The sequence below is a fragment of the Streptomyces sp. NPDC048338 genome (genome assembly GCF_043201055.1).
Classification (GTDB): domain Bacteria; phylum Actinomycetota; class Actinomycetes; order Streptomycetales; family Streptomycetaceae; genus Streptomyces.
Genome location: NZ_JBICYQ010000006.1, coordinates 1 through 113,594, shown reverse-complemented (window position 1 = coordinate 113,594; position 113,594 = coordinate 1). Strand labels below are relative to the sequence as shown.

The following is a 113,594-nucleotide window of genomic DNA, read 5'->3' as shown; positions in this document are numbered from 1 at the left end:
GCCGGCGACCGCCGCGTGGTAGAGCTCCGCGCAGGAGGCCGGGAAGGCGTTCGGGTAGCCCGCGACCCAGCCGACCGCGCCCGCCACGGCCAGTTCGAGCAGTACGTCGTCGGCGCCGATCAGCAGGTCCAGTTCGGGGGCGAGTTCGGCGATCTCGTAGCCGCGGCGGACGTCGCCGCTGAACTCCTTCACGGCCACGATGTGCCCGGCCGCGTGCAGTTCGGCGAGCAGGGCGGGGGTGAGGTCCACCTTCGTGTCGTGCGGGTTGTTGTAGGCGACGACCGGAAGCCCGGCGGCGGCCACCTCGGCGTAGTGCGCCCGGACCGCCCCGTGATCGGCACGGTAGGCGTTGGGCGGCAGCAGCAGGACGGAGCCGCAGCCCGCCTCGGCGGCCTGCTCGGCCCAGCGGCGCGACGCGGCACTGCCGTAGGCCGCGACACCGGGCATCACCCGGGCCCCGTCGCCCGCGGCCTCGACCGCCGTACGGACGACCCGGGCGCGCTCCTCGTCGGTCAGGGTCTGGTACTCGCCGAGCGAACCGTTGGGCACCACGCCGTCGCAGCCCTGGTCGAGGAGCCAGCGGACGTGGGCGGCGTACGCGTCGTGGTCGACGGACAGGTCGTCCCTGAAGGGGAGGGCGGTGGCGACCATGATGCCGCGCCACGGGCGGGAGGGGGTCCAGTGCGGGGAGGCGGGGGAGGTGGTCATGGAGATCCCTTCCGGAGGACGAGTGGTGGGCCGGGGTGCCGGCGGTCTGTCGGTCAGGGCTGCGGACGTCGCCGTACGTGCCTTCACGGCTGCCGCGGGCCGTCGGGGGTGTCGGCAGGGGTGTCGGCGGGGGCAGGAGCGGAGGCATCGCCGGGTGCGGGTGCGGGTGCGGATCCCGGGGGCGTGGCCGTGTCCGTGGGTGCCGGTCGCGGCGGGGCCAGGGCCGCGAGGGCCCCCAGGGTCACCGGGACGGCCAGCGGGCGGCGTTCGGGCGAGGCGGGCAGCGGCGGGCCGCCGGTGGCCGGTGCCGCACCGCCGCGGGCCAGACAGGCCACGGCCGCGCCGCACACGCGTCCCTGGCACCAGCCCATGCCCGCCCGGGTCAGGAGCTTGACCGAGCGGGCGTCGCCCGCGCCGAGGTCCTCCACCGCCTCGTGGATCCGGCCGGCGGTGACCTCCTCGCAGCGGCAGATCTCCGTCGTGTCGTCGAGCCAGTGCCGCCAGCCCTCGCCGGGCGCGTGGGCCGCGGCCATCAGCGCCGCGAAGGCCCGCAGCCGGGTCCGCGCCCGGAGCAGGGCCCGCAGTCGCCCGCGCGGGGCCCCGGCGGTGTCGCCCCGCAACCGGCGTGCCACCGCGAGAGCAGCCAACTCGCCCTCTATCAGCGCCAGTCGGGCTCCACCCGGGCCGGCCGTCTCGCCCGCCGACCACACTCCGGGCACCGAGGTCGCCTGACCCGCGTCGAGGACGAGGGCCGGCGCGTCGTCCGCGGTGCTGCGCACGGCGCAGCCGAGTGCGGTGGCCAGGTCGATCCGGGGCACGAGCCCGTGCCCCACGGCCACGGCGTCGCAGCGGACGATCCGCCCGGTGCCGGGCACCGGCCGCCAGTCACGGTCCAGCCGGGCCACGGTCACGGCCTCCACCCGTGACGTGCCGTGCGCGCGGATCACCGCGTGCCGGACGTAGGCGCGCACTCCGTGCCGCAGGAGGGGTGCGAGGTGCCCGACGGCCTCGGCCGCCTTGCCGGGCGAGGCCGCGAGGACGCCCGGCCGGCGTGCGTAGCCGAGGTATCCCGCGGCCTCCACCAGGGCGGGCACCCGGGCTCCCGCCGCGGTCAGCGACGAGGCCACCGCGAGCAGCAGCGGCCCGCTGCCCGCGACGACGACGCGCCTGCCGGGCAGGACCAGCCCCGCCTTGAGCATGGCCTGGGCGCCGCCCGCCCCCACGACTCCGGGCAGGGTCCAACCGGGGAAGGGCAGGTGGCGCTCGGACGCGCCGGTCGCCAGCAGCACGGCCCGTCCCCGTACCGGCTCCGGGCGGCCGCCCTCGCCGTCGGGGCCGGTGGCCGCGTGCACCGCCCAGCCCGCTCCGCCGGCGCCCGTCGCGGGGCCGGCGAGCCGCTCGGCCACCACCGTCCACACGTGGTGCTCCGGCAGATGGACGCCGCCGCTCGCCTCCCATCGCCGGCGCAGTGCGGCGAAGGCCGGCCAGTCGTGGTGCAGCGCCTGCGGCCGCGTGGCACCCAGCGCGGGGGCCGGTTGGCGGTAGAACTGGCCGCCCAGCCCCGCGTCCCCGTCGAGCAGGGCCACCGAGAGGCCCTGCTCGGCGGCGGTGACCGCGCCCGCGAGCCCGGCCGGGCCCGCGCCGACCACCACGAGGTCGTACGGCTCGGCGGGGTCGCCGGTACGGGCGCGCCCCGCCGGTCCGGCGGACCGGCCGTCAGGAGCGGTCGAGCGCGTCACGGCCGTGTCCCTCCTGGCGGGTGACGACGTCGCCGGGCGTGGCCGGGACGAGACAGGCCCGCCGGTTGGGCTCGCCGTTGACGGTGACCAGGCAGTCGAAGCACTGGCCGATACCGCAGAACGCCCCGCGCGGACGCCCGCCGACCCGGGTGGTGCGCCAGGCGGTGATGCCCGCACCCCAGAGCGCGGCGGCGAGCGACTGGCCGGGAAGGGCGTCGACGGGCCGCCCGTCGAAGGTCAGGACGAAGGCCGGTCCGGTCCGCGCGTCCACGAGCGACTGCGGTGTGCGGTGCCGGGCCGGGCGGGGCGTGAGGCGACGGAACATGCTCTCTCCCAGTCGACGGGGAACGGTGTGCGGGGCGTCGGGGTTCATGCGGGCCCGCCGGCCCGGTGCGGGTCCGCGCCGTCCGGAGCGAAGCGCCCCGGGCGGAAGGGGCGGGCGTCGAGGCCCGGATCGGCGCCGGTCAGGAACCGTGCGACGAGCAGTCCGGTGGCCGGGGCGAGCCCGATCCCGGCCCCTTCGTGTCCGCAGGCGTGCAGCAGCCCCCGGACCCGTGCGTCCGGGCCGATCGCCGGCAGGTGGTCCGGCAGGTACGGACGGAAGCCCGCGTACGCGCGCGTCACCCGCACCCCGGCCAGCACCGGGAACAGGCGTGCGGCTCCCGCGGCGAGCCGGCCGAGGGCCTCGGTCGACAACGAGCGGTCGAAGCCGACCCGTTCACGGCTCGCGCCGATCAGGATCGGTCCCGCGGGGGTTCCCTCGACGACGGGGGAGGTCTGGAGCGCGGCGGAGTCGCTGGCGACGTCGGCGACGTAGTCGGCCGCGTACACCTTGTGCCGCACCAGCGCCGGCAGCGGCTCGGTGACCAGGACGAAGCCGCGGCGGGGGAGGACCGGCAGTTCGGTGCCGGCGAGCCGGGCCAGCGCGCCGCCCCAGGCTCCGGCCGCGTTCACCACGTACGGGGCATGGACGGAGGCGCCGGTCGAGGTGCGGACGCCGCGGACCGATCCGTCGGGTCCGGTGAGGAGGGCGGTGACCTCCTCACCGAGGCGGAGTACGGCTCCCGAGGCGCGCAGCAGCCGGGCGGCGGCCAGCGCGGGCTGCACCTGGGCGTCCTGCGGGTAGTGGAAGGCGCCGGCCGGGCCGTCGGCGAGACGGGGTTCCAGGTCGTGGAGCCGGTCACCCGGGACCTCGTGCGCCTCGACGCCCGCGGCGCGCTGGGTCGCCGCGAACCGGCGGAGGGCGTCCAGCCCCGCCCCGTCGGACGCGACCACCAGGCCCCCCTTGGGCTCGAACTCGGCCCGCCCCCGCAGCGGATCGGGCAGTTCGCGCCACAGGCGGTGCGAGAGCAGGGCGAGTTCGAGCTCGGGGCCGGGTTCCTTGTCGGAGACGAGGAGGTTGCCCTCGCCGGCCCCGGTCGTGCCGCCCGCGACCGGGCCCCGGTCGAGCACGGTGACGGACAGGCCCGCGCGGCCGGCGTAGTAGGCGCAGGCCGCGCCGATCATGCCGGCGCCGACGACGATGACGTCGGGCGCCGTGGAGGAGTGTCTCGTGGGCACGGCGGTAATATTTCACATGCCACTGTGCTTGCCAAGGGTCCCAACACCGGCCGTCCGCAGCGGATTTGGACCGTCCCGGCAGCCGCAGGACCGCGCGCACCGCCGGGAGCCGCACGGGACGGCGGCGCCCACGGCTCCCGGGAGCCGCGCGGACGGACCGCGCCGCCGGGAGCCGCGCGCCGCCTTCGCGGGCCGCTCGCCGCGGGTCAGCCGTCGAGCAGTGCGCCCATCCAGGACTCGACCGCGTCGGCGGTACGGGGCAGGGCGCCGGACATGAGCCGCGCCCCGTCCTCCGTGATCACCAGGTCGTCCTCGATGCGGACGCCGATGCCGCGCAGTTCGGGCGGCAGCGTCTCGTCGTCGGGCTGGAGGTACAGCCCGGGCTCGACGGTCAGGACGTGCCCCGCGGCCAGGGTTCCGTCCCGGTACTCCGCCGCCCGGGCCCGGGCGCAGTCGTGCACGTCGAGTCCGAGCATGTGCCCGCTGTTGCACAGCGTGTAGCGCCGGTGCAGGTCCCCCCGCGGGTTCTTGAGCACGCCCCAGTCGGCGAGGCCCTCGGCGATGACCCGCACGCACGCCCGGTGGAAGTCCCCGTAGGCCGCGCCGGGGCGCAGCGCGGCGATCCCGGCCTCCTGGGCGGCCAGGACCAGGTCGTACACCTGCCGCTGGACGGACGAGAAGCGGCCGGACAGGGGCAGGGTGCGGGTGATGTCCGCGGTGTAGAGGGTGTCCGTCTCCACGCCCGCGTCGAGGAGCAGCAGGTCGTCCTGGTGGAGCCGGCCGTCGTTGCGCGTCCAGTGCAGGACGCAGGCGTGGGCGCCGGAGGCCGCGATGGTCTCGTAACCGGTGCCGTTCCCTTCGGCGCGGGCGCGCAGGTCGAAGACGCCCTCGATCCAGCGCTCGCCCCGCCGGTGGGTCAGCGCGCGGGGGAGGGCGCGTACGACGTCCTCGAAGCCGGCCGTCGTGTGGTCCACGGCGGCCTGCAGCTGTGCGACCTCCCAGTCGTCCTTGATCAGACGCAACTCACTGAGCGCGGAGGCGAGTTCCGGGTCGGTGGCGGCATCCCGCCCGGGCGGCGGCAGCGCGAGGCGGTCCAGGTGCGCGCAGCGGATGCCGGTGAGACGTCCGGCCTCGGCGAGGTCGGGGCGGCGGCCCACCCAGAACTCACCGTAGCGGCGGTCGCGGTAGAACTCCTCGCCCCGCTCGCCGCCGTCGCGCGGTGAACGTGGCCGGATGTACAGGACGGCCTCGTGCCCCGCCCCGTCCGGCTCCAGTACGAGGACGTGGCCCGCCTGGTCCTCCCCGGTCAGGCCGGTGAGCCAGGCGTAGGCGGAGTGCGGGCGGAAGCGGTGGTCGCAGTCGTTGGAGCGGACCCGCAGTTCGCCCGCGGGGACGATCAGCCGCTCGCCGGGGAAGCGGGCGGACAGCCGGGCACGCCGGGCGGGGGTGAGGCCGGCGCCGGGGGCGCGGGTGCCGTCCGGCAGCGGTGAGGGCGCCCAGCCCTCGGTCATGAAGGCGGCGAGCTCCGGGGACACCGGCAGGTCGTGACCGGCGGTGTACGGGCGCGCGGGCGTCTCGGTCATGGGCAGCACTCCTGAGGGTGGGAGGCGGTGCGGGCGTGGCACGGCGCGGCAGGGTCGCGAAGGCCGGCCGGCGGTATCCGGTGTGACGGATAAGGAAACTGACGGTGCATGAGGCTTCTCAGTGCAATTTCACATTGCTATGTTACACGCCGTGCCGCGGCCTCCAAGGGTTCGACGACCGCAACACCCTTGGCCCCGCGGGCAGTTCGGCGTTCCCACCCACCCCCCATGTCAGGAGACCTCGTGTCCCAGCACAGAGTCCTGCGCTCCACCCTGATCGCCACCGCCCTCGCGGCTTCACTCACCGCGCCCCTCGGGCAGAGCGCGCAGGCGGTGGGCCGCGAGGTGCCCGCCGCCTTCGCGGCCCGGCAGACCCCGCCGGCCGCGCCGGTGTCGTACGTCCCGAAGCCGCACGACGAGGTCGAGCGTCTGGGCAAGGCTCCCGTGCCGGTGAGCCGGCCGGCCGCCGCACCCCTCGGCGTCACCGCCGGCCGGGTACCCGGCGTCCGGCCCCTCGGGAACGAGGCGAACGCCCGCCGTGCGACGGATCGTTCGGCCGTGACCGCGGCCGGCGTGCCGTGCACGCTCGACGGTGTCACCGGCCTGACACCCACTCAGCTCGCGGACTTCCTCGCGGACCCCGCCGTGCAGGCCGAGGGCTGCCTGCGCGGACTCGTCTGGACCTGGGACGCGCGTCTCGCTCCGGTGATGTCGGATGCCCACGTCCAGGCCGTCGCCGCCCGGATCGCTTCCCTCGCCGCCGGCCACGACGGCACCGGATCCAGCCATCTGCCGGAGATGTTCACCTACCTCCACGCGGTCGCCTACCACGACTTCGGCCGCCCCGAGATCGACATCACGGACGCGCCCACGGTCGAGGCGATACGCGCGGCCGTCGCCGCCTATGCCGCCGCCCCGCGCACCTTCGACGTCACCCCGCAGAACGCCCAGACCCTCCGCGAGGCCCTCTACGCGGCCAGCGCACCGGGGCTGCGGCAGCATCAACTCGGCCTGATCAGCGAGGTCCTGACGCGGATGGACGCGGCACACCCGGAGACCTCCGGGGACCCCGGCTGGGCCGGGGCGGCGCTCGCCGCGCTGTCCGTGAACTACCTCGGCGTCTACCCGGGCAACCAGGACACCGCCTTCCGCGCGGCCGTCGAACGCAGCCCCGGCTACCGCGCCGCGTTCAAGGCCTTCGCCGGCCACACCCATCTGAAGGGCACGGCGAACGAGTGGCTGGTGCGCGACGCCCTCGGCGAGTACGGCCGCTTCGGGCAGATCGACGGCCTGAGGGCCGGGACCGTCGCCGACCTCGGTGCCCTGCTGGCTCCCGTCGAGAGCGGCTTCGGCACCGGCAGCGCCCCCTGGGCCTCCCTGGTCAACTGGCTGAACCACTACGAGGCCTGCGCGCCGTACCGTGTCTGCAAGGCCGACATCGAGGCGCGGATCTTCCCGCACACGTACACCTACGACCAGGGCGCGATCAAGGTCAGGACCGGACTGGACCGGGCCACCGTCGACCAGCTCTACTACGCGAGCAAGCAGGTGAAGGCGCAGTTCCACCGGGTCCTCGGCACCGAGCAGCCGCTGGCCGGCGATCCCAACGCCGTCCTCACCGTCGTGCTGTACGCCTCGCGCCGCGACTACGAGACCTACCACCCGCTCCTGACCGGTATGGGCACCGAGAACGGCGGTGTCTACATCGAGCGAGGCGCCACCTTCTACACCTACCAGCGGCGCGTCCCCCAGGACTCCAGCCTCACCCTGGAAGAGCTCTTCCGCCACGAGTACGTCCACTACCTCAACGGCCGCTACGCCGTCCCCGGCTTCTTCGGCGAGGGTCCGTGGTACGAGAACGACCGCACCACCGCCATGGACGAGGGCACGGCCGAGTTCTTCGACGGCGCCACCCGCGACGACGGCATCGCCGTGCGCAAGTCCCTGGTCCAGGGCGTCATCCGGGACACCGCGGGCGGCGGGCCGCGCATGAGCGTCCACCGGATCCTGCACGCCACCTACGAGGGCGACGGCTTCCGCTTCTACCCCTACGCCGGCACCTTCTTCGAGTACCTGTGGACGGAGCGGCCCGCCCTGCTCCAGGCCATGTACGGCTACCTTCGCGCCGGGGACGTGCAGGGGTACGACACCTGGCGCGACCGGATCGGCCGGGACGCCGGGACCCAGCGCGACTACGACGCCTTCCTCGACCGGCAGATCGCCCGGGTGGACGACCTGTTCGTGCCGGACACGAGCCACCGGCCGACAGCCGGGCTGCGGTACGCGACGGCGGCGGCGATACGCTCCGCCTTCGCCGCCGCCACGGGCAGCACCCCCGCCTGCACGACGGTCGCCGACAAGGTCCTGCCGCGCTTCCGGTGCGCCGGGCGCGTCACGGCGAACCTCGCCGACGCGGGCGATCCGGACCGGGTGTTCAAGGACATGTCCGAGACGGTCGACTACTTCGTGCTCGACCGTAGCCTGCGAGGCGGCGACAACTTCGCGGACATGAACTGCTCGTTCGGCCCGGTGGAGATCTGGTCGGACCGGCGGGCCGGGACCTCGTCCTTCGTCTGCGAGGGCCCGCTGCGCCGCTGAGCCGCGGCGGCGACCCGGAGTACGCCGCAGCCCCCTCCCGGCCGGGCCGGGAGGGGGCTGCGGCCGAAGCGGCGCGGGTCAGCCGAGAGCGGCGACGGCGGCCGTGGCGAAGCCGTGGTCCTGCTCGGGGGCACCGCCGCCGACGCCGATGGCGCCGATCAGCCGGCCGTCGCGGTGGACGGGGAGCCCGCCGGCGATGAAGAGGAGCGGCCGGTCGAGGGCCGTGGTCAGCGAGTGGAAGGGGCCGTCGGGCTTGACCAGGTCGACCAGGTCGGCGGTGGCCGAGTCGAGCTGGAGGGCCGTGTAGGCCTTGCGGGTGCTGGTCTCGCCCGAGACGAGGACCGCCCGGTCGTCTCGCCGGAAGGCGAGGAGGTGACCGCCCGCGTCGAGGACGCTGACGCTGACGGTGACCCCGGCGCTCTCGGCGGCGCGGCGGGCCGCGCTCAGCAGGACCTCGGCGTCCTGCGTGGTCAGCGGGGTGACGGCGGTGGTGGTGCTCATGGTGCTTCCTTCGTGACGCGGTGAACGGTGGGGGAGAGGGTCGGGGGTGCCGGTCCGGTGCGGAACCGGTTCAGTGCCGGCCGGCCGGCGCGGGCGCCGCCTGCGCCGGAGCGGCCTGGGGCGTGGCGCCCTGCGCCACGAGCCGCGTCCGGGCCTTCGTCCGCCGGTCCAGCGAGGCGGCGAGGATCGCGAGGAGCAGGGCGGAGCCGGAGAGCAGCGCGCCCACCCAGTTGGGGGCGGTGTAGCCGAGGCCCGCGGCGATCACGACGCCGCCGAGCCAGGCGGCCAGGGCGTTGCCGAGGTTGAAGGCGCCGATGTTGGCGGCGGAGGCCAGGGTCGGGGCGGCGGAGGCCTGGTCGAGGACCCGCTTCTGCAGCGGCGGGACGGTGGCGAAGCCGAGGGCGCCGATCAGCGTGAGGGTGATCGCCGCCAGGACCTTGTGGTGCGCGGTGGCGGTGAAGACCAGCAGCACCACGGACAGGGCGGTCAGGGTGGTGAAGAGCAGGGGCATCAGGGCGCGGTCGGCGAACTTCCCGCCGAGGATGTTGCCCAGGAACATGCCGATGCCGAAGAGGACCAGCAGCCAGGTCACCGCGCCCTCGGTGTAGCCGGCGACCTCCGTCATCATCGGCGTGATGTAGGTGATCGCCGCGAACACGCCGCCGTAGCCGAGGACGGTCATCGCCATGGCGAGCCAGACCTGGACGTTCTTGAAGGCGGCGAACTCGGAACGCACGTCCGGGCTCTCCGGCCGGCCCGTCGAGGGGACGAGCTTCGCCACGCCGAGGAAGCCGAGCACGCCGAGGGCGGCGACGAGGGTGAAGGTGACGCGCCAGCCCGCGGCCTGGCCGATGGAGGTGCCCAGCGGGACCCCCACGATGTTGGCCACGGTCAGGCCCATGAACATCAGGGAGATGGCGGACGCCTTCTTCTCCGGTGCGACGAGGTCGGCGGCGACCACCGAGCCGATGCCGAAGAACGCGCCGTGGGCCAGCGAGGCCACGATCCGGCCGGTCAGCATCAGGCCGAAGGAGGGGGCGACCGCGGACAGCAGGTTGCCGACGACGAAGAGCCCCATGAGGAAGAGGAGCATCTTCTTGCGGGACACCTTCGTGCCGAGCACCGTCAGCAGCGGGGCGCCGAAGACCACACCGAGTGCGTATCCGGTCACCAGCCAGCCGGCGGTGGGGATCGAGACACCGAAGTCACCCGCGACCTGCGGGAGCACTCCCATGATCACGAACTCGGTGGTGCCGATCCCGAAGGCCCCGATGGCCAGGGCCAGGAGCGCGAGAGGCATGGCGAAGCACCTTCCGTTGATTGCATGCGTTGCTTGCTTGCGTCGACAATAGTTGTGCACGCTGGATAAATGCAAACGCGGGCTAATGCGGGCGCGGGCTGATGCAGGCAAAGGGCAATCAGGTGGCGGCAGCCGCGACGGAGGGCGCGCCGGTGGGGAGCGTGCGTTCGGCGGGCGGCACGGTCGGGGTCGGTCCGCGCGTGCGCCGCGGAGGGCGGCGGGTCCGGCCGTGAACCGTCAGGAGCTGCCGGTGAACCGGCGTACGTACCGCTTCTGCCACGGTGTCTCGACCGCGCCGGGGTGGTAGTGGCGGCGCACGTACTCCACGGCCTCGTCGGCCGGGACGCCGTCGAGGACCGCGAGGCAGGCCAGGGCCGTGCCCGTACGCCCCCGGCCGCCGGCGCAGGCGAGTTCCACGCGCTCCTCGGCGGACCGCTCCCATGCCTCACGCAGGAGCGTCACCGCCTCCGCCCGGCTGCTCGGCAGCCGGAAGTCGGGCCAGCGCAGCCATCGCGCCTCCCACGGGACCTCGGCCGGCGGCTTTCCCAGGAGGTACACGGCGAAGCCGGGCGTCGGCCCGTCCGGCAGGGGGCGGCGCAGCCCGCGCCCCCGTACGAGGCGCCCGGAAGGCAGCCGGAGTACGCCGGTGTCCGTCGCTTCCCAGGTCGCGGTCATGGCCCCACCGTAGTCGCCGCCCCGCCCCGCACGGGGCGGAACGAGGGCCCTGGTGCGGAGCCTCCCGCCGGCCGCGGCCGCGGCCGGGTGTGGACACGTGCGACCCGCGCCGCCGCACTTCACTACGGTGTCCTCCACGTTCCGTCAGGGAGAGCCCATGCAAGCGACCGACACCGTGCCGCCCGTCGAGCCCGAACCGCCCGCCGCGCCCGCTTCCGCGCCCCGGGACGGGCTGCCGCCGGAGGCCGTCGGGCCGCTGGTGCGCGGCATCGGCGTGCTGCGCCTGCTCACCGACGCCGACGGGGTCCTCGGCCTCGGCGCCCTGGAACGCGGCACCGGCCTGGCGCGCGCCACCGTCGACCGGGTGACCGGCACCCTGGCCCGCATGGGGTACGTCCGCCTCGACGGCCGCGACGTCCACCTGGCACCGCGCCTGATGGAGCTCGGCAACGCCTACCTGGCCGGGCTCCGCCTCCCCGCGCTCCTCGGCCCGCACGCGGACGCCCTGGCCGACGCCCTCGACGAGTCCGTCTCGCTCGCGGTCGCCGACGGCGACGGCACCCGCGTCGTCCACCAGTCCACCCGCCGACGCGCGATGTCCCTCAGCTTCCGCATCGGCGACCTGCTCCCCGCCGAGCGCACCGCTCCCGGCGCCCTGTTCGCGGCCGACTGGACGCCGGCGCACTGGGCACACTGGCGGGCCCGCCGTGCCGCGGACCCCCTGGGCGCCGGCTTCCCCGCCGTGCCGTCCGCGACCGGGCCGGACGACACGGAGTTCGCCGCGCGCGCGGCCCTGGCCCGCGAACGGGGCTGGGCCCTGGACGACCAGCTCATCGAACCGGGCCTGGTCGCCGTGGCCCTGCCCGTACGGGGCGCCGACGGAGCCGTGACCTGTGTGGCGAGCGTCGTGAGCCACACCAGCCGGCACACCGCCGCCTCCCTCCGCGACACGGTGCTGCCCCGCCTCGCGGCCGCCGTACGGAGCTGGGAGGAGGTGCTGCGCCCACCGGTCTCGCCGGACGGTGCCGCCGAGGAGGCGCCGCCCCCGCCCTCGGGTCTGGCGGAATGGACCCACGACTCGAAGCAGGAACTCGGCCGGGGGTTCATCGAGTCACTGGCCCGGGGTCTGACGGTGCTGACCGCCTTCGGGGAGGGGCGGGCCGAGCTCCCCCTCGCCGCCGTCGCCGAGGCCACCGGGCTGGCCCGCGCGACCGCCCGGCGTGCGCTGATCACCCTGCGGCACCTCGGGTACGTCGAGGCCGACGGTCGCCTGTTCCGGCTCACCCCCCGGGTGCTCGGCCTCGGCTTCCCCTCGCTGGCCCGCATGCCCCTGCCGCAGATCGCCGCACCCCACCTCGCCGGACTGTCCCGGCGGGTCCACGACTCGGCCTCCCTCGCGGTGCTCGCGGGCGACGACATCCGCTACACCGCCCGGGTGGCCACCCGCCGGATCATGAGCGTCCACATCACCGTCGGCACCCGCTTCCCGGCGCACGCCACCTCCATGGGCCGCGTCATGCTCGCCGGACTCCCGCCCGCCGCCCGCACCCGCTGGCTGGCCGGCACCGAGCGGCCCGCCCTCACGCCGCACACGGTGACCGCCCACCGGGAGCTCGCCGCGATCCTGGACCGGGTGCACGAGCAGGGGTACGCCCTCGTGGACGAGGAGCTCGAACAGGGCCTGCGCTCCCTCGCGGTCCCCGTGCGCGACCGGACGGGAGCGGTGGTGGCCGCCGTCAACGTCGCCATGCACAGCAGCCGGCGCACGGTCGAGGAGTGCCTGGCCGAGGTGCTTCCCGAGCTGCGCGACTGCGCCGCCCGGATCGAGGCGGACCTCTCGACGGCGGGGCGCTTCGCCCGCGTGCCGGAGGTCTGAGCACCTCCGGACCCTCCCGGGCGCGCGCCGATCATCGGACGCGCCCGGTCCTGGGGGCGTCTTGCCGATCTTGCCGGGCTCGCGGTGTCCCGCGACTCCCTCTCCGGCGTTGTCGTCGGTCGGCATGGCTCCGCCATGACTCGCCCCCACAGCCTGCGGCGTGGGAGGGACCCCCATCCTCCGCCTTGGATCCGAAGCCCCGGCACACCGCTCACTGACCCGGCCTGATCGACAAGACACCCCCTCGCCCCGGGGCAGCCGTTCGGCGGCTCCGGCGTGCGCGCGCCGGATGTTGGGCGGAGCATGAACGTGGGGAGGCAGCGGCACGACGGGGGCGACCAGGAGGCTGCCATGCCCGTTCCGGACGGTGGTGATGCGCTCGTCGTCCTCAGGAACGTCGACAAGCACTTCGGCGCGCTCCACGTGCTCCAGTCCATCGACCTCACCGTGCGCCGGGGCGAGGTCGTGGTGGTCATCGGCCCGTCCGGCGGCGGGAAGTCGACCCTCTGCCGCGCCATCAACCGGCTGGAGCCCATCGACTCCGGTGAGATCGCCATCGACGGCCGGCCGCTGCCCGCGGAGGGCCGCGAGCTGGCCGCCCTCAGGGCCGACGTCGGCATGGTCTTCCAGTCGTTCAACCTCTTCGCGCACAAGACGGTCCTCGAGAACGTCACGCTCGGCCAGATCAAGGTCCGCAAGAAGGACAAGAAGGAGGCCGAGCGGCACGCCCGCTCGCTGCTCGACCGGGTGGGGGTGGGGTCCCAGGCGGACAAGTACCCGGCCCAGCTCTCCGGCGGCCAGCAGCAACGGGTGGCGATCGCCCGCGCGCTCGCCATGGAACCCAAGGTGATGCTCTTCGACGAGCCGACGTCCGCGCTCGACCCCGAGATGATCAACGAGGTGCTGGAGGTCATGCAGCAGCTCGCACGGGACGGCATGACGATGGTCGTCGTCACCCACGAGATGGGCTTCGCCCGCTCCGCCGCCAACCGCGTCGTCTTCATGTCCGACGGCCGGATCGTGGAGGAGACGACGCCCGACGAGTTCTTCAACAATCCGCGCAGCGACCGCGCCAAGGACTTCCTGTCCAAGATCCTCCATCACTGAGCGCGGCCGCCCCGCGCACCGCAGCCCCCAAGGGTGATCACCATGAACAAGATCCGGCTCACCAAGGCATGCGTCGCCGGCGCGGCCGCGATGGCGCTCTCCTTCTCCCTGACCGCCTGCGGCGACGACGGCGGAAGCAGCGGCTCCGGCAACGGCGACGACAAGATCACCGTCGGCATCAAGTTCGACCAGCCGGGCATCGGCCTCAAGACCCCGGACGGCACGTACACCGGCTTCGACGTCGACGTGGCGACCTACGTGGCGAAGCAGCTCGGCTACGACCCCGCCGACATCGAGTGGAAGGAGGCCAAGAGCGCCGACCGCGAGACGCTGCTCCAGCGTGGCGACGTGGACTTCATCACCGCCTCGTACTCGATCAACGACGAGCGGGCGAAGAAGGTCGACTTCGCCGGGCCGTACCTGCTGGCCCACCAGGACGTCCTGATCCGCGCGGACGACAACTCGATCACCAAGCCGTCCGACCTGAACAACAAGAAGCTCTGCTCGGTGACCGGCTCCACCTCGGCGCAGAACGTCAAGACGAAGCTCGCCCCGCAGGCCCAGCTGCAGGAGTACGGCGGGTACTCGGAGTGCCTGACCGGCCTGGAGAACGGTGTCATCGACGCCATCACCACCGACGACTCGATCCTGGCGGGGTACGCCTCGCAGCCGGGGTCCGAGGGCAAGTTCAAGCTCGGCGGCTTCAAGATGAGCAACGAGAACTACGGCATCGGCGTGCAGAAGGGCAGCGAGCTCACCGACAAGATCAACGACGCCCTGAACAAGATGGTGGACGACGGCTCCTGGGACGCGGCGGTGAAGAAGAACTTCGGACCCGCCGAGTACCAGAACGAACCCGCCCCGGAGATCGGCGTCATCGTCAAGTGAGGGGTCGCCGTGTTCGACTTCCTCGAAGGGTACGACCTGCTGGCCGCCTTCTGGGTGACGATCCAGCTCACCGTGTACTCCGCGATCGGCTCCCTGATCTGGGGGACGCTGCTGGCCGCCATGCGCGTCAGCCCCGTCCCCCTCATGCGGGGCTTCGGCACCGTCTACATCAACATCGTCCGTAACATCCCGCTGACCGTGATCATCGTCTTCACCTCGCTGGGCCTCTTCCAGACGCTCGGCGTCGATCTCGGCGCGAAGGACTTCACCACCATCAACTTCCGCCTGGCCGTGCTCGGCCTGATCGCCTACACCTCGGCCTTCGTCTGCGAGGCGCTGAGATCCGGCATCAACACCGTGCCCCTCGGCCAGGTCGAGGCCGCGCGCGCCATCGGGCTCAGCTTCCCGCAGACGCTCCGCCTGATCGTGATGCCGCAGGCCTTCCGCTCGGTCGTCGGCCCGCTGACCAACGTCCTGATCGCGCTCACCAAGAACACGACCGTCGCCGCCGCGATCGGCGTCGGCGAGGCGGCGCTGCTGATGCGGGAGATGATCGAGAACGAGGCGCAGCTGATCCTCATCTCGGTGATCTTCGCCTTCGGCTTCATCTGCCTCACCCTGCCGACCGGGCTGTTCCTCGGCTGGGTCGCCAAGAAGGTGGCGGTGAAGCGATGAAGGAGACGCCGACCGTCCTGTACGACGTCCCCGGCCCGCGGGCCAAGCGGCGCAACGTCCTCTACACCGTGCTGTTCGTGGTCGCTCTCGCCGGGGTCGTCTGGTGGGTGGTGGCCGCGCTCGCCGACAAGAACCAGCTCGACTGGGCCAAGTGGAAGCCGTTCTTCACGGACTCCCGCACCTGGACCACGTTCCTGCTGCCCGCCCTGAAGAACACCCTCATCGCGGCCGTGGCCGCGATGATCGTCGCGCTGCCCCTCGGCGCGCTGCTCGGCGTCTCGCGGCTGTCCGAGCACGGGTGGGTCCGCGCGGGTGCCGGCACGATCGTGGAGTTCTTCCGCGCCATCCCGGTGCTCATCCTGATGCTCTTCGCGAACTCCGCCTACGCCGAGTTCACCGACATCAGTCCCGAGTCCCGCCCGCTGTACGCGGTCGTCACCGGACTCGTCCTCTACAACGCCTCCGTCCTCGCCGAGGTGGTGCGGGCCGGCATCCTGGCCCTGCCGAGGGGCCAGACCGACGCGGCGAAGGCGATCGGCCTGCGCAAGGGCCAGACCATGACGAACGTCCTGCTGCCGCAGGCGGTCACCGCGATGCTGCCCGCGCTCGTCAGCCAGCTCGTCGTCATCGTCAAGGACACCGCGCTCGGCGGCGCGATGCTGGGCTTCTCCGAGCTCCTCGCCTCGGTGCGGCCGATGAGCGCGAACTACGGGGCCAACACCATCGCCAGCTTCACCGTCGTCGCCGTCGTCTTCGTCATCCTGAACTTCGCCCTGACCACCTTCGCCGGCCGCCTGGAACGACGGCTGCGGCGGGCCAGGAAGTCGACGGGCGCGGTCGTCGGCGCCGACGCCGTGGACGAACTGGCCACACCGGGCGAACACACCGGGCAGGCCGACGGGACGAAGTGACGACCGTACGGGCGGCGGACCGCGCCCGAAGCCGGAGACGGCGGGAACGGCGGGAACGCGCGGACCGGGGACGATGGGGGAGCCCCCGGGCCGCGCCGCCCGCCCGGTCAGGCCGCCGGGAACTCGATGAGGGCCACCGGCTCCGAGGTGGGCTCCGGCGACCCACCGGCGGGTTCCACGGTGACGCCCATGCCGGAGGCCCTGTCCACCGGGCCGGCCAGCAGGGTGGCGGCCGCCGGGGCGCCGGAGTCCATGAGGCCGGCGGAGCGCATGGTCCCGCCGTCGTTGTACCAGAGCTGGTAGACCTTGCCGCCGGGCGGTGCGGGCATGCCCGAGGCGGCGAACACCGCCTGGTTCAGGGACGCGGACACCACCACCGTGCCGACCGCGCCGTCCTGCAACGGCGCGGTGCTGACACGGGCGTCGGGGGCGGCCAGGACCGCGGCGACGGAGTCGTTCGCGCTGCGCGCCTGCCGGGCCTCCTGCCGGGCGTCCTCGGCCCGCTGGTACTGCCAGACCGAGACGCCTCCGAGGCCGACGGCGGCCGCGAGGCAGGCGGCCAGTGCCCAGTGCGTGAGGCGGCGGAACCGCCGCTGCCCGGACATCGCACGCGCCGTCGCCGCGGTCGCCGGCGGCTCCTGCCGTACGGTCCCGATCCGGCGCATCACCTCGGTGCGCAGGGTGGCGCTCGGGGACTCGGCCACGGCGAGGCCGAGCCGGGTCACCGTCTCGGAGAGCTCCAGCACCTCCTGGGTGCAGGAGGCGCAGTCCGCCAGGTGCCTCTCGACGGCGTCGCGCTCGTCGGCGTCGAGGGCGTCGAGCACGTAGGCGCCCGTCAACGTGTGCAGATCCGCGGTGTTCACGCGCCCACCCCCAGGCAGTCACGAAGCCGGATCAGGCCGTCGCGCAGTCGTGTCTTGACGGTGCCCAGCGGCAGGGACAGCAGCTCGGCGACCTCACGGTAGGTCAGGCCGCGGTAGTACGCGAGGTTCACCGACTGGCGCTGGAGTTCGGTGAGCCCGCGCAGGCAGCGCCGTACCTGCTCGCGCTCCAGCCGGGTCTCCACCTGCTCCACGACCTCGTCGAAGGCCGTGGTGTGGTCCAGGAGCGCCACACGCTTCTGGCGGTCGGACGAGGCCTGTTCGGACCGGACCCGGTCGACGGCCCGGCGGTGCGCGAGCGTCAGGGCCCAGTTCATGACCGATCCCTTCGACGGCTGGTAGCGGGCCGCGGTCCGCCAGACCTCGACCATGACCTCCTGGGCGACCTCCTCCGACTGGGCCGGGTCCCGCAGCACGGTACGGACGAGCCCCAGCACGGGTCCGGACACGGCCTCGAAGACGGCCGTGAACGCCTGCTGGTCGCCTTGCGCCACCCGCCCCATCAAATCGGGCAGGTCCGGCGCCGCGGACGGCGCTCTGCCGATGTGCACGTTCTCTCTCACCGGGGAGTTCCTCCAGGAAGTACTCGGATACGCCAGGGATTCGGAGCCGACGGCCGGGCGGATGGGTCGGACGGCGACCGATCTCGTCGGGCCCCGGGAATCGTCCCGGTCGCGAGCGGAATCGTCACTCTTTCGGGCGACAGAGCCATCCGGATGCGAGGGCGCGCCGAATACGCGGTGTGCTTCACCGCCGGGTGGGGCTCCATGACTCAGGAGTGAACATGAACGCTCAGACCTTCCGTCGCGCCGCCGTCGCCGTGGCCGCCGCCGCCGTCCTCCCGCTGGCGCTGACCGCGTGCTCCGACTCCGGTGACAAGAAGTCCGAGAGTCAGGCCGCGGCCCCCGAGGCGGCGTCGTCGTCGCCCGCGGAGGCGGCCACCCCCATGGCCGGTCCGTTCGGTCCCGCGTGCGCCTCGGTGCCCAAGGACGGCGCGGGCAGCTTCGACGGCATGGCCAAGGACCCGGTGGCCACCGCGGCGTCGAACAACCCGGAGCTGTCCACCCTGGTGTCCGCGGTCAAGCAGGCCGGCCTGGTGGACACCCTCAACAACGCCGAGAACATCACGGTGTTCGCGCCGACGAACGACGCCTTCGCCAAGATCCCGAAGGCCGACCTGGACAAGGTGCTGGCCGACAAGGAGACCCTGACCAAGATCCTCACGTACCACGTGGTGGGTCAGAAGCTGACGCCGAAGCAGCTGGAGAACGGCTCCTTCGAGACGCTGGAGAAGAGCATGCTCACCACCAGCGGCTCCGGTGAGAGCTACACCGTCAACGACTCGTCCAAGGTCGTCTGCGGCAACGTGCCGACGGCCAACGCCACGGTTCACATCGTCGACACGGTCCTGATGCCGAAGTAGTCCCGGCCGCCGGCGGCGGAGGCCGGCACACCCCGGCGCCGCGTCGCCCCCTGGCTCCCGTGACCCGGGAACCAGGGGGCGACGGCCGTCCCGGCGGCGTTGAGCGGGGGCGCCCGAAGACAGGTCCTAGTGGTCCGCCGTCTCCCGTACGGATTCCGCCGGCTCCGGGCGGCGGCTGAGCGCGCCGGGCCACCACACCACGCGGCCGAGGTCCCGCACCAGGGCCGGTACCAGCAGCGAGCGGACCACCAGGGTGTCCAGGAGGACGCCGAAGGCGACGATGAACGCGATCTGCACGAGGAACGCCAGCGGGATGACGCCCAGGGCCGCGAAGGTGGCGGCCAGGACGACACCGGCGGAGGTGATGACACCGCCGGTCGCGGTCAGGCCGCGCAGCACGCCCTCCCGCACCCCGTGCCGCAGGGACTCCTCGCGGACCCGGGACATCAGGAAGATGTTGTAGTCCACACCGAGGGCGACGAGGAACACGAATCCGTACAGCGGGACCGACGGATCGGTGCCCGTGAAGCCGAAGACGTGCTCGAAGACGAGCGCCGAGACACCGAGCGTGGCCAGGAAGTTGAGGGCCACGGTCGCCACCAGCAGCAGGGGCAGCAGCAGGGACCTGAGCAGGCCCACCAGGATCACCAGGATGATCACGAGCACCACCGGCACGATCAGCATCCGGTCGCGCTCGGCGGTCCGCTGGGTGTCGTACCGCTGTGCCGTGTAGCCGCCCACCAAGGCGTCCGAACCGGGCACCGCGTGCACGGCGGTACGCAGCCGGGCGACGGCGGCCTCGGCGCGCGTGCTGTCCGCGGCGTCGTCGAGGGTCACGTCGATCCGCACCCGCCCGCCGACGACCAGCGGCGCACCGGCACCCGGGCGTCCCGAGGCGGTGACGGCGGCGGCGGAGTCGACTCCGGGCACGTCCTGCGCCGCGGAGATCACCCGATCGGCCGAGTCCGCCGAGGCGATCACGACGGCGGGGTTCCCGGCGCCGCCGGGGAAGTGGCGGCCGAGGGTCGCCTGGGCGGCGACGGACGGCGCGTCGTCGACGAAGATCTCGTCCAGGGGCACGCCCTTGGAGTCGAGGACGGGGGCGAACGCGGCGCACGCGAGCAGCACGGCGAGCGTGGCGGCCCACACCTTGCGGGGCGCACGGTCCACCAGGGACGCGACGGTGCGCCAGATCCCCTCGCCGCCCTTCTCCGCACCGGACGTGCGGGGCTTCGCCGGCCAGTAGGCCGCGCGGCCGAGCAGGACCAGGACGGCCGGCAGGAAGGTCAGGGCGCTCAGCAGCGCGCAGACGATGCCGATGGCGCCGACCGGGCCCAGGGCGCGGTTGTTGGTGAGGTCGCTGAACAGCAGGGCGAGCAGCCCGAGCGCCACCGTGGCGGCGCTGGCCGTGATCGGGCCGACGGACTCGCGCAGCGCCGCGCGCATCGCGGGGTACCGGGCGCCCTCGTGGACCGCGAGCTCCTCCCGGTACCGGACGGCCAGCAGCAGGGCGTAGTCGGTGGCGGCGCCGATGACCAGGATCGAGAGGATGCCCTGGACCTGCCCGTCCACCCGGACGACGCCGTGATCGGCGAGGAAGTAGACGACGGCGCAGGCCAGCCCGAGCGAGAACACCGCGCCGATGATGATCACCAACGGGAGCAGGACACTGCGGTAGACCAGCAGCAGGATGACCAGGACGGTCGTCAGGGCCACCGCGAGGAGGAGCCCGTCGATGCCGGCGAACGCGTTCGACAGGTCCGCCTGGGTGGCGGCCGGTCCGGCGAGCCACACCTCGGTGTCCGGTACGGCCGCGGCGGCGTCGTCGATCGCGTCGAGCGTCGGCCTCAGCTCGTCACCGAGGTCGGTGCGGAGCTGGACGACGCCGCGCAGGGCGCGTCCGTCCTCGGCCGGCAGCGCGGGGGACGGCGTGCCGACGACGCCGGGCCGGCCCGTGAGCGAGGCGAGGGCGCGGCCGGCGGCGGCCTGCGCGCCGGCGTCGAGGCGGGTGTCGTCCGGCGACGTCCAGACCACGATCGCCGGTAGCGTCTCGTCCTGGCGGAAGGCCCGTTGGGCCTCGATGACGCGGGTGGACTCGGCGCTGCGCGGGAGGAAGGCGGCCTGGTCGTTGGTGGCGACCTCACCGAGTTTCCCCGCGTACGGCCCGAGACCGCCGCCGATCGCCAGCCAGGCGATCAGGAGGGCGAGGGGCAGGAGGCGACGAGCCCATCGTGCGGTGGTGGACATGGGAGCTCCAGGCGCATATCTCAAGGATTAACAATCTCAATGATTGAGAGAGATTGAACCACGGCTTCCGCACGACACGGCACCAGGGCCACGGCGACACGGGCGGACCGGGGAGCTCGGGACTCCCCGGCCCGCGCGTACTTCCGGCCCCGCGTACCGATCGGATGCGAGCGGACGCGGGAAATCCGAGGGACTGACGGCGACGGGGCGGGATCCGGGACGACCGGCCCGGGTCAGCGGCGCGGCGGGTTCAGCTCGCCCAGCTCCTCGTTGAGGGCGCCGAGGAACCGCAGCGCCACCGCCAGCTCGTCCTCGTCGAAGCGGAGCAAGGCCCGCTCCGCGGCCTGGGCCAGGGGCATGAAGTAGCTGCGCGCGGCGGCCCGGGCACCCTCCACGTAGTGCACGTGGACGACCCTGCGGTCGGCGCTCTCACGCGACCGGCGGACGTGGCCGGCCCGTTCCAGCCGGTCGAGGCAGGCGGTGACGGCACCCGAGGTCAGCCCCAGACGCTCCCGCAGGCGGCCCGGTGTCAGCGGCTCCGTGCTGTCGAGGACGACCGCGAGCGCCTGGACGTCCGTGGGATGCAGTCCCTGCGCGAGTGCGAAACCGTGGACGAGCCGGTTGATCTCTCCGTTCGTCCGCCGCAGCTCGACGGCGAAACGCTGCAGGTCCCCCGGCGCGCCCTCGGGCGCGGTCCCACCGGTCTCTCGTTCGTCTGTACTGGCCACACGACAAGCCTATAGAAGCCGGGTCCGCGCATCCGGTGCGGCGCCCCACCGGGAAGAGCCCGGTGAGGCGCCCGCGGCCGACCGGACGGCGGGGCACCGCCCCACCGCCTCCGACCCGGAACGGAGCTGTCCATGAACGACACGGAACACACCGCCGAGCCCCTGCGCTGCCTGGTCACCGGGGCCAGCGGGTACATCGGCGGGCGCCTGGTCCCCGAACTCCTCGCCGCCGGCCACCGGGTGCGGTGCCTCGCCCGCACACCCGCCAAACTCCGCGACCATCCCTGGGCGGGGCAGGCCGAGGTCGTCCGCGGCGACGTCACCGACGCCGACTCCCTCGCCTCCGCCCTGCGGGACGTCGACGTGGCCTACTACCTCGTGCACGCCCTGGGCGGCGGCGGCGACTTCGAACGCACCGACCGGCTCGCCGCGCGCACCTTCGCCGAGCAGGCGCGTGCGGCCGGTGTCCGCCGCATCGTCTACCTCGGCGGCCTCACCCCGCGCGGCATCGCCGAACGGGAGCTCTCGCCCCACCTGCGCTCCCGTGCCGAGGTCGGGCGGATCCTGGCCGACTCCGGTGTGCCCACCACCGTGCTCCGCGCCGCCGTCATCATCGGCTCCGGGTCGGCCTCCTTCGAGATGCTCCGCTACCTCACCGAGCGGCTGCCGGTCATGGTCACCCCCAGCTGGGTGCGCACCCGGATCCAGCCCATCGGCGTGCGTGACGTGCTGCGCTACCTCGTCGGCAGCGCGACCATGCCCGCGGACGTCAGCCGCTCCTTCGACATCGGCGGCCCGGACGTGCTCACCTACCTCGACATGATGCGGCGCTACGCGTCCGTGGCCGGACTGCCCCGGCGCCTGATCTTCCCCGTGCCCGTCCTCACGCCCCGCCTGTCCAGCCACTGGATCGGCCTGGTCACCCCCGTGCCCCGCTCCATCGCCCGCCCTCTCGCGGAGTCGCTCCGCTACGAAGTGGTCTGCGACGAGCACGACATCGCCACGTACGTGCCCGACCCGCCCGGTACCCCGCTCACCTTCGACGCCGCCCTCGCCCTGGCCCTTCAGCGGATCCGCGAGGCCCGGGTCACCACCCGCTGGTCCTCCGCCTCGGTACCCGGAGCACCGAGCGACCCGCTGCCCACCGACCCCGACTGGGCCGGCGGCAGCCTCTACGGCGACGAGCGGGAGCGCTTCGTGGACGCGACGCCGCACGCCCTCTGGCGGGTCGTCGAAGGCATAGGCGGTGAGAACGGCTGGTACTCCTTCCCGCTGGCCTGGGCCGTCCGCGGCTGGTTCGACCGGCTCGTCGGGGGCGTCGGGCTGCGCCGGGGCCGGCGCGACGCCTCCCTCCTGAGGGTCGGCGACTCCCTGGACTTCTGGCGGGTGGAGGAGATCGAGCGCGGACGACTGCTGAGACTGCGCGCCGAGATGCGGTTGCCCGGCCTCGCCTGGCTGGAGATGTACGTCGAACGGGACGACCGGGGCCGGACCCGGTACCGGCAACGTGCCCTCTTCCACCCGCGCGGCCTCGCCGGGCACGCGTACTGGTGGTGCGTGTCCCCGTTCCACGCCGTGGTCTTCGGCGGCATGGCCCGCAACATCGCACGGACCGCCGAGACGGCGGACGCGAAGCCGCCGGCCGAGGCGGCACCCCCGGCGCTCGCGACGGGCACCGTGTCCGCCGACGGCCGGGCGGCCGGCGGACACCGCCCGGCGGGCGAGTCCGGCAGGTGAACGGGCGCGGTCCGGCGGGAACGGCGCCGCGCTCCCGCCGCGTGACCGCCGCCGGCCGGCGCCGACGCCGGGTCGGGATCCGCGCCCGGCGCCGCATCCGGCTTCCCGCACCGGGCCGAAGGGACACCGCACATGTCAGCGCACACCGATCACCGGGCGACGCGGGGGGCCCGCCCCGCCCCGGTGAACGACAGCCGGGAGTGGCACCATGAACGTCTCCGTCGTCCTGTTCACCTCGGACCTGCGGGTGCACGACCATCCGCCGCTGCGCGCGGCGCTGGGGCCGGGCGACGAGGTGGTACCGCTGTTCGTGCGCGACCCGGCGGTCGACCGCGCGGGATTCGCCGCACCCAACCGGCTCGCCTTCCTCGCCGACTGCCTGGCCGATCTCGACGCCGGCCTGCGGGAGCGCGGCGGCCGGCTCGTGCTGCGCACCGGCGACCTCGTCGAGGAGGTGTGCGCCGTCGTGCGGGAGGCCGACGCCGACGAGGTCCACATGGCCGCCGGCGGCAGCGCCTTCGCCCGGGACCGCGAGGACAGACTGCGCCGCGGCCTGGAGGCGGACGGACGGCGCCTGTACGTCCACGACGGCGTGGTCACCGCGCTGCCGGCCGGCGCGGTGACGCCCAGCGGCTCGGACCACTTCGCCGTCTTCACCCCGTACTTCAGGCGCTGGTCGACCGAGCGGCTGCGCGAGCCCCTGGACGCACCGCGCAAGGTGCCGGTACCGAAGGGGATCCGCTCGGACCCCCTCCCGGCCCGGCCCGATGCCGCGACCCTGTCGCCGGGACTGGCGGCCGGTGGTGAGAGCGAGGGCCGCAAGCGGCTGACCGCCTGGCTGAGCCGGCACGCCGACGCCTACGAGGACCGGCACGACGACCTCCCCGGCGATGCCACCTCGCGCCTCTCCCCTCACCTCCACTTCGGCGCCCTCTCCGCGGCCGAGGCCGTCGACCGGGCCCGGTCCCGCGGCGGTGCCGGTGCGGAGGCCTTCGTACGGCAGCTCTGCTGGCGCGACTTCCACCACCAGGTCCTCGCCGCCCGGCCCGAGGCCGCCGTCCAGGACTACCGCACGCACGACGACCGCTGGCGCGGCGGCAGCGAGGCCGAGGCGGACCTCAAGGCGTGGAAGGAGGGCCGCACGGGCTACCCGGTCGTGGACGCGGCGATGCGCCAACTCGCCCACGAGGGCTGGATGCACAACCGCGGCAGGCTGCTGGCCGCGTCCTTCCTCACGAAGACGCTGTACATCGACTGGCGGGCCGGGGCCCGGCACTTCCTCGACCTGCTGGTCGACGGCGACGTCGCCAACAACCAGCTCAACTGGCAGTGGATGGCGGGCACGGGCACCGACAGCCGTCCCAACCGGGTCCTGAACCCGGTCCTCCAGGGCAAGCGGTACGACCCCGACGGCGTGTACGTGCGGCGCTGGGTCCCCGAACTCGCCGGCATCGAGGGCGCCGCCGTCCACGAGCCCTGGAAGCTGCCCGGCCTCGAACGGGCCCGCTACGACTACCCGGACCCGCTGGTCGAACTCGCCGACGGACTGGCCCGCTTCCGCCACGCCCGGGGCCGGGACTGAGAGTCCGCGGCCGCCCGGGGGCATCGCGGGCCGGGCGCCGCCACCCCCTCTAGCGTGCCGTCGCCGACCCCGCGCCGGCGGCCGCGAGGCCGGTGTCCGCCGCGTCGCAGAGCGCGCGCAGCAGGGCCATGGCCTCCCGCAGCCCGCCGGGGCGCAGCATGCCCGGGGCCGGCGGCGGGCCCGCCCAGCCGGGGCCCGCGAGCAGGACCGTCGTGCGGGTCCGGGCACCCTTGACGCCCCAGGAGGTGTCGGCGACGTGCCGGGCGAGCGGGGGGTTGGCGGTCGAGCGGGCCTGGGCCCACAGCACGACGGCGGCCGGACCCGTCCGGCGCACCGCCTGGTCGAGTGCCTCCGGCGGCACGGCGGCGCCGAACATCCGGGTGGGCAGCCCCAGTTCAGCGAGCCCCGCGGCCAGCGCCTCCAGCGGGAGCGTGTGCTGCTCGTTCGGCACGCAGGCGAGGAGGACCGGGGGAGTGCCCGCCCGCAGGGCGGGCCGGGCCGTGCTCACGCGCCGCAGCGCCGACGAGACGTGCCAGGACAGCAGGTGTTCCACCTCGACGTAGCGGTCGTCCGAGGTCTCCCACTTCCGTCCCACCGCGTGCAGGGCCGGCGCCATCACCTCCTCCCAGGCGGTGACCAGGCCGTACTCCTCGATCAGGCTCCCCAGCATCTCGTCCATGGCCGCGGCGTCGAGGCGGACGGCCGCGCGGCCCAGGCCCCGGCACTCCTGGCGTGCGCGGCCCAGCGGCAGGCCGCCCCCGGCTCCGGCGCGGGGTGCCGGCGCGGGGGAGGGCGGGGGCGGCGCGGTCCCGGCCGGTGCCCGGACTCCCGGCGGGGGCGGGGCGGCGCCGGCCCGCGCGGTGCGTGCGGCCTCGGCGGGCGGGACCCCGGACGCCGTCAGCCGGCACATCTCCTCCAGGACCGCGATGTCCGCCGGGGTCCACCGCCGGTGCCTGCCGTCCTCCCGGGCGGCCGGCCCGATGCCGTACCGCCGGTCCCAGGACCGCAGGGTGGTGGGGGCGACGCCCAGACGCCGCGCCACGGCCCCGCTCGTGATGCCATGCGCGTACTCGGTCATGACTCCACCATACGACGCAGAATCGATGCGAGTGGTACGGGAGGGGTGTGGCAGCGGAGTCTGGAGGGGTCCCCGACTTTCGGGGAGTGTCAGCAGACCGGTCGATTCCGGTCCCGGCCCGAGGAGCAGTCGACATGACCGCACCCTGCGTCACCGTCCAGCCGTCGCCCGAGGAAGAGGAGCTCCTCCTCGACCACGACGTCGCCGCCGGCTTCGTGCGGGGCGACGAGCAGTGCCTCGCCATCGCCTACCGGCGCTGGGGCGGGCTCGTCCAGACGCTCGCGGCCCGCACGCTCGGCGACTCCCGGGAGGCCGAGGACGTCACCCAGCAGGTCTTCCTCGCCGCCTGGCGCGGCCGGGAGGGCTACCGGCCCGAGCGCGGCCCGCTGGCGGGCTGGCTGGTCGGCATCACCCGGCGGAAGATCGCCGACGCGCTCTCCGCCCGCACCAGGCGCCGCGAACTGGTCGCCGCCGCGGGCGCGGCCCTGCCGCTCGCGGAGGACCCCGCCGACCGGCCCGACAGCGCTCTGGACCGGGTCCTCGTCGTCGGCGAACTGGCCAAGCTGCCGCTCGTGCAGCGGGAGGTGCTGGCCATGGCGTTCTACGGCGACCTCACCCAGACCCAGATCGCCGAGCGCACCGGCATGCCGCTCGGCACCGTCAAGAGCCACGCGCGGCGCGGACTGCACCGGCTGCGCCACTGTCTCGCGGCCCAGCCCGGTCACTGAACCGGTGCACGAGCGTTGCGACTCCGCGACACGCCTGTTCGAGGCGGGCGGTCGGCGGGGGCGCGCCGCTCTCAGCGGGTGCTTCCGGCGGGTTCCGGTCCGCCTCCCGGGTGAATTCACCCATCCGCGGCGCCCCCGGTGCCGAATCCAGGACCATGACCCTCTCAGAACCCCCGCGCGAGCCCACCCGCACGGACCGGCTGCTCGCCGCACTCGGCGGGCTCCTGGCCGGCTACGTCTCCCTCGCGGTCGCGGAACTCGTCACCGCCGCGGTCCGCCCCGAGGCGAGCCCCGTGACGGCGGTCGGGGGCGCGGTCATCGACCACACGCCCGCGGGGATCAAGGAATGGGCGATCCGGAACTTCGGCGAGAGCGACAAGATCGTCCTCCAGCTCGGCATCCTCGTCGTGCTGGCGCTCCTCGCCGCGGCCGTCGGCCTGCTCGCCCTCAGGCACCGCAGGGCCGGGGCGGCCGCCGTCCTGGCGTTCGGCGTGATCGGCGCGGCCGCCGCGGTGAGCCGTCCGGACTCCGAATCCGTCGTGGACGCGCTGCCCTCGCTGGTCGGCGCGGTCGCGGGCGCGGCGCTGCTGTACGTACTGATCGGCCGCCTCCTGGCGCCGCGGCCCGGATCCTCGCCGGAGCGTGCCGCCGGCGCCGACCGCCGCGGCTTCCTGCTGGCCGCCGCGTCCACGGCCGTCGCCGCCACGGCCGCAGGAGCGGTGGGCCGGGCTCTCGGCGGCACCCGCCACGCGGACGCCGTGGCCTCCCGCGACGCCCTCCGGCTGCCACGGCCCGCGTCCGCCGCACCGGCCGTTCCCCCCGGTGCCCAGCTCCGCGTGCCGGGCATCAGCCCCTTCGTCACCCCGAACAAGGACTTCTACCGGGTCGACACCGCGCTCGTCGTCCCGAAGCTCGACGCCGGCGACTGGCGCCTGCGGATCAGCGGCCTGGGCGTGCCGGAGACCCGCGTGCTCAGCCTCGACGACCTCTTCCGCCGCGAGGTGATCGAGCGGGACGTCACCCTCGCCTGCGTCTCCAACGAGGTGGGCGGCCCTTACGTGGGCAACGCCCGCTGGCTCGGCGTCCGGCTCGCCGACCTTCTGCGCGAGCTGGGCGTGAAGCCGCCCTCCGAGGGCGGCCGGGCCGACCAGATCGTCGCCCGCTCGTCCGACGGCATGACCATCGGCACCCCGGTGGAACAGGTGATGGACGGCCGCGACGCGCTCCTCGCCTTCGGCATGAACGGCACCCCGCTGCCCTTCGACCACGGCTTCCCCGTCCGCATGCTCGTGCCGGGACTGTACGGCTACGTCTCGGCCTGCAAGTGGATCGTGGAGATCGAACTCACCACCTTCGACGCGTACGACGCCTACTGGGTCCCGCGCGGCTGGGCGGCCGAGGCGCCGGTCAAGACCCAGTCCCGGATCGACACCCCCCGGCCGCTCTCCCGCCCGAAGGCGGGCACGGTGATGGTCGCCGGTGTGGCCTGGGCCCAGCACCGCGGCATCAGGCGTGTGGAGGTCCGCGTCGACGACGGCCCCTGGCAGGACGCCGAGCTCGGCGCCGAGGACGGCCTCGACACCTGGCGCCAGTGGGTGTACCGCTGGCGGGCCGTGCCGGGCCGGCACTCCCTCACGGTCCGCGCGACCGACGGCACCGGGCGGACGCAGACCGAACGGCGCGCGGAGACCATGCCCGACGGGGCGACCGGATGGCACTCGGTCGTCGTGAACGTCGAATGACCGAGCGAGCGGGCTCCGTTCGGGCGCATCATGGGGGACACTGCTCTCGTGCGTGGACATCTACCGGACGAGAACACCGATTTCGTGGGGCGCCGCGCGGAACTGGACCGGCTCTCCGCCGAGTTGGCCGGAAACCGCCTGATCACCGTCACCGGGGTCGCCGGCGTCGGCAAGACCAGGCTCGCGCTGCGTGTCGCGCGCGAGGCCGCCGACGGTTTCGCCGACGGTGCCTGGTGGGCCGATCTGACCCCGCTCGACGGCGACCGGCTGCTCGTCGCGACCCTCTCCGACGCCGTCGACCTGTCCGACCACACCCCCGGCATGCCGACCGGGGCGCTGGCCCAGTGGCTCGCCCCGCGGCGCCTCCTGCTCGTGCTCGACTCCTGCGACCATCTCGCCGAGTCCTGCGCCGGACTCCTGGCCGAGCTCCTCGCCGCCGCCCCCGGCCTCACCGTGCTCGCCACCAGCCGCCGGCCGCTCGGCGTGGACGGGGAACGGGTCTTCTCCCTCGAACCCCTGCCGTCGGGCGGGCGGGACGCCATGAGTCTGCTGCGACAGCGCGCGACCGGCCAGCGGCGCGGCGGCACGGCCCGGGTTCCGGGCCAGTGGCGGGCCGGGCCGGCCAGCGAGATCTGCGTCCGCCTGGAGGGCATCCCGCTGGCGCTGGAACTCGCCGCGGCCCAGATCCGCATCCAGGGGGTCGACGCCGTCCGTGCCCAGCTGGACTCGCGGTTCGACCTCCTCGTGCACGAGGAGCGGGTGTGGCCGCAGCGGCATCAGACCCTGCGTGCCGCGATCGGCTGGAGCCACGAACTGTGCGAGCCGCTGGAACGGCTCCTCTGGGCCCGGCTGACCGTCTTCCGGGGCCCCTTCGACCTCGCGTCCGCCTCGTTCGTCTGCGAGGGCGGCCCCCTCACCCCGGACACCCTGCCGGACGCCCTCGACACGCTGGTGCGCTGCTCGGTGGTCCGCAAGGAGGGCAACCGCTACCGCCTGCTCGACACCATCCGCGAGTACGGAGCCGGCTGGCTGGAGCGGCTCGGCGAGACGGAGGCGGTCGCCGACCGGCACGCCGCCTCCTGCCTGGAACTCGCCCGCCGCGCCGACGCCGAATGGCTCGGCCCCCGGCAGCTCTCCTGGTACACCACCTTCGACGAGCGGCACACCGACCTGCGCACCGCGCTGGACCGGCTGCTGCGCACCGACCCCGACGGCGCGCTGGCGCTCGCCGGTCCGACCGCCTTCTTCTGGTCCTGCTGCGGCCGGCTCCGCGAGGCCCGCGACTACCTCGAACAGGCGCTGCTGCTCAGCGAGGCCCGCGGCCCGGACCGGGCCCGTGCCCTGTGGGCCCTGGGGGTCACCCTGAGCCTCCAGGGAGAGTTCATCGCCGCCCAGGACGTCAGCGAGCAGTGCGCGCGCGAGGCGCGCCACGCCGAGTACGACCGGGCACCCGACGACCGCGGGCGGCCGGGGGAGCGGACCCTGGACGCCGCGTACCTCGCGGGCCTGATAGCGCTGCTGACCGGGCGTCCGATGGCCGCGCTCGTCGTCGTGGGACACGTCCTCGCCGCCGTCCCCGGCGACCCCGCCGACTCGGCTGCCCGGCTGCGCTGCCGGCTGGTGCGGGTCTTCGGACTGACCGGCCTCGGCCGCTTCGACGAGGCGCGCGCCGAGGCGCTCGCCCTGCGCGACGTCTGCCTCGGCCTCCAGGAGCACTGGACCCGCGCCTACCTCGACTACCAGCTCGCCCTCATCGGCCTCCTCGACGGCGACCCCGCGGCGGCCGTCACCCACGCCCGGGAGATGCTGGAGGGCAAGCGGCTGCTGCGCGACAGCTTCGGCGTGGCCCTCGGTCTCGACGTCCTCGCCGCCGCGCTCGCCGCCGACGGGGACGGGGAGCTCGCCGCCGACGTCTCCGGCACCGGCGAGGCGTACTGGCGGTCGACCGGCCATCCGCAGCGCGGTGTGCCCGAGCTGCACGCCCTGCGGCTGAAGTACGAGACCACGGCGCGCGAGACGATCGGTTCCCCCACCTACGAGGAGATCTTCCTGCGCGCCCTGTCCGGGCTCCCGCAGGACGGTCTGGACCGCGCGTTGCGCGGGGCGCCCCGGCACTGAGCCCACCTCCCGCCCGGCCCGGCACGACCCCTCACGTCCCGCACGGCGGCCCTCACGTCCCGCACGACCCCTCACGTCCCGCACGGCGTCCCGCCCCGCCGCCCGCCCGCGTCGAACGACGCCGCTCACCACGCCCGAGATCCGCACGCCGCGACGCTGAACCCACCGGGCCCGCGGACCGTACCCTTCGGCGCCGGCGCCTCGTTCGGATGCGCCGGGGAGCCGATTTCGGACCAAGGACCGAGATTCCCATCCGGCGGCGGTCCGGCTCCGAAGTACCCGTGAGGCACCTCGCGCGCGGACCGTGCGAGGGCCTGCGAGCGCGAGGGGTTGAGGGACGTGGACCGGCGGAGAGTCGCTGTGGTGGGCGGGGGCGTGGCGGGGCTGACCGCCGCGCACGTGCTGCAGAAGACGTACGACGTGGTGCTGTACGAGGCCGACGACCGCCTCGGCGGCCACGCCCACACGCACGAGCTGCCCACCGGGGACGGCGGCACCGTCCATGTGGACAGCGGATTCATCGTCCACAACGAGCGCACCTACCCCCATCTGCTGCGGCTGTTCCGCGAACTCGGGGTCGCCACCCGCGAGTCCGAGATGAGCATGTCCGTCCGCTGCGACGGCTGCGGCCTGGAGTACGCGGGCGCGCGCGGCCCGGCCGGTCTGCTGGGTGGCGACAACCTGCGGCGCGGCCGTCACCTGCGGATGCTCGCCGACGTGCCGCGCTTCCACCGCGCGGCCCGCCGGCTCCTCGACTCCGGCGACGCCACGCAGACCCTCGGCGACTTCCTCCGGCGCCGCGGCTTCTCGGACTACTTCGTCGGTCACTTCGTCGTGCCGCTGGTCTCGTCCGTCTGGTCCTGCGCCCCCGACACGGCCCTGCTCTACCCCGCCCAGTACCTCTTCCGCTTCCTGTCCCACCACGGACTGCTGTCCGTGACCGGATCCCCGCAGTGGCGGACGGTGGCCGGTGGGTCGGCCACCTACGTCGCCCGGGCTGCGAAGCAGTTGACGGCGGTCCGCACCGCCACCCCGGTCCGCGCCGTGGAGCGCGGCGCCGGGCACGCGCGCGTGACCACGGCCGACGGCGACACCCAGGAGTACACGGCCGTCGTCGTCGCCACCCACCCCGACCAGGCGCTGCGGCTGCTGGCCGACCCCACCGAGGACGAGCGGCGCGTGCTCGGCGCCTTCACCTACTCCCGCAACCCCACCGTGCTCCACCGCGACACCTCCCTGCTGCCCCGCTCCCCGCACGCCCGGGCCTCCTGGAACTACTGGCTCCCCTCCTGCGCGGCCCGGCCCGACACCGTCCAGGTCAGCTACGACATGAACCGCCTGCAGCGGCTGACCACCGCCGAACCGCACATCGTCACCCTCAACGCCGGCGACCGCGTCGACCCCGCCACCGTGATCGCCCGCATGGTGTACGAACACCCCGTCTACACCCCGCGATCCGTCGCCGCGCAGCGCGAACTGCCCCTGCTCAACTCCTCGGTCACCGCCTTCGCCGGCGCCTACCACGGCTGGGGATTCCATGAGGACGGCTGCCGCGCCGGCGTCGCCGCGGCCGAGAGCCTGGGGGTCCGATGGTGAGCACCCGCCCCGCGCGACGCGCCCTGCCCCGCGTCCCGGCGCTCTACGAATGCACCGTCGCCCACGCCCGGGTCACACCCGTCCGCCACGCCTTCCGGCGGCGCACCTACCTGTGGCTGGTCGACGTCGACGACCTGCCCCGGCTGCCCCGCGTCCTGCGCCCGCTGGCCCGCTTCGACGCCCGTGACCACTTCGGCGGACACGCCCCCTCGATCAGGGAGGGCCTCCAGGCGTACCTGCGCGCCCAGGGCGTCCACGACGCCGACGGCCCCGTCCTGATGCTCGCCCACGCCCGGGTGTTCGGCTACGTCTTCAACCCCCTCACCCTCTACTGGTGCCACGACCGCGCCGGGTCACCGGTCTGCGTCGTCGCCGAGGTCCACAACACCTACGGCGAGCGGCACTGCTACCTGCTGCGCCCCGACGACCAGGGCACCGCCGACGTCCCCAAGGACTTCTACGTCTCCCCGTTCTTCGCCGTCGAGGGTTCGTACCGGATGCGGCTGCCGCTGCCCGGCGACCGGCTCGACCTGACGGTGCAGCTCCGGCACGACGACGGCGCCCGCCCGTTCACCGCGACCGTGCGCGGCCGGCACCGGCCCGCCGGACCACGCGCCCTGCTCGGCGTGGCCCTCGGCCACCCGTGGTCCACGGCCGTCGTCTCGGCCGGCATCCGGTTCCACGGCATCCGGCTGTTCCTCCGTGGGCTGCCCGTCCGCCCCCGCCCCGCCCACCCCACGCAAGAAGGCATCCTGTGACCGTCTCGTACCCCCCGACGCACCAGAGCGCCGTCCCGTCCGTCGACCGGACCGTCGACTCGGACCGCTGGCCGGACGTCGCCCACCCGCCCCGCACCTCGGCGCTGCGCGCCGCGATCGCCCGGCGGATCGTCGAGCGCGCCTTCACCCGGATCCCGCTGCGGATACGGCACGGAGGCGACGGGCGCCCGGCGAGCCGCGTCCCGCTGCAGACCGGCGCGCTGCCCACGCTCACCCTGCACCGGCCCGAGGCCTTCCACCGCAGGATCGGCGCCGGCGGCCTGATCGGCTTCGGCGAGTCCTACATGGCCGGCGAGTGGGAGAGCGACGACCTCGTCGGCGCGCTCACCGTGCTGGCCTCGCACGTCGACGAACTGGTACCGGCCCCGCTGCGCCGGCTCCGCGGCGCCTGGGTGCGCCGCCGCCCCGAGCAGCAGCGCAACACGCCGGAGGGCGCACGGGACAACATCCAGAGCCACTACGACCTGTCCAACGAGCTGTTCTCGCTGTTCCTCGACCCGAGCATGTCCTACTCCTCCGCGGTCTTCGCCGCCTTCCCGGCCTCGCCCGCGACGTTCACCGCGGCCCAGCACCGCAAGATCGACCGGCTGCTCGACCTCGCCGAGGTCGGCCCCGGCACCCGGCTCCTGGAGATCGGCACCGGATGGGGCGAACTGGCCCTGCGGGCCGCCGCCCGCGGCGCCGAGGTACTGACCGTGACCCTCTCCGAGGAGCAGGCGGACCTGGCCCGCACCCGGATTGCCGCCGCCGGCCTCGCCGACCGGGTCACCGTCGAACTGCGCGACTACCGGCACGTCGAGGGCTCCTTCGACGCGGTCGTCAGCGTCGAGATGATCGAGGCCGTCGGCGCCGAGTACTGGCCCGCCTACTTCGCCGCCCTGCGCGGGCTCCTCGCCCCCGGCGGGCGCGTCGCGCTCCAGGCCATCACCATGCCCCACGAGCGGATGCTCGTCACCGCCCGCACCCACACCTGGATCAGCAAGTACATCTTCCCCGGCGGGCTCATCCCCTCCCGCGAGGCGATCGCCCGGGAGAGCGCCGCCGCCGGACTGCGGATCGTCGAGGACGCCGGCTACGGCGACCACTACGCGGAGACGCTGCGCCTGTGGCGCGAGGAGTTCGGCCGGCAGGCCGGGGCCGTCGACGCGCTCGGCTTCGACGCCGTCTTCCGCCGCATGTGGGAGCTCTACCTCGCCTACTCGGAGGCCGGATTCCGCTCCCGCTACCTGGATGTCCGCCAGATCCTCCTCACCGCCGACCACACGCCGGAGACCGCCCGATGACGTACGCCGCCCAGCGCCTCACCCGTGCGCTCGCCCCCTGCTTCCCCGGCCCGCTCCCCGTCCGGCTGCGCGCCTGGGACGGCAGCGAGGCCGGACCCCGCGACGCGCCCCTCGTGCTCGTCCGCACGCCCCGGGCGCTGCGCAGGCTGCTGTGGCAGCCCGGCGAACTCGGCCTGGCCGAGGCCTACATCGCGGGTGAGATCGACGTCGACGGCGACCTCGGCGAGAGCCTCACCCAGGTCTGGGAGTACGTCCGCGAACAGGGCGCCGTCCGCCCCCGGCCGGCCGACCTGGCGCGCGCGGCGGCCGTGGCCCTGCGCCTGGGCGCTCTGGGCCCGAGGCCCGCCGCCCCCACCGCCCCGCGCGCGGAGCTGCGCGGCCGCCTGCACTCCACCGCCCGCGACCGCGCCGCCATCAGCCACCACTACGACCTGTCGAACGACTTCTACGCGCTCCTCCTGGACGAGTCGATGGCGTACTCGTGCGCCTACTGGGCCCGGCCCGACGCGCCCGACTACGGTCTCGCCGACGCGCAGCGCGACAAGCTCGACCTCGTCTGCCGCAAGCTCGCACTGGAACCCGGGGCGCGCCTGCTCGACATCGGCTGCGGCTGGGGATCGCTGTCCCTGCACGCCGCCCGCGCCTTCAAGGCCGAGGTCACCGCGGTCACCCTCTCGGCGCGCCAACGCGACCACGTCCGGGACCGCGTGGCCCGCGAGGGCCTGACGGACCTGGTGGACGTCCAGCTCATGCACTACCGCGACATCCCGGGCGGCGGCTACGACGCCGTGTCGGCGATCGAGATGGGCGAACACGTCGGCGACGCCGAGTACCCCGCCTTCGCGGCCCAGCTGCACGGCCTGCTGCGGCCCCGCGGCCGGCTGCTCGTCCAGCAGATGTCCCGCGGGGCGAACGCGCCCGGTGGCGGCGCCTTCATCGAGACCTACATCGCGCCGGACATGCACATGCGGCCCGTCGGACAGACCCTGGAACTGCTGGAGTCGGCCGGTCTCGAGGTGCGTTCCGTCGACGCCCTGCGGGAGCACTACGCCTGGACGATCGAGGCATGGCACCGCACCCTGGAGGAACGCTGGGAGCAGTTCGTCGACCTCGTCGGCGAGCCCACCGCCCGGGTCTGGCGGCTCTACCTCGTCGGCAGCGCGCTGGCGTTCGCGCAGAACCGCATGGGCGTCGACCAGATCCTCGCGGTCCGCCCCGAGCCGGGCGGCGCCACGGGCATGCCCGCGACCCCGCACTGGCACCGAGCGGAGGAAGGACGATGACCACGATCGACTGGAGCGCGTTCGGCTGGAACCTCGCGGCCTCGGCCGGCACCGCGCTCGCGGTCATGCTGGTCACCTTCGCGGTGGCCGTCGCGAAGGGCCTCCACCGGATCGTCGACGTCGCCTGGGGGGTCGCCTTCGCCGCCGTCGCGCTCACCACCTGGCTGCTGTCGGCCGGCTACGGGGACGACGGCCGGCGCCTCGCCGTCACCCTGGCCACGGTCGTGTGGGGACTGCGCCTCGCCCTGCACATCGCCCGGCGCGGGCGTGGGCACGGTGAGGACCCGCGCTACGCCCGCATGCTCGACCGGGCTCCGGGCGACCCCCGGCTGTACGCCCTGCGCAAGGTCTACCTGCTCCAGGGCGGTCTCGTATGGCTCGTCTCGCTGCCCGTCCAGGCCGCGGCCTACCTGCCCGCGGCCCTCGGTCCGGTGGCCGCGCTCGGGCTGCTCCTGTGGTTCACCGGTCTGCTCTTCGAGGCGGTCGGCGACCACCAGCTCGCCCGCTTCAAGGCCGACCCCGCCCACCGGGGCCGGATCATGGACCGCGGCCTGTGGAGCTGGACGCGGCACCCCAACTACTTCGGGGACTTCCTCGTCTGGTGGGGGCTGTACCTGCTGGCCTGCGCGAGCTGGCAGACTGCGGCCCTCACGCTCGTCTCTCCGCTGGTGATGAGCGCGCTGCTCATCTGGGGCAGCGGCAAGCGACTGCTGGAGGCGCACATGGCCGAACGGCCCGGATTCGCGGCCTACGCCGCCCGCACCAGCGGGTTCTTCCCCCGCCCGCCCCGCCGGGTCGCCGGATGACGGCCGCGGCCCCTCGGGGCACCGCGCCGTCGGGCGAGGGACGGGTGCTGCTGCCCCGCGCCCGGCCCGCCCGGCCGGCGGCGGCCGTCCTGCTCCTGCACGGCGGGCGCGCCGACGGGCTGGAACCCCCGCCGCCGCTCAATCTGGCCGCGCTGCGGATGCGCCCCTTCGCGACGGCGATCGCCCGTGCGACCCGCGACTCGGACGTCCTGGTCGCGGAGGTGCGCTACCGCCACCGAGGCTGGAACGGCGAGCGCCGGGACGCCGCCCGCGATGCCGAGGCGGCCCTCGCACGGCTGCGCGAGCTGGCCGGGGACGTGCCCGTCGTGCTCGTCGGCCACTCGATGGGCGGCAGGGCGGCGCTGCGCGCGGCCGGCGACCCCCTGGTCCGCGGGGTGGTGGCGCTCGCGCCCTGGTGCCCGCCCGGCGAGCCGGTCGCCCATCTCGCGGGCTGCCGGCTCCGGCTCCTGCACGACGAGCGCGACCGGGTGACCTCGGCCGCCGAGTCCTGGGACTTCGTCCGCCGGGCGCGGCTGGCGGGCGCGGACGCGGCCGGCATCCCGATGCCGGCGGGCGGGCACGCCATGCTCCGGGACGCGGGGACCTGGCACCGGCGCGCGGCCGAACTGGCCGCGGCCGTGCTCGCCGCCGGCTGACCGCCCCGCGCCCCTCCGCCACCGGGGAGATGTCCCCCGGAAGTGGATCACTGCCACGCTCCGGGGTGATGACGCGGCGCGCCGTGTTCCGGTGAGCGCGCCGACCGGTGTTCATGGAGGGGTGAGTACCACGAGCATCGCGCCGATACTGACCTCGATCCCCCTGCCCGTCGTGTACGACCAGGGCGCGGACACCGCGCCCTGCGTCATAGCCGTCCAGTCCTGCACGAGCGTCGGCGCCACCGGCCTGCGGGTCCGGCTGGCCGGAGAGGTCGACCATCACAGCTGTGCACCGCTGCGGGCGATACTGGCCTCCGCCGCCGGGACCGGGGTCAGGGAACTGGTCCTGGACGTCGCCCGGGTGACGTTCTGCGACTCGGGCCTCCTCGCCGTCCTGGACCAGTGGACGGGGATGGGCGGGCGTTACCGCATCGACGAGCCGCCCGAGGTCGTCCTGCGCCTGCTGCGGCTGGCGGCGGGCACTCTGCGGCCCCCGCCGCACCCCCGGCGACGGACCACCGGGAGCTGATCTGCGGTCCCGGGACGGGACGACCGGCGGGCGGTGATGCCGCCGCCCGCCGGTCCCCTCACGGTGGCCCGGGGGCCGTCACTTCAGATACGGCCCGGCGGCCCCGATCCGTCCGGGACCGTTCAGCACGTACACCCGGAGGTTGCCCTTGCCGGGGGCCGCGACCGTCAGCTTCCCGTCGGTGACGACCCGGACGTCGCCGGTGACGGCGTCGGTGTAGGTGCCATGGGGGATGCCGGTGTACGAGGCGCCGCCGGTCACCGTCACGAGCGCGAAGCTGTCCGTCGTGCCGCTGGTGTACCGACGCTTGAACGCCATCGAGCCGCTGATGCCCTCGGTGGAGTACTGCCCCGTCTGGAGGGCGGGGACCGCACGGCGGATCTGGTTGAGCCGCTGGACGTGCTGGACCAGGGGCTGGGCGAGTGTCTGCGCGACCGCGCCGCTCGCGGACTCGACCGCCGAGAAGCCGGAGGCCTTCACGGACCCGGCGAGATGGTCGCCGAAGTAGGCCCGGCCCGTGGTCGCCAGCGGGCAGCCGGGGCCGCAGTCGATCTTCTTGCCCTTCTGGAACTCGATCTCGGAGCCGTAGTACAGCGTGGGGATGCCGCGGAAGGTCCACATCAGCGACATGTTCTCGGCCCAGGCGTCGGTCCCGCCGGCGTAGCGCTCGCTGCTCTTGTTCGGGCCGTAGTCGTGGCTGTCGACGTACACGACGTTGTAGGTGGCGTCGTGGTAACTGTCGTCGGAGTCCTTGCCGTTGCCGAAGGCGTTCTGGGCGTCACCGAAGTTCATGTGCATGCGCATGTCGATCACGTTCATGCCGGAGAACCTGCTGTGGTCCGGCTCGTGGTAGCTGTTGCCGTTCAGGAAGGCGTTGTTCGACGTCGGCTGGCCGGCCGGGCCGAGCTGCTGCTCGTGGTCGTACATCTCGAGCGCCGCCTTCGCGTCGTCGAGGTCGTACTCCTTGCGCTCCTTCCACGTGTAGAACTGCGCGGAGTGGTTGACCGAACCGCGGTTCCACTTGTCGTTGACGAAGGCGGCCACCTCACCGAAGACGAAGAAGTTCCGCGCCGCCTCCGCGCCGAACCGCTGGGTGACGCGCTCCTGGATCGCGGGCAGGAAGCGGCGGTTCCACGTCGTGCGGGGGATGTGGACGGCGGTGTCGACCCGGAACCCGTCCACTCCCATGTCGATGTACTTGTCGTAGGCGCCGATCAGGTGGTTCTGCACGGCCGGGGACTCGGTGTCGAAGTCCGCCAGATCCTCGTGCAGCCAGCACGAACGGGAGTCCTCGCCCTCCCAGTTGCCGATCCAGCAGGTGTGGTACAGCGACGACGGGAACATGCCGGACGTCGGGCTGGGCCACTGGCAGTTGTAGATCCGGTAGCCCTCGGGCGAGGTGTTCGCGGTGGGCTTGCCCCAGTTCACGCAGGTGTTGCCGGACGGCTCGGCCGTCGACCACAGGTCGCCGGTGTAGTACGACTTGCCGGACTTGGGCTCGACGGTCAGGCCGTCGTACTCGAAGGAGGCGTTGGGCTCGTCGTAGTACCAGCTCCACTGGCTGTCGCGGACGCCGTACACCTTCGGGGTGAACAGGCCCTTGGCGCCCCAGCGGGAGGAGTGGTTGTAGACGACGTCCTGGTAGATCTTCATGCCCTTGGCGTGGGCGGCGTCGATCAGGTTCTGGTAGGAGGCGCCGGCCGACTCCAGCCGGGGGTCGACCTTGTAGAAGTCGTACCCGTGGTACCCGTGGTAGTCGTAGTCGGAGCGGTTGAGCACCACCGGGGTGATCCACACGGCGGAGAAGCCGAGCGCCTTGATGTAGTCGAGCTTCTCCACCAGGCCCTTGAAGTCGCCGCGGAACATGGGGTCGCCGTTCGCGGCGTTGCCCGACTTCGTGTGCTGGCTGCCGCCGCGGTTGTTGGCCGTGTCCCCGTCGTGGAAGCGGGCGGTCAGCACGAAGTAGATCGGGTCCTTGCGCGGGTCGGTGCCCAGCGGGCGGCCCGTCCCGGGGACGGGCGGCTTCGTGCCGGTGGTGGCCTGGACGGCGGTGGAGGCGGCCGAGACGTTTCCGGCCGCGTCGCGTGCCCTGACGGTGTAGGTGTACGTGGTCCGCTCGGCCAGGTCGGTGTCGGAGTGCACGGTGGAGCCGACGTCGACCACGACGGTGCCGGCGGTCCCACCCGTCCGGGTCACCTGATATCCCGTCACCGCCCGGTCGTCCGTGGCCGGTTGCCACGTCAGGAGGACGGAGGTGCCGTCGGCGCTCGCGGTGGGTCCGGCGGGCGGCGTGGGCGCCTGGGTGTCGGGGACCTCGGCGGCGCAGGGGTTCGCGGCGTCGCGGGTGACGACCCGGTCCCTGACCGTGGTCGTGCCGGCCGGCAGGGCGTAGTCGGCACCGTTGTTGTTGTCCCAGACGCCGTTGCCGTTGTTGAAGGCGGCCTTCATCGTGCCGGCGGTGCCGAGGTCGACGGTCCGCTTCCACCAGCCGGCGCAGGCCGCTTCCATGCCGATGCCCGGGACGGTGGTCCAGGCTCCGCCGGCCGGGGCGTAGTGCAGGTTGGCGGTGGTCCAGCCGAGCGCGGCGGTGGAGTAGTAGACGGTGGCCTGGTGGCCGGGGTCGGTGGGCTCGCCCGGTGCGTCGGCGCAGGGGTCGGAGTGGGCCACCACGCCGTCCTTGACGGTGACCGTGCCGGTGCCCAGGTCGTAGTTGCGGCCGCCGTTGTTGTCCCAGGTCCCGGTGCCGTCGTTGAAGGTGGCCTGCAGCCCCTCGGCGGTGCCGAGGGAGACGGTCTTCTTGACCCAGTCCGTGCAGGCCGCCTCCATCGCCGCGCCGGGGACGGTGGTCCACGCGCCGCCGTCCGGGGCGTAGTGCAGGTTGTAGGCGGCCCAGTTCCTCGTCTTCGTGTAGTAGAAGACCGTCGCCGTCGTGGCCTCGGCGGCCGCGGGGGCGACGGCCGGGCCGGCCGGGCCGGTCGGCGGGACGGCCGAGAGCAGTCCGAGGAGGCAGGCGGCGGACACGGCCGCGGCCGGGGCCCGTCCGAACCGCCGGAAGGGAGTACGTCGCATGCGTCTCTTCTCCGGAACAGGCCGCGACGGGGGCCGCGGCAGGTGATGAGCCCCGTTTCGCTCCCGTCCGCCGAGGGCCGGGAACGCCAAAGAACGGCCGCCCAGTGGCTGAAACCTCCCTCAGTAACTTGCAGCAACCTCTTGCGAGTCGGGAAGTTACCCGTGCATGACAGTGGCGTAAAGCCTTCGGTGCACGATTCGGCGAACGACGTTCCGTGACGGGCCGTCCGACGCCGGAGCGACCCGCGCCGAGGTGCCCGACACCGCGCTGCGGCGCACCATGAAGGCATGGACGGATCCCTGCGGGAGATCAGCGCTCCCGGGCGCGTGGCGGACCCCCACGAGGGCATCAGCGCCTCCGAACTCGCCCTCGCCACCCGGAACCACGGGCTGCCCCTGGAAGCACTGCACTACGACCTCACCCCGCCCGGCCTGCACTACGTCCTGGTCCACTACGACATCCCGGTGCTGGACGCGGACGCGTGGCGGCTCACTCTCGGCGGCCTGGTCCGCAGCCGGCTCACCCTGGACCTGGCGGACCTGCGCGCCCTGCCGGCCGTCACGCACCGGGTCACGATGGAGTGCGCGGGCAACGGCCGGGCCCGGCTCCAGCCCCGACCCGTCAGCCAGCCGTGGCTGGTGGAGGCCGTCGGCACCGCCGAATGGACCGGTGTCCCGCTGCGCGTCCTGCTGGACGAGGCCGGCATCGGACCCGGGGCCGTCGAGGCGGTCTTCACCGGGGCCGACCACGGCGTCGAGCGCGGTGTCGAGCAGGACTACCGCCGCAGCCTGCCGCTGGACGTCGCCCGCGGGACCCGGCCCGAGGTCCTCGTGGCGTACGCGATGAACGGCGCCCCGCTGCCCCCGCAGCACGGCCACCCCGTCCGGCTGGTCGTCCCCGGCTGGTACGGCATGGCCCACGTCAAATGGCTGCGGGACATCACCCTCGTCGACACCCCCTTCACCGGGTTCCAGCAGGCCGTGTCCTACCGCTACCGGCAGACGCCGGACGAACCGGGGGAGCCGGTCGACACGATCGCGCCCCGCGCGCTGATGATCCCGCCGGGCTTCCCCGACTTCATGTCCCGCACCCGCGTCGTCCGGCCGGGACCCGTCCGCCTGGCGGGCCGGGCCTGGTCCGGGCGCGGGCCCGTCACGCGCGTCGAGGTCAGCGTGGACGGCGGCGCCTTCTGGACCGAGGCGGAACTGGTCCGCGAGACCGCCCACCCCTGGGCCTGGTCCGGCTGGCACACCACGTGGGAGGCGACTCCCGGGCTGCGCCACCTGACCGTCCGCGCCACGGACGCCGAGGGGAACACCCAGCCGCTGGCGGAACCGTGGAACCGCGGCGGCTTCGGCAACAACCTGGTCCAGCGCGTCGAGGTGCTCTGCGCCCCTGAGGGGACGTGACGCGGGGCGAGCCCGGTTCACGTCCCCTCAGCCGGCCGCCGCGCGCCGGGCGGCGCCTTCCGGAGAGGCCGGTCTCAGTCGTCCGCCGGACGGTAGACGGTCAGCGCCCGCGGCAGCTTGTCGATCAGCAGACCCGACGGGGCGGGCACGACCTCGCCGTCACAGGCCATGAAGGTGCCCTCCGGCAGCCCGGTGATCCGGAGCCGGTGCGGCCGCGCGGCGGCGTACACACGCGTCCTGGCCAGTCCGCCCGCGAGCGCCGTGGCAAGCAGCCGGGTCCGGGCGAACCGGCCGCCGTCGGCGACGCGGACGTCCAGGAGCCCGTCGGCCATCTCCTTGCGGCGCACCGGGGCGACGCCGATGCTGCGGTACGCGCCGTTGCCGGCGAACAGCAGCCACATCGACCGCTGCCTGCCGTTGACCCTGGCCCGCAGCGGGCGGGACGAGCGCAGTATCCGGGCCGCGCCGAGAACGGCCGCGGCCGTGCCGCCGATCCGGGGCGCCCACCGCTCGCGGAGCCGCACCAGCTCGGGGTAGATGCCGAGGCTGAAGGTGTTGAGGAAGTACGCGGGGGCGCCGTCGGGGGCCAGGGTGAGCGCCGACGACAGCCTGCGCACCCGCCCGATGTCCGCCTGGACGGCCTCACCTGCGGCCAGCGCCGCGCAGCCGTCCGCGAGCGTCTCCACTCCCAGGTCCGCGGCGAAGTGGTTGAAGGTGCCGCCGGGCAGGACGAGCAGCGGCACGCCGTGCCGCAACGCCGGTGTCACGGCCGCGTTGACCGTCCCGTCCCCGCCGCACACGCCCAGCGCGCCGCCCCGCTCGGCGGCCCCCGCGGCGGCACGGTCCAGCACCTCCGGCAGCGGGCCCACCGACTCGTCGTAGCGGATCACCTCGGCCTTCGGCAGGAGGTTCTCGATCTGCCGGGCCGGCTCGACCAGCTGGGGCGAGGAGCCGGACGAGGGGTTGACGACGACGACCAGCCCCTCGCCCTCCGGCAGCGCCGGAGCCTCCACCCGCGGCCTGGCCGGCGGCGGCCGACGGGTCCGGGAGGGCGAGGGCCCCCGCAGGACCGTGGCCGCCCCCATCCCGAGCAGCGCGCCCACCACGACGTCGCTCGGGTAGTGCACACCGGTGTACACACGGGAGAAGGCGACCGAACCCGCCACCGGCAGCAGCACGGCGCCCCAGCCCCGGGACTCCAGCGCGGCGCCCATCGTGAAGGCGGCGGCCGAGGCGGAATGCCCCGAGGGGAAGGAGCTGGTGATCGGCCGGCGCGACAGGTGCCGCACCACCGGCACCACGTCGATCATGGGCCGCTCCCGCCGTACGGCGCCCTTGGCGAGTGTGTTGACCGTCGCCGAGGCCACGGCCAGCGAGGCGACCGCGCGGACCGCCGCCCGCCGGCCCCGCACCCCGCCGACGGCCCACATCCCGGCACCGATGCCGAACCAGAGGAGTCCGTGGTTGGCGCTCGTGCTCAGCCGGGGCAGCACCCGGTCGGCGCCCGGCCAGGACCGTCGGGCCACCTGCTCGAACAGCCTCCGGTCCGCCAGGCCCAGCGCATCGCGCAGGCGCCCGATCTTCGTCTCGTTCATCACGGCCTCCTACCCCGAGTCTCGGTCCACAGTCCGCGTACGGCGCGCCCGGCGCGCGGTCGGCCGGCACGGAGCGGTGCCCCGGAGGGCAGCGCGCCGGGCCGCCGCCGGGCGGCATAGAGTCGTCCCCGGTACGGGGTCCCGCCGCCTCCCGCGCACAGGGTCCCGCCGCCGCACGAACCGCCGACCGAATCCCCACGAGGAGCACTCCGTGACCCACCCGGCGCCCATCGCCCTGCAGCAGCAGATCGCCCGGGAACTCGAGGTTTCCGAGACCTTCGACCCGAGCGCCGAGATCGAGCGCCGGGTCGCCTTCCTCGCCGAGCGCCTCACCACCTCGGGGCTGCGCGGCCTCGTCCTCGGGATCAGCGGCGGCGTCGACTCCACGACGGCCGGGCGGCTGTGCCAGCTCGCGGTGGAACGGGTGCGGGCCGCGGGACACGAGGCCGCCTTCTACGCCATGCGGCTGCCCTACGGCGTCCAGGCCGACGAGAAGGACGCCCAGCTCGCCCTCGGGTTCATCGAGGCCGACCACGTCCTGACCGTCGACGTGAAGCCCGCCGCCGACGCGTCCCTCGCCGCCTGCCTGGACGGCGGAGTGACCTTCCGGGACGCCCACCACCAGGACTTCGTCCAGGGCAACATCAAGGCCCGGCAGCGGATGATCGCCCAGTACGCCGTCGCGGGCGCGCACGACGGCCTGGTCGTCGGCACGGACCACGCGGCCGAGGCGGTCTCCGGCTTCTTCACCAAGTTCGGTGACGGCGCGGCCGACGTCGTCCCGCTGACCGGACTGACCAAGCGGCGGGTGCGTGCCGTCGCCGACGTCCTGGGCGCCCCCTCCGAGCTGGTGTGGAAGACGCCGACGGCCGACCTGGAGACCCTCGACCCGGGCAAGCCCGACGAGGACGCCCTCGGGGTCACCTACGACGACATCGACGACTTCCTGGAGGGCAAGCCGGTGAGCGAGGCCGCGTTCGCCGCCATCGTCCGCCGCTACGAGCTGACCGACCACAAGCGCCGGCTTCCCCTCGCGCCCTGAGGGTGACGGGCCGGGCCCATCCGGACCTCTGCGCGTGGCACGCCCGCGCCCACCGGTGAGCATGGTGACACCGGGGGATCGCCCCCTGCTCACCGGTGGAAGGAACGACGGCATGTTCGGACGGACGAAGGCGTTCAGCGGGTTCTCCGTGAACGACCTGGGCGAGGCCCGGCGGTTCTACGGCGACACGCTCGGCCTCCAGGTCGAGGAGACCGGCGAGGGGGACATGCGGATGCTCACCCTCACCCTCGGCAGCGGGGCCCGGGTCTTCGTCTATCCGAAGGACGACCACACGCCGGCCGGCTTCACGATCCTCAACTTCCCCGTCGACGACATCGACGCGGCGGTCGCGGAGCTGGAGCGCCGCGGCGTGACCTTCGAGCGCCACCCCGGCTTCGAGGCGGACGACAAGGGTGTCGTGCGGGACGAGCGGGGTCCCGCGATCGCCTGGTTCACCGACCCGGCCGGGAACGTCCTCTCCGTCCTCCAGGAGCGCTGAGGCCGGACGGCACGGCCCGTCGGGGCCGGGCGACCGCCCTCCCGTCCGACGGGGTCAGGCGCGGCGGACCACGATGTCGCCGACGGCGGTGCGGGCCCGTACCTCCACGGTCTCGTCGGCGCCCTCCGGGCCCGCCGCCTCGTCGAGCAGGTTCTGCACGCTGCCGAACCGGGAGTTGAGGTCGAGCCAGGCGGCGGTCGCCGCGCGCACCCCGATGTCGAGGTCTCCGGCCGAGGTGTGCAGCGCGACGGTGCCGCGCGCCACCTCGCCGACCCGGATGCCGCCGGTGGCGGTCCTGGCCTCGACGCCCGCGTGCGCGACCCCGATGCGGATCCCGCCGTTGGCGGACTTCGCCTCGACCTCGCCGTGTGCGACGCCCACCGTGATGGGGCCGTTGGAGGAGGCCACCCGCAGGTCGCCGCCGACCTCGGCGATCACGGTCTCGCCGTTGGAGTTCTTCACGGTCGCCGTCCCGGCGACCTCGCCGACGTCGATCCGGCCGTTCCCGGCGACCTGGGCGTCGCCCGTCGCCCGGTCCAGCCCGACCGCGCCCAGACTGGTCCGCAGCTGGACCGCCGCCGCCTGCTCGACCTGGACGTCGCCGACCGAGGTCTTCAGGTCGCAGTCCCCGAGCGGCCCCTGGCAGAGGAAGTCGGCCATCGGCGCCTCACCGTGCAGCCGGGAGCCGGCCGGCAACTCGACGGTGAGAGTGATGGACCCGCTCCGGCCGAAGACGGACCGCTTCCGGGGTCCCTTGACCAGCAGCCGCCCGTTCGAGCAGCTGACCTTGGTCTGCTGGGCGGCCTTCACGTCGGCGTCCTCGGCGGGGTCCGCCGGCAGGACCTCGACGACCGTGTCGGTGCGCTTGCTCGCGATGATCCGCGCCGTGCCGATGTCGAACTCGACGGTGGCGGAGAGGGGTTCGGGCGTGTCGAAAGAAGGCATGGCTGTCCCGTCCTCATGGCACTCGTGGGTGTTCCCGCCGGTGGGGCGGGTGAAGGTGTGGGTGGGGAAGGCCGTCACGGGGAGCACGCGCGTCTCCCGTGACGACCCGGGTGAGCTCCAGCACGCCCTAGGGCGTGTTGCGAAAGTAGCGCCGTCCGCCCGAAGGGCGGGCCTGGCGGCGTCTGGTGCGTGCGATCGCAAGGCGGAGGGTCGCCCTCGTACTGGGCGTACTCGGGCGATCCCGACAACGCGGCGAGCGTGCGTGCCAGGCGTCGCCAGGCAGGCGGGACTTTCGCAACACGCCCTAGCGGGCCCACCCGGTGTAGCTGCGGCCGCCGCGGGGGCGGGTGGTGCGGGCGGCGGATCGCGGCGTCTCGCCCGTGTCGAGGGCGCCGGCCACGGCGCGGACGAGCCAGGCGTTGACCGAGAGGCCCTCCTGCCCCGCGGCCTCCTCGATCCTGGTCTTGAGGGGGGCCGGGAGGCGGAAGTTGATCCGCGCGGTGCCGGCGTCGTCGCCGTCGGCCGCCACCTGCGCGACCGCGGCCGCGCGGGCCGCCCCCGCCGCGCCGGCGGCCGTCCGGTCCGCCGCCGTGTCCTCGTACGCCTCGGGCGCCGGAGGCGGCGTCACCACGAACTCGGGGTCGAGCCCCCGCAGTCGTACGTCGACCGACCCCGGTGCCAGCTCGCTGGTGATCTCGTCCATGGCGGCGGACAGCGCGTTGAGCAGGGTCAGCCGGGCGGCCGACTCCAGCGGCGCGGTGAGCCGCTCGGCGAGCGCGCGGGCCTCGTCGCCGCCCGCGGCCGCGGCGACCGCGAGTTCGTGACGGAGGTTGTCGACATACGGCATCAAGTCCATGACGCCATATTGGCACCATGATGGCGCCATGGCAAGAGTGTCGTGGTGTCATTCGGCGCCATGTCCGTGGGCAGGGGCGCGACGACTGCGCGCGTGGCCGCCGGCGGTGTCGTCGCCTCCCCGCGTGCCGCCCGGTGCCGGCCCCTGCGTGACCCCGTGCGGTCACCGCCCGCACCGCCCCCGAACGGCCGGGTCCGAGGTGCGGCGGATCCGGCGGGCGCCTGGAACGGGGGAACGACCGCGCCTCCCGTTCTCGGCCGCCGACGACTGCCTCGCGCGCAACGAGTGGATCTGCGGAGCCTATCTGTCCTCGCGGAGCGAGCTCCTCCAGGACGCCGACCACCGCCGACCTGGCGCCACCTGAACGAACAGGTCGACAGCTGGCGCCGGTTGCCCGAGGACGTCGCCCGCGCCCACCTGAACGCGAAGAACCTGCTCGGAGCCGACCGCACGGGCCGTCCGCACGTTCCGGCGGCTCCCGCGTCCGGCCGGGTGTCACCGCCGTTCCGGCATGGCTCGTTTCCGCCCGGGCTCGTGGACACGGCCCGTACGGGGCTGTTGAGCTGGGGCGATGAACCGCACCTTCGCCGCCCGTCCCCGGAGCGCCGTGCGCGCGAGCGCCGTCGTCCTCACCCTCCTGCTCGCCGGACCGACGGCCTGCGCGGACCCCTCCCCTGCCGACGGCGCCCCCGCGTCGGCCGCCTCCGCCTCCGCCTCCGCCACCGACGCGAGCCCACCGGGCTCCGCCGCGGAGCTCGCCGCCGAGCTGCGCCGCCTGGAGTCCGCCCGCGGAGTGCGCATCGGCGCCTACGCGTACGACCCGGCGAGCGGTCGCACCCTCTCCTACCGCGCGGACGAGAGCTTCCCCGTCCTGTCCACCTTCAAGGCGTTCGTCGCGGCCGCCGTCCTCGACAAGGCCCGCCGGGTCTCCCCGGGGCTGCTGGAGCGGACGGTGCACTGGACGGCGCGCGACGAGGTGAGCGACTCGCCCACCACGCAGGGCAGGGGGACGGCAGGCATGACCGTGGCGGAGCTCTGCCACGCGGCCGTCACCCGCAGCGACAACACCGCGGGCAACCTCCTGCTGAAGGAGATCGGCGGCCCGCCCGGCCTCACCCGCTACCACCGGACCCTCGGCGACCCGGTCACCCGGCTGGACCGCTGGGAGCCCGAACTCAACGACTGGCACCCCGGGGAGCCGCGCGACTCCACCACACCGGCCGCCGCCGGGCGCGCCCTCGAACGGGTGGCCCTCGGCACGGCATTGGTGCCCGACGACCGGGCACGGCTGAACGACTGGCTGCGCGCCGCCGTCACCGGCTCCGAGCGGATCAGGGCCGGCGTGCCCGAGGGGTGGGTCGTCGGCGACAAGACGGGGACCAGCGGCGCGTACGGCGGTGCGCACGACATCGCCGTGGTGCGCCCCCGCTCCGGCGCACCCGTCGTCCTCGCGATCCTCACCCGCCGGACGACCGCCGCCGCCCCGTCGGACAGTGTCGCCGTCGCCCGTACCGCCGCCGCCCTGGTCCGCGGACTCGGTTCGACGTCCTGACACCGGGCTCCCGGCGAGGGGGTCCCGATCCCCGCGGCAGAGCCGCGACGGGCGGTCGTCCGGTCAGGCGTCCGCCACCGAGTCGAAGTCGACCTCGTCGCGGCCCACGCCCCGCGCGTCCGCGTCCACCGAGCGACGCAGCGCCTCGTGCAGCTTCGCCGGTGTGAGGACAGGAGCCCCGCGGCCGGGGCGCACGGGGACCGGGACCGTCCGGGGCGGCCCGGGCCCGGCCCCTCCCGACGGCCCCCGCTGCGCCCCCGCCCCCGCCCTGTGATCCACTGGGAAGGCGGGGGAACACGGCACGGGGGCGCCAGGAACAGGAGCAGCATTGACCAGTTACCGCCAGCCCGGCCTCGTCCTCACCGACCGCCGCTTCTCCGTCCCGCTCGACCACGCCGATCCCGGCGGCGAGCAGATCGAGATCTTCGCCCGCGAGGCCGTCGCCTGCGGCCGGAGCGGCGCGGACCTGCCGTGGCTGCTGTACCTGGAAGGCGGCCCCGGCTTCGGCGCCCGGCGCTTCGTCGGCGCCGGCGGACAGTCCTGGCTCGGCCGGGCCGTCCAGGAGTTCCGCGTGCTCCTCCTCGACCAGCGCGGCACCGGGAACTCCACTCCCGCCAACCGCCAGACCCTGCCGCTGCGAGGCACCCCCCGGGAGCAGGCCGCGTACCTCGCGCACTTCCGGGCCGACTCCATCGTCAAGGACTGCGAGGTGATCCGTAAGCGGCTCACCGGCGGCGCCCGCTGGACCGTCCTCGGCCAGAGCTTCGGCGGCTTCTGCGCCACCCACTACCTCAGCACCGCCCCGGCCGGCCTGCACACCGTCCTCATCACCGGCGGGCTCCCCTCCCTGGACGCGGGCGCCGACGAGGTCTACCGGGCCGCCTACCCGCGGATCACCCGCAAGGTGGAAGCCCACTACGCCCGCTACCCGCAGGACGTCGAACGCGCCCGCCGGATCGCCGCCCACCTGCTGGAACGCCCCGCCGCGCTGCCCGGCGGCGGCCTGCTCACCGCGGAGTCCTTCCAGTCCCTCGGCATCCTCCTCGGCAGCGGCGAGGGCACCCACCAGCTCCACCTGCTCCTGGAGGACGCCTTCGTCCCGACCGTCGACGGGCCCGCCCTGTCGGACGCCTTCCTGGAGAACGTGCAGGCCGTCCTGTCGTACGCCGGTCATCCGCTGTACGCCGTGCTCCACGAGGCGATCTACGCCCAGGGGCGGGGACCCACCGGCTGGGCGGCCGAGCGGATCCGCGCCGAGTTCCCCCGCTTCGACGCCGCGAAGACCCTGGCGGGCGACGAGCCGCTGCTCTTCACCGGCGAGACCGTCCACCCCTGGCACTTCGAGACCGACCCGGCCCTGCGCCCGCTCCGCGAGACCGCCGCGATCCTCGCCGAACGCGCCGACTGGCCCGCGCTCTACGACGCCGAACAGCTCGCCGCCAACGAGGTGCCGGTGGCCGCCGCCGTCTACCACGACGACATGTACGTGGACACCGAGCACGCGCTGCGGACGGCCCGCACGATCCGGGGGCTCAGGACCTGGGTGACCGACGAGTTCGAGCACGACGGAGTCCGGGCCGGCGGGCCGCGCGTCCTGGACCGCCTGCTCGCCCTCGCCCGGGACGAGATCTGATCGTCCGAGGGCGATCGCGGGGAAGGGCCCGGGGATAGGATTCGCGGCGCAATCAGTCAGCAATGCCGGGCGCGTGCGCGGGGGGCCGGGATGGCACAGGGCGGGGTTCCGGCGTCGGGCCGGGAGCTGAAGTTCCGCGCGCTCATGGCCGAACTGCGGCGAGGCATCCTCGACGGCACCTGGCCCCCCGGCAGCAAGCTGCCCACGGAGCGCGCGCTGGCCGCCGAGACCGGGCTCTCCGTGACCACCGTCCGCCGCGCCTACGAGGACCTCGTCGCCCTGGGGCTGGTCGAACGGCGCCAAGGCGCCGGCACCTTCGCGGCCCACCGACCGGAGTCCTGCCCGGCCGGCCGCCGGGTCGTCGGCGTCCTCGTCCCCGACACCGCGTTCTACTACCCGCGCGTGCTCCAGGGCATCGAGAAGGAGCTGGCCGCTGCCGGCGCCCGGCTCGTCCTGGCCTGCTCGCACTACGACCCCGCCGAGGAGGACGCCGCCGTCGAGAGGCTCCTCTCCGACGGCGTCCACGGACTGCTCCTCGTCCCGACCCTGCACACCGCCACCGACCCGGGCCGGCGGGCGGAGGAGCTCCTCGCCCTGCCCGTCCCGGCGGTCCTCGTCGAACGGCGGCTCGCCGCGTACGGCCCTGGCGACCCCACCGAGCACGTCTGCACCGACCACGAGGGCGGCGCCTACGACGCCGTGCGCCACCTGCGCTCGCTCGGGCACCGGAAGCTCGCCCTCCTGGTGCGCTCCGACGCGCCCACCACCGCGCCCATCGAGTCCGGATTCGCCCGCGCGACCGCGGACTTCGCCCTCCCCGAACCGCCCGTCGTCCGGGACGGGCACCACGACTGGACCCCGGAACGGGCCGACCGGGCCGTCGCCGGCCTGCGCGCCGCGGGTGTCACCGCGGCGCTCTGCTTCGGCGACCGGGAGGCGTCCCTCGTCCTCGGTGCGGCCCGCCGGGCCGGGCTGCGCGTCCCCCAGGACCTCGCCCTGATCAGCTACGACAACGAGTTCGCGGACGTCGCCGAGACACCGCTGACGGCCGTGTCGCCACCGAAGTTCCAGGTCGGGCGACTCGCGGCGCAGATCCTGCTGCGCCGCCTGGCCGACGGGGACGCCTCCCCGCTGCACCAGGTCCAGCTGCGGCCCCGGCTCGTGGTGCGGGCCTCCTGCGGCGGAGCCCGCGTGCAAAAGTCCAAGCAGTGAGCACGGATTGCTCATTGTTCGCTCCTCACGGCGACGGATAGAACTCGGTCCGGACCACCCACCAGGAGAGGACCCGGACATGACCACGCACGTCACCGCGGAGATCGCCAGCCAGCCGGACTGCTGGCGCCGCGCCGCCGAGGCGGCCTCCGGACACGCCGCCTCACTGCCCCGGCGGGGCGAGCGGATCGCGGTCGTCGGCTGCGGCACCTCGTACTTCATCGCCCGTGCGTACGCGGCCCTGCGGGAGTCCCTCGGCGAGGGCGAGACCGATGCCTTCCCGGCCTCCGACGAGACACCGCTCGGCCGCGGGTACGACAGGATCGTCGCCCTCACCCGCTCCGGCACGACGACCGAGGTGGCCTCCCTGCTTGCCCGTGCCGCCGGCCGGATCCCGACCCTCGTCCTGACCGGGGTGGCCGACAGCCGTGCCGCCCACCAGGCGGACCGGGTGATCGATCTCGGTTTCGCCGACGAACGCTCCGTCGTGCAGACCCGGTTCGCCACCACGGCCCTCCAACTGCTGCGTGCGGGGCTGGGGGTGGACCTGGACCCCTCCATCGTGGACGCCGAACTCGCCCTGTACGAACCGCTGCCGACGGCATGGGAGCGCCGCGGCCAGTTCACCTTCCTCGGCACCGGCTGGACCGTCGGGCTCGCCGACGAGGCCGCGCTCAAGCTCCGCGAGGTTGCCCGTGTGTGGACGGAGTCCTACGCGGCGATGGAGTACCGGCACGGCCCGATCAGCGTCAGCGACCGGGCCAGCCTGGTGTGCTGCCTCGGCCCCGCGCCGGCCGGGCTGCGGGACGAGGTGGAGACGACGGGGGCGCTGTTCGCCGCCGACGCCATCGACCCGGTGGCCGCCCTGGTACGGGCCCAGCGCCTCGCCGTCACGCTGGCGGCCCGTCGCGGGCTCAACCCGGACCGGCCCCGTCACGTGTCCCGCTCGGTGATCCTGGCCGGTTCGCTCCGCTCGGTCTGAGCCCCTCCCTGCCCGGGCCGCCGAGCGGTTCGGGGCGGCCCGGCCGTGGCCTTCGAGCTGTCCCCCCGCTAATCTGACGCTCCATCAGTCGAGGGGGGTGGCGCGGTGATCGACACACTCGACCGGGAGATCCCGGAGGGGGAGGAGCGGCTCTCCCTCCGGGTCGAGGACGGGATCGCCGTCCTGACGCTGTGCCGTCCCGAGAAGCTCAACGGCTGGAGCTGGGAAGCCAGTCGCCAGCTGGGCGTCCTCGCCGACCGCATCCGTTTCGACGAGCGCGTGCGGGTCGTGCTGGTGCGCGCCGAGGGCCGGGCGTTCTGTGCCGGGATCGACGTCACGGCCCCGGGCGGCGCGATCACGGGGCGGTCGGCGGCCGAACGGACCCAGCGCTACGCCGACGGCATCCGCTGGGTGCACGAGCGCTTCGCCGTGTTCGCCGGACTGCCCCAGCCGGTCGTCGCCGCCGTGCAGGGGTACTGCCTCGGCTTCGGCTTCGAGCTGGCCCTGATGGCGGACGTGCGCATCGCCGCCGACGACGCCGTCTTCGCCCTGCCCGAGGCGGGGATCGGGGTGTCCGTCGACGCGGGCGGCGACCTGCGGATCGCCCGCGACGCCGGTGCGGGCTGGGCCAAGTACCTGGCCCTCACCGGCCGCCGGATCGACGCCGCCACCGCCGAGAGACTGGGCCTCGTGCAGCTCGTCACCGCGCCCGGCGACCTGGAGGGGGCCGCGCGCGACACGGCCCGGGAGATCGCCGCCGCCGCGCCGCTCGCCGTCCGGGCGATCAAGCGGAACGTCGACGCCTTCGCGGATCAGGGCCTGGCCGCGGCCCTCGACCGCACCGCGCTCGCGGCGGCGCTCACCCTCACCTCGGAGGACGCCCGCGAGGGGTACGCGGCGAAGGCCGCGCGCCGACCCCCGAGGTTCGAGGGGCGCTAGGGCCTGTCTTCAAAGTAGCGCCGGTCGGGCTCGCGGTGTCCGGTGCCGTGCATCGCAAGGCGGAGGAGCGTCCGCGTACTGGACGTACTCGGACGCTTCGACAACGCAGCGAGGCGCGGTACCGGGCGCCGCGAGCCAGGCGGGACTTTGAAGACAGGCCCTAGGGGCCGGTGAGTCTGTCACCAGGGCACTGTTCCACCGTCGTCGAAGAATCCGCCGGTCGGTCCGTCGTCGGGCAGGGTCGCGAGGTGAATCGCGATCGCCGCGCCCTGGTGGGGAGTGCGGACGCCCTGGAAGCCGTTGAGGTCGGTGGCGGTGAAGCCGGGACAGCCGGAGTTGATCAGGATGTCGGTGTCGCTCAGTTCCTTGGCGTATTGGACGGTGACGGCGTTGAGGAAGGTCTTGGACGCCAAGTACGCGGCGGGAACCGGGCCCATGTCCATGCCGGGCGTGGTCTGCAGGATGAGCGAGCCGACGCTGCTGGACATGTTCACGATCCGCGGCGATGCCGAGCCGCGCAGCATGGGCAGCATCGCGTTGGTGACGCGGATGACCCCGATCACGTTGGTCTCCACGACGACTCGTACGGTCGCGGGATCGACCGTGGTGGGCGTCTGCGGCGAACCACCGGTGATCGCGGCGTTGTTGACCAGGACGTCGAGCCCTCCGGCGCGGTCGGCGATCAGTTCGGCCGCGGCGGCCACACTCGCGTCGTCCGCCACGTCGAGCGGAACGCCGAACGCGTCGGTCCCTGCCGCGCGCAGCTTCTCCACCGCGGTGTCGCGGCGCTGTCGATCCCGCGCGCCCACGCCGATGCGCCAGCCGAGGGAGCCCAGGCCCGCCGCGATCTCGTATCCGATTCCTTTGTTCGCACCGGTCACCAGCGCGATCGTCTGTCCACTCATGTCGTCAAGCGTGGTGCGGACCCGGGTGGGACGTCCAAGACCGACTGGGTGGGCGGCGATACCCCACAGGTATCGGTCGTGGTGAGCGCGGCTACGATGACGCGGTGGAGACGCGAGAGTTGCGGTACTTCGTCGCCGTCGCGGAGGAGTTGCACTTCGGGCGGGCGGCGCAGCGGCTCGCCATGGCGCAACCACCGCTGTCGCGCGCGATCCAGCAGCTCGAGCGGCGGCTCGGAGTGGTCCTGCTGCACCGCACTGCTCGCGCGGTCGCCTTGACCGAGGCCGGGTCGGTGCTCCTGAGGGAGGCCCGGGCCGCACTCGACGCGGTCGAAGCCGCCGAGCGCCGCACCCGCCGCGCGGCTGCCGAACCGCCCGGTGTCGTGCTGGCCACGAAAGCCGGAGCGGCCGGCGAACTGCTGTCGAAGCTGCTGGACGCCTACGCCGCCGAGCCCGGCGCGGTCGCCGTCGAGGTGGTGCTGTGCGGGCCCGGCGAGCAGGAAGGGCTGGTGCGCGACGGGCGTGCCGACGTCGCTCTGCTCCAGCGGCCCTTCGACACGACGGCCGGACTCGACACCGAGGACCTGCACACCGAACAGCAGGTCGTGGTCCTGCCCGCGGGGCACCCCTTGGCCGACCGACCCCGTATGTCGATGGCCGAGGTCACCACCCTGACGGACCTGCCCCTGCCACGCTGGCCTCGACGGGGCGGGGGCTATCCGGACGGACCCGGCCCGCAGGTGCGCGACCACACCCAGCTGTTCCAGCTGATCGCGCTCGGACGGGCCTGCGCGGTCGTGCCGGAGTCACTCCGAGCCCACCTGCGCGACGATCATGCGACGGTGCCGGTGCCGGACGCACCGGCTGTCACGACCGTCATCGCCTGGCCACCGCACAGCAGATCCCGAGCCGTTGCCGACCTCGTCCGCACCGCGACCCGCCTCTAGGTCCTGTCCGGGCGATCTTCTCGGGCCCGCGACGACGGCTGCGGCGTCTCGCGGCGTTGTCGGAGTCGCCCGGGTACGCCCGGTACGAGGGCGATCCTCCGCCGTGCGATACACCACATCCGACGCCGCGGGCCGGTCCTCGAAGATCGCCCGGACAGGACCTGGCCGAGCCCCGCGCCGCCTCACATCTGCGGTGACGGCTTGAGGATCGCGAAAGGGGCTCCGAAGGGATCGGCCAGCCACGCGATGCGGCCCACGTCCGGGATGTCCGCCGCGGGCATCAGCACCGACCCGCCGTGCCCCGTCGACCTGGCGACGATCTCGTCCGCGTCGTCGACGGCGAAGTACGGGATCCAGCGCGCCTCGTGCCCGCCCTCCTGCAGCGGCGCCACCCCGCCGAACGAGGCGTCCTGCAGGTCGCCCTCCGCCGTGGAGAGCACTCGGTAGGTCATCCCCGGCGCGTCCATCTCCTGCGAGCGCCAGCCGAACAGCCGGCCGTAGAAGTCCAGGGCGACCCGGGGGTCGCCGACGTGCAGCTCGGCCCAGACCAGGCTGTGGGTGTCCGAGGTCTGCTCCAGGCCCTTGACGGCCCCCGGCTGCCAGACGGCGAACTCGGCGCCGCCCGGGTCGGTCAGGCAGGCCATCTGTCCCGCCTCCATGACGTCGAAGGCCTCGACCCGCACGGTCCCGCCGGCGTCCTTCGCCGCTTCCGCCGTGGCCTTGGCGTCGGGCGTCTGGAAGTAGATCGTCCAGGCGGAGGTCGCGCCGTCCTCCGTCAGCGGGCCGATCGCGGCGACCGTCCGGCCGTTCCGCCTGAAGAAGCCGTAGCCGCCGGCGTCGGGCCCCGCCGACTCGAACTCCCAGCCGAGGACGCCGCCGTAGTACACGGCGGCGGCGGCGACGTCCGGGCTGCCGAGGTCGAGCCAGCTGGGTGATCCCGTCGTGAAGTCCGTACCGAGCATCTGGTGCGCCCTGCCTTTCCGCTGCTGTGGGGTCGTCCGGCCACCATGGCCGATCCTCGCCCCTGGAACCGGCCCGCGCAGCCGCACGCGGACCGGTTCATCCGGCCGGCCCAGTGCCGCGGGGACACCGGGGCCGGCGCGATCCCGGCCCCCGGTGGCGGCCGCCCGGTCCTCGGTCAGGGCCGGAACGGCCCCCGCCCCAACTGGTCGCGTAGCGGCACGACGGGATCGTTGACCAGCGCCCTGCGCTGCCAGTTCGCCCCGTCCACGACCAGTGTGTGCCCGCTGATGAAGCGGGCGTACGGGGAGGCCAGGAAGGTCGCCGCCCAGCCCAGCTCGCGGGGCCGGCCCACCCGCAGGGCGGGCTGGCGTGCGTCCGGGTCCCCGGCCCGCGCGAGCGTGCCGCGGATGTCGGTCGTCATGTCCTCGTGCGGCATCAGGCCGGGGACCAGGCCGTTCACCCGGATCCCGTACGGACCCCACTCGACCGCCAGGGTCTCCACCAGGTTCTTCACGCCGGCCTTCGCCGCCGCGGAAGCGGCGAACCCGGGGCCGCCCGTCCAGGCGTAGGAGGCGCCCACGTTGATCACCGAGCCGGGGGTGCCGGCCGCCAGGTGCCGCCGGGCGAACTCCCGGGTGGTGAACCAGGTCCCGGTGAGCGTGACGTCCACGACCGCGCGCCAGCCGTTCGGCGACAACTCCTCGGCCGGGACGGGGAAGTTGGCGGCGGCGTTGTTCACCAGGACCTCGGGCCGGGAGCCGAGGCCGGCCTCGCAGGCGTCGAAGGCGGCGGCGACGCGCTCCGGGTCGCGGATGTCCCCGACCGCGGTCGCCACCGGTGTGCCGCACTCCTCGGCGAGTTCCCGCCGGGCCGTGTCCAGGCGCGCGGCCGTCCGGCCGACGAGCATCAGCGCCGCCCCCAGCCGGCCGAACTCGGCGGCGATCGCCCTGCCGAGTCCGGACCCGCCCCCGGTGACCAGTACCACCGTCCCGTCGTACGTCCCCGCCGGCAGCGCGCTGGCGCCGAGCGGGGGAGGGGCGGGCAGTCCGGGCGGGGGCGTCGCTTGGCTCGTCATGCCGCATCGATAGCGCGCCGCGCGCGAGAACTGAAGGGCGGTCAGCCGGTCGAAGCCGAGCGCGCCGGTCCTGCCGAGGCGACCGCCCGGTCCAGATCGGTCAGCAGCAGGTCCGTGTTGACCGCCACGCCCGCCCGGTAGCCGCCGCTCGCCGCGTTCACGACCTGTTCGGCGAGGCCGATCGCGTTGCCCGCCGCCCAGACGCCGGGCACGCTCGTCAGGCCGGTCTCGTCCACGATCACCAGAGGCCCGAGCGGTGTCGGACGTGTGGCCGCGCCGAGCGCCGTCAGCAGTCCGTCCCGGGGCACCATCCGCGTGCCCGCGAAGAGCACGGACCGGGCGACCGTCCGGCCGTCCGCCATCCGCACGCCCGTCAGCCGGTCGTTCTCGATCACGAGGCCGGCCACCTCGCCCGTGACGACCTCGATGCCGGCCGCGGCGACCCTCGCCCGCTGGTCCTCGGGGAGCGCCGCCGTCGTGTGCAGGAACAGGGTGACGTCCGCGGACCACTGGGAGACGATCAGGGCCTGGTGCGCGCCCGTCACCGGATGGGCGATGACGCCGAAGTCCCGGTCGCGGACCTCCCAGCCGTGGCAGTACGGGCAGTGCAGCACGTCCCGCCCCCAGCGGGCGCCGAGTCCGGCGATGTCCGGGAGTTCGTCGACCAGCCCGGTCGTGACGACCAGGCGCCGCGCGCCCGCCGTCCGGCCGTCGGCGAGCCGCACGACGAAGCCGTCGTCCCCGTCCGGGAGCACCTCGGTCACCTCGCCGGTGGTCAGGCCGACCCCGTAGGCGGCGATCTCCCGCCGTCCGGCCGCGAGGAAGTCCGCCGGGTTCATCCCGTCCCGGGACAGGTACCCCTGCATGTGGGCCGCCGGGGCGTTGCGCGGCTCGCCCGCGTCGACGACCAGGGTCCGGCGCCGCGACCTGCCCAGGACCAGGGCGGCGCTGAGCCCCGCCGCACCGCCGCCGACCACCACCACGTCGTACCGCTCGTTCGTGTCCATGCCCCGAGGTTCCCTCCGAGTCCGCCGGCTTGACAAACTTTCTTGCTGTTTCTGCAATGGAGGCATGACCGAGGACGAACGCATCGACGAGGTGCTGAACGAAGTGGGGCCGCGGCTGCGCCGCATCCGGCGCGAGCGCGGGGCGACCCTGGGGGACCTCTCCGCCTCCACCGGGATCTCCGTGAGCACCCTCTCCCGCCTGGAGTCGGGGCAGCGCCGGCCGAGCCTGGAGCTGCTGCTGCCCATCGCACGCGCCCACCAGGTCGCGCTCGACGAGCTGGTCGGCGCGCCGCCCGTGGGCGATCCCCGGGTCCGCGCGAAGCCGATCGTGCGCCACGGGCGCACCATGCTGCCGCTCACCCGCCAGCCCGGCGGTCTCCAGGCGTACAAGGTGGTGCAGGAGAAGGCCGAGCCGGTCGACGCGAGGGTCCACGAGGGCTACGAGTGGCTCTACGTCCTGTCGGGGAAGCTGCGCCTCGTGCTGGGCGGGCACGACGTGGTGCTCGCGGCGGGTGAGGCCGCCGAGTTCGACACGCGCGTCCCGCACTGGTTCGGGCCCACACCGGACGGGCCGGTGGAGTTCCTGAGCCTGTTCGGGCCGCAGGGGGAGCGCATGCACGTGCGGGCGCGCCCGAAGAAGTCCTGAGTCCACGGTTCCGTCAACACAAGCGACCGCTTAGTATGCGACCGACCGCTCAGTACGGACGACGGCTGGTGGAGGAACCCCATGCAGGCATGGCGAGTGCACGACAACGGCGAGCCGGGCGAGGTGATGCAGTGCGACGAAGTGGACCGGCCCACGCCCGGTGAGGGCCAGGTCCTGCTCAAGGTCCGCGCCGCGAACATCAACTTCCCCGACGCGCTGCTCTGCCGGGGCCAGTACCAGGTGCGGCCCCCGCTGCCCTTCACCCCCGGCGTGGAGATCTGCGCCGACACCGAGGACGGGCGCCGGGTCATCGCCACCCCCGTCCTGCCCCACGGGGGCCTGGCCGAGTACGCCCTGGCCGACGCCTCGGCGGTGCTGCCCGCCCCCGACGCGCTCGACGACGCCGAGTCGGCGGCCCTGCACATCGGCTACCAGACCGGCTGGTTCGGCCTGCACCGCAGGGCCGGGCTCCAGGAGGGCGAGACCCTGCTGGTGCACGCCGCCGCGGGCGGCGTCGGCAGCGCCGCCGTGCAGCTCGGCAAGGCCGCCGGCGCCACGGTCGTCGGCGTGGTCGGCGGACCGGAGAAGGCCGCCGTAGCCCGCGAGCTCGGCTGTGACGTGGTGGTCGACCGCCACGCCGAGGACGTCGTCGCCGCCGTGAAGGAGGCCACCGGCGGTCGCGGCGCCGACGTGATCTACGACCCGGTCGGCGGCGCGGCCTACGCGCAGTCCGCCAAGCTCGTCGCCTTCGAGGGCCGGATCGTGGTCGTCGGGTTCGCCAGCGGCACGATCCCCTCGCCCGCGCTCAACCACGCCCTCGTCAAGAACTACTCGATCGTCGGCCTGCACTGGGGGCTGTACAACCTCAAGGACCCGGCGGCGATCCTGCGCTGCCACGAGACGCTCACCGACCTCGCTGCCAAGGGCCTCATCAGGCCACTGGTCAGCGAGCGCGTCCCGTTCGCCGCGGCGGCCGACGCCGTGCAGCGCGTCGCCGACGGCACCACCACCGGCCGCCTGGTCGTCCTCCCGGAAGGAGCCGGCCGATGACCGCCGCGCCCGACGCCGCGGAACTGCGCTCCCTCACGCGGGCGCTGCTCGCGGCGCACCCGCCCGCCACCACGCCGCGCACCGACTTCCTGCGGGCGCGCTTCGACGCCGGACTCGCCTGGGTGCACTACCCGGTCGGGCTCGGCGGACTCGACGCCCCGCGTTCCCTGCAGGCCGTCGTCGACGCCGAACTCCAGGCCGCCGGAGCCCCCGACAACGACCCGCGCCGCATCGGGATCGGCCTCGGCATGGCCGCCCCGACGGTCCTCGCCTACGGCACGGAGGACGTCAAGGAGCGCTTCCTCAAGCCGCTGTGGGTCGGCGAGGAGGTGTGGTGCCAGCTCTTCAGCGAGCCGGGCGCCGGCTCCGACCTGGCCGCCCTCGGCACCCGCGCCGTCCGCGACGGGGACGAGTGGGTCGTCAACGGCCAGAAGGTGTGGACCTCCAGCGCCCACGTCGCCCGCTGGGCCATCCTCATCGCGCGCACCGACCCCGACCTCCCCAAGCACCGGGGCATCACCTACTTCATCTGCGACATGAGCGACCCCGGTGTCGAGGTGCGGCCGCTGCGCCAGATCACCGGCGAGGCCGAGTTCAACGAGGTCTTCCTCACCGACGTCCGCATCCCCGACGCCCATCGCCTCGGCGAGGTCGGCGACGGCTGGCGGGTCGCCCAGACCACCCTGATGAACGAGCGCGTCTCCATCGGCGGAGCCCGCATCCCCCGCGAGGGCGGCATGATCGGCCCGGTCGCCAGGACCTGGCGCGAACGTCCCGAACTGCGCACCCACGACCTCCACCGTCGGCTCCTCGACCTCTGGGTCGACTCGGAGGTGGCCCGCCTCACCGGAGAGCGGCTGCGCCAGCAGCTCGTCGCCGGCCAGCCCGGCCCCGAGGGCAGCGCGATGAAGCTCGGCTTCGCCCGGCTCAACCAGGCCATCAGCGGCCTGGAGGTGGAACTCCTCGGCGACGAGGGCCTGCTGTACGACGACTGGACGATGCGCCGCCCCGAACTGGTCGACTTCACCGGCCGCGAGGCCGGATACCGGTACCTGCGTTCCAAGGGCAACTCCATCGAGGGCGGCACGACCGAGGTGCTGCTCAACATCGTCGCCGAGCGGGTGCTCGGACTGCCCTCCGAGCCCCGCAACGACAAGGACGTCGCCTGGAAGGACCTCGCGCGATGACGGATCTGCTCTACTCCGAGACCGAGGACGACCTGCGTGCCGCGGTCCGCTCGCTGCTCGCCGACCGTGCCGGGGCGCAGGTGCTGCTCGGCCGGATCGAGACCGGCGGTCCGTACGTGCCCGGCCTGTGGAAGTCCCTCGCCGGCGAGATCGGCGCGGCCGGACTGCTCGTGCCCGAGAAGCTGGGCGGACAGGGCGCGAGCCACCGCGAGGCGGCCGTCGTCCTGGAGGAGCTGGGCCGGGCGGTGACCCCGGTGCCGTACCTGACCGGCGCGGTGGTGGCCGTCGAGACCCTGCTGGCCCTCGACACCGACAGCGCCCCGGTGGCCGAGCTGCTCGCCGCGCTCGCGAGCGGCCGTACCGTCGCGGTCCTCGCCGTGCCGCTCTCGGCGGGACCCGACACGGAGCCGCCCACGACGGACACGGTGACGGGCGTCGCCGACGCCGCCGCCGCCGACGTGCTGCTGGTCCCGAGGGCCGACGGGCTCTACGCGGTGCCCGCGGCCGAGGCCCGGATCGAGCCGCTGACCCCGCTCGACCTCACCCGCCCGCTCTCGGCGGTCGACGCGAGCGGCGCCGCCGGGACCCGGCTCGCCGACGCGGCGGCCTCCCGAGCGGCGATCCGGCGCGGCCTGCTCGCCGGCGCCGGTCTGCTCGCCTCCGAGCAACTCGGGCTCGCCGAATGGTGCCTGGAGGAGACCGTCCGGCACACCCGCGACCGCTACCAGTTCAACCGGCCCGTCGGCTCCTTCCAGGCGCTGAAGCACCGGATGGCGCAGCTCTGGCTCGAGGTGGTCAACGCCCGCGCCGTGGCTCGCGCCGCCGCCGACGCCCTGGCCGTCGGCAGCCCGGACGCCGCGCTGACCGTGGCCGTCGCCCAGGCGTACTGCTCGAAGGTCGCCGTCCACGCGGCCGAGGAGTGCGTGCAGCTGCACGGCGGCATCGGCATGACCTGGGAGCACCCGGCGCACCTGGCCCTCAAGCGGGCCAAGTCCGACCAGATCGCGCTGGGTTCGGCCGGCGCGCACCAGGACGCGATCGCGGCCCTGGTCGGTCTGCCCGCCCCCGCGTAACCAGGGTCGGGAGAGCCCGCCGGGGGCGGCGCGCGCCACCGCGCCGCCCCCGGCCGGGAGCCTCCGGCCCGCCCCGTCCGGGCGGGCCGCCGGGCAGGGGCGGGTGTCCCGCCGGCCACGCCGGGCCCGCGGCCCCGCCGGGTCCGCGAACCGGCGCGGCGGCGGGCGTGCGCGAACAGCCCCACGGCAATGTCACCCGTTCGGCGGGCATGCCGTTCGGCCGGACGGAGCTCCCGCTGCGCCACACTGGCCGCCGAACGCCGCAATTCCCGTGCGGCGCAAGGAGGGTGTGGCCATGGCCGTTTCCATTTCCGTGGTGCTGCTGTTGCTCGTCCTGGCGGTGATCTTCCTGCGCAACGGCGGACTCAAGCTCTCCCACGCGCTGGTCTGCGCCCTGCTCGGCTTCTTCCTCGCCGGTACGAGCATGGCGCCGACGATCGCGAACGGCGTCGCCGCCACCGCCAACGTCGTGAGCAGCCTCAAGCCCTGAACCGCCGACTGCCCTGAGCGATCTCGGCCCCGTGCGGCTCTCGGGTGCCCTGCCGTCCCGGGTCACGGGCCCCGTGCCGCCGGCGGGTCGGCGTCGCGGCATTGCGCCGGCATGAAGTGCCCGTGAAACCAGGGGCCGTTCCATGTACATCTCACGCACTCGGACCTAACGTCGGCCGCCGGCGCGACCGACGCACGCATCCGAGGAGCCGCATTGACCACCCCCCGAAGGCGAGCCCGTGCGCTCGCCCTGATCGCCGCGCTCGCCGCGGCGGCGCTCGCGTGGGCGACGCCGCCCGCCCTGGCCGACGAGATCCCCCTCGCCCCCGGCCACCGGCTGGTCGACCACTACGACGGTGCCCCCGCCACGGCGCGGCCCGTACCGGGCACACCTCCGGCCCAGCACCCGTACCTCGCTCCCAACGGCCGCAGCGGCATGCACGCCGACGGCGCCGGCAGCGGCACGCACCCCTGGTCCGGGCCGCTCGGCCGGGACCCGAAGGTCACCAGCGAGAAGATCGCCGCCCTCGGCGGCGAATGCGCCACCGTCACCTTCGACTCCGAGGGACGGATCCTCACCGTCTGCGGCACCTTCTCCGGCTTCCTGCTCAAGCTGCTCGACCCGAGGAGCCTGGACACCCTCGCCGAGTACAAGCTGCCGCAGCGCTCCTCGACCGTCGAGGCCGTCACGCGGCTCGACTTCGAGAGGATCTTCAAGGACACCTCCGGCGGCGCCTACTTCTACCTCGACGACCGGGACCGCGTCGTCCTCGCCGACTCCCGGCAGCACGTCCTGCGGATCGCCCACTCCCGGGGTGCCGACGGCCGCTGGGCGTTCACCGTGGAGAACGACTGGGACCTCACCGCCCTGGTGCCGCACGACTGCGTCTCCTGGACCAACCTCTTCCCCAGCGGCGTCTGCGACCCGGTCACCTCCGTGATGCCGGACTGGGAAGGCCGCATCTGGTGGGTCACCCGACTCGGCCGGGTCGGCACCGTCGACCCGGGCACCGGCGCGCTGCGCGCGATCCGGCTCGACGGCGAGGAGATCCAGAACTCCTTCTCCGTCGCCGAGGACGGCGTCTCGATCGTCTCCGACCACGCGCTCTACGGCTTCGGGGCCGGGGCCGACGGCACCCCCGAGATCCGGTGGCGCCAGACCTACGACCGCGGCACCGGCACCAAGCCCGGCTCGGTGAACCAGGGTTCGGGCACCACCCCCGACCTCTTCGGCGCGCACGAGGACTACGTCGCGATCACCGACAACGCGGACGACCGGATGAACGTCCTGGTCTACCGGCGAGGGGCCGACGTCCCCGCCGCCGAGCGCCTCGTCTGCAAGGTCCCGGTCTTCCGCTCCGGCGCCTCCACCACCGACAACTCCCTGATCGGCTGGGGAGACAGCCTGGTCGTGGAGAACAACTACGGCTACGAGAACCCGACGACCCTCACCTTCGGCCGCAGCGTCACCGGCGGCGTCGCCCGGATCGACGTCCGCCCCGACGGCAGCGGCTGCGACACCGTCTGGGAGAGCGCGGTCCGATCCCCGTCCACGGTGCCCAAACTCTCGACCGCGAACGGACTGCTGTACTTCTACGAGAAGGAGCCGAACGCCCTCGGCATCGACGCCTGGTACCTCACCGCCGTCGACTTCCGCACCGGGCAGCGCGCCTTCAAGCGGCTGACGGGGACGGGCGTGGCCTACGACAACAACTGGGCCCCGATCACCATCGGTCCCGACGGCACCGCCTACGTCGGCGTCTTCAACGGCATCGTCGCCGTACGCGACGGCGCCTGACCCTCACCGGGCCGGAGGCCGGGCACCGCCCGCAGGCCCTAAGGCCGGACCGCCCGCACGCCCCGCACGAGGGTGCCCGGGACCGCGACGCGCGGTCCCGGGCACCTGGGGAGCGAGGCTTCAGTCGAACTCCGGCATCTCGCCCTCGGTCGTCTTCAGGTCGATGACGGCGAAGGCCGCGCCCTGCGGGTCCACGATCGCCGCGAAGCGGCCGAACGGGCTGCTCATCGGCCCGAACACCTTCCGCCCGCCGAGCTTCTCCGCCTTCGCGACGGCCGCGTCGCAGTCGTCGACGGCGAAGTAGACCTGGATGTACGCGGGGATCTCCGCGGGGAAGTCCTCCGGCGTCATCGTCATCCGGCCCAGGACCGGCATCTCGCCGCCCAGGTCGAAGGTCTTGTAGTCGACCTCGTCGTCCTTCATCCGCTTGGTGTTGAAGCCGAAGACCGCGGCGAAGAAGGCGTCGGACCGCTCGGGCTCCCGGGTGAAGACCTCGGCCCAGGAGTAGGAACCGGTCTCGCCCTCCAGCTCGAAGCCCTCGTGCGCGCCCGGCTGCCAGACGCCGAAGGTCACGCCCGTCGGGTCCTGCGCCAGGCACATCGAACCGAAGTCCCCGACCTGCATCGGCTCCATGAGCAGCGTGCCGCCGCTGCTCTTGATCCGCTCCGCCGTGGCGGCCGCGTCGGGCGAGGAGAAGTACAGACACCAGGCCGACTGGGGTGTCTCCTGGCCCGGCATCGGCGGCACGACGGCCGCGACCGCCTTCCCGTCGCGGTAGGCCTGCGTGTAGTTGCCGAACTCCGAGGACGCCTCGCCGAAGGTCCACCCCAGGACCTCGCCGTAGAACGTCTTGGCGCCCTCGACGTCCGTGAACATGGCGTCGGTCCAGGCCGGCGTGCCTTCAGGTCGTGTGGCCATGACGGTGATCCTCTTCCGATCGTGATGCGCTTCGATGGGTTCCCGATGCCACGCTAGACACGGCGGCCGCACTTCGCGCGGTGACGCAGCGTGGCCGCGGTGCGTCACCCGCGGGCGAAGACCCCGATGCCGTTCGGCACCGGGCGCTCGGCGCCCTCGGTCGGATGATTGCGCACGGTGACCGCGGAGCCGGCGAGATCCCGGGTGACCAGCGTGGACGAGCCGCCGCCGTCCAGACTGAACGCGTCCTCGGCGCCCGCGTCCCGCATCACCTCGGCGACCTCGGCGATCGTCAGACCGGTACGGAAGCCGAGGCCGCCGTCCAGCGCCATCAGGAGGAGCGTGCTTCCGCCGTCGGTCCGACCGGCCGCGGACCGCACGGCGGAGGTGAGCGGATCCAGACCCGGCAGCGCCGCCCCCGCCCGCAGCACCGGATACCCGCCGACCGCGAAGCGGTACGGGATCCGGGAGTCCTCCGCGACCAGCCGGTGCCGCACCCCGACCCGGTCGCCCACCGCCAGCGCGCGCAACCGGCGCGCACCGGCCTCCCGGCCGACCAGCACCTCGGTGTCCTCGGCGATCGCGCCGCGCCCCGGGACCGCCGACGCGGCGACGACCCGCCCGGCGCGCACCGTCACCTCGTAGGTCTCCGTCCCGCACGGCGCCGCCCGGTCCTCGTCCGTGCCGCAGGTGGCCCGCAGCCGTGACACGGAGCCCCAGTGGGAGGTGAACGCGCCGACCGAGCCCACCGGCAGTGCGTACTGGTTCAGTCCGCCCAGCGGGAAGGAACCGTCGGGGGTGGTCACGCTGCCGTCGAGGGCGAGCCGGTCCAGCCGGGCGCGCCCGTCCGTGCCGACGCCCAGCACGGCGCGGGTGTCGGTGCCGGCCGGGAGTGCGGGGCCGAAGCGCTGGCCGTCGGGGACGGCCGCCTTGAGCTGCCGTCCGCCGCCGACGGCGGGGCCGACGGAGGCACCGGTCGCCTCGACGCCGGGGTGCTGGGCCTCCGTGATGTCGAAGAAGTCACCGTTGACGCCGGCCACCGCGGCGCGGTCGTCCGCGAGGGACGACAGCGGGGCACGCGCGGCCACGGCGCCGGGCGTCAGCAGGTCCACCGAGACACCCGGTGCGCGCAGATCGGCGGAGACGAGATGGACCCGGGCGGGTCCGTGGGAGGCGAACACGACGAAGCTCCGGTACGTCACCCCCGGCGCGAGCACCACGGGAGGAGGGGGCGCGGCGGGGCCCCCGGCCGGGGAGGCCGCGCCCGCCGGTGCCCCGGCCGACGCCACGCACCAGGCCAGCAGGCCGGCCGCCAGCGCGCGTACGGGTGTGGTCGGCACCTTCACATGTCCCCCTGGGGTCCGGGCAACCCTCGCAAGCCCCCGCGGAGTTGCCCAGCCGCCATTCCGGTGAACCGCCGGGTGTCCCGGACACGCCTCAGGGGGCGACCAGCCGGGACCGGACCAGGAAGCGGACCCCCTCCGGTGCTTCCAGGGAGAAGCCGCTGCCCCGGCCCTCCACCACGTCCACGATGAGCCGCGTGTGGCTCCACACCTCGAACTGGGCCTTCGACATCCAGAAGCCGACCGGCTCGGCCACCCCGGCCACCTCCAGCGAGGCCAGGAGCACGTCGGAGCCACCCGTGCGGAACTCGCCGGCCGGGTAGCACATCGGCGCGCTGCCGTCGCAGCAGCCGCCCGACTGGTGGAACATCAGCGGCCCGTGCAGCGCCCGCAGCCGCCGTACGAGCTCCGCGGCGGTGGGGGTCAGTTCCACGCGCGGTGCGGATCGGTCCATGGCGGTCCCTTCCTCGCGGCCGGCTCCGTGGCGGTCGGCGTCCGGTCCAGTCCAGCCCGTCCGGGGTTGCGACCGGGTTGCGAGGGACGACCGGGCCGGTGCCGGACGGGGCGTGGGGAGCGGCGGTGAGGAGCGGTTCCTGTCACGACCCTAGGAACTGACGGTCCGTCAGGCTACGCTCCGCGCATGATTCCGACCGTTGTCTGGGGTACCGGAAACGTCGGGCGCGCGGCCGTCCGGGCCGTCGACGCCCACCCGGCGCTGGAACTCGCCGCCGTACTCGTCCACGATCCGGCCAAGACCGGGCGCGACGCGGGCGAGCTCGCCGGCCTCGACCGCGCGCTCGGGGTCGCGGCGACCGACGACGCCGGCGCCGTTCTCGCCGCCCGCCCCGGCGCCGTCGTGTACGCCGCCTCCGGCGACATCCGCCCCGACGAGGCCCTCGCCGACGTCGTCGCGGCGGTCCGCGCCGGCGCCGTCGTCGTCACCCCGGCGCTGTATCCGCTCTACGACCAGCTGAACGCCCCGCCGGAGTTCCGCGACCCGGTCCTCACCGCGGTCGCCGAGGGCGGGGGGTCGCTCTTCGTCTCGGGGGTGGACCCGGGCTGGGGCAACGACGTGCTTCCGCTGCTGATGAGCGGCCTCGGCTCGACCGTGGACGCGATCCGCTGCCAGGAGATCTTCGACTACTCCACCTATGACCAGGAGGAGTCGGTCCGGTACCTGGTCGGCATGGGCCAGCCCATGGAGTACGAGCCGCTGATGCTCGCCCCGTCGGTGCCGACCATGGTGTGGGGCGGCCAGATACGCCTGATGGCCCGTGCCCTCGGTGTCGCGCTCGACGACATCCGCGAGACCCTGGAGCGGCGCGCCCTCGACACCACCGTGACCACCCGCACCATGGGCGTGTTCGAGGCCGGGACCCAGGGCGCCGTGCGCTTCGAGGTGCAGGGCGTCGTCGACGGCGAGGCCCTCATCGTCGTCGAGCACGTCACCCGCATCCACCCGTCCTGCGCCCCCGACTGGCCGAGCCCGCCGGACGGTGCCGGCGCGCACCGGGTGATCGTCGAGGGCCGGCCGCGCATCGAGGTCACGGTCGAGGCGACCGACGAGGGCGAGAACCGGTCCGCGGGCGGGAACGCCACCGCGGTCGGCCGGCTGGTGAACGCCATCGACTGGCTGGTGGACGCCAAGCCGGGGCTGTACGACGCGCTCGACGTGCCACTGCGCCCGGCGGTGGGGAAGCTCGGAAGGAGACAACCGTGATCATCGACATTCCCGAGGGCCAGGAGCCGATCGGGTACGTGTGGGGCGACATGGTCCCCGGCATCGGGATGGCCGCCGCCAACTTCTCGCTGTCCGTGTACGAGCACACGACGCTGGGCCTGCGCGAGTTCGAGGCCGCGCGGTTGCGGATCGCACAGATCAACGGCTGCGTGTTCTGCCTGGACTGGCGCACGGAGCGGGACGGCGAGAAGGTCGAGGACGGTTTCGCGGACGCGGTCACCGAGTGGCGCACGACCGACGTCTTCGACGAGCGGACCCGGCTCGCCGCCGAGTACGCCGAGCGCTACGCCGTGGACCACCACGGCCTCGACGAGGAGTTCTGGGCGCGGATGACCGCGCGGTACAGCCAGGCCGAGATCGTGGAGCTGAGCATGAGCATCGGTTCCTGGCTCGCCTTCGGCCGGCTCAACCATGTCCTCGGCCTCGACTCCGTGTGCGTGCTGCCCGGGCAGTGATCCCGGCCCCGGGGCCGCTGGGTGATCCCGGCCGCCCCGGCTTCGTACGCGCCCGCACCGACACGAACCGGCGGTCACAGGTCGGTCGTCACGGGAGGACGGTCACAGATCGGTGGCGATGATCTTCTCGATGTTCCGCTCGGCGAGCGCCGTGATGGTGACGAACGGGTTGACGCTCGCGTTGCCGGGGATGAGCGCGCCGTCGATGACGTACAGCCCGGGATGCCCGTGCAGGCGCCCGTAGTTGTCGGTGGCCCTGTCGAGCACCGCGCCGCCGAGCGGGTGGTACGTGAGGTGGTCGCCCCAGATCTTGTACGTGCCGAAGAGGTCCGTGCGGTAGATGGTCCCCTCCTTCGCGTTGATCTTGTCGAAGATGCTCTTCGCCATGTCGATCGAGGGCTGCTTCCAGGCGGTCTGCCAGTTGAGGTCGACCCGCCCCGCGGCGGCGTTCCACGAGAACTCGGCGCGGTGCGGGTTCTTGGTGATGGACAGGTAGAACGAGGCGTAGGTCTCGATGCCGGTGGGCAGCGGGGCCACCTCGGCGAACGCGCCGCCCGCGTCCCAGTTGTCGATCCCGGCCGTGGGCATCGACGCCTGGAGCTTGCCGGTGGCGTCCCACATGTGGTTGGCCCGGCCGCACATGACGTTGCCGTTGTCGCCCCAGCCCTTGCCGATCTCGTTGTTGAGGCCGGGCAGGGCGCCGGTGGCCTTGAGCCGGGTGAGCAGCTTGCTGGTGCCGACGCTGCCGGCCGCGAAGAACACCCGGTCGGCCGTGACGGACTTGGTGGCCGTGGTGGCCCCGGAGGTGTTGATCTCGTCGATCAGCACGGTGTAGCCGCCGCCCGCCGCGGGAGTCACCGAAGTGACCTTGTGCAACGGTGAGATCGCGACCCTGCCGGTCGCCTCGGCCTGCGCGAGATAGGTCTTGCGCAGGGTCTTCTTGCCGTGGTTGTTGCCGTAGAGGACCTCGCCCTCCAGCGCCGACCTGGGGACGGAGCCGGCCGCCTCCTGCTTCATGTAGTCCCAGTCGTAGACGTTGGGCACGAAGACGAACGGGAAGCCGGAGCGCTGGGCGTGCTTGCGGCCGACGCGGGCGTACTGGTAGCAGGCCGCGCTCTCCCACCAGGCGGGGTCGACCTGGTTGACGCCGAGCCCGGCGTTCGCCCGCGGGTAGTAGACGTCGTACATCTCGGCGGCGTTCACGGACGGCAGCACGGCGCCGAAGTTCTCGCGCCGGGGCGTGACCGCCATGCCGCCGTTGACGAGGGAGCCGCCGCCGACGCCCCGGCCCTGGTAGACGGTGATGCCGCTGAACTCCTCCGCGTCGAGGATTCCGGTGTAGCGGGGGATGTCCTTGTCGAGCGGAAACCCGAGGAAGTTGCTCAGCGGCTGCTTCGTGCGGGTGCGGAGCCAGTAGGAGCGGTAGTCGGGCTTCGTCGTGTTGGCGAAGACCTTGCCGTCGGGGCCCGGGGTGTCCCAGGACATGCCCATCTCGACCATGTGCACGTCGACGCCTGCCTGGGCGAGCCGGAGGGCGGCGACGGAGCCGCCGTATCCGGTGCCGATGACGAGGACGGGGAGGCGGGTTCCCGGGGGGAGCGGGGCTGCCGACACCGACGGGGCCGGCAGCGCGAGTGCGCCCAGAAGAGAACCTGTTCCCATGATGAATTTTCTACGTGAGACCACGTGAAGTTCCTCACTCGTGAGGGGGAATGGGAACGAGTTCTACTGCCGCTGGCATGGGAAGTCACGGCATACCGATTGGTAACTTATGGGTGGATCGGGCACCTTGTGGGCGGTCGGACCTCAAGTTGAAAAGCCGCATAGCCGACATTAGGGGCGACCGGGGGATCCACCGACCCAGGAGCGTGCCCGCCCATGCCGACCACCGCCCCCGAGAAGGCCGACACCGGGACCCCCGGCACCGTCACCACCACACCCGAGGCCGTCGATCTCGCCGCCGCGCGGCTCCACGACACCGCCGCCTGGCAGGAGATCGTGCGCCACTGGAGCTTGGCGCCCGCCCTTCCCCCGGCGCCCGGCCTTCCCGCGCCGCACCCCACCCCCGACCACCCGGGCACGGGACCGACGGCCGGCGTCGCCCGCCCGTCCGCCGCCGAGGAGTGGCGCGGCCTCCTCTCGGTCCCGGTCGAGCAGCTCGTCGCCAGCGCACTGGAGTCCCTCCCCACGACCCCGCCGGCCGAGCGGCGCCTCCCGGGGCGAATCGGCGCCGTCCTGCCCGACCGGCTGCACGGCTGGCGTCGGATCGGGCAACCCGACCTCCGCCCCTCCGTCCACCTCGCCCACGCCCGCCGCGTCCTCGTGGAATGGGGCTGGCAGAACCGGCCCTACCGGCTTCGCGACGCGCGGGGCGCCCGCTGCCTGTGCGGGGCCCTGCTCACCGCGCACCGGCTCGGCTACGGCAGCGCCGACACCATGAACCGCTCCGCCGCCTGGATCGTCACCGAACTGCGCGCCCAGGGCTGGACCGGCCTCATCGGACCATGGAACCGCGCCCCCGGCCGCACGGCGCAGGAGGCCCTGGCCCTCGTCGACGCGACGATCCGCCGCGCGGCACACGCGGGCCAATGACGGCCCTCGCCCTCGGCGCGCGGGGCCTCCCCTCGCGATGCACGGCACCGGACACCGCGAGCTCCGCCGGTGACTACGGGACAGCCCTCAGGTCGACGACAGGCCCTGGACCTCCGGCGTCCGCACGGGCGGCGGCGGGGCCATCGCCCAGCGGATCGCCCCCGTCGCCAGCCGGCCTCCCGCCCGGGCGCCCGCCCGCACCGGCCCCGGGAGGGCGGGGAGCCCCAGCGGGCCGTACGCCCAGGGTGGCAGCAGCGCCACGGCGCCGGCCGCGAGCAGTGCGTACGGGGCCCGCGCCTGCCAGGGGATCGGCGGACGCAGCAGCAGGAACCGGGCGGTCTCCCGGCACGCGGGTGTCGACCGGAGCTCCGTCCGGTACGCGTCCATGCGCTCCGCCAGCTCGTCGACGCTGCGCGGCGGCCGTTCCACCCCGAGCTCCTCCGCGATCCGCGCCGCGTCCGCCACGTACCCGTCGTAGCCGGCGCGGTCCAGCGGGTGCGCCCCGTAGCGGCGATGGGCACGCAGGAAGGAGTCGACCTCCGCGACGTGCACCCAGCCCAGCAGATGCGGGTCCGCCGCGTGGTAGGCGCGTCCGTCGGGCGTCCGCCCCCGGACCCGCTCGTGCACGGCCCGCACCCGCTCCACCGCGTGCCGGGCGTCCTCGGCCGTGCCGAAGGTCGTCACCGCGAGAAAGGTACTGGTGCGCTGCAGGCGCCCCCACGGGTCGCCGCGGAATCCCGAGTGCGCCGACACCGCGGCCATGGCGAGCGGGTGCAGCGACTGGACGAGCAGGGCCGCCAGGCCCCCGGCGAACATGGAGGCGTCGCCGTGGACAGCCCGGATCGGACGGTCGGGGCCGAACCAGCGCGGGCCGGGGGTGCCGTGGATGCGGGCGCGGTTCTCCTCGCCCGACGGGCCCGCCACGCGGCGGAACAGCGTGGTGCCGAGCCGTGCCCGCAGCTCGTCGACGGTCTGAGGGGGCCATTCCATGCGGCCAGTATGCGCCGGGAGCGGCCCGGCGAACGGACGGGACACCCTGCCCGCCGACCGACGCGCGGGACGGGTCAGGCCCGCCGGGCGGAGCACCGGACACTGCGGCCGCGCGGCCTCACGGCCCGTCCGCCACCGTGAACAGCCCGCCGTCCGGATCGCGCAGGGTCACCCTGCGCCCGCCGCCCGACGCGCTCACCTCGGACGCGGTGGTGCCGCCGAGGCGGCCGACCGCGGCCATGGTGGCCTCGACGTCCGGGACGCGGAAGAGCACGTGCCACCGGGGGCGGACCTGGGGATCCGGGGCAGCCTCCACGGCACCGCCGACGAGCCGGGCGACGGTCGTCTCCCGGTGGCTCAGGACCACGCTGTCGTCCTCGTACGCGACCTGGCAGCAACCGGGCTTCTCGCCCGCCCAGTCCAGGACCTCGGCGTAGAAGATCGCCGCGTCGAAGGCGTTCCTGGTGCGCAGCTCCAGCCAGGCGGGCGCGCCGCCGCGTCCCACGCTCCAGTCCGGGATGATCTCCCCCTCCCAGATACCGAACACGGCCCCCTCGCGGTCGGAGGCCAGGGCCGCGCGGCCCGTTCCGAAGCGCAGCGGGCCGACGGCCACGGTGGCACTGCGCTCGCGGATCCGGGAGGCGGTCAGGTCGGCGTCGTCGACCGCGAAGTACGGGGTCCAGGCGACCGCCACCGCCAGCCGCGGAGCCAGCGCCCCGATGCCGGCGACCGGCGCCCCGTCCCGGAGGGCGACGGAGAACTCCTTGCCGAGCCGCGTCGGCCGGAACGTCCAGCCGAACACGGCACCGTAGAAGGTCTCCGCGGCTCGTAGGTCGCGGGTCATCAGACTGACCCAGCAGGGAGCGCCGAACACCGCATGACTCGAGGTCGACACAACCTTCATCCATCCGTCGTGGACGCGTGACCGCTGTCCATCCCACCGTACCCCCGGCAAGATCGCCAGTGCGGGCCGTCCCACTGTCCTCGGCGAGCGCCCGGCCACCACGGTGTGGGCCGCGCCGTGCCCGGCGGATTCAGCGCCGGTCGTTCATGAGCTGCTGGAAGGAGCTCATGCAGGGGGTGCAGTGGCGGTCGGTCCGGTCGCGCTCTTCGAGAGGTTCCGCGTGGAGCGACTGCCCACACAGGGCCGTCGCGGTGCCCATGGCGGCGACGTGCCAGACGAAGTCCCCTTCGGGGGAGGCGATGCCGACGTGCATTTCGTACATGATCCGTCTCCATGCTCGGCGGGCCTGTGTCCTTCCAGTGCACCGGAGACGGGCCCGGATGTACGCCCAGGAGCGGCTGATCGGGTGACGGGGCTGCCGTCGTACCGGCTGTGACCTGCGCAGATGCCGGATCGGCCGACCGGAGGGGGAGGAGGGGGCGGCTGCCGGGAGACGAGGACGCCCGCTTCGAGGCGACGGAGAGCGGCGGGGGCCCGCCCCGGACGGCGGTCGTGCGGGGTGTCCTGGCGCACGTGGGACACGGGTGCCGACGGCCCGTCAGTCAGCGCGCCCGGTCGCGCTGTTCGCCGTCCGTACCGGCGCTCCCGTCCGCCCCGTCCGGATCGGCCGCGCAGCGCAGGACGAGGAGTGCGATGTCGTCCAGGCGCTTGGCCGCGGGCCGCAGTTGCTCCAGCACGGAGTCGATGAGCAGTTCCAGGTCGGAGTCGTCCGCCTCGGTGACCAGCCGGGCGAGCCGCCGGACCGACTCGTCCGGGTCCTCTCCCGGTGTCTCGACGAGCCCGTCGGTGTAGAGCACGATCAACATCCCGGGCACGAGCGGGAATTCGGTGACAGGACGGTCGGCACCGGGGTCGACGCCGAGCGGTGGCCCCGGCGTCACGTCGACCGGCCGCGCGGCTCGGCCGGGGAGCCGCATCAGGGGTGGCGGGTGGCCGGCGTCGGACAGGCGGACGATGCGCCGGGCGAAGTCGAGCCGGAGGTAGAGGCAGCTCGTGAACAGGTCGGAGTCGAGGTCCGTCAGCAAGCGGTCGGTGCGGCTGAGGACCTGGTCGGGGGAGACCCCGGCGGTGGCGTGGGCGTGCACCGCCGTGCGGACCTGCCCCATCAGGGCGGCGGCGGCGACGTTGTGGCCCTGGACGTCCCCGATGACGGCGGCGACCACGTCCTCGCCCAGCGGGATCAGGTCGTAGAAGTCGCCCCCGATGTCCATGCCGTGCGTCGCCGGCAGGTAGCGGGCCACCACGTCCAGGCCGGCGACGGCGGGCAGGGAATGCGGCAGCAGCGCCTGCTGCAGCCCGTGGGCGATCCCGAGCGTGGCGTCGTACAGCCGGGCACGGTCGAGCGCCTGGGCGATCAGCCCCGCGAGCGAGGTCATGACCGCGCGTTCCTCGGCCGGGAAACGGTGCGGCTGGTCGTAGGAGAGCACGCAGACGCCGACGGGACGCCCGGAGATGATCAGCGGCAGGAAGGCCCAGGCCTGCTTGCCGCTGACCACCCGGGCCTCCCTGTGGTGCGCCGCCATCTCCTGAGGGTCGGCGAAGAACAGCGGTACGCCGCGCGCGAGGGCGCGGCCGGCGGGGGTGAAGGCGGTGTCGATCGGCAGCCCGTCGAGGCGTTCGACGACCGCGGCGGGATATCCGCGGTGCCCGGTGATCCTCAGCCGTCCCGCGTCGGCCATGGCCAGCACCAGACCGTGGGCGCCGAAGGCGGGCATGATCTGGTCGGCGATCAGATCGACGACGTCCTGGACGCCGACCACCTCGGTCAGCGCGGCGGCCAGGTACATGAGCTGGTAGAGCTGCCCCGCGCGGGCCGGTGCCGCCTCCCGCGCCGGCCACGCGGGCGCGGGGACGGGAGGCGGCCGGGTTCCGGTCGGCACGATCCGGACGCTGATGCCGCCCGTGTCCGGGTAGAGATGGAAGTCCAGCCAGGTGTCCGGGGGCCGGAGCGCCGTGAAGGAGACGGGCTCACGGTTGATCACCGCGGCGCGGTAGCGGTCCTCGTAGCTCGGGTCGTCGAGCCAGGGCAGGGACTCCCACGGAAGCGTGCCGAGCAGCTCGCCCGGCTCACGGCCAAGGAGGGCGGCGCCTCCCGAGCTGAGGAAGGTGACGCGTCCGGTGAGATCGAGGGCGCACGAGCCGCCCGGCAGGCGTTCGGCGAAGTCGACGGCGGCGTCGGGAACGGCCCCGGCGGTACCGGCGGCACCGGCTGCCCCGGCGGCCCCGGCCTCGCGGTCGAGCGGGAGTTCTCGCGGCGTCCCGCACGGCGGCAGGGGAGTGCCGGACGCGGCGGCCTCGGCCAGCAGCCGGGCGAGCGCACGGCAGGCGGACGCGATCCGTCCCCGCTCCCGACCGCTCAGGGCCGGCGGGTGCGTCGGCGGCCAGATCAGCAGCAGTGCCCCCCACGGCCGCGCACCCGTGACCGGTGCGGCGGCGAGCGCGCACGGGTACGGGAGCGCCACGGCGGTGCGCGGGTAGACGCGCGCCATCTCCTCCTGGCTCCCCGCCCACACCAGCCGTTCCTCACGCACCGCGTCGGCCACCGGGGCCGGAGACGCCAGCGGCACCCTGGACCAGGGGGCCGCGAACTCGGCGGGGGCACCGCACAGCAGACTCAGGCACAGGACGGGCTCGTCCGGTGAGAGCAGGTAGAGGGCGCCGACGGACGCGCCGGCGCGGCGCACCGTCTCCACGAGCGAGGCCCCCACCTCGTGGTCTGCGCCGGCCGGTCGACTCGTGCGGGTCACGCGCACCTCCCGGGTGGCGGGACGCGGCCCGGGCGCCCCACTGCTCCGGGCCTCACCCCACCACGGACGCTACGCCGTCCGGGTGGGCTCGGCACGCCACCGCGGCGGCCGCGAGGGGCGCGGAGCGGCGGGGGACGCGGGCGGGGGCGTACGGGCGGGGGCGCGCTGCGCAGGCCGTCGAGGCGGGGGGTGGCTAGGCTGGATCCGGGAATGCGGAGGCCGTGCCCGGCGGGAGTGACCACATGAGAAGACGCCACCACTTCCATATCGATCACGCGGGACACTCGGTCAGCGTCACGTTCCAGACCGGGCACACCGCGGTGGTGGAGGTCCTGGTCGACGGCAAGGAGACCGGGCACGCCACGACGACCGGCGACCGGCCGGTGGTCGTGGCGATCGAGTTGCCGACCGATCCGCCGACGCCCGCGACCGTCCGCGCCCTGCCGGGGCCGGGCATCCCGCGCTGCGTCCTCGAGGTACCGGGTTCCGAACCCCATGTCATGTCCCCGCGCCTGTACTGACGAGCAGGCGCGGAGACACCACGACGGACGCGCGACGATCACACGTCGGCTCCTGATCACCGTCTCGACCACGGCCCCTGCGGCAGCCGAGGCTCACCGCATACGCGCGTGTCGACGCCCTGTACGGCGTCTTCCGGCTTCCGTGTGCCGGGGACGTTCACCGGCCCGTCCGGCGCTGCTCCGCGGGCGAAGGGCCCGTCCCTGACCGATCGTGTCAGCAGCATCGAGGCGGCGTACGACCCACGCGACCCACGCGACCCCGGCCCCGTACGTCCGCTGCGGTCGCGCGGCCTGCGGATCCGGGACGCCGTCCCGGTCGCCCTCTCCGTCGCCGGGCCGGTTCCCCTTCCCCTCCTCCCTGATGGCCGCCGGCGCGGTGGAGAACGACGGCGACGTCGGGCCCGCCCTTGAGGGGTGTCTTGCCGATCCTGTCGGCCTGATCGACAAGACACCCTCCGGTGCTGTCTCGGGCTCCTCCTCGACGGACCGGAAGCGCGCGTCGCAGTCCTGACATGACGGCCCGTCGGTTCCGGCAGATACGGCCGGGAGATCCGGCCGGGAGGCCCGGCACCGTCGCCCGACGCGTGGCCGAGCTCCCGGCCGAGCCCGTCGCGGCACGAAGCGGGGCATCCCGGTGGAAGCCCCCATCGATCGGCGTCACCTCAGGTCAACACTGGGTAACACCAAGGGGCTTGTGGGACTGAAGGCTTCCTTCCGCACCGCCCTGTCTGGGATCTTGCGTCCACCCCACACATCACAGGACCCGGCCGGTGCCACCAGCGCCACCGGGTCATCGGAGGACGCATTGTTTTCCCACATATCGAGCCGGCTGAGACTCTCCGCCATCACGGTCGCCGCCCTCGGCGCGACCATGGCCCTCGCCGTCCCCGCCGCCCACGCGGCGCCCACCACGACCCCGGAGCCCTCGTCCGCCTCGGCGCGGACGGCGGCACCGGCGGCACCGGCGAAGACCGCCGCGGCCTGGGCGGCCGGCACCCGCGCGTACCTGGTGATCACCGCTGCCGGTGACACCTCCGCGGCGCGTGCCGCCGTCGTCAACAACGGCGGCACGGTGTTCGCCTCCTACGACGCCATCGGCGTCGTCGTGGCGCACTCGACCTCGGCGACCTTCGCCTCCACGATGCGCGCCGTGAGCGGCATCCAGCAGGTCGGCGCGACCCGTACCTCCGACGTCCCGGCCGACGCCTACAACCCGGCCCTGCCGGCGAACCCGGCGCAGTCGACCACGACGCTGACCGAGTCCAACCGCTGGGACATGACCCAGATCAAGGCGGACCAGGCCTGGGCCGTCACCACCGGCTCGTCCTCCGTGAAGGTCGGCGTCCTCGACACCGGTGTCGACGACCAGCACCAGGACATCGCGCCCAACTTCAACGCGGCCGACTCCGTCTCCTGCGCCTACGGCAAGGCGGACACCCGCGCCGGTGCGTGGCGCGACGTCGACACCCACGGCACGCATGTCGCCGGCACCATCGCCGCGGCCAAGAACGGCAAGGGCGTCATCGGCGTCGCGCCGGGCGTGAAGATCTCCTCCGTCCGCATCGCCGAGCCGACGAGCACCCTGTTCTTCGCCGAGAACACCGTCTGCGGCTTCATGTGGGCCGGTGACCACGGCTTCAAGGTCACCAACAACAGCTACTACACCGACCCGTGGCAGTTCAACTGCCCGGACAACGTGGACCAGGCCGCCATCATCGAGGGCGTGCGCCGCGCCCAGGCGTACGCCGAGGGCAAGGGTTCGCTGCAGGTCGCCGCGGCGGGCAACTCGAACTACGACCTGGCGAACAAGACGACCGACAACGCGAGCCCGAACGACTCGACGCCGGTCAACCGCACCATCACCAACGCCTGCATCGACATCCCGACCGAGCTGCCGGGCGTCGTGACGGTCGCGGCCATGGGCAGCGGCAACGTGAAGGCCTCGTACTCCAACTTCGGCAACGGCGTCATCGACGTCGCGGCCCCCGGCGGCGACGGCGCCTCGGGCGTGTACTCGACGCTGCCCGGCGGCAAGTACGGCACGAAGAACGGCACCTCGATGGCGTCCCCGCACGTGGCGGGCGTCGCGGCGCTGCTCGCCAGCGTCAACCCGGCGCTCACCCCGGCCGACCTCCGGGACCGGCTGAACTCGCAGGCCAACGACACGGCCTGCCCCTCGGACAGCCGCTGCACGGGAACGACGACGAAGAACGGCTTCTTCGGTGACGGTCAGGTCGACGCCCTGAAGGCGGTCGGCGGCAGCACCCCGCCGCCCGGCAAGTACTTCGAGAACCTGACCGACGTCGCGATCGCCGACAACGCCACGGTGGAGAGCGCGATCACGGTCAGCGGAGTGACGGGCAACGCGCCCGCCACCCTCAAGGTGGGTGTGGACATCAAGCACACCTACATCGGTGACCTGAAGGTCGACCTGGTGGCCCCGGACGGCACCGTGTACACGGTGCACAACCGCACCGGCAGCGGCACGGACAACATCGTCCAGACCTTCACCGTCAACGCCTCGTCGGAGGTCGCGAACGGTGTCTGGAAGCTCCGCGTCAACGACAACGCGAGCCAGGACACGGGCAAGATCGACGCCTGGAACCTGACCTTCTGACCTGCTGACCCCCGGGCCTCGTGACCATCGGTCACCGGCCCGGGGCACGCACTCACGGTGGGCGGGGCCGTCGGCCCCGCCCACCTCCGTGTGTCCGGAGGTCCGTCGGAATGCCGGTCCTCCTGGCGCTTCGGCCCGCGCCGTTCGGCATCCGGGGCGGAATCCCGGCGTTCCGGCAGGTCACCCCGTGTCCGGAGGCCGTCGGGAGCACGCTCGGACGCCGTATGAAAATGGTTTCCACGTGAAGGACGGGTGGAGAGAGGCACGGCCCGGGCTGCCCGGGAGGGCGACCGGGAGGACGATGGAAGCGGTTGGGCCCCGCGCGCAGCCCCCGGCAGCCCGGCACGTGTAAGGGAGGACCCGCCATGGACGCGGCCGACGCCTACCGCAGCGTGCACCCTGCCGGCTCCCTCGCCACGCCCGAGCACGGGGGCCTGCTCGACATGCTGGGTGTCGCCGCGATCGTCCTCGACGCCGGCGGACGCATCACCCTGTGGAGCCCCCAGGCGGAGAAGCTGTTCGGCTGGACCGCCGAGGAGGCGCTCGGCCGGTACGCGGCCCGCCTGCTGGTCGCCGAAGAGGACGCCGGGCTCGTCCTCGACCTGTTCGCCCAGGTCATGACGGGCGGCGGAAGCTGGGCGGGGGTCTTCCCGATCCGGCACAAGAACGGCAGCTCCCGTCCCGTGGAGTTCCGCAACATGCGGCTCACCGACCAGGCGGGTGGCCGGTACGCGCTCGGCATCGCCGCCGACGAGTCCGTCGTCCGCGGCATCGAACGCAATCTCGCACTGTCCGCGCAACTGGTGGCCCAGTCGCCGACCGGGGTGGCCGTCGCCGACACCGACCTGCGCCTCGTCCTGGTCAACCCGTCCTTCGAGCGGATCACCGGCCGGTCCGCCCAGGGCTGCCTCGGTCACGAGGCAGCCGAGAACCTGCCGTTCGGCGAGCGCGAGGACGTCGAGGAGACGATGCGCCAGGTGCTCGCCACCGGCACCCCCCGGCTCGACCGCTTCGCCACCGAGCGCCCCCACCACGGCGGCAACGGCAGTAACCGGGCGTGGCGGGTCTCGTACTACCGGCTCGAGGACTCCATCGGCCGGGTGATCGGTGTCGTCGCCACCGTGCTCGACGTCTCCGAGCAGTACCGCGCGGACCTGCAGAGCTCCCAGGCCCGTCGCCGTCTCGCGGTGATCGCCCAGGCGTCCACGCGCATCGGCACCACGCTCAACCTGGAGCAGACCGCCCGCGAACTCGCCGACACCGTCGTCCCCGACCTCGCGGACATCGCCGCCGTCGACGTCCTGGACGCCGCCCTCCACCCGCGCACCCTGCACCGGCCGACCAGCGCCCCCACCGCCTTCCGGGCCCTCGCCGTCAAGACCGCCTACGCCACGGGCGCCGCCCGGGCCGCGGACCCGGTCGGCGAGATCACCCGGTACGAGGCCGACCGCCTCGTCACCCGCTGCGCCGCCACCGGCCGCACCGTCCATCTGGCCCACGTACGCCCCGAAGACCTCCCCCGCATCGCCCGGGACGCGACGGCCGCCACGATCCTGGCCGACGCCGGCATCCACTCCTACCTCGCCGTACCGCTCATCGCCCGCGGCGAGGTCCTCGGCGCGCTCGACCTCAAGCGGGCCCGCAACCCGCTGCCCTTCACCGCCGACGACATCCTGCTCGCCGAGGAGCTCGCCGCCCGCGCCGCCGTGTGCATCGACAACGCCCGCTGGTACCAGACCCAGCTCCAGGCGGCCACCACGCTGCAACGCCACCTGCTGTCGCGCACCCCGCCCGATCCGCCGGGGCTGAAGGTCGCCTGCCGCTACCAGCCCGCCGGAACCGCCGGACACGTCGGCGGCGACTGGTTCGACGTCATCCCCCTCACCGACGGCACCACCGCCCTCGTCGTCGGCGACGTGATGGGCTCCGGCATCAACGCCGCCGCCACCATGGGCCAGTTGCGCACCGCCACCCGTACGCTGACCCGGCTCGGCCTCGAACCGGACGAGGTCCTGCGGCACCTCGACGTCCTCACCGGTGAACTCGACGAGATCATCGCCACCTGCGTCTACGCCCTGTGCGACCCGGCCGCCGGGCTCTGCCGCATCGCCCTGGCCGGCCATCCGCCGCCCGCCCTGACCCGGCCCGGCCACCCGCCCACCCTGCTCGACCTGCCGCCCGGCGCACCCCTCGGCGCCGCCGAGAACATCCCGTTCACCACCACCCGGGTCGACCTGCCGCCCGGCGCCCGGCTCTTCCTGTACACCGACGGCCTCCTGGAGAGCCGCCACCACGCGCTCGACAGCCGCATGGACGCCCTCGTGCGGCATCTCTCCGGCTCCCCGCTGCCCCTCGAAGCCACCTGCGACGAACTGCTCGCCACCCTGCCCGACCCGGACAGCGACGACGACGTCGCCCTCCTCATCGCCGAAGCCGCCGCCACGGACCAGGACACCACCGGCACCCCCTAGGGGGGTGTCTTGCCGATCTTGCCGGGCTGATCGACAAGACACCCCTCTAGGATCCAGGGCATGATCGCCGAGCTGCAGTGCGTGGTGCTGGACTGTCCCGAACCCCGGAAGCTCGCCGAGTTCTACCGGGCGCTCCTCGGCGGTGCCGTCGACCGGGAGGACCGCCGGTGGGCCGTCGGCGAGGACTGGTCGACCCTGCACACGCCGTCCGGGTTCGTCCTCGCCTTCCAGCGGGCGGCCGACCACCGTCCGCCGCGCTGGGGCGACCCCGCGGCGCCGCAGCAGCTCCACCCGGACTTCGGGGTGGCCGACCTCGACCGGGCCCACGACGAGGTGGTCGCCCTCGGGGCCACCGTGCTGGACGAGGGCGCAGGCGGGCGCTCCTGGCGCGTCTACGCCGACCCCGCCGGGCACCCCTTCTGCCTGGTCCGCCACTGACCCCCGGATACGGCGTCGGCCACGGTCGACCGCGCCGGCGGCGCGTCCGGCGCCCGGCGCGGAACATGCGCCGGACCTGTGGAGGTGCGAGAGTCGATCCATGTCGCGAAACCACGCGCCTCTCTTCACCCTGGACGGGACCGGGCAGGTGGTGCGCTGGAGCCTGGGCGCCGAGCGCCTGTTCGGCCGCCGGGACGAGGAGGCCGTCGGGCGGAGCGTGCCCGAGCTCCTCTCCACGGGTCCCCCCGACGGCCGCTGGCTCGTCGGGCGCGTGCCCGGCGGCTCCGGCGAGCCGGAATGGGGCGTGTGGCAGGCCGGGGAGGACATGGGCGACCTGGACGAGGCCGTGCTCGACGCCGTCTTCACCCAGTCCGCCGTCGGTCTGCACGTCCTCGACCGCGACCTGCGCGCGGTCCGGGTGAATCCCGTGGCGGTGGGCATGCGTGGCGTCCCCCGAGAGGAGATCATCGGTCGGCCCGTCGTCGAGGTGTACGCCACGGAGGGCGTGACCGGCGTCGAGGGCCTGCTGCGCGAGGTGCTGGAGACCGGCAGGCCCGCCCGGGACGTACTGGTCCGCCTGCGACCGCGCCTCGACCCGCAGCACGAGCACGTCTTCTCGACGGCCGTCCACCGTCTGGAGGACGGTTCCGGAGAGCCGCTCGGCGTGGTGGTGACGGCCGTGGACGTCACCGACCGCGAACGGGCGCAGGCCCGCCTGCGCCTGCTGCACGACGTCCACGAGCGGATCGGCAGCAGCCTGGACGTGGAGCGCACCGCCCGGGAACTCGTCGAGGTCACCGTGCCCGACTTCGCCGACTCGGTCCTGGTGGCCCTGACGGACGCGGTCCTGCGGGGCAGGGCCCCGGACCTGGTCCCCGAGGAGGGCGCACCGCTCCTGCGCTGTGCCGCCGCCGGCGGAGCGGACGGTGCCGCGCCGGCCGCGGAGGTCGGTACCGTCCTGCTGCCCGGACTCTTCGGCGACGAGCTCCCGAAGGCTCCGACACTGCTGCCCACCGGGGACGCGCCCGGCGGAGTGGGGGGAGGCGGTCCCGGGGGACTCCGGCTGGTCGCCCCCCTCGCGGTGCGCGGCCAGATCTTCGGCGTCGTCGCCTTCGCGCGCCACGGCACCTCCGACCCCTTCGGCCCCGACGACCTCGCCCTCGCCGACGGCATCGTGGCGCGCACGGCGACCTGCCTGGAGAACGCTCTGCGCTTCACGCGCGAGCACATCGTCATGACCGCCCTGCAGAGCTGGTCGCTGCGGCAGGAGCAGACGACGCAGCGCGCCGTCGAGGTCGCCCAGCGCCACCGACCCGGTGGCCGCGGCGGCGGATCCTGGTTCGACGTCATCCCGCTGCCCGGTGCCCGGGTCGCCCTCGTGGTCGGGCAGGTCCAGCACGCCGGCCTCAGCGCGGTGGCGACCATGAGCCGGCTGCGGACCGCCGTCCACAGCCTCACCACGCTCGACCTGGACCCGCACGAACTCCTGGCCCGGCTGCACGCCACCACCCGCCGCCTGGCCCGGGAGCAGGGACCTGCCCCCCGGCCCGGCGAACCCACCGCGAGCTGTACGTTCGCGGTCTACGACCCCGCCGACGGACGGCTCGAGGTCGCCCGGGCGGGCAGCTCCCTCTTCGCCGTCGTGCGGCCCGACGGCTCGGTGGACCCCGAGCCGGTGGGCGAAGGACCTCTCCTCGGCGCCGACGGGCCGCCCTTCGCGAGCGCCGTCCACGTGCTCCCGGAAGGCAGCACCGTGTGCCTCGCCTCCGCCGCGCGTGAGGGCGACGCGGACCCGACGACCGAGCGGCTGGTGGCCGCCCTCGGCCGGCCGGACCATGGCCCCGAGCCGATGGCGGACGCCGTGCAGCGCATCCTCGAGCCCGACCGCGTCCTGCTGGTCGCCCGGACCCGGCTCCTGCCCCCGGACGAGCTCAGGGAGTGGGACGTGCGGTTCGCCCCCTCGGCGGTGGCCGAAGCGCGGGCCCACGCGGCGGAGCTCCTCGCGGAATGGGAGGTGCCCGTCGACCCCTTCGAGGTGAAACTCGTCGTCAGCGAACTCGTCACCAACGCCGTCCGCTACGGCGCCGCGCCGATCACCCTGCGGCTCCTCAGGAGCGACCGCGCGCTGATCTGCGAGGTCATCGACAGTGCCCCGACCGCCCCGCACCTGCGCCACGCCAAGGCCGTCGACGAGGGCGGACGCGGCCTCCACATCTGCGCGACCGTGGCCGAGGGCTGGGGCGTGCGCTACGCGGACGACAGCAAGACGGTCTGGGCCGAGATCGCGCTGGCACCGCAGGCGTAGGTCCGGTCCGGGTCATCCTCCCGCGCCCCTGGTGGACCGCCCGCCCCGACCGGCCCGGACCCGCGCAGCGCCGGGCGACCGCCGTGCCCGGCTTCTCGGGCCCGCTCGGCCCCCGCGAGGGCGACACCCCCTCCGGTAATCTGACCCCTCCCCCCACGAGGAGTTGTGTCAGTGGAGTTCCGGCTGCTCGGAGCGGTGTCCGTCGTCACCGGGGCAGGCGAACCGGCCCTCGGTCCCGCCAAGCGCCGCAGCCTGCTGGCGGCGCTGCTGCTGCGGCCCAACCGCCCCGTCCCCGTCGAGCAGTTGACGGCCGCCCTCTGGCACCACGAGCCGCCGCCCCGGGCGCGCAGCGTCATCCAGGGGCACGTGTCCCGCCTGCGGGCGCTGCTCGCCGACGCGCAGGCGGAGACCCACGGCGTCGAACTGGCCACGCAGGGACCGGCGTACGTCCTGCGGATGCCGGAAACCCTCCTGGACGCCCACCGGTTCGAGGAGCTCGTCACCCTCGCCCGCGGGCAGCGCGCGCCCGCCGAAGGCGTCGCGAGGTACGAGGAGGCGCTGGCGCTGTGGCAGGGCCCCGCGCTCACCGGCGCGTACCCGAGCCCACCGCTCCAGGCCGCCGCCCACGCGCTGGAGGAACTGCGGCTGGCCACCGTCGAGTCGCTGGCCGCCGGGTACGCGCGCCTGGGGGAGCACGCCCGGGCCGCGGCCGTACTGCGGGCCGAGGCCGACGCGCATCCACTGCGCGAATCCCTGTCCGCCGCCCTGATGACGGCCCTGCGCCGCGCGGGCCGCCGCTCCGAGGCGCTCGACTGGTTCCACCGCACCCGCCGGCTGCTCGCCGACGAACTGGGCGTCGACCCCGGCCGGGAACTCGCGGACGCCTACGCGTCGGCCCTGAGCGGCGAGGACGGCGACGGCGACGCCGTCCGGCCGCACGACCGGCCGGCCGTCCCGCTCACCGCGTACGAACCGTCGACGCCGCCGCCCATGGCGCCGGTCGACCTGCTGCCGCGCATGCCCCGCGGCTTCCACGGCCGCACCGCCGAACTCACCGCCCTGTCCCGCGCCGCCGCCGGCGAGGCGCCCGTCTGCCTCGTCACCGGGCCGGCAGGCGTGGGCAAGACGGCCCTCGTGGTGCACTGGGCCCACCGCAACCGGGCCGGCTTCCCGGACGGTCTGCTCCACGCGGACCTGCGCGGCTTCGGGGACACCGGCGAACCGACCCCGCTGGAGGTGCTGCGGGAGTTCCTGCCCGCCCTCGGGGTCCCGCCCCGCCGGATCCCGGAATCGGTGAACGGCGCGTCCGCCCTGTTCCGTTCCCTGGCCGCCGACCGCCGGCTCCTCGTCGTGCTGGACAACGCGCGCGGCTCCGAGCAGGTCCGCGGCCTGCTGCCGGGCGGGGTCCGCTGCGTCACCGTGGTCACCAGCCGGTACCGGCTGCGCGGACTGATCGCCTCGGACGCCGCCCGCCCCGTCCCCGTCGACGTGCTCGAACCCGAGGACGGCACGGCCCTGCTCCGTGCCGTCCTCGGAACGGAGCGCGTCACGGCCGAGGCGGTGTCCGCCCGGCGCCTCGCCGAGCTGTGCGGCGGTCTTCCCCTCGCGCTCCGGGTGGCGGCGGCCCGCCTCGCGGACCAGCCGGAGTGGTCCCTGAGCGCGATGGCCGACGAACTCTCCGACGAGTCGCGGCGGCTGAGCCTGCTCGACGTCGAGGACACGGGCGTCCGGGCGGCACTGCGGCTGACCGTGCGCCGGCTTCCCGAGGACGCCGCCCACCACTTCGCCCACCTGGGCCGTCACCCCGGTACCCATGTCGACCGCTACACGGCCGCCGCTCTGGCCGGCACCGGACCGGACGAGGCCGACGCCGCGCTGGACCGGCTGGCCGCGGCCCACCTCGTCACCCGGACCGCGCCGGGGCGTTGGACCCTTCACGACCTCGTACGGCTCTACGCGCGCGGCCTGGAAGCCGGGGCCGACACGGTCGTCCGGGTCCTCGACCACACCGTGGCCACGGCGCTGGCGGCGGCCGGCGCGGCCGAACCGGCGGCCGAGTCCTGCTTCGCGCTCCCCGCGGACTTCCACGCCCCGCCGGCGATCCGGGAGTTCGCGGACCGCGCGCAGGCCATGGACTGGTACGCGGCCGAACGCGACGACCTGGTCCTGGCGGCCGAAGCCGCGCACGGCGCCGGACTGCACGGCCGGACCTGGCGGATCGTCCTGGCGCTCTGGCCGCAGATCGTGTGGCGGGTCCGCGGCGGCTGGACTCCGCTGCTGGAGACGGCACTCGCGGCGACCCGGGCCGACGGCGACGTCCGCGCCGAGGCACGGGTCCTCGCCCTGCTCGGCTGGGTGCTGACCGAGGAGGGCCGCACGCGCGAGGCGCTGGTCCGGCTGGAGGCCGCCCCCGCGTTGGCCGCCCGGGCCGGTGACCCGCGCGGCGAGGCGACCGCGCTGGTCAACCTCTCCCTGGTCCAGGCGGAGCTGGGCGGCCTCGACGAGGCGGCGGAGCGCTGCGTGGCCGCCGCCCGGCTGGCCCGCACCACGGGCGACCGCCACACCGAGCGGCTCGCCCTGCACCATCTGGCGCGGCACCGGCTGGCCGCCGAGGAATGGCAGGAGGCGTTCGACGCGGCGACCGCCGCCCTGGACCTGGAGGACCCGCGGGAGACGCCGTCGGCGTCGCGCGTGCTGCTGTGCACGGCGGCGGGGGAGGCCCTGCTGGGCCGGGGCGACGAGGCCGAGGGCATCCGTCGCCTGGAGCGCGCCGCCCTCGACGCGGAGGCGTCCGGCTTCGACGAGGGGGCGGTCGCGGCGCTGGGCGTGCTGCTGCGGGTCTCACCGGACGTGGGGCTGCGCGCCCGCTACGACATGGCTCAGGCCCGCCTGACGGCGCGGGCCTGAGCGGACGCTCCCGGCCGACGGCCGCACCGGACCGGTCGTCGGCCCCGCAACGGGTGCGCCCCGCCGCTCACACCGCACGGGGCGGATCCGCGGGACCCGGCCCCGTGCGGGGAACGCGTGCCCGGTCATCTCCCGTCGTCGCTCCCGCGGCTCTGGAACCGCCGCGTCCAGCGGATCACCAGGCGCATGAGCCAGATCAGCGTCAGCACCCACACCGTCGTGAAGGCCCAGATCAGAGCGGGCTTCTCGGTGGCGATGCCGAGGACCAGGAGCGCCAGGGACACCACGCCGAGCACCGCCAGGACACGACCCGAGGGCCGTCTGCCCGCTCTCCGGGAACGCCCCGCCGACGGGTGGCCGGTGCGGCCGGTGCCTGCCGTGTGCGGATCGGGGGCGAGATCGCCCCGGCGCAGATCCTCCTCCAGTTCGGCCAGGATGCGCCGCTCGCGCGGGGAGAGCCGTGGTCCGTCCATCGCCGACACCTCCTTCGGTCCGGCGGGACGCCCCGGCGGGCGGCCTCGGCCTTCGTGTACCGACCCCCGGTTCAAGCGTGCCTCACCGCGCCGCTCCGGTCCTCCCGAGAGCAGATCCCGTGCGCGTGACCCCGAGGCCGAGACGCGTCCGCGGGTAGAATCCGGAGCGGAAACCCCCAGCTCCGGACGTCCACGAAACGGCGGAACGGAGGTCCCCTTGCCCGGCTCCCCGAGCCCGAAGGGCCCGTCCGACCACGCGGACCGCGCCGGCCGCACCGGATTCCCCGACGAGATCCGGCGGCTGCGGGCACGGCTCGCACGCAGCCATCTCCTCGACCTCGCGACCGGCGTCCTCGCCGCGCAGCTGCGCCTGTCCCCGGCCGAGGCCGCCGAGCACCTGGCCGCGCTCGCCGACGCGACCGGCCTCACCGCCGAGGATCTCGCGGCGGACATCGTGAACGCCGTCGGCGACGTCGCCGGGCCCCCGCTCACCGTCCCGGCCGAGGAGGCCGACGCGCCCCCGCCCCACCCGGGCCCCGCCCGCCGGGCCCGCCGCGCCGCCGCGGCGGCCGAGACCGCCGACAGCGTCGGCGAGGCCGCCCGGACCCTGCTGGCCGAGGGACTCGCTCCGCACGGCGCGGAGAGCCTGTGGCTGTGGCGGAGGGCCGACTCGGGATGTCTACGGCTCGCCGGACACGCGGGCGTGGGCGCCTCCGAGGCGGCGGCATGGAACTGGATCCCCCCGGCGGCGCCCGGGCCCTTCCGTAGCGTCCTGAAGGACGCCGTCCCCGTCTGGCTGGACGACGGACCGCAGGGTGACACGTTCCTCCCGGGCCCGTCGGCGCACGCCGCCCGCGCCGTGCTGCCGCTGCGCCGGCGCGGCACGACGGTCGGTCTCGCCCTCGTCGGCTGGCCCGGCCCCGCCGCCCTCGACACCACCGTTCGGCGAGCCGTCACCGGCCTGATGGAGGTGGCGGGCACGGTCCTGGACGCCGACGACGCCGAGGAGCCGGCCGCCCCGGTCCTCGTGGACGTGCTCGACGCGCTCGCCCGCCCCGCCATGCTGCTGCGCGCGGGCGGGGACGGCGGCTCGCCGACGGTGGAACACGTCAACGAGGAGGGCGTCGCGGCGCTCGGGGACGCGTCCCCCGCCGGCGACCGCTCCCTCTCCCTCTCCCTCGTCTTCCCGCTGGTCCACAGCGACCTCGCCCACCTGGCACGCCGTGCGGTCGACACCGCCCGCGTCCAACGGGCCGCCCGCCTCCCCGCCACCGCCCGGCCCGGACAGGCGCCGCTCCTCGACGTGCGCGTCCTGCCGGCCGGCGCCGAGCGGGCCGTGGTGCTCTGGCACACGGTCGGCGACGTGGGCATCGCCACGCGCCGGGCCGTGGCGCGACTGCAGAGCGTGGCCACCTTCCAGGACAGCCTGGCCGACGCCGGGACGGTCTGGTCGGAGCAGGCGTTCGACATGTTCGGGATGGCGCGCGACGAGCCGCCGGTGCCCCTGCTCGGGCTGCGGGCGCGGGTGCACCGGGACGACGGCGAGGCCCTCACCGAGCTGCTGACCACCCTCACGCAGCGCCGGAGCGGCGCGCAGACGGTGCTCCGGATCGTGCTCCCCGACGGGAGGGTGCGCCATGTACGCGTGGCGGCCGAACCGCTGCTCACCGGAGACACGCTCACCGGCTTCGCCGGGGTGTTCCAGGACGTCTCGGACAGCCGGCGCACCGAGGTCGCGCTGACGGCGACCTTCGACCACCTCACCGAGGTCCGCAACCAGGCGGAGATGCGGCACCAACTCGCCCTCCAGCTCCAGCAGGCGATCGTGCCCGAGGTCCCGGGCGTCCAGGAGCTCCCCGGCGACCTCGTGGTGGCCGTCCGCTACCGGCCGGCCGCGGAGGAGTACCGGGTCGGCGGCGACTGGTACGACGTCCTCGAACTGCCCGACGGCCAGGTCCTGATGACCGTCGGTGACATCGCGGGCCACGGGATCGACTCCGTCACCGGGATGGTCGCGCTCCGCAACGCCCAGCGCGCGCTCGCCTTCACCGGTCACCCGCCCGGGCGCCTGATGGGCTGGCTCAACGAGGTCACCCTGCGCACCGGCGGCGGCATCACCGCGACCGCGGTGTGCGCGCTGTACGACCCCGAGGACCGCGGGCTGGTCTGGTCGAGCGCCGGGCACCTGCCCCCGCTGCTGATCCGGGACGGTCGGGCCCGCCTGCTCGACCCGCCGCGCGACATCCTGCTCGGCGCCGCGCCCGCGATCACGTACCGCGAACAGCGCACCCCGCTCCGCCCCGGCGACACGCTGCTGCTCTACACCGACGGCCTGATCGAGCGCCGCCGCGACGAGCTCGGCTTGGGCCTCGAACGGCTGGTGGCCGAGGCGGAGCGCCTCGCGGGCCGGGCACCGGACCGGCTCGTGGACGGCCTGCTCAGCGCCGCCACGGGCGACACGGACGACGACACGAGCATCGTGGCGGTACAGCTCCGCGGGCGGGCCCGGGGCCACTGAGGCGACGGGCCGGGCCGGGTACGGGTCCGGGCCCCACGGGAGCCCCGCCGCACGGACGACGGCGCGCCGGAGCCGGACGAGCCGGTCCGGTCCGCCCGTCAGTCCCGCAGCCAGGCGCGGATCTTGGCCGCCAGCTCCGCCTCGTCCACCGGCTTGGCGACGTAGTCGTCGGCGCCCGCCTCCAAGGCGCGCGCACGGTCGCCCGGCATGGCCTTCGCCGTCACCACGATCACCGGGAGCGTGGTCCGGCCGGGCAGCCTCCGTAGTTCCTTGATGGCCGTGTAGCCGTCCATGCCGGCCATCATCACGTCCATCAGGACGAGCCGGATCTCGTCGTGCGCGGCGAGCAGGTCGAGCCCGGCACGACCGCCGTCCGCCGTGAGGACGTGCAGGCCCTGGCCTTGGAGGACCTCGGTGAGGGCGAAGACGTTGCGGACGTCGTCGTCGACGACCAGCACGGTGGCCCCTCCTGCCGTCGGCACCGGGGCGCCGCCGACGGCGGTCCCCGTGGAGACGACGACCCCCTGGGCGGCTTCCCGGCCCGCCTCCGAGGCCGCGAGCGCCCCGTCGCCGCCCGCCGGGTGCGCGGCGGGGAGGTAGAACGTGAAGCGGCTGCCCCGGCCCGGCGTGCTCGCCACCTCGATCGTGCCCCCGAGGAGCCCGGCCACCTCGCGGCTGATGGAGAGCCCCAGGCCCGTGCCGCCGTACCGGCGCGCGGTGGTCCCGTCGCCCTGCTGGAACGCCTCGAAGATGTTCTCCAGTCGCTCGACGGGGATGCCGACGCCGGTGTCCGTCACCCGGAACGCGAGGACGGGCCGGCCCTCGCGCACGGCGGACGGCGCCTCCTGCGGATCCGCCCAGGCGACCGAGAGCTCGACCTTGCCCTCGTCGGTGAACTTCAGCGCGTTGGAGAGCAGGTTGCGCAGGATCTGCCGCAGTCGCGCCTCGTCGGTGGTGAGCTCCTCGGGCACGTCGGGCGCGACCGTGACGGCGAACTCCAGCGCGCGTTCGTCGGCCACCGGTCCGAAGGTCGCCTCCAGGTACTCGATGAGCTCGCGCAGGGCGAACGGCTCGTGCCGGATCTCCATCTTGCCCGCCTCGACCTTCGACAGGTCGAGGATGTCGTTGATCAGCTGGAGCAGGTCGGAGCCCGCGGAGTGGATGACCTCGGCGTAGTCGATCTGCTTGTCCGTGAGGTTCCCCTGGGGGTTCTGCGCGAGCAGCCGCGCCAGGATCAGGAGGCTGTTGAGCGGGGTGCGCAGCTCGTGGCTCATGTTGGCGAGGAACTCCGACTTGTACATCGAGGTCCGCGACAGCTGCTGGGCCCGCACCTCCAGCTCCTGGCGCGCCTGCTCGATGACCAGGTTCTTGGACTCGATGTCCCTGTTGCGCTGCGCGAGGAGCGTGGCCTTCTCCTTCAACTCCGCGTTGGATCGCTGGAGTTCCTGCTGCCGGATCCGCAGCTCCTCGGAGCTGGAGCGGAGCTCGTCGGCCAGGCGCCGGGACTGGCCGAGCAGTTCGTCGGTGCGCAGATTCGCGAACAGCGAGCTCAGGACGGCTCCCGCGCTGTCCACGAACCGGTCGAGGAAGTCGCGCTGCAACACGGTGAAGGGACGCAGCGCGGCGAACTCGACGACGCCGAGGACCTGTTCCTCCACCACGATCGGCAGCACGACCAGCGTGCTCGGCTCGGCGGAGCCCGCCCCGGAGACGATGGTCGCGTATCCGGCGGGCACCTGCTCGGCGACGAGGGCGCGCCGGTCGCGCGCGGCCTGCCCCACCAGGGACTGACCCGACCGGAACCGGCGCTGCGGCTCGTCCGGGTCGTCGGGGGAGCCGTAGGAGGCGGTCATGACGAACTCGGTGCCGCGCTCGTCGTCCCGCGCGAGGAAGAAGGCCCCGTACTGGGCGGAGATCAGGGGCGGCACCTCGGTCATGCTCAGTTCGGCGATCTGGGGCAGGCTCCGGGTGCCCTGCAGGAGCCCGGTGATCCGGGCGAGGTTGGTCTGCAGCCAGTCCTGCTCCTCGTTGGCCCGGGTGGTGGCCCGCAGCGACTCGACCATCGAGTTGATGTTGTCCCGCAGCTCCCCGACCTCGCCGGGCGCCTCGACGGCGATGGAGCGGGTCAGGTCGCCCTCGGCGACGGCGCTGGTGACCGCGGCGATGGCGCGGACCTGCCGGGTGAGGTTGCCGGCGAGCTCGTTGACGTTCTCGGTGAGGCGCTTCCACGTGCCGGAGACGCCCTCGACCTCGGCCTGGCCGCCGAGCTTGCCCTCCGTGCCGACCTCGCGGGCGACCCGGGTGACCTCGGCGGCGAACGAGGACAGCTGGTCGACCATGGTGTTGATCGTGGTCTTCAGCTCCAGGATCTCGCCGCGCGCCGAGACGTCGATCCGGCTGGTCAGGTCGCCCTGGGCGACGGCGGTGGTGACCTGGGCGATGTTGCGGACCTGGTTGGTCAGGTTGTCCGCCATCGAGTTGACGTTGTCGGTCAGGTCCTTCCAGGTGCCGGAGACCCCGCGGACGGTGGCCTGGCCGCCGAGCTTGCCCTCCGTGCCGACCTCGCGGGCGACCCGGGTGACCTCCTCGGCGAAGGAGGACAGCTGGTCGACCATGGTGTTGATGGTCTGCTTCAGTTCCAGGATCTCGCCGCGCGCGTCCACCCGGATCTTCTGCGTGAGGTCCCCGCGGGCGACCGCTGTCGCCACCTGGGCGATCGACCGCACCTGGGACGTCAGGTTGTCGGCCATCTGGTTGAACCCGGAGGTCAGTTCCTGCCACACGCCACGCGCCTGCGGCTCGCGGACCCGGCCGCCGAGCAGTCCCTGCCCGCCGACCTCGCCGGCGACGCGGGTGACCTCGGAGGTGACGAGCGTGAGCTGGACGACCATGTCGTTGTAGACCCCGGCGATCTCGCCGTGGATGCCTCCCGCGGCCCCGGCCAGCCGGACGGACAGGTCCCCGTCCCGCACCGCGGTGAGTCCGGCCAGCAGCTGCCGGAGGCCGTCCTCGCCGAACTCCGCGTGCGTCAGGTCCGTGCCGGCGGGTGGTCTGCGCTCTGCCATGAGGACCTCGCACAGGACGATCGGGCAACGGCCCGGGCGCGGAGCACGGTCGCTTGCCGCACCACGTCTCCACTTTAGGACGTGTCCCGTCGATCAGGCCGGATCGACGGGCAGGGCGCCGGGAGCCCCGCGGGACCGGCGGGACACCCCCTACGCCGTGGGTGTCCCGCCCGCCCCGGTCGAGTCGGAGGGACCCCTCTCCGCGGTCAGCACCTCCACCTCGAACCAGACCGCCTTGCCCGGGCCCCTCGGTACCCAGCCCCAGGCCGCCGAGAGCCGCTCCAGCAGGTACAGACCGTGACCGGAGGCGCGCTCCGCCCGGTGCGGGCCGTGGGGCCGGGGGCGTACCGGGCTCGTGTCGCTGACCTGTACCCAGAGCCGGCCGTCCGTGCGGTCGAGCCGCAGCTCGTACGGGACGCCACCGTGGGCGCACGCGTTCGCGACGATCTCCGAGACGAGGAGCAGGGCGTCGCCGGGGGCGAGCCGCCCCGGGTCGCCCGCCGGGCCGAACCAGTCCGAGAGGGCCCGGCGGGTGAGGTCGCGGCACTCGCTCACCACACCGGACCCGCCACGCAGGTCGTACCGCCGTGTGCGGGAGGTCGCCCGGTCGTTACCGATGGCCATGCTGTGCCGCTGTCCATGGAGATTCCGTGTCAAACCACCCAAAGGGGGGCATTCTTTATGCAGGGCGTCCGCCCGACGGCCCTGCCGTCGCCCGCCAGGCCACGGCGCAGGGTCGACTCCTCCGTGGAGGGACACGCATGGCCACCACCGGGACACCGATCGCCATCGACCGGCCGCAGACCGACGCCGCGCTGCGTCGGGCGGCGCTGGGCGGAGTGCCGGAGACGGCCAGGCCGACGGCCGTCCCCACCGGCGAGGCCCGCACCCTCTCCGCCGCGCTCTTCACGCGCCTGGCGGAGCTGGAGGAAGGGACGCGCGAGTACGCGTACGTCCGCAACACCCTCATCGAGCTCAACCTCAGCCTGGTCAAGTTCGCCGCCCGCAGGTTCAGGAACCGGGCCGAGCCGATGGAGGACATCATCCAGATCGGCACGATCGGGCTGATCAAGGCGATCGACCGCTTCGACCCCGAGCGCGGCATCGACTTCTCGGCGTTCGCCCTGCCGACCGTGGTCGGCGAGATGAAGCGCTTCTTCCGTGACACCAGCTGGGCCGTTCGGGTGCCCCGCCGCCTCCAGGAACTGCGCATCGACGTGGCGAAGGCCGTCGATGTCCTGGAGCAGCGGCTCGGGCACCGTCCCAGCCGCGCCGAACTCGCCGACCACCTCCACATCGACGTGGAGAGCGTCGCCGAGGGCGAACTGGCCTCGAACGGCTACGTCGCCCGGTCGCTCGACGCGCCGGCCGGGGAGGACCGCGCCGACCCGGGCACGGGCACCCGGCACCTGGCCGCCGAGGAGTCCTCGTACGAGCTGGTCGAATGCCTGGAGTCGCTGAAGCCGCTCATCGCCGGGCTCGACGCCCGGGACCGGGAGATCCTCTCGCTGCGGTTCGGCCAGGAACTCACGCAGGCGCAGATCGGCGAGCGCCTCGGCCTCTCCCAGATGCACATCTCGCGTCTGCTCGCCCGGATCCTCGACGAACTCAAGGACGGTCTCCTCGACGACCCCGGTGCCACGGCGGACGGGACGGTCGTCTGACCTCCACCCACACCACCTTGCCGCCCGTGCCCCCGCCCCGGATCTCGGAGCCCCAGTCGCCCGCCAGCCGGTCCAGCACCATCAGCCCGTGCCCGCCGGGCAGGGACGGCGAACGCGCCGGGTAGGCGTGCGGGTGCTCGGGGTTCGCGTCCGAGACCTCGAAGCGCAGGTACCCGTCCGCGTGCCGCAGCACCAGCTCCTCCGGCCCGCCGGCGTGCAGGCACGCGTTCGTCACCACTTCGGACACCAGCAGCAGGACGTCGTCCACCCGCTGCTCGGCCTCCTCGCTCTCGGCGGGGATCCAGCCCCAGTCCGCCAGAGCCTCCGTGGTGAAGTCCCGGCACCGGCCGACCACGCCCTTGGTGCCGGACAGTACGAGCCGTCGCACCTGTGCCATCTTGCCGTCCTGGTCGCCCATGTCTCCCTCCGCAACCGCGGGTCCCGCGTGGTTATTCACCCTGCCCGCTGTCCGCCAGTGCATCCGCGAGACCGTCGTACACCCGGAAGACCCTCCGGGCACCGGTGATCTCGAACATCCGGTCCACCGGCGCGTGCAGCCCGGCGAGGTCCACCCGCCCTCCGCTCTCCATCAGCCGCAGTCGCGTCCTGAGCAGGACGTTCAGTCCCGTGGAGTCGCAGAACCGCAGATCCGAGCAGTCGATCACGATCCTCGTCGTGCCGTCCTGCTCCTCCAGTGCGCTCTGCAGGGGATGCGCCGTGTCGTGGTCCAGCTCGCCGGTCAGCGCCAGGACGACCACACCGGGTGTCCCGGCCTGGCGCGTCTCCACGAGGAACCTCTCCGCGCGCGCGGCGTTCCGGTCTCCGGTCCGGCCATGGGCCTCCATGTGCTGCCCGCCTCCTCGTGGGTAGCCGCAGATGTCCTATGTGTCTCTTGCCCCTTTTTTCATGGTTTGTGACAGGTGGATCACGGTCGACGTGTGCGGGCCCGAGGGAGGGGTAGGCGCGGGACGTCCATGCCGAGCCCCCTCGCCGGGGAGTCACACGGAAGGCGACGTCATGAGCGAGTCGAAGGACAAGGCCAAGGGCAAGGCCCAGGAGATCAAGGGCAAGGCCCAGGAACAGATCGGCGAGACCGTCGGCGATCGCCGCATGCAGGCCGAGGGCCGTGGTGAACAGGTGGCGGGCAAGGCGAAGGTCACGGCGGCCGAGGCGATGCGCCGGATGAAGAAGCACGGCGACGACATGTAGCGAGGACGTCATGATCTCCGTTGCCGACGCCCCCGGCCCCACGTCCGCGCGGGCCGGATCGGGCGTGGAACTGATCCGCCTGAGTCTGCGTTTCGCCGAGCCGGACGCCCCGGTCGCGGTCCCGGTCGCCCCCGCGGGCCGGGAACCGGCCGCCTTCCCGCTGCGGGAGGGGATCGAATGCCGGGCCGTGGTGGAGTTCCAGGTCCTCGGACGGCAGGCCACGGGCCTGCGCGTCGTGGACCGGCGCCTGCGCGACGGCGTCGCCGTCGGCGGGCGCGAGGTGGTGCTCGGGGACTTCCGGCACGGGGGTCCGTACGAGCTGTCGCTGCCCCCGGAACGGCTCCCGATCGGACCGCGGGCGCGGGGCGTGTACGAGGTGCGCGTGGCCCTGGTCGACGGCGCGGACCACGTCCTCGCCCAGCGCGCGTACCGATTCGAGATCACGAAGGACGGCGCCGCGCCGGTCGCCACGTGATCGCGCGGCGCCCGCCGGCGCCCGCCGAGGCGGCAGGGCCGCCGGACCACCCGTCCGGTGGTCCGGAACCGCCGCGGCGGCCCCGTCCCGGCCGAGGTCCGTGGACCGGCCTCGGCCGGGACGGGGCCGCGCACGGTGCCGCCGCCGCGAGGTGCGACCGCCCTCCGCGCGTGGGCTCATCTTTCTTGTGAAGAGATGGGATTGACGGCATTCGGGTGGTAGCGCGCGTCCGGTGCAACCGCCCGAACCCCTCGTGCACTCCTCGGTTTCAGTTGCACGACACCCGAGGAGGCACCCATGACGCGGCTCCAGGACTTCACCACCGCCCCGACCTCGCGGCTGGACTTCGACCCCTACCGTTTCCCCGCCCTCTTCATCGAGGACGTCCCCGAGGAGACGCACTCCGCGCACGGCTTCATGGAGGCCGTCGAGTATCCGCTGCCCGCGCCCTCGCCGGACAGCCGCATCCCGCTGCCCCTGCGCCCGGCCGACCGCCGCCGCCTGGACCTGCACGCGGCACTGACCACGGCCGGCATCGCCCCGCTGCCGGGCGACCTCGACGCCATCGAGGCGCTGTGCGCCCTGGACGACACCACGCACCATGCCCTCCAGCGCTGGATCACCCGGGCGGCGTGACCGCCGAGGCCGGCACGCTCGCCGGCCGGCCGGACACCTGAGTCCGCGGCGGATCCGGGCCGCCGGAGAGCCTGGCGGGGGCGACACGAGTGCGCTCGGGGCCTGGTCAAAACCGGTGCGCGTGCGCAAGGATCACGCCCGCACCACGCCACCCCCATTCCCTCGACGTGAGGACGTACATGGCTCGCCGCATACCCCGCGGACTGATCGCCGTCGCCTCGGCCACCGCCACCGCGGCTCTGCTCGCCCCGGCCGGATCCGCCTCGGCCTCGGCCCCGGCCGTCGCGCCCCAGGCCCGGATCTTCATGGTCAACCCCGTGCAGTCCACGGGCGACCAGTCGCTCACCGACGGCAAGGACGCGGCCTCCGCCGTCCCCGCCGGCGCCTACGCCACGGCCGCCCTGCGCAACCTCGACGGCAGCGGCTCGCTCTCCGGTCGATGGGCCGCCGTCAGGTCCGACACGGGAGGCTCCGCGAAGGTCGCCGACGTCGGCGCGTACGACCGTCACGACGACCAGTTCGAGCAGGTCATGGCCTACTTCTGGGTCAACGAGGCGCAGGAGTACCTCCAGGGCCTCGGGTTCGGCAGCGAACTGCCCGGCGCGAACGACCGGGTGCAGCCGGTCCGGATCAACCAGTGGGGCGCGGACAACTCGTTCTTCACCGACAAGAAGGCGGAGATCCGCTTCGGCAAGGGCGGCGTCGACGACGCCGAGGACGCCGAGGTGATCGTCCACGAGTACGGCCACGCGGTGCACAACGCGCAGGTGCCCGGCTTCGGGACCAGCCCCGAGGCCGGTGCGATCGGCGAGGCGTTCGGCGACTACCTGGCCGTAGCGGTCGGGACCAACGCCGCCGCGCGGCACGGCTGGCCGCAGAAGGCGGACCCGGCGTGCGTCGCCGACTGGGACGCCGTCGAGTACAGCGCCGCCCCGCACTGCCTGCGCCGCATCGACGGCACCAAGGTGTACGCGGACCGGGTCGGCGAGGTGCACGCGGACGGCGAGATCTGGTCGCGCGCCCTGCTCGACATCCGCGGAGCGCTCGGGGCCCGGGTCGCGGACCGCGTCATCGTCAACGCCCAGTTCGGCTTCGCGCCCGACACGAGCTTCACGGACGCGGCACGCCAGACGATCGCGACGGCCCAGCGCATGTACGGCACGGGTGCGGCCGACGCCGTCCGCGCGGCGTTCGCGGCACGGCAGATCCCCGGTATCGGGTAAGGCGGTCTGCGGGCGGGCCCGTCTCCGGACGGGCCCGCCTCGCCCGGCCTTCCCGGCATCCTGGCGGACCGGGCACGCCGCGGACGCCGTCGCCCGGGTCCCTCCGCTCACCCGGCCCCGTCCGCGTTCGGCGCGGCCCTGCCGGTTTCCGGCGCCCCGACCGGTTCGCGGGCGTCGCGGAGTGCCGTGCGGACCGACCAGACCACCGACACCAGCGGCACCGCCACCACGGCCCCCACGATGCCGGCCGCGATCGACCCCGCGATCACCGAGATCGCGACCACCAGCGGGTGCAGCCGGACCGCCCAGCTCATCACGAGCGGGTGCAGCAGATGGCCCTCGATCTGCCCGATGACCACGATCAGGGCCACCACGATCCCCGCCACCAGGGGCCCCTTCGCGGCCAGCGCCACCACCGCGGCCACCGCGAGGGCGACCGGCGAGCCGATCAGCGGGACGAACGCGGCCATGAACTCCAGCAGGGCCAGCGGGATCGCGAGCGGCACCCCGAGGAGCCACAGGGCGAGCCCGACGAGGGTCGCGTTCACCGCGGCCACCAGCACGATGCCGTGCGTGTAGCCGGTGAAGGTGCGCCAGGCGGCGCGACCGCCGATCTCCGTCCGGCCGCGCACGGACGTCGGCAACTGCTCCTGCAGCCAGGCCCACTGACGGTCGCCCGAGTGGATGAAGAACACCGAGGTGAACAACGCCAGGGCCAGCGTCGTCAGCACCTCGACCAGGCGGTGCGCGCCGCTCAGCGCGTCGCTCACCAGGGTCGAGCGGTGGCTCGACAGGAACTTCCCGATCCGGGACTGGACGTCGGTGAGGGCGTCCGGGTTCAGCCGGAACGGCGGCCGCTCCAGCCAGTCCTCGATCCGGTCGACGCCGGTCCGGAACTCCCTCACCAGGGTCGTCCGCTCACCTTCCACGGCCTCGCCGACCAGGGCGAGCACGCCCAGCACCACCACGATGCTGCCGAGCACGGTGACGGTGACGGCCAGCGGACGGGGGAGCCACCGGTCGAGCAGATCGGCGACCGGCCGCAGCAGCGCCGTGGCCACCAGCCCGAGGAACACCGCCACACCGATCTCGTGGAACCGCCCGAGCAGGGCGAACAGGCTGTACACGAGGGCTCCGACGACGAGCAGGCGCCATGCGTAGGCGGCGGCGGTGCGAAGGAGCGGAACCACGGGGGGTGGTGAGCCTGGCTGCATGGCCAACCACGTACCACCGTCACCCCGGCCGTCCACGCCCGAGGCCGTACATTCGCCCGACCGTCACCCACATGCGCCCGACCGGGGTCCGGACGGGCGAATGCCGGGTGAACCGGGAGCCCGTGCCGGTGTCGGCACGGGTCCGTCGGCAGACGCCGGAGAGGATCGGGGGATGGGCGTCGTCCTGCCGGTCCTCTTCTCCATGTTCGCCGCGTTCAGCAACGCGCTCGCCACGGTGCTGCAGCGCCGCGCCGCGCTGACCGTTCCCCAGTCCGACTCGTTCCGGCCCGGCCTGATCCTCGACCTGCTGAAGCGGCCGCTCTGGCTGGCCGGCATCGTCGCCGTGATCGCCGCCGGGGTGGGGCAGGCCGCCGCGCTGGCGACCGGGCCGCTGTCGCTCGTACAGCCGCTGTTCGTGCTGGAACTGCCGCTCGCGCTGCTGATCGCGTCGCTGCTGGCCCGGGAGCGGCTGCCCTCGGCACAGTGGCTCGCGGTCGCGGCGGTCGTGGCGGGGCTCGGCGTCGCCCTGGTGGCCGCCTCGCCCGACGGGAACCGGACGCACGTGGCCCTGGACCGCTGGGTGCCGGCACTGGCGGCCTGCGGTCTCGCGGCGGTCGCCCTGGCGGCCGCTGGACTGCGCAGACCGCCGGGCCGGGCACGCGCCGCCTGCCTCGGCGCCGCCACGGCGATCTGCTACGCGCTCACCGCGGCCCTCATGAAGGCCGCCATGCACATCCTGGACGACGGCGGCCTGGGCGCCTTTCTGACGACCTGGCAGACGTACGCCTTCTGCGTGACCGGCATCGCGGCGCTCCTGCTGCTGGAACACGCGATGCAGGGCGGCCCCCTCGTGGCCTCACAGCCGGCGCTCACGCTCGGGGACGCGATGCTGAGCCTCATGCTGGGCGTGCTCCTCTACGAGGAGCACGTACGCGGCGGGTGGTGGCTGGTGCCGGAGGTGATGGGAGTCGGCCTGATCGTCTTCGGGGTGTTCGCGCTCGCCCGCAGCGGGGTCAGCACCGCGTAGGTCCTGGCCGGGCGGTCTTCTCGGGCCCGCGACGGCACCGCGCCGGGCCGTCGGAGCGCCCGGAGACACGCCCGGTACGAGGGCGACCTCCCGCCATGCGAAGCACCCCGTCCGACGCCGTGCGCCGACCCGCCGGGGAGGACGGGACAGCGCTTAGGGTGCTCGGCATGACCAGCGGATCACGTCCACCCCGGCTCGAAGCGTCCCGCGGCAGGCGTCTGGGCTATCCGGCGGCGGCCGCCGTCTTCGCGATCGGCATGGCGGGCACGACCCTGCCCACCCCGCTCTACGGTCTCTACCGTGCGGAGCTGGGATTCTCCGAGCTGATGGTGACGGTGATCTTCGCCAGTTACGCGGTCGGCGTGATCGCCACCCTGCTGCTGGTCGGCAACCACTCGGACGTCGTCGGGCGCCGCCCCGTCCTGTGGTGCGCTCTGGCCATGGCGGCGGCGAGCGCGGTGTGCTTCCTGAACGAGGGCGGGCTGCCCCTGCTCTTCGCCGGCCGGCTGTTCTCGGGTTTCTCCGCCGGGCTGCTCAGCGGGGCGGGGACGGTCACGGTGCTGGAACTCGCCCGGCCCGAGCAGAAGTCCCGCGCGGGATTCGCCGCCACCGCGGCGAACATGGGCGGGCTCGGCTGCGGCCCCCTGCTCGCCGGCTTCCTCGCGCAGTACGCCCCGGATCCGCTCACCCTTCCCTTCCTCGTGCACCTCGGGCTGGTGGCCGTGGCCTGTGTCGTCGTCCTGCTGCTGCCGGAGACGGTCCGTCAGCCGCGGCTGCGGGCGCGCCCCAGACCGCAGGGTCTGTACGTGCCGGCGCGCGTCCGCGGCGTCTTCACCCCGTCGGCCGTCGCCGCCTTCGCCGGCTTCTCGCTGCTCGGCCTGTTCACCGCGGTGGCGCCCAGTTTCGTCTCCCAGACACTCGACATCCACAATCTGGCCGTGACCGGGCTGGTGGTCTTCTCGGTGTTCCTCGCCTCGACCGCGGGACAGTCGCTGACGGGCCGGATGCCGGTGAGCACCGCCCTGCCGCTCGGCTGCCTGGTGCTCGTCGTCGGCCTCCTGCTGGTCGGGGCGTCGCTGTGGGTGGAGACCCTGCCGCTGCTGGTGGTGGGCGGGATGTGCGGCGGGCTCGGCCAGGGGCTCGCCTTCCGCGCCGGCCTGAGCGCCGTCGGCGACGCGGCGCCCTCCGCGCACCGGGCGGCGACCGTCTCCTCGTTCTTCGTCGTCGCCTACACCGGGATCTCGCTGCCCGTCGTGGGCGTGGGGGCGCTGACGATGTGGGTGGGCCTGGACACGGCCGGCCTCACGTTCACCGCCTGCGTCACCGTCCTCGCCGCCGGCGCCGGCCTCTACCTGTACCTCCGGCACCCCGCCGCCGCGGAGGACGCCCCTTAGGTCCTGTCCGGGCGATCTTCGAGGACCGGCCGGGCAGGACCTAAGGTGAGCGCGGCGCGACGTACGGACGTACGAGGAGAACGAGTGACCGCGACAAGCCTGGAGCACACGACCGTCCCCGCCGACACCGGGGAGGTCACGCTGCTGATCGCCCGTCAGGTCGAACCCGGCTTCGAGGACGCCTTCGAGAAGTGGGCGCAGGGCATCCTCGACACGGCGGCCGCCTTCCCGGGCCACCTGGGCTACGGCTTCTTCCGCCCGTCCGCGCCGGGAGCCCCGTGGTTCCTCGTGCACCGCTTCCGCGACGCGGCCGCCTGCCGCACCTGGCAGGAGTCCCCGGAGCGGGAAGCCTGGTTCGACCACTGCGAGGGGCACCGGCACAGCGAGATAGCCCGGCGTGAACTGAGCGGTATGGAGACCTGGTTCGCGAAGCCCGGGTCCACCCAGCCGGCCCCGCCGCGCTGGAAGATGGTCGTCAGCTCGACCCTCGCCGTCTATCCGGTCTCGCTGCTCGGCAACGTCTTCCTGCTGCCGCACCTCAAGGCCGTCCCCCTGCTCCTGAACACCGCCCTCGTCTCCGCGCTCTTCAGCGTGCTGATGACCTACGTGGCCATGCCCGCCGTCAGCCGGATCCTGCGCGGCTGGCTCCGCGGCTGACCGCCCGCGGCCCGGGTCCGGCGCGGCCGCGGGCGTCACGCAGGGTGGGAAGGCGCCGCTCTGCGTGGCCGCGCCGCCGGTGTCGAACGGCGCATCAGAAGGGGTCCGCCCAGGTCGGAGGGGGTTTCCGGGCCGCCGAGGCGGATTCACCCGCTTGCCCGAGCCCGGGTTGCGGTTAATGTCGATATATAGGCCAAAGGTGCACTCCCCTCCTGTCACCCTTCCGGTGCCCGGGGGCGCGGGAGCGCGAAAGGAGCCTCCGATGACCCGTACATTGCGGGGCGCGATAGCACTTGCCGGAGCCGCGGCCCTGTCCCTGAGCGTGGTGGCGACGAGCGTCGCGGCAGGGCCGGGCGTGAGTTCCGTGGCGCAGCAGGACGACGTGAAGATCGGTCTGCTGCTGCCGGAGAGCAAGACCACGCGCTACGAGAAGTTCGACCGGCCGTACATCGAGCAGAAGATCAAGGAACTCGCTCCCAACGCGCAGATCGACTACTACAACGCCGCCGAGAGCGCGACGACCCAGCAGCAGCAGGTCAACACCGCGCTCGCCAAGGGCGACCAGGTGCTCATCCTGGACGCCGTGGACGCCAAGTCGATCCAGTCCTCCGTGGAGAAGGCCAACGCGGCGGGCGTCAAGGTCGTCGCCTACGACCGCCTGGCGCAGGGCCCCGTCGACGCCTATGTCTCGTACGACAACCGGAAGGTCGGCGAGTTGCAGGGCAAGGCGCTGCTGGACGCGCTCGGTTCGAAGGCCGCCGACAGCCAGATCGTCATGCACAACGGTTCGCCGACGGACCCGAACGCCGCCGAGTTCAAGGCCGGCGCCCACTCCGTCCTCGACGGCAAGGTGAAGATCGGCAAGGAGTACGACACTCCCAACTGGGACCCGAACAACGCCAACCAGCAGATGTCCGGTGCCATCAGCGCGCTGGGCAAGGACAACATCCAGGCCGTGTACTCCGCCAACGACGGACTGGCCGCGGGCATCGCCACCGCCCTCAAGGCATCCGGCATCAACGTGCCGTTGACCGGTCAGGACGCCCAGCTCGACGCCATCCAGCGCATCCTGCTCGGCACCCAGACCATCACGGTCCAGAAGCCGTACAAGCCCGAGGCCGACATCGCCGCCACCATGGCCGTCAACCTGGCCGAGGGCAAGGAGCTGCCCAAGGACCTGACCCCCGTCACCGTCACGAACGGCAGCGGCGACAAGGTCCCGGCCACCCTGCTGGCGCCGGTCGTCGTCAACAAGGACAACATCAAGGACACGGTCGTCAAGGACGGCATGTACACCGTCCAGGAGATCTGCACCCCGACCTACGCCGCAGCCTGCAAGGAGGCCGGACTCACCTGACCGCTTGAGCGCTTCATCCCGGCGGGGGCGAGACGGCCCGTACCAGCGGGCGAGCGGAGGAGGCGGTTCCGTTGACGGAAGCACCTGTGCTCACACTCCGGGGCATCTCCAAACGGTTCGGCGCCGTCCAGGCGCTGTCCGAGTTCGACCTGGAGGTCCACCCCGGAGAGGTCGTCGCCCTCGTCGGCGACAACGGCGCCGGCAAGTCGACCGCCGTCAAGACGATCGCCGGGGTGAACCAGCCGGACGAGGGCGTCATCGAATGGCAGGGCCGTCCGGTCTCCATCAACCGGCCGCACGACGCCCAGAACCTCGGCATCGCCACCGTCTACCAGGACCTGTCCCTGTGCGACAACCTCGACGTGGTCGGCAACCTCTTCCTCGGCCGCGAACTACGGCGGTTCGGCGTCCTCGACGAGGTCCGCATGGACCAGCGCGCTCGGGAGCTGCTCCAGACGCTCTCCATCCGCATCCCCAGCGTCCGCATCCCCGTCGCCTCGCTGTCCGGCGGCCAGCGCCAGACGGTCGCCATCGCCCGCTCGCTGATCGGCGAACCCAAGGTCGTCATCCTGGACGAGCCGACCGCGGCGCTGGGCGTCGAGCAGACCGCCGAGGTCCTCGACCTCGTCGAGCGGCTCCGCGAACAGGGCCTGGGAACCATCCTGATCAGCCACAACATGGTCGACGTGATGGCGGTCGCCGACCGGATCGCGGTGATGCGCCTCGGCCGCAACAACGGCTTCTTCGACAAGCGCTCCACCACCACCGAGGAGATCATCTCCGCCATCACCGGCGCCACCGACAGCGCCGTCACCCGCCGCCAGGCCCGCAAGCTGGGGGAGGAGTCATGAGCCGCGACCGAGGCACCGACGACACCTCCGGCCAGGAACCGGCCCGCGGCGCCATGCCCGCGGTGGACAGCCGTCTCCTCGTCCGCGAGGAGGGCATCAAGGGATATCTGGGGGAGTTCCGACGCAAGCTGCGCAGCGGCGAGCTGGGCTCCCTTCCCGTCGTCCTCGCCGTGATCATCATCTGGACCGTCTTCGGCAGCCTGAACAGCACGTTCCTGTCGGCCCAGAACCTCTCCGACCTCAGCCAGCAGATCGTCGGCACCGGCATGATCGCGGTCGGCATCGTCTTCGTCCTGCTGCTCGGCGAGATCGACCTGTCGGTCGGCTCGGTCAGCGGCCTGTGCGCGGCGATCTTCGCCGTACTCAACGTCATCAACGGCATGAACCAGTGGCTGGCGCTCCTGGTCGCCATCGCGGGCGGCGCGGCCGTCGGGCTCATCCAGGGGTTCTTCTTCGCCAAGGTCGGTGTGCCGGCCTTCGTCGTCACCCTGGCGGGCAATCTCGCCTGGAACGGCCTCATGCTCCAGGTGCTCGGCACCAGCGGCACGGTCAACATCCCGAGCGACAGCATCGTCTCCGAGCTCTACTCGACCATCTTCCACAGCCCCGCCGCCGCGTACGTGACGGCGGCCGTCGGAGTCGGACTCTTCCTCGCGGCCTCGCTCCTGGACGCCAAACGACGCAGGTCGGCCCGGGTTCCGTCCCGGCCGGTCGCCGAGATCGTGCTGCGCACCGTCGTCCTCGCGGCGATCGCCTTCGTCACCGCCTACATCCTGAACCAGTACCAGGGCCTCCCGCTGGCGCTCCTGATCTTCCTGATCCTGCTCGTGGTCCTCGACTTCGTCCTGCGCCGCACCACGTACGGCCGACGCGTCTTCGCGGTCGGCGGCAACATCGAGGGTGCCCGCCGCGCGGGCATCAGCGTGCCGTTCGTCCGCATGAGCGTCTTCTCGATCTCCGGCACCATGGCCGCGGTCGGCGGCCTCTTCCTGGCCGGGCAGATCCAGTCCGCCAGCCAGACCTCCGGCGGCGGCAACCTGCTGATGAACGTCATCGCCGCGGCCGTCATCGGCGGCACCAGCCTGTTCGGCGGACGCGGCTCGGTCTGGTCCGCCCTGCTCGGCGCGCTGGTCATCGGATCCATCCAGTCCGGGATGAACATCATGGGCGTCAGCAACGCCGTCCAGTTCATGATCACCGGTGCGGTCCTGCTGGCCGCGGTGGTCGTCGACTCCCTCTCCCGCAAGACCCAGAAGGCCGCGGGGCGCGCCTGAACGGCCCGCACCCGGGCTGCGCCGACGCACCCGGCGTGGTCGCATCGTGGTCATGGAGCGAGCAGAAGGAAGCGAGCCGGCCCTCGCGCAGCGGCGCGCGGCCCGCCTGACCGTCGCGAAGCACGCCACCGACGCCGGGGACCTGGCGGCCCTCCTCGACATACTCGACCTGAACCCGGAGGCCGACGGCTTCCACCGCCGCCGCCCCGCCACCCCGGAGGGCGACTGACGACCGTCCGTGCGGCCCGGCGGAGCGCCGGGCCTCTCGGCCGGCCGGGTTCGGAGTCAGCGGTCGAGGGAGAGGGCGAGGAGCTCCGCGAAGGTGCCGCCCGCGTGGACCAGGTCGTCGTAACGGCCCTGTTCGGTGATGCGGCCGTGTTCCATCACCACGATGTGGTCGGCGATCCGGGTGTTCTCCAGCCGGTGGGTGACCACGATCGTGATGCGGTCGCCGGCGATCGACCTGATCCGCTCGAAGACGCGGTGTTCGCCCCGCGGGTCCATCTGCGACGTGGGTTCGTCCAGGATGAGCAGCGGCGGCCGGCGGTACAGGGCCCGTGAGCAGGCCAGTCGCTGCCACTGGCCGCCGGACAGCTCCGCGCCGCCGAAGAGCTCCCGCGCCAGGAGCGTGTCCAGGCCGGCCGGCAGGTCCTCGATCGCCTCGCGCATCCCGACCGCGTCGACGGCGTCCCAGACCGGACCGTCGTGGGACGTGCGCGGCTGTCCGAGGGTGATGTTCTCCCGTACCCGCAGCGGCCACTGGGCGAAGATCTGCGGGACCAGTCCGGTGCAGCTCCAGACGGTTGCCGGGTCGACGTCGCCGAGATCGGTTCCGTTCCAGGTCACCCGTCCCTCGTCGGGCAGGTAGACGCCGGTGAGCAGGCGGGTGAAGGTCGACTTGCCGGAGCCGTTCACGCCGACGATCGCGAGGATCTCCCCACGGCGCAGGGTCAGGGACACGCCGTCGACGGCGGGCCTGTCCTTGCCCGGGTAGCGGTAGACGACCTCGTCGAGCCGGATCTCCTCGACGGGGGCGCTCACGGTGGCGGAGCCGCGTCGGGGTGCGCGTGCGGACGCGTCGTCGAGGAAGGACTCCATGTCGCCGAGGTAGAGACTCGTGTGGAAGAGCGCGGCGCCGTTGAGGACCAGCTGCGACAGGGCGCCGAGTGTCGTCTGGACGGCGACGACGGCGGTCGCGGCGAGCGCGAGGGCGATCCGGCCGGTCACGGCCAGCCAGGCGAGCGCCGCCCACGACGCGACCAGGAACACACCGGCGACCAGGGACGAGGCGAGCGCGATGCGCAGCGTGCGCGGGGCCGCGGCGAGCGTGCGCCGGTCGCAGCGCTCGGACAGCGAGCGGAACCAGAAGAGCAGGTAGTCGGTCATCCCGTTGGCGCGGACCTCGTCCCCGTACTTGGTGGTCGTCGCCCACCAGCGCATCATGCCGCGCACGTTGCGGTCGGCGATGTTCGCGTAGTGCACCTCGTAGTCCACCCGGGCGGTCAGCACCGCCCCGGCACCCGCCGGCAGCACGGCGAGAAGGAGCAGCGGAACCACCAGCGGGTTGAGCACCGCGAGCGCTCCGGCGGCCGTGACCATGCGGACGAGCGCCGACAGGAAGCGCTGTGCGTCGGTCACCATCACCTGGGCCCGGATCACCCCCATCTCCGCCGCCTCCTGGCGGTCGGCGAAGCCGTCCACCGCGTAGGCCGCCGCCTCGACCCGGCAGACCGCCTCGACGAGCGCGGTGTCGGTCCCGGTCGTGAGTCCGGGCGTGAGCCGCCGCTCGGCGTAGCAGGCCAGGGCTCCGGCGGTACGGGTGAGGCCGGCGGCGACGCCCACGACGACGAGGGCCGGCAGCGCCTGCTCCAGGCGGTCCGCGATCGCCCCGGCACCGAGCACGGACCGCAGGGCCCGGGCGGTGGCGGTCAGCAGGACGGCCGCCGCCACTCCCGTGACCAGCTGGCATCCGAGGAGGAGCAGGACGGCACGACGGTCGACGCGCCAGGACATCCGTCCGATGCGCAGCAGGACGCGGGGGAGCCGGGCGCACAGGGCGCGGAAGGACGCCTCGCCGAGCGGGTTCACGGCGAACTCGCCCCCGTACGTGATCTCGGCGGGCGGAGGGGGTGGCGGCGGGCCGGCGGGTGCGGACGGGGGCGGGACGGGCGCGGATGGCGACGGGCGCGGGACGGCAGCGGTCTGCGGGGTGGGATCAGCGGTCAACTGCTCTTCTCCTGGGTGGTCGTTGGGGGGAGCGGTGAGTACCGGGACCAACGACGGCTGCGGGGGAGTCGAGCACACGTATGTGAGCCGAAGACGGATCCGTGGGGCGGCGCGTCCGCCGCGGCGTGCAGAGGCCACGGACCCTTGTGCCGCCCGGAGCGCGGGGTGGAGCGGAGATGGCCGAATCGCCGAAGTCGATACGCGAGTGACCGGTGCTGTTTCTGAGGTGTGCGGTGCTCGCTACGTTCCGTACACCTATCCAGGGGAATGTGCGCGCGATTCCGGTCGTTGTCCTGGTTGAAGCGGTCTCTGCGGGCGCCGTGCGTACCCGACAGCGACCGAGAGTGACGAACCCCTCCGGAATGCCATGCCGAGTCCCCGAGTCGTTCTCCCCGTCATAGCCGCGATGACCGTCGGCCTGCTCGTCGGCTGCTCCGCCCAGACGGGCGCGGGCGCCACGGCCGGTGTCTCGTCGAGCCCGCGTGACGCGGCCCCGTCCGCCGCGGCCACGAGCGGTTCCGCGCCGGCTGCCGCCCCCGCGTCGTCGTCTCCCGCTCCCGTGCCGTCCGCGTCGCGGATCCCCGTGGCGGCGCCGGCACCCGATCCCGAGCCGGTCGCGCGGACCCGGACCGCAGAGCTGGCGATTCCCGCGATCGGCCTCACCGGCCTGCGTGTCGTCCCTTACGAGGGAACGACCGACGACGCCGCCGGTACCCGCATTCAGGACCGCGGCGTGGCCGCCAGCCCGTACGGGAAACGCGGCGGGGTCGGACCCGGCGAGGTCGGGAACTACCTGGTGACCGCCCACCGCCTCTCCGCGGGTGGACCCCTGCGGGAGCTGCCCTCGGTCCGTGCGGGGGACTCGGTCTTCGTCACCCAGGGTGACACCGTGTACGAGTACCGGATCACCGAGACCCGGACCACGTCCTTCCGCTCCGCCCGCTCCCTCGCCGAGCAGCGGGCCGCGGTGCCGGGGAAGCCCGGTGAGAAGGCGACCAGGGCCATGATCACCCTCTCCACCTGCGCGACGCCCGAGGACAACGCGGCGGGGAACTACTGGCGCGACGCGCAGGGCAACCCCGAGCACCGCATCGACAAGATCGGTGTACTGACCGCCACCCGTCCGGCCGGCTAGGGCCGAGGGGGAGGGCTCTCAGGTCGCGTCCGTGTAGCGGGTGGCCAGCGCGGCGGCGCGGTCGCGCAGGGCGGTGCGCAGCGCGGGCGGAGTGAGGGCCTCCGCGTCCATGCCGAGCTGCCAGAGCGCCCATTCGGCGTGTCGTGAATCCTGGAAGGTCACCTCCAGGAGCAGCCGGCCGTCCGCGTCCGGTTCTTCCGCGCGGACGGCCAGCGCGGTGTCCAGCAGCTCCTCCCGTCGCGCCGGGTCCACCCGCACCCGCACGGTGACGTGGTCGCCGCCGGAGAGGAACCGCGCGGAGCGCTCCCGCCAGATCTGGTCCAGATCGATCCGGTCCGGTCGTTCTGCCGCTTCGGGGAGCTCCTCGGCGGCGGACACCCGCGCCAGCCGGTAGGTGCGGTCCTCGCCGGACCTCGTGGCCAGCAGGTAGCCCCGGTCCCGTACGGTCACCAGGCCGATCGGGTCCACCGTGCGCCATCGCGGGGCCTGTCCCGTGGCCGCGTAGTGGATGCGGAGTCTGTGCCCGGCGAGCACCGCGCGCCGGATCTCGATCATCGTGGTGTCGGTCACCTCCTCGGCGACCGGCTTGCGCGAGAGCAGGTCGGCCTCGGGGTCGACGAGAAAGCGCCGGGCCGCGTCGCTCGCGGCCGCCCGGTGGCCCTCGGGCAGCGCGTCGACCACCTTCCGCCTGGCCGAGGCGAGGGCCGAGCGGAGGCCCAGCACCTGCTCGCCACGCCCCGATCCGGCGGCCAGCAGGGCAAGGGCCTCGTCGTGGTTCAGTCCGGTGAGCTCGGTCCGGAACCCGGGCAGCAACGCGAAACCGCCGTGCCGGCCGCGTTCGGCGTAGACCGGGACGCCGGCCGCGGACAGCGCCTCGATGTCGCGCAGCACGGTGCGGGTGGAGACGTCGAGCTCGCGGGCCAGCATGTCGGCGGTCAGCCGGCCGCGCTGCCGCAGCAGCAGCACCAGCGAGACCAGTCGGTCGGCGCGCATGCGGGAAACCTATCGGCATACATGACCAAGGGTGTCGTGATTTGTTGCGAGGCTCGTTCACGCGACGTCGAGCAGACGACTGTTGGAGTCGTCCGACGCGCGTGTCCCGCATGAAGCGGAGGGAGCTCACGTGTCCATGGAACGAACCGCGATCAACCCGGTGTCCTGGTCGGTGGAGAGGGGATTCAACCAGGGTGAGGTCGTCTCCGGGCACACCCGGACCCTCTACATCTCGGGGCAGACCGCGATGAGCAAGGACGGCGAACCCCGGCACGACGGTGACATGGCGGCGCAGTTGACGCTGAGCATCGACAATCTCGAGGCCGTACTCGGCGAGGCCGGCATGTCGCCATCCGACCTCGTCCGGCTCAACGTCTACACGACCGACGTCGATCTGCTCTTCCGGCACTACGGCTTGCTGGCGGCGAGGTTGGGCGCCGCCGGGGTGGCGCCGACCGCCACGATGCTCGGGGTGACGCGACTGGCGCTCCCCGGCCAGCTGGTCGAACTGGAGGGAACCGCCGTCGCGTGACGTGACCTCACCCTCTGCGCTGTTCGGGCCGGTGGACCGGCCCGAACAGCCGACACCCGATCGGGATTCCGTCGACTCGCCCGCGACGTCGGTCACTTGGGGGACGTCGGCCCGAGCGTGGGACGAGCCGCGCACCCCCTGGCGGGGTATCAGGACCGACCGGGTCCGACGACACGGGCCAGCGCGCGCAGGCCGGCGACGACGTCGGCGCCCGTGGGCGCCCGGTCGGGGTCGGTGAGCCACTGCGTCATCAGGCCCGAGAGCAGCGCCATCTGGACGGCGCCCAGCGTGCGGGCCGCTCCGTCGGTGACCGCGTCCTCCTCGACGCCGCCGAGGAGGGCCGCCAGTCCCCGCCGCCCTTCGGCCTGGCCTCCGGCGAGGTGGCGTCGAAGGTCCTCGGAGTGCTCGGCCTGGGCGAGTGCCTCGACCGAGGCGAGCCACAGGGTGCGATGCGTCGCGAAGGACTCGATGATCCTGTCCCACATCGCCTCGTACCGCTGGGCCGGTGTGGCCTTCTCCGTGCCGAAGGCGGCCAGAGCGCGACCGGTGTGGGTGCCCCACTCGTCGATGGCGTCGATGAGCGCGGCGTTGAGCAGCGCCTCCCGGGAACCGAAGTGATAGCCGATGGCCGCCATGCTGACACCGCCGGACGCGGCCGTGATGTCGCGGACCGTCGTCCGCGCCCACCCCTTCTCCTCCAGGCAGCGGCGTGCCCCGGCGAGCAGGTCTTCACGATTTCCCATGGTCGGAGGCTATCGACGGGGACGCGCCGCGTGCAAGACGATCGTCTTATTCGAGCGTCTTATACAAGCGTATTGCGCGGATGCTCTAGTCCTCGCTACGGTCTTCTCATCGCAACCGAGACGGGAGACCCCGCCATGAGTGACATCACCGCTGCCGACGCCGCCGTCCGCGCCGAACTCGTCATCGACGGCCGCCGGCTGTCGTACCTCGACTTCGGCGGGACCGGCCGCCCGCTTGTCGCGCTGCACGGACATCTGTCCGAGGGCGCCACGTTCGGCCACCTCGCCCGGGCGCTCGGCCCCGAATGGCGGCTGATCGCCCCGGACCAGCGCGGTCAGGGCGAGTCCGACTCCGCCGCCGACTACTCACGGGACGGCTATCTCGCCGACCTGCGGGCCCTGCTGGACCACCTGGGCCTGGGGCGTGTCGTGCTGCTCGGCCACTCCCTCGGCGCCGTCAACGCCTACCAGTTCGCCGCCCGCCATCCGGAGCGCGTCCATGCGCTGGTCGACGCCGAGGGTCCGGTCGTCCTCGGCCTGGACGGGAGGAACCCCCTCGGCTTCCTGCTGGATCTGCCCTGTCTGGCGCCCACCCGCGACGCGCTCGTCGCGGGCCTCGGCCCGGTCGCGCCGTACTTCTCCGACCGGCTGCGGGAGAACGCGGACGGTACCTGGCGGCTGCCGTTCCGCCCCCAGGAGATGTACGAGTCGGAAGAGCAGGTCCACGGCGACCACTGGGACGACTGGACCGCCTCCGCCTGCCCGGCCCTTTTGGTCCACGGCACTCGGGGGATCATCCCGCCGGAGCAGGTCCGCGCCATGGTCGAGCGCCGCCCCGGCACCGTGTCGGTCGAGCTGGACGCCGACCACTTCGTCCACGCCGGCGCCCCCGAGGTGTTCGCCGCCGCGGTCCGGGAGTTCCTCGCCACCGTCTGAGTTCCGCCGGGGCGGGCCCATGCGGCGGGTGTCGCCCGCTCGTCGGGCGGGTCGCGGAGGCGGCACCCGGTGCCCGGCGGGTGCAGGGGCATCGTGGGTGAGGTGCGAGGGCCGCCCTGGACAGGGGCGTGCCGTCGGAATAGCCTCACTCGCACCTAGTCAATTACTTGAGTAAGTGGGGTTCGATGCATCCGTTCCGCAAGGCCGTCGAGAACCGGGACACCGAAGCCCTGGAGGCGCTGCTCGCGCCGGACGTCGTCTTCACCAGCCCCGTCGCCTTCAAGCCGTACGAGGGCAAGGCCATCACGGCCGCGATCCTCCGCGGTGTCATGCGGGTCTTCGAGGACTTCACCTACGTGCGCGAGATCGCGAACCCGGACGGCCGCGACCACGCCCTCGTCTTCACCGCCACCGTCGACGGCCGGGAGATCCAGGGCTGCGACTTCCTCCACTTCGACGAGGCGGGCCGGATCGACGACTTCACCGTCATGGTGCGCCCGCTGTCCGCGGCCAAGGCGCTGTCGGAGGCGATGGGCGCCCAGTTCGACCGGATCGCCCAGGAGGCGGCGGGCGCGTGAGCCGGGCCACGCACCGGCAGGGGGCGTGAACCCGCCCCCTGCCGGGTCGGCGCCTGCGGGCGCCGAGAACTCGGGGGCCCGGCCGTGGGGGGGGGGGGGGGCCCCGGGGCCCCCCCCCCCCCCCCGCCCCCCCGCCCCCCCGCGGCGGGGGCGCCCCCCCCCGCCGCGGGGGGGCCCGGGCCGGGGGGGCTGCGGCCGGGGCCAGGGGGCGGGGGGC

99 protein-coding genes (1 of these 99 running past the window's edge) are annotated in these 113,594 nt (G+C 73.8%); 60 read left to right on the top strand and 39 right to left on the bottom strand.

Annotated features, from left to right (window positions below; all coding sequences use genetic code 11):
- From ACGFZF_RS15950 to ACGFZF_RS15930, 5 genes are all read right to left on the bottom strand, one after another.
- Positions 1–708: the 5' portion of a dihydrodipicolinate synthase family protein gene (locus ACGFZF_RS15950; protein ID WP_393554417.1), read on the bottom strand. Its footprint begins 213 nt before the window's first position; only the first 708 of its 921 coding nucleotides appear in the window; the start codon lies at positions 706–708; the stop codon falls past the left edge of the window.
- 83 nt (positions 709–791) lie between these two features.
- Positions 792–2,360 (bottom strand): NAD(P)/FAD-dependent oxidoreductase, encoded by a 1,569-nt coding sequence (locus ACGFZF_RS15945; protein ID WP_393554916.1) that lies wholly within the window; start codon positions 2,358–2,360, stop codon positions 792–794.
- A 64-nt stretch (positions 2,361–2,424) separates the two neighbouring features.
- Positions 2,425–2,772 carry a (2Fe-2S)-binding protein gene (locus tag ACGFZF_RS15940; RefSeq protein WP_393554415.1) on the bottom strand — a complete coding sequence of 116 codons (348 nt, stop codon included), beginning with the start codon at positions 2,770–2,772 and terminating at the stop codon, positions 2,425–2,427.
- 44 nt (positions 2,773–2,816) lie between these two features.
- On the bottom strand, positions 2,817–4,007 hold the full coding sequence (locus ACGFZF_RS15935; RefSeq protein ID WP_393554413.1) for an NAD(P)/FAD-dependent oxidoreductase: 1,191 nt from the start codon (positions 4,005–4,007) through the stop codon (positions 2,817–2,819).
- Between the two features lie 206 nt (positions 4,008–4,213).
- Positions 4,214–5,590, bottom strand: a complete 1,377-nt coding sequence (locus ACGFZF_RS15930) for an aminopeptidase P family protein (RefSeq protein ID WP_393554411.1) — start codon at positions 5,588–5,590, stop codon at positions 4,214–4,216.
- 243 nt (positions 5,591–5,833) lie between these two features.
- On the opposite strand from ACGFZF_RS15930, the gene ACGFZF_RS15925 reads away from it, so the two are divergent.
- Positions 5,834–8,188: a collagenase gene (locus ACGFZF_RS15925; RefSeq protein WP_393554409.1), complete on the top strand. Its 2,355-nt coding sequence runs from the start codon at positions 5,834–5,836 to the stop codon at positions 8,186–8,188.
- A 78-nt stretch (positions 8,189–8,266) separates the two neighbouring features.
- Here the strand turns inward: ACGFZF_RS15925 and ACGFZF_RS15920 are convergent, their stop codons facing one another.
- The 3 genes from ACGFZF_RS15920 to ACGFZF_RS15910 form a co-directional block, all read right to left on the bottom strand.
- Positions 8,267–8,689 carry a heme-binding protein gene (locus ACGFZF_RS15920; RefSeq protein WP_393554407.1) on the bottom strand — a complete coding sequence of 141 codons (423 nt, stop codon included), beginning with the start codon at positions 8,687–8,689 and terminating at the stop codon, positions 8,267–8,269.
- Between the two features lie 70 nt (positions 8,690–8,759).
- Complete coding sequence (locus ACGFZF_RS15915) at positions 8,760–9,989, bottom strand: MFS transporter (protein ID WP_393554405.1); 1,230 nt, start codon at positions 9,987–9,989, stop codon at positions 8,760–8,762.
- Between the two features lie 237 nt (positions 9,990–10,226).
- Positions 10,227–10,664, bottom strand: coding sequence for a protein-tyrosine phosphatase family protein (locus ACGFZF_RS15910; RefSeq protein WP_393554403.1), 438 nt, complete (start codon positions 10,662–10,664; stop codon positions 10,227–10,229).
- 157 nt (positions 10,665–10,821) lie between these two features.
- On the opposite strand from ACGFZF_RS15910, the gene ACGFZF_RS15905 reads away from it, so the two are divergent.
- The 5 genes from ACGFZF_RS15905 to ACGFZF_RS15885 all read left to right on the top strand — a co-directional run bounded on the left by ACGFZF_RS15905 (position 10,822) and on the right by ACGFZF_RS15885 (position 16,121).
- Positions 10,822–12,540 carry an IclR family transcriptional regulator C-terminal domain-containing protein gene (locus ACGFZF_RS15905; protein WP_393554401.1) on the top strand — a complete coding sequence of 573 codons (1,719 nt, stop codon included), beginning with the start codon at positions 10,822–10,824 and terminating at the stop codon, positions 12,538–12,540.
- Positions 12,541–12,891: 351 nt separating this feature from the next.
- Positions 12,892–13,647, top strand: a complete 756-nt coding sequence (locus ACGFZF_RS15900; RefSeq protein ID WP_356601719.1) for an amino acid ABC transporter ATP-binding protein — start codon at positions 12,892–12,894, stop codon at positions 13,645–13,647.
- Positions 13,648–13,689: 42 nt separating this feature from the next.
- On the top strand, positions 13,690–14,535 hold the full coding sequence (locus ACGFZF_RS15895; protein ID WP_356601721.1) for a glutamate ABC transporter substrate-binding protein: 846 nt from the start codon (positions 13,690–13,692) through the stop codon (positions 14,533–14,535).
- Positions 14,536–14,544: 9 nt separating this feature from the next.
- A complete protein-coding gene (locus ACGFZF_RS15890) occupies positions 14,545–15,210 on the top strand; it encodes an amino acid ABC transporter permease (protein WP_393554398.1) in 666 nt (221 codons plus the stop codon).
- Entirely contained in the window at positions 15,207–16,121 is a 915-nt protein-coding gene (locus ACGFZF_RS15885) for an amino acid ABC transporter permease (RefSeq protein ID WP_393554396.1), read from the top strand. The genes ACGFZF_RS15890 and ACGFZF_RS15885 overlap by 4 nt, the downstream gene beginning before the upstream one ends.
- Before the next feature lie 107 nt (positions 16,122–16,228).
- On the opposite strand, the gene ACGFZF_RS15880 is transcribed toward ACGFZF_RS15885, so the two are convergent.
- Together ACGFZF_RS15880 and ACGFZF_RS15875 are read right to left on the bottom strand one after the other, a co-directional pair.
- Entirely contained in the window at positions 16,229–16,984 is a 756-nt protein-coding gene (locus tag ACGFZF_RS15880) for an anti-sigma factor domain-containing protein (RefSeq protein WP_393554394.1), read from the bottom strand.
- Positions 16,981–17,565 (bottom strand): sigma-70 family RNA polymerase sigma factor, encoded by a 585-nt coding sequence (locus ACGFZF_RS15875; protein ID WP_393554392.1) that lies wholly within the window; start codon positions 17,563–17,565, stop codon positions 16,981–16,983. The genes ACGFZF_RS15880 and ACGFZF_RS15875 overlap by 4 nt, the downstream gene beginning before the upstream one ends.
- Before the next feature lie 221 nt (positions 17,566–17,786).
- Between ACGFZF_RS15875 and ACGFZF_RS15870 the strand changes: the two genes are divergently transcribed.
- Positions 17,787–18,425 (top strand): fasciclin domain-containing protein, encoded by a 639-nt coding sequence (locus ACGFZF_RS15870; RefSeq protein ID WP_393554390.1) that lies wholly within the window; start codon positions 17,787–17,789, stop codon positions 18,423–18,425.
- Positions 18,426–18,551: 126 nt separating this feature from the next.
- On the opposite strand, the gene ACGFZF_RS15865 is transcribed toward ACGFZF_RS15870, so the two are convergent.
- Both ACGFZF_RS15865 and ACGFZF_RS15860 read right to left on the bottom strand, forming a co-directional pair.
- Complete coding sequence (locus ACGFZF_RS15865) at positions 18,552–20,672, bottom strand: MMPL family transporter (RefSeq protein WP_393554388.1); 2,121 nt, start codon at positions 20,670–20,672, stop codon at positions 18,552–18,554.
- Positions 20,673–20,905: 233 nt separating this feature from the next.
- Positions 20,906–21,400, bottom strand: a complete 495-nt coding sequence (locus ACGFZF_RS15860; RefSeq protein ID WP_393554386.1) for a MarR family winged helix-turn-helix transcriptional regulator — start codon at positions 21,398–21,400, stop codon at positions 20,906–20,908.
- A 132-nt stretch (positions 21,401–21,532) separates the two neighbouring features.
- Between ACGFZF_RS15860 and ACGFZF_RS15855 the strand changes: the two genes are divergently transcribed.
- Both ACGFZF_RS15855 and ACGFZF_RS15850 read left to right on the top strand, forming a co-directional pair.
- The gene (locus tag ACGFZF_RS15855) at positions 21,533–23,137 is read left to right on the top strand and encodes an SDR family oxidoreductase (protein ID WP_393554385.1); all 1,605 of its coding nucleotides are present in this window, start codon (positions 21,533–21,535) and stop codon (positions 23,135–23,137) included.
- Between the two features lie 208 nt (positions 23,138–23,345).
- Positions 23,346–24,719, top strand: a complete 1,374-nt coding sequence (locus tag ACGFZF_RS15850) for a cryptochrome/photolyase family protein (protein ID WP_393554383.1) — start codon at positions 23,346–23,348, stop codon at positions 24,717–24,719.
- 49 nt (positions 24,720–24,768) lie between these two features.
- Here ACGFZF_RS15850 and ACGFZF_RS15845 read toward each other — a convergent pair whose 3' ends face one another.
- A complete protein-coding gene (locus ACGFZF_RS15845; RefSeq protein ID WP_393554381.1) occupies positions 24,769–25,797 on the bottom strand; it encodes a MerR family transcriptional regulator in 1,029 nt (342 codons plus the stop codon).
- Between the two features lie 134 nt (positions 25,798–25,931).
- On the opposite strand from ACGFZF_RS15845, the gene ACGFZF_RS15840 reads away from it, so the two are divergent.
- From ACGFZF_RS15840 to ACGFZF_RS15795, 10 genes are all read left to right on the top strand, one after another.
- Positions 25,932–26,525 carry a sigma-70 family RNA polymerase sigma factor gene (locus ACGFZF_RS15840; protein WP_393554379.1) on the top strand — a complete coding sequence of 198 codons (594 nt, stop codon included), beginning with the start codon at positions 25,932–25,934 and terminating at the stop codon, positions 26,523–26,525.
- A 155-nt stretch (positions 26,526–26,680) separates the two neighbouring features.
- On the top strand, positions 26,681–28,267 hold the full coding sequence (locus ACGFZF_RS15835) for a molybdopterin-dependent oxidoreductase (protein ID WP_393554377.1): 1,587 nt from the start codon (positions 26,681–26,683) through the stop codon (positions 28,265–28,267).
- 30 nt (positions 28,268–28,297) lie between these two features.
- Positions 28,298–30,385, top strand: coding sequence for an ATP-binding protein (locus tag ACGFZF_RS15830; RefSeq protein WP_393554375.1), 2,088 nt, complete (start codon positions 28,298–28,300; stop codon positions 30,383–30,385).
- 339 nt (positions 30,386–30,724) lie between these two features.
- Positions 30,725–31,981: an NAD(P)/FAD-dependent oxidoreductase gene (locus ACGFZF_RS15825; RefSeq protein WP_393554373.1), complete on the top strand. Its 1,257-nt coding sequence runs from the start codon at positions 30,725–30,727 to the stop codon at positions 31,979–31,981.
- Positions 31,975–32,739 (top strand): DUF1365 domain-containing protein, encoded by a 765-nt coding sequence (locus ACGFZF_RS15820; protein ID WP_393554371.1) that lies wholly within the window; start codon positions 31,975–31,977, stop codon positions 32,737–32,739. The genes ACGFZF_RS15825 and ACGFZF_RS15820 overlap by 7 nt, the downstream gene beginning before the upstream one ends.
- Complete coding sequence (locus tag ACGFZF_RS15815; RefSeq protein WP_393554369.1) at positions 32,736–34,043, top strand: class I SAM-dependent methyltransferase; 1,308 nt, start codon at positions 32,736–32,738, stop codon at positions 34,041–34,043. Before ACGFZF_RS15820 ends, ACGFZF_RS15815 begins: the two co-directional genes overlap by 4 nt.
- Complete coding sequence (locus ACGFZF_RS15810; protein ID WP_393554367.1) at positions 34,040–35,326, top strand: class I SAM-dependent methyltransferase; 1,287 nt, start codon at positions 34,040–34,042, stop codon at positions 35,324–35,326. Before ACGFZF_RS15815 ends, ACGFZF_RS15810 begins: the two co-directional genes overlap by 4 nt.
- The gene (locus tag ACGFZF_RS15805; protein WP_393554365.1) at positions 35,323–36,132 is read left to right on the top strand and encodes a DUF1295 domain-containing protein; all 810 of its coding nucleotides are present in this window, start codon (positions 35,323–35,325) and stop codon (positions 36,130–36,132) included. The genes ACGFZF_RS15810 and ACGFZF_RS15805 overlap by 4 nt, the downstream gene beginning before the upstream one ends.
- Positions 36,129–36,788 (top strand): alpha/beta fold hydrolase, encoded by a 660-nt coding sequence (locus tag ACGFZF_RS15800; RefSeq protein WP_393554363.1) that lies wholly within the window; start codon positions 36,129–36,131, stop codon positions 36,786–36,788. Before ACGFZF_RS15805 ends, ACGFZF_RS15800 begins: the two co-directional genes overlap by 4 nt.
- Positions 36,789–36,909: 121 nt before the next feature.
- Positions 36,910–37,317: an STAS domain-containing protein gene (locus ACGFZF_RS15795; RefSeq protein WP_393554361.1), complete on the top strand. Its 408-nt coding sequence runs from the start codon at positions 36,910–36,912 to the stop codon at positions 37,315–37,317.
- Positions 37,318–37,395: 78 nt separating this feature from the next.
- Here ACGFZF_RS15795 and ACGFZF_RS15790 read toward each other — a convergent pair whose 3' ends face one another.
- On the bottom strand, positions 37,396–40,386 hold the full coding sequence (locus ACGFZF_RS15790) for a carbohydrate binding domain-containing protein (protein WP_393554359.1): 2,991 nt from the start codon (positions 40,384–40,386) through the stop codon (positions 37,396–37,398).
- A 288-nt stretch (positions 40,387–40,674) separates the two neighbouring features.
- Between ACGFZF_RS15790 and ACGFZF_RS15785 the strand changes: the two genes are divergently transcribed.
- A complete protein-coding gene (locus tag ACGFZF_RS15785) occupies positions 40,675–41,796 on the top strand; it encodes a sulfite oxidase (RefSeq protein WP_393554357.1) in 1,122 nt (373 codons plus the stop codon).
- Positions 41,797–41,870: 74 nt separating this feature from the next.
- Here the strand turns inward: ACGFZF_RS15785 and ACGFZF_RS15780 are convergent, their stop codons facing one another.
- Positions 41,871–43,391 (bottom strand): bifunctional phosphatase PAP2/diacylglycerol kinase family protein, encoded by a 1,521-nt coding sequence (locus ACGFZF_RS15780; protein WP_393554355.1) that lies wholly within the window; start codon positions 43,389–43,391, stop codon positions 41,871–41,873.
- A gap of 211 nt (positions 43,392–43,602) precedes the next feature.
- On the opposite strand from ACGFZF_RS15780, the gene nadE reads away from it, so the two are divergent.
- Together nadE and ACGFZF_RS15770 are read left to right on the top strand one after the other, a co-directional pair.
- Positions 43,603–44,433: an ammonia-dependent NAD(+) synthetase gene (gene nadE / locus ACGFZF_RS15775; RefSeq protein ID WP_393554353.1), complete on the top strand. Its 831-nt coding sequence runs from the start codon at positions 43,603–43,605 to the stop codon at positions 44,431–44,433.
- Between the two features lie 112 nt (positions 44,434–44,545).
- Positions 44,546–44,932: a VOC family protein gene (locus ACGFZF_RS15770; protein WP_393554351.1), complete on the top strand. Its 387-nt coding sequence runs from the start codon at positions 44,546–44,548 to the stop codon at positions 44,930–44,932.
- A gap of 54 nt (positions 44,933–44,986) precedes the next feature.
- Here the strand turns inward: ACGFZF_RS15770 and ACGFZF_RS15765 are convergent, their stop codons facing one another.
- Positions 44,987–45,877 (bottom strand): DUF4097 domain-containing protein, encoded by an 891-nt coding sequence (locus ACGFZF_RS15765; protein WP_393554350.1) that lies wholly within the window; start codon positions 45,875–45,877, stop codon positions 44,987–44,989.
- A 304-nt stretch (positions 45,878–46,181) separates the two neighbouring features.
- Entirely contained in the window at positions 46,182–46,733 is a 552-nt protein-coding gene (locus ACGFZF_RS15760; RefSeq protein ID WP_393554348.1) for a hypothetical protein, read from the bottom strand.
- Between the two features lie 571 nt (positions 46,734–47,304).
- Here ACGFZF_RS15760 and bla point away from each other — a divergent pair.
- On the top strand, positions 47,305–48,285 hold the full coding sequence (bla, locus tag ACGFZF_RS15755) for a class A beta-lactamase (RefSeq protein ID WP_393554346.1): 981 nt from the start codon (positions 47,305–47,307) through the stop codon (positions 48,283–48,285).
- 63 nt (positions 48,286–48,348) lie between these two features.
- On the opposite strand, the gene ACGFZF_RS15750 is transcribed toward bla, so the two are convergent.
- Entirely contained in the window at positions 48,349–48,480 is a 132-nt protein-coding gene (locus ACGFZF_RS15750; RefSeq protein WP_393554942.1) for a hypothetical protein, read from the bottom strand.
- Between the two features lie 133 nt (positions 48,481–48,613).
- Between ACGFZF_RS15750 and ACGFZF_RS15745 the strand changes: the two genes are divergently transcribed.
- From ACGFZF_RS15745 to ACGFZF_RS15730, 4 genes are all read left to right on the top strand, one after another.
- Positions 48,614–49,918: an alpha/beta fold hydrolase gene (locus tag ACGFZF_RS15745; protein WP_393554344.1), complete on the top strand. Its 1,305-nt coding sequence runs from the start codon at positions 48,614–48,616 to the stop codon at positions 49,916–49,918.
- A gap of 90 nt (positions 49,919–50,008) precedes the next feature.
- Entirely contained in the window at positions 50,009–51,130 is a 1,122-nt protein-coding gene (locus ACGFZF_RS15740; RefSeq protein ID WP_393554342.1) for a substrate-binding domain-containing protein, read from the top strand.
- Between the two features lie 79 nt (positions 51,131–51,209).
- Positions 51,210–52,112: an SIS domain-containing protein gene (locus ACGFZF_RS15735; protein WP_393554340.1), complete on the top strand. Its 903-nt coding sequence runs from the start codon at positions 51,210–51,212 to the stop codon at positions 52,110–52,112.
- Positions 52,113–52,217: 105 nt separating this feature from the next.
- On the top strand, positions 52,218–53,051 hold the full coding sequence (locus tag ACGFZF_RS15730; protein WP_393554338.1) for an enoyl-CoA hydratase/isomerase family protein: 834 nt from the start codon (positions 52,218–52,220) through the stop codon (positions 53,049–53,051).
- 179 nt (positions 53,052–53,230) lie between these two features.
- Here ACGFZF_RS15730 and ACGFZF_RS15725 read toward each other — a convergent pair whose 3' ends face one another.
- The gene (locus tag ACGFZF_RS15725) at positions 53,231–53,956 is read right to left on the bottom strand and encodes an SDR family NAD(P)-dependent oxidoreductase (RefSeq protein WP_393554336.1); all 726 of its coding nucleotides are present in this window, start codon (positions 53,954–53,956) and stop codon (positions 53,231–53,233) included.
- Positions 53,957–54,060: 104 nt separating this feature from the next.
- Between ACGFZF_RS15725 and ACGFZF_RS15720 the strand changes: the two genes are divergently transcribed.
- Positions 54,061–54,900 (top strand): LysR family transcriptional regulator, encoded by an 840-nt coding sequence (locus tag ACGFZF_RS15720; RefSeq protein WP_393554335.1) that lies wholly within the window; start codon positions 54,061–54,063, stop codon positions 54,898–54,900.
- A gap of 182 nt (positions 54,901–55,082) precedes the next feature.
- Here the strand turns inward: ACGFZF_RS15720 and ACGFZF_RS15715 are convergent, their stop codons facing one another.
- From ACGFZF_RS15715 to ACGFZF_RS15705, 3 genes are all read right to left on the bottom strand, one after another.
- On the bottom strand, positions 55,083–55,862 hold the full coding sequence (locus ACGFZF_RS15715) for a VOC family protein (RefSeq protein WP_393554333.1): 780 nt from the start codon (positions 55,860–55,862) through the stop codon (positions 55,083–55,085).
- Positions 55,863–56,038: 176 nt separating this feature from the next.
- A complete protein-coding gene (locus ACGFZF_RS15710; RefSeq protein ID WP_393554331.1) occupies positions 56,039–56,938 on the bottom strand; it encodes an SDR family oxidoreductase in 900 nt (299 codons plus the stop codon).
- 41 nt (positions 56,939–56,979) lie between these two features.
- Positions 56,980–57,945 carry an NAD(P)/FAD-dependent oxidoreductase gene (locus ACGFZF_RS15705; RefSeq protein WP_393554329.1) on the bottom strand — a complete coding sequence of 322 codons (966 nt, stop codon included), beginning with the start codon at positions 57,943–57,945 and terminating at the stop codon, positions 56,980–56,982.
- 64 nt (positions 57,946–58,009) lie between these two features.
- Here ACGFZF_RS15705 and ACGFZF_RS15700 point away from each other — a divergent pair, with 64 nt between their 5' ends.
- The 6 genes from ACGFZF_RS15700 (at position 58,010) to ACGFZF_RS15675 (ending at position 64,188) form a co-directional block, all read left to right on the top strand.
- On the top strand, positions 58,010–58,591 hold the full coding sequence (locus tag ACGFZF_RS15700) for a helix-turn-helix domain-containing protein (protein ID WP_147976438.1): 582 nt from the start codon (positions 58,010–58,012) through the stop codon (positions 58,589–58,591).
- An 81-nt stretch (positions 58,592–58,672) separates the two neighbouring features.
- Positions 58,673–59,641, top strand: a complete 969-nt coding sequence (locus ACGFZF_RS15695) for an NADPH:quinone oxidoreductase family protein (protein WP_393554327.1) — start codon at positions 58,673–58,675, stop codon at positions 59,639–59,641.
- On the top strand, positions 59,638–60,828 hold the full coding sequence (locus ACGFZF_RS15690) for an acyl-CoA dehydrogenase family protein (RefSeq protein ID WP_393554325.1): 1,191 nt from the start codon (positions 59,638–59,640) through the stop codon (positions 60,826–60,828). The genes ACGFZF_RS15695 and ACGFZF_RS15690 overlap by 4 nt, the downstream gene beginning before the upstream one ends.
- Entirely contained in the window at positions 60,825–61,901 is a 1,077-nt protein-coding gene (locus tag ACGFZF_RS15685; RefSeq protein WP_393554323.1) for an acyl-CoA dehydrogenase family protein, read from the top strand. Before ACGFZF_RS15690 ends, ACGFZF_RS15685 begins: the two co-directional genes overlap by 4 nt.
- A gap of 295 nt (positions 61,902–62,196) precedes the next feature.
- Entirely contained in the window at positions 62,197–62,391 is a 195-nt protein-coding gene (locus ACGFZF_RS15680) for a hypothetical protein (RefSeq protein WP_147981985.1), read from the top strand.
- 213 nt (positions 62,392–62,604) lie between these two features.
- Complete coding sequence (locus ACGFZF_RS15675; RefSeq protein WP_393554321.1) at positions 62,605–64,188, top strand: hypothetical protein; 1,584 nt, start codon at positions 62,605–62,607, stop codon at positions 64,186–64,188.
- Positions 64,189–64,308: 120 nt separating this feature from the next.
- Here the strand turns inward: ACGFZF_RS15675 and ACGFZF_RS15670 are convergent, their stop codons facing one another.
- The 3 genes from ACGFZF_RS15670 to ACGFZF_RS15660 form a co-directional block, all read right to left on the bottom strand.
- Positions 64,309–65,106 carry a VOC family protein gene (locus ACGFZF_RS15670; protein ID WP_393554319.1) on the bottom strand — a complete coding sequence of 266 codons (798 nt, stop codon included), beginning with the start codon at positions 65,104–65,106 and terminating at the stop codon, positions 64,309–64,311.
- A gap of 104 nt (positions 65,107–65,210) precedes the next feature.
- A complete protein-coding gene (locus ACGFZF_RS15665; RefSeq protein WP_393554914.1) occupies positions 65,211–66,410 on the bottom strand; it encodes a phosphodiester glycosidase family protein in 1,200 nt (399 codons plus the stop codon).
- A 133-nt stretch (positions 66,411–66,543) separates the two neighbouring features.
- Positions 66,544–66,903, bottom strand: a complete 360-nt coding sequence (locus ACGFZF_RS15660) for a DUF779 domain-containing protein (protein ID WP_393554317.1) — start codon at positions 66,901–66,903, stop codon at positions 66,544–66,546.
- A 186-nt stretch (positions 66,904–67,089) separates the two neighbouring features.
- On the opposite strand from ACGFZF_RS15660, the gene ACGFZF_RS15655 reads away from it, so the two are divergent.
- Positions 67,090–68,169 carry a dihydrodipicolinate reductase gene (locus ACGFZF_RS15655; RefSeq protein WP_393554315.1) on the top strand — a complete coding sequence of 360 codons (1,080 nt, stop codon included), beginning with the start codon at positions 67,090–67,092 and terminating at the stop codon, positions 68,167–68,169.
- Positions 68,166–68,645: a carboxymuconolactone decarboxylase family protein gene (locus ACGFZF_RS15650; protein WP_393554313.1), complete on the top strand. Its 480-nt coding sequence runs from the start codon at positions 68,166–68,168 to the stop codon at positions 68,643–68,645. Before ACGFZF_RS15655 ends, ACGFZF_RS15650 begins: the two co-directional genes overlap by 4 nt.
- A 102-nt stretch (positions 68,646–68,747) precedes the next feature.
- On the opposite strand, the gene ACGFZF_RS15645 is transcribed toward ACGFZF_RS15650, so the two are convergent.
- Positions 68,748–70,307 (bottom strand): GMC oxidoreductase, encoded by a 1,560-nt coding sequence (locus tag ACGFZF_RS15645; protein WP_393554311.1) that lies wholly within the window; start codon positions 70,305–70,307, stop codon positions 68,748–68,750.
- 216 nt (positions 70,308–70,523) lie between these two features.
- Here ACGFZF_RS15645 and ACGFZF_RS15640 point away from each other — a divergent pair, with 216 nt between their 5' ends.
- Positions 70,524–71,237 carry a hypothetical protein gene (locus tag ACGFZF_RS15640; RefSeq protein ID WP_393554310.1) on the top strand — a complete coding sequence of 238 codons (714 nt, stop codon included), beginning with the start codon at positions 70,524–70,526 and terminating at the stop codon, positions 71,235–71,237.
- 87 nt (positions 71,238–71,324) lie between these two features.
- Here ACGFZF_RS15640 and ACGFZF_RS15635 read toward each other — a convergent pair whose 3' ends face one another.
- The 4 genes from ACGFZF_RS15635 to ACGFZF_RS15620 all read right to left on the bottom strand — a co-directional run bounded on the left by ACGFZF_RS15635 (position 71,325) and on the right by ACGFZF_RS15620 (position 75,938).
- Complete coding sequence (locus tag ACGFZF_RS15635; RefSeq protein ID WP_393554308.1) at positions 71,325–72,227, bottom strand: oxygenase MpaB family protein; 903 nt, start codon at positions 72,225–72,227, stop codon at positions 71,325–71,327.
- 118 nt (positions 72,228–72,345) lie between these two features.
- Positions 72,346–73,071 carry a VOC family protein gene (locus ACGFZF_RS15630; RefSeq protein WP_393554912.1) on the bottom strand — a complete coding sequence of 242 codons (726 nt, stop codon included), beginning with the start codon at positions 73,069–73,071 and terminating at the stop codon, positions 72,346–72,348.
- Positions 73,072–73,261: 190 nt separating this feature from the next.
- Positions 73,262–73,453 (bottom strand): hypothetical protein, encoded by a 192-nt coding sequence (locus tag ACGFZF_RS15625; RefSeq protein WP_147981923.1) that lies wholly within the window; start codon positions 73,451–73,453, stop codon positions 73,262–73,264.
- A 280-nt stretch (positions 73,454–73,733) separates the two neighbouring features.
- Complete coding sequence (locus ACGFZF_RS15620; RefSeq protein WP_393554305.1) at positions 73,734–75,938, bottom strand: SpoIIE family protein phosphatase; 2,205 nt, start codon at positions 75,936–75,938, stop codon at positions 73,734–73,736.
- 242 nt (positions 75,939–76,180) lie between these two features.
- Here ACGFZF_RS15620 and ACGFZF_RS15615 point away from each other — a divergent pair, with 242 nt between their 5' ends.
- The 6 genes from ACGFZF_RS15615 (at position 76,181) to ACGFZF_RS15590 (ending at position 87,197) form a co-directional block, all read left to right on the top strand.
- Positions 76,181–76,459: a hypothetical protein gene (locus ACGFZF_RS15615; RefSeq protein ID WP_393554303.1), complete on the top strand. Its 279-nt coding sequence runs from the start codon at positions 76,181–76,183 to the stop codon at positions 76,457–76,459.
- Between the two features lie 805 nt (positions 76,460–77,264).
- Positions 77,265–79,076 (top strand): S8 family serine peptidase, encoded by a 1,812-nt coding sequence (locus ACGFZF_RS15610; RefSeq protein WP_393554301.1) that lies wholly within the window; start codon positions 77,265–77,267, stop codon positions 79,074–79,076.
- Between the two features lie 365 nt (positions 79,077–79,441).
- A complete protein-coding gene (locus ACGFZF_RS15605) occupies positions 79,442–81,547 on the top strand; it encodes a SpoIIE family protein phosphatase (RefSeq protein WP_393554299.1) in 2,106 nt (701 codons plus the stop codon).
- A gap of 60 nt (positions 81,548–81,607) precedes the next feature.
- Complete coding sequence (locus ACGFZF_RS15600) at positions 81,608–81,985, top strand: VOC family protein (RefSeq protein WP_393554297.1); 378 nt, start codon at positions 81,608–81,610, stop codon at positions 81,983–81,985.
- A 100-nt stretch (positions 81,986–82,085) separates the two neighbouring features.
- Positions 82,086–84,290 (top strand): PAS domain-containing protein, encoded by a 2,205-nt coding sequence (locus ACGFZF_RS15595; protein ID WP_393554295.1) that lies wholly within the window; start codon positions 82,086–82,088, stop codon positions 84,288–84,290.
- A gap of 171 nt (positions 84,291–84,461) precedes the next feature.
- Positions 84,462–87,197 carry a BTAD domain-containing putative transcriptional regulator gene (locus ACGFZF_RS15590; protein WP_393554293.1) on the top strand — a complete coding sequence of 912 codons (2,736 nt, stop codon included), beginning with the start codon at positions 84,462–84,464 and terminating at the stop codon, positions 87,195–87,197.
- A 125-nt stretch (positions 87,198–87,322) separates the two neighbouring features.
- On the opposite strand, the gene ACGFZF_RS15585 is transcribed toward ACGFZF_RS15590, so the two are convergent.
- Entirely contained in the window at positions 87,323–87,670 is a 348-nt protein-coding gene (locus tag ACGFZF_RS15585; RefSeq protein ID WP_393554291.1) for a DUF3040 domain-containing protein, read from the bottom strand.
- A 217-nt stretch (positions 87,671–87,887) separates the two neighbouring features.
- Between ACGFZF_RS15585 and ACGFZF_RS15580 the strand changes: the two genes are divergently transcribed.
- Entirely contained in the window at positions 87,888–90,188 is a 2,301-nt protein-coding gene (locus ACGFZF_RS15580) for a GAF domain-containing SpoIIE family protein phosphatase (RefSeq protein ID WP_393554289.1), read from the top strand.
- Between the two features lie 98 nt (positions 90,189–90,286).
- Here the strand turns inward: ACGFZF_RS15580 and ACGFZF_RS15575 are convergent, their stop codons facing one another.
- Both ACGFZF_RS15575 and ACGFZF_RS15570 read right to left on the bottom strand, forming a co-directional pair.
- Positions 90,287–93,253 carry a HAMP domain-containing protein gene (locus ACGFZF_RS15575; protein WP_393554287.1) on the bottom strand — a complete coding sequence of 989 codons (2,967 nt, stop codon included), beginning with the start codon at positions 93,251–93,253 and terminating at the stop codon, positions 90,287–90,289.
- Positions 93,254–93,403: 150 nt separating this feature from the next.
- The gene (locus ACGFZF_RS15570; protein ID WP_393554285.1) at positions 93,404–93,877 is read right to left on the bottom strand and encodes an ATP-binding protein; all 474 of its coding nucleotides are present in this window, start codon (positions 93,875–93,877) and stop codon (positions 93,404–93,406) included.
- A gap of 137 nt (positions 93,878–94,014) precedes the next feature.
- Here ACGFZF_RS15570 and ACGFZF_RS15565 point away from each other — a divergent pair, with 137 nt between their 5' ends.
- Complete coding sequence (locus tag ACGFZF_RS15565) at positions 94,015–94,917, top strand: SigB/SigF/SigG family RNA polymerase sigma factor (RefSeq protein ID WP_393554284.1); 903 nt, start codon at positions 94,015–94,017, stop codon at positions 94,915–94,917.
- Here the strand turns inward: ACGFZF_RS15565 and ACGFZF_RS15560 are convergent.
- Positions 94,862–95,335 carry an ATP-binding protein gene (locus ACGFZF_RS15560; protein ID WP_393554282.1) on the bottom strand — a complete coding sequence of 158 codons (474 nt, stop codon included), beginning with the start codon at positions 95,333–95,335 and terminating at the stop codon, positions 94,862–94,864. The genes ACGFZF_RS15565 and ACGFZF_RS15560 overlap by 56 nt on opposite strands.
- Positions 95,336–95,366: 31 nt before the next feature.
- Positions 95,367–95,762: an STAS domain-containing protein gene (locus ACGFZF_RS15555; RefSeq protein ID WP_393554280.1), complete on the bottom strand. Its 396-nt coding sequence runs from the start codon at positions 95,760–95,762 to the stop codon at positions 95,367–95,369.
- Positions 95,763–95,934: 172 nt separating this feature from the next.
- On the opposite strand from ACGFZF_RS15555, the gene ACGFZF_RS15550 reads away from it, so the two are divergent.
- From ACGFZF_RS15550 to ACGFZF_RS15535, 4 genes are all read left to right on the top strand, one after another.
- Positions 95,935–96,126 carry a CsbD family protein gene (locus ACGFZF_RS15550; RefSeq protein WP_393554278.1) on the top strand — a complete coding sequence of 64 codons (192 nt, stop codon included), beginning with the start codon at positions 95,935–95,937 and terminating at the stop codon, positions 96,124–96,126.
- Between the two features lie 10 nt (positions 96,127–96,136).
- On the top strand, positions 96,137–96,601 hold the full coding sequence (locus ACGFZF_RS15545; RefSeq protein ID WP_393554276.1) for a hypothetical protein: 465 nt from the start codon (positions 96,137–96,139) through the stop codon (positions 96,599–96,601).
- Positions 96,602–96,898: 297 nt separating this feature from the next.
- The gene (locus ACGFZF_RS15540) at positions 96,899–97,237 is read left to right on the top strand and encodes a hypothetical protein (RefSeq protein WP_393554274.1); all 339 of its coding nucleotides are present in this window, start codon (positions 96,899–96,901) and stop codon (positions 97,235–97,237) included.
- Positions 97,238–97,416: 179 nt separating this feature from the next.
- Entirely contained in the window at positions 97,417–98,460 is a 1,044-nt protein-coding gene (locus ACGFZF_RS15535; protein ID WP_393554272.1) for a M4 family metallopeptidase, read from the top strand.
- A 107-nt stretch (positions 98,461–98,567) separates the two neighbouring features.
- On the opposite strand, the gene ACGFZF_RS15530 is transcribed toward ACGFZF_RS15535, so the two are convergent.
- Positions 98,568–99,674 carry an AI-2E family transporter gene (locus ACGFZF_RS15530; RefSeq protein ID WP_393554910.1) on the bottom strand — a complete coding sequence of 369 codons (1,107 nt, stop codon included), beginning with the start codon at positions 99,672–99,674 and terminating at the stop codon, positions 98,568–98,570.
- A 172-nt stretch (positions 99,675–99,846) separates the two neighbouring features.
- Between ACGFZF_RS15530 and ACGFZF_RS15525 the strand changes: the two genes are divergently transcribed.
- The 7 genes from ACGFZF_RS15525 to ACGFZF_RS15495 all read left to right on the top strand — a co-directional run bounded on the left by ACGFZF_RS15525 (position 99,847) and on the right by ACGFZF_RS15495 (position 106,463).
- A complete protein-coding gene (locus ACGFZF_RS15525) occupies positions 99,847–100,701 on the top strand; it encodes a DMT family transporter (RefSeq protein ID WP_393554270.1) in 855 nt (284 codons plus the stop codon).
- Between the two features lie 167 nt (positions 100,702–100,868).
- Complete coding sequence (locus ACGFZF_RS15520; protein WP_393554268.1) at positions 100,869–102,095, top strand: MFS transporter; 1,227 nt, start codon at positions 100,869–100,871, stop codon at positions 102,093–102,095.
- Positions 102,096–102,179: 84 nt separating this feature from the next.
- On the top strand, positions 102,180–102,752 hold the full coding sequence (locus ACGFZF_RS15515) for an antibiotic biosynthesis monooxygenase (protein ID WP_393554266.1): 573 nt from the start codon (positions 102,180–102,182) through the stop codon (positions 102,750–102,752).
- 262 nt (positions 102,753–103,014) lie between these two features.
- The gene (locus ACGFZF_RS15510; RefSeq protein ID WP_356601886.1) at positions 103,015–104,109 is read left to right on the top strand and encodes a substrate-binding domain-containing protein; all 1,095 of its coding nucleotides are present in this window, start codon (positions 103,015–103,017) and stop codon (positions 104,107–104,109) included.
- Positions 104,110–104,180: 71 nt separating this feature from the next.
- The gene (locus ACGFZF_RS15505) at positions 104,181–104,960 is read left to right on the top strand and encodes an ATP-binding cassette domain-containing protein (RefSeq protein ID WP_356774285.1); all 780 of its coding nucleotides are present in this window, start codon (positions 104,181–104,183) and stop codon (positions 104,958–104,960) included.
- A complete protein-coding gene (locus ACGFZF_RS15500) occupies positions 104,957–106,234 on the top strand; it encodes a sugar ABC transporter permease (protein ID WP_393554264.1) in 1,278 nt (425 codons plus the stop codon). Before ACGFZF_RS15505 ends, ACGFZF_RS15500 begins: the two co-directional genes overlap by 4 nt.
- Positions 106,235–106,286: 52 nt before the next feature.
- Positions 106,287–106,463, top strand: a complete 177-nt coding sequence (locus ACGFZF_RS15495; RefSeq protein WP_356601892.1) for a hypothetical protein — start codon at positions 106,287–106,289, stop codon at positions 106,461–106,463.
- A 56-nt stretch (positions 106,464–106,519) separates the two neighbouring features.
- Here the strand turns inward: ACGFZF_RS15495 and ACGFZF_RS15490 are convergent, their stop codons facing one another.
- On the bottom strand, positions 106,520–108,247 hold the full coding sequence (locus ACGFZF_RS15490) for an ATP-binding cassette domain-containing protein (protein ID WP_393554908.1): 1,728 nt from the start codon (positions 108,245–108,247) through the stop codon (positions 106,520–106,522).
- A 580-nt stretch (positions 108,248–108,827) separates the two neighbouring features.
- Here ACGFZF_RS15490 and ACGFZF_RS15485 point away from each other — a divergent pair.
- A complete protein-coding gene (locus tag ACGFZF_RS15485; RefSeq protein WP_393554263.1) occupies positions 108,828–109,595 on the top strand; it encodes a class E sortase in 768 nt (255 codons plus the stop codon).
- Positions 109,596–109,613: 18 nt separating this feature from the next.
- Here the strand turns inward: ACGFZF_RS15485 and ACGFZF_RS15480 are convergent, their stop codons facing one another.
- Positions 109,614–110,588, bottom strand: coding sequence for a helix-turn-helix transcriptional regulator (locus ACGFZF_RS15480; protein WP_393554261.1), 975 nt, complete (start codon positions 110,586–110,588; stop codon positions 109,614–109,616).
- 136 nt (positions 110,589–110,724) lie between these two features.
- Here ACGFZF_RS15480 and ACGFZF_RS15475 point away from each other — a divergent pair, with 136 nt between their 5' ends.
- On the top strand, positions 110,725–111,120 hold the full coding sequence (locus ACGFZF_RS15475) for a RidA family protein (RefSeq protein ID WP_393554259.1): 396 nt from the start codon (positions 110,725–110,727) through the stop codon (positions 111,118–111,120).
- Positions 111,121–111,269: 149 nt separating this feature from the next.
- Here the strand turns inward: ACGFZF_RS15475 and ACGFZF_RS15470 are convergent, their stop codons facing one another.
- Positions 111,270–111,863, bottom strand: a complete 594-nt coding sequence (locus ACGFZF_RS15470; protein WP_393554257.1) for a TetR/AcrR family transcriptional regulator — start codon at positions 111,861–111,863, stop codon at positions 111,270–111,272.
- A gap of 135 nt (positions 111,864–111,998) precedes the next feature.
- Between ACGFZF_RS15470 and ACGFZF_RS15465 the strand changes: the two genes are divergently transcribed.
- Both ACGFZF_RS15465 and ACGFZF_RS15460 read left to right on the top strand, forming a co-directional pair.
- A complete protein-coding gene (locus ACGFZF_RS15465; protein WP_393554255.1) occupies positions 111,999–112,799 on the top strand; it encodes an alpha/beta fold hydrolase in 801 nt (266 codons plus the stop codon).
- A gap of 185 nt (positions 112,800–112,984) precedes the next feature.
- Positions 112,985–113,377: a nuclear transport factor 2 family protein gene (locus ACGFZF_RS15460; RefSeq protein WP_393554253.1), complete on the top strand. Its 393-nt coding sequence runs from the start codon at positions 112,985–112,987 to the stop codon at positions 113,375–113,377.
- Positions 113,378–113,594 lie beyond the last annotated feature (217 nt).

Bases quoted from the DNA above. Each gene is read 5' to 3' on its own strand.
- ACGFZF_RS15900 (WP_356601719.1), top strand. From the start codon at position 12,892: ATGCCCGTTCCGGACGGTGGTGATGCGCTCGTCGTCCTCAGGAACGTC.
- ACGFZF_RS15635 (WP_393554308.1), bottom strand. From the start codon at position 72,227: ATGGAATGGCCCCCTCAGACCGTCGACGAGCTGCGGGCACGGCTCGGC.
- ACGFZF_RS15655 (WP_393554315.1), top strand. From the start codon at position 67,090: ATGATTCCGACCGTTGTCTGGGGTACCGGAAACGTCGGGCGCGCGGCC.
- ACGFZF_RS15910 (WP_393554403.1), bottom strand. From the start codon at position 10,664: ATGACCGCGACCTGGGAAGCGACGGACACCGGCGTACTCCGGCTGCCT.
- ACGFZF_RS15575 (WP_393554287.1), bottom strand. From the start codon at position 93,253: ATGGCAGAGCGCAGACCACCCGCCGGCACGGACCTGACGCACGCGGAG.
- ACGFZF_RS15500 (WP_393554264.1), top strand. From the start codon at position 104,957: ATGAGCCGCGACCGAGGCACCGACGACACCTCCGGCCAGGAACCGGCC.
- ACGFZF_RS15545 (WP_393554276.1), top strand. From the start codon at position 96,137: ATGATCTCCGTTGCCGACGCCCCCGGCCCCACGTCCGCGCGGGCCGGA.
- ACGFZF_RS15490 (WP_393554908.1), bottom strand. From the start codon at position 108,247: ATGTCCTGGCGCGTCGACCGTCGTGCCGTCCTGCTCCTCCTCGGATGC.
- ACGFZF_RS15885 (WP_393554396.1), top strand. From the start codon at position 15,207: ATGAAGGAGACGCCGACCGTCCTGTACGACGTCCCCGGCCCGCGGGCC.
- ACGFZF_RS15595 (WP_393554295.1), top strand. From the start codon at position 82,086: ATGTCGCGAAACCACGCGCCTCTCTTCACCCTGGACGGGACCGGGCAG.
- ACGFZF_RS15855 (WP_393554385.1), top strand. From the start codon at position 21,533: ATGAACGACACGGAACACACCGCCGAGCCCCTGCGCTGCCTGGTCACC.
- ACGFZF_RS15710 (WP_393554331.1), bottom strand. From the start codon at position 56,938: ATGACGAGCCAAGCGACGCCCCCGCCCGGACTGCCCGCCCCTCCCCCG.
- ACGFZF_RS15850 (WP_393554383.1), top strand. From the start codon at position 23,346: ATGAACGTCTCCGTCGTCCTGTTCACCTCGGACCTGCGGGTGCACGAC.
- ACGFZF_RS15535 (WP_393554272.1), top strand. From the start codon at position 97,417: ATGGCTCGCCGCATACCCCGCGGACTGATCGCCGTCGCCTCGGCCACC.
- ACGFZF_RS15940 (WP_393554415.1), bottom strand. From the start codon at position 2,772: ATGTTCCGTCGCCTCACGCCCCGCCCGGCCCGGCACCGCACACCGCAG.
- ACGFZF_RS15765 (WP_393554350.1), bottom strand. From the start codon at position 45,877: ATGCCTTCTTTCGACACGCCCGAACCCCTCTCCGCCACCGTCGAGTTC.
- ACGFZF_RS15760 (WP_393554348.1), bottom strand. From the start codon at position 46,733: ATGGACTTGATGCCGTATGTCGACAACCTCCGTCACGAACTCGCGGTC.
- ACGFZF_RS15550 (WP_393554278.1), top strand. From the start codon at position 95,935: ATGAGCGAGTCGAAGGACAAGGCCAAGGGCAAGGCCCAGGAGATCAAG.
- ACGFZF_RS15630 (WP_393554912.1), bottom strand. From the start codon at position 73,071: ATGACCCGCGACCTACGAGCCGCGGAGACCTTCTACGGTGCCGTGTTC.
- ACGFZF_RS15920 (WP_393554407.1), bottom strand. From the start codon at position 8,689: ATGAGCACCACCACCGCCGTCACCCCGCTGACCACGCAGGACGCCGAG.
- ACGFZF_RS15915 (WP_393554405.1), bottom strand. From the start codon at position 9,989: ATGCCTCTCGCGCTCCTGGCCCTGGCCATCGGGGCCTTCGGGATCGGC.
- ACGFZF_RS15790 (WP_393554359.1), bottom strand. From the start codon at position 40,386: ATGCGACGTACTCCCTTCCGGCGGTTCGGACGGGCCCCGGCCGCGGCC.
- ACGFZF_RS15870 (WP_393554390.1), top strand. From the start codon at position 17,787: ATGAACGCTCAGACCTTCCGTCGCGCCGCCGTCGCCGTGGCCGCCGCC.
- ACGFZF_RS15640 (WP_393554310.1), top strand. From the start codon at position 70,524: ATGCCGACCACCGCCCCCGAGAAGGCCGACACCGGGACCCCCGGCACC.
- ACGFZF_RS15600 (WP_393554297.1), top strand. From the start codon at position 81,608: ATGATCGCCGAGCTGCAGTGCGTGGTGCTGGACTGTCCCGAACCCCGG.
- ACGFZF_RS15525 (WP_393554270.1), top strand. From the start codon at position 99,847: ATGGGCGTCGTCCTGCCGGTCCTCTTCTCCATGTTCGCCGCGTTCAGC.
- ACGFZF_RS15465 (WP_393554255.1), top strand. From the start codon at position 111,999: ATGAGTGACATCACCGCTGCCGACGCCGCCGTCCGCGCCGAACTCGTC.
- ACGFZF_RS15565 (WP_393554284.1), top strand. From the start codon at position 94,015: ATGGCCACCACCGGGACACCGATCGCCATCGACCGGCCGCAGACCGAC.
- ACGFZF_RS15830 (WP_393554375.1), top strand. From the start codon at position 28,298: ATGGGGGACACTGCTCTCGTGCGTGGACATCTACCGGACGAGAACACC.
- ACGFZF_RS15695 (WP_393554327.1), top strand. From the start codon at position 58,673: ATGCAGGCATGGCGAGTGCACGACAACGGCGAGCCGGGCGAGGTGATG.
- ACGFZF_RS15690 (WP_393554325.1), top strand. From the start codon at position 59,638: ATGACCGCCGCGCCCGACGCCGCGGAACTGCGCTCCCTCACGCGGGCG.
- ACGFZF_RS15660 (WP_393554317.1), bottom strand. From the start codon at position 66,903: ATGGACCGATCCGCACCGCGCGTGGAACTGACCCCCACCGCCGCGGAG.
- ACGFZF_RS15845 (WP_393554381.1), bottom strand. From the start codon at position 25,797: ATGACCGAGTACGCGCATGGCATCACGAGCGGGGCCGTGGCGCGGCGT.
- ACGFZF_RS15800 (WP_393554363.1), top strand. From the start codon at position 36,129: ATGACGGCCGCGGCCCCTCGGGGCACCGCGCCGTCGGGCGAGGGACGG.
- ACGFZF_RS15740 (WP_393554342.1), top strand. From the start codon at position 50,009: ATGGCACAGGGCGGGGTTCCGGCGTCGGGCCGGGAGCTGAAGTTCCGC.
- ACGFZF_RS15810 (WP_393554367.1), top strand. From the start codon at position 34,040: ATGACGTACGCCGCCCAGCGCCTCACCCGTGCGCTCGCCCCCTGCTTC.
- ACGFZF_RS15495 (WP_356601892.1), top strand. From the start codon at position 106,287: ATGGAGCGAGCAGAAGGAAGCGAGCCGGCCCTCGCGCAGCGGCGCGCG.
- ACGFZF_RS15715 (WP_393554333.1), bottom strand. From the start codon at position 55,862: ATGCTCGGTACGGACTTCACGACGGGATCACCCAGCTGGCTCGACCTC.
- ACGFZF_RS15705 (WP_393554329.1), bottom strand. From the start codon at position 57,945: ATGGACACGAACGAGCGGTACGACGTGGTGGTGGTCGGCGGCGGTGCG.
- ACGFZF_RS15585 (WP_393554291.1), bottom strand. From the start codon at position 87,670: ATGGACGGACCACGGCTCTCCCCGCGCGAGCGGCGCATCCTGGCCGAA.
- ACGFZF_RS15460 (WP_393554253.1), top strand. From the start codon at position 112,985: ATGCATCCGTTCCGCAAGGCCGTCGAGAACCGGGACACCGAAGCCCTG.
- ACGFZF_RS15540 (WP_393554274.1), top strand. From the start codon at position 96,899: ATGACGCGGCTCCAGGACTTCACCACCGCCCCGACCTCGCGGCTGGAC.
- ACGFZF_RS15480 (WP_393554261.1), bottom strand. From the start codon at position 110,588: ATGCGCGCCGACCGACTGGTCTCGCTGGTGCTGCTGCTGCGGCAGCGC.
- ACGFZF_RS15605 (WP_393554299.1), top strand. From the start codon at position 79,442: ATGGACGCGGCCGACGCCTACCGCAGCGTGCACCCTGCCGGCTCCCTC.
- ACGFZF_RS15835 (WP_393554377.1), top strand. From the start codon at position 26,681: ATGACCCTCTCAGAACCCCCGCGCGAGCCCACCCGCACGGACCGGCTG.
- ACGFZF_RS15570 (WP_393554285.1), bottom strand. From the start codon at position 93,877: ATGGCCATCGGTAACGACCGGGCGACCTCCCGCACACGGCGGTACGAC.
- ACGFZF_RS15470 (WP_393554257.1), bottom strand. From the start codon at position 111,863: ATGGGAAATCGTGAAGACCTGCTCGCCGGGGCACGCCGCTGCCTGGAG.
- ACGFZF_RS15700 (WP_147976438.1), top strand. From the start codon at position 58,010: ATGACCGAGGACGAACGCATCGACGAGGTGCTGAACGAAGTGGGGCCG.
- ACGFZF_RS15475 (WP_393554259.1), top strand. From the start codon at position 110,725: ATGGAACGAACCGCGATCAACCCGGTGTCCTGGTCGGTGGAGAGGGGA.
- ACGFZF_RS15510 (WP_356601886.1), top strand. From the start codon at position 103,015: ATGACCCGTACATTGCGGGGCGCGATAGCACTTGCCGGAGCCGCGGCC.
- ACGFZF_RS15805 (WP_393554365.1), top strand. From the start codon at position 35,323: ATGACCACGATCGACTGGAGCGCGTTCGGCTGGAACCTCGCGGCCTCG.
- ACGFZF_RS15625 (WP_147981923.1), bottom strand. From the start codon at position 73,453: ATGTACGAAATGCACGTCGGCATCGCCTCCCCCGAAGGGGACTTCGTC.
- ACGFZF_RS15555 (WP_393554280.1), bottom strand. From the start codon at position 95,762: ATGGAGGCCCATGGCCGGACCGGAGACCGGAACGCCGCGCGCGCGGAG.
- ACGFZF_RS15670 (WP_393554319.1), bottom strand. From the start codon at position 65,106: ATGGCCACACGACCTGAAGGCACGCCGGCCTGGACCGACGCCATGTTC.
- ACGFZF_RS15520 (WP_393554268.1), top strand. From the start codon at position 100,869: ATGACCAGCGGATCACGTCCACCCCGGCTCGAAGCGTCCCGCGGCAGG.
- ACGFZF_RS15785 (WP_393554357.1), top strand. From the start codon at position 40,675: ATGGACGGATCCCTGCGGGAGATCAGCGCTCCCGGGCGCGTGGCGGAC.
- ACGFZF_RS15615 (WP_393554303.1), top strand. From the start codon at position 76,181: ATGAGAAGACGCCACCACTTCCATATCGATCACGCGGGACACTCGGTC.
- ACGFZF_RS15895 (WP_356601721.1), top strand. From the start codon at position 13,690: ATGAACAAGATCCGGCTCACCAAGGCATGCGTCGCCGGCGCGGCCGCG.
- bla (WP_393554346.1), top strand. From the start codon at position 47,305: ATGAACCGCACCTTCGCCGCCCGTCCCCGGAGCGCCGTGCGCGCGAGC.
- ACGFZF_RS15930 (WP_393554411.1), bottom strand. From the start codon at position 5,590: ATGACCGAGACGCCCGCGCGCCCGTACACCGCCGGTCACGACCTGCCG.
- ACGFZF_RS15770 (WP_393554351.1), top strand. From the start codon at position 44,546: ATGTTCGGACGGACGAAGGCGTTCAGCGGGTTCTCCGTGAACGACCTG.
- ACGFZF_RS15485 (WP_393554263.1), top strand. From the start codon at position 108,828: ATGCCGAGTCCCCGAGTCGTTCTCCCCGTCATAGCCGCGATGACCGTC.
- ACGFZF_RS15685 (WP_393554323.1), top strand. From the start codon at position 60,825: ATGACGGATCTGCTCTACTCCGAGACCGAGGACGACCTGCGTGCCGCG.
- ACGFZF_RS15840 (WP_393554379.1), top strand. From the start codon at position 25,932: ATGACCGCACCCTGCGTCACCGTCCAGCCGTCGCCCGAGGAAGAGGAG.
- ACGFZF_RS15780 (WP_393554355.1), bottom strand. From the start codon at position 43,391: ATGAACGAGACGAAGATCGGGCGCCTGCGCGATGCGCTGGGCCTGGCG.
- ACGFZF_RS15645 (WP_393554311.1), bottom strand. From the start codon at position 70,307: ATGGGAACAGGTTCTCTTCTGGGCGCACTCGCGCTGCCGGCCCCGTCG.
- ACGFZF_RS15735 (WP_393554340.1), top strand. From the start codon at position 51,210: ATGACCACGCACGTCACCGCGGAGATCGCCAGCCAGCCGGACTGCTGG.
- ACGFZF_RS15865 (WP_393554388.1), bottom strand. From the start codon at position 20,672: ATGTCCACCACCGCACGATGGGCTCGTCGCCTCCTGCCCCTCGCCCTC.
- ACGFZF_RS15680 (WP_147981985.1), top strand. From the start codon at position 62,197: ATGGCCGTTTCCATTTCCGTGGTGCTGCTGTTGCTCGTCCTGGCGGTG.
- ACGFZF_RS15530 (WP_393554910.1), bottom strand. From the start codon at position 99,674: ATGCAGCCAGGCTCACCACCCCCCGTGGTTCCGCTCCTTCGCACCGCC.
- ACGFZF_RS15725 (WP_393554336.1), bottom strand. From the start codon at position 53,956: ATGAGTGGACAGACGATCGCGCTGGTGACCGGTGCGAACAAAGGAATC.
- ACGFZF_RS15560 (WP_393554282.1), bottom strand. From the start codon at position 95,335: ATGGGCGACCAGGACGGCAAGATGGCACAGGTGCGACGGCTCGTACTG.
- ACGFZF_RS15820 (WP_393554371.1), top strand. From the start codon at position 31,975: ATGGTGAGCACCCGCCCCGCGCGACGCGCCCTGCCCCGCGTCCCGGCG.
- ACGFZF_RS15905 (WP_393554401.1), top strand. From the start codon at position 10,822: ATGCAAGCGACCGACACCGTGCCGCCCGTCGAGCCCGAACCGCCCGCC.